Source organism: Aquicoccus porphyridii (assembly GCF_008369105.1).
GTDB classification, from domain to species: domain Bacteria; phylum Pseudomonadota; class Alphaproteobacteria; order Rhodobacterales; family Rhodobacteraceae; genus Aquicoccus; species Aquicoccus porphyridii.
This window is the reverse complement of sequence record NZ_VINQ01000002.1, coordinates 338,384-428,852: the sequence shown is the minus strand read 5'-3', so window position 1 is coordinate 428,852 and position 90,469 is coordinate 338,384. Positions and strand designations below refer to the sequence as shown.

The window sequence follows — 90,469 nt, the reverse complement described above, 5'->3', positions numbered from 1 at the left end:
GGGCACCGAGATGGTGATGCCGGGCGACAACGTGAGCTTCAAGGTCGAGCTCATCGCACCGATCGCCATGGAAGACGGCCTGCGCTTTGCCATCCGCGAAGGCGGCCGCACCGTCGGTGCCGGCGTCGTCTCCAAGATCATCGAGTAAAACACCCAAGGGTTCGACGAGGAAGGCCGGGTGGTCCGGCCTTCCTCCTATCAACTCCAACGCCGCGAAAGGCTCAAAAAATGCAAAGCCAAAATATTCGCATTCGGCTGAAGGCTTTTGACTATCGCGTGCTGGATGCCAGCACGCAAGAGATCGTCAGCACGGCCAAACGGACCGGCGCCCAGGTGCGCGGGCCGATTCCGCTGCCGAACAAGATCGAGAAATACACGGTTCTCCGTAGCCCTCACGTCAACAAGAAATCCCGCGAACAGTTCGAGATCCGCACCCACAAGCGGCTCCTTGATATCGTTGATCCGACCCCGCAGACCGTGGACGCGCTGATGAAGCTCGACCTTGCGGCCGGGGTGGATGTGCAGATTTCGGTTTAAGGGAGAGCAGATCCATGTTGCGCTCTGGTGTTATCGCCAAGAAAATGGGTATGACCCGCGTCTTTCTGGACGACGGCAAGCAAATCCCTGTCACTGTGCTTCAGCTTGACGGGCTGCAGGTCGTGGCCCAACGCACCGCCGAGAAGGATGGCTATACTGCCGTTCAACTGGGCACCGGGACGGCCAAGGCCAAGCGGACCACGAAAGCCATGCGCGGCCATTTCGCCGCCGCCAATGTCGCGCCCAAGCGTCGGCTGGCCGAGTTTCGCGTCGCCCCCGAAAACCTGATCGGCGTGGGTGAGGAAATCACCGCCGACCATTATTTCGAAGGCCAGTTCGTTGATGTCAGTGGCACCTCGATCGGTAAAGGCTTCGCGGGTGCCATGAAGCGGCACAATTTCGGCGGTCTGCGCGCCTCGCATGGCGTGTCGATCAGCCACCGTTCGCACGGTTCGACCGGGCAATGTCAGGACCCGGGCAAGGTGTTCAAGGGCAAGAAGATGGCTGGACACATGGGCGCCGCCCGTGTGACCACGCAGAACCTTCAGGTCGTCAAGACCGATGCCACCCGTGGCCTGATCATGGTCAAGGGTTCGGTGCCGGGCTCGAAAGGCGGCTGGGTAACGATCAAGGACGCGGTGAAGAAACCCTTCCCTGAGAACGCGATCCTGCCCGCGGCGCTGAGATCGGCCGCTGAAGAGGCTGCGAAAGCCGCCGAGGAAGCCGCCGCACAGGCCGAGGCCGAAGCCAAGGCTGCCGAAGAGGCCGCCGCCGCAGAACAAGCCGCGCAGGAAGCCGAGGCCCTGAAACAGGCCGAGTCCGAGATTGCGGCCGACAAGAAGGAAGGCGAAGAATGAAACTCGACGTGATCAAACTGGACGGCGGCAAGGCCGGGTCGGTCGAGCTGGACGAGGGTCTTTTCGGGCTCGAGCCGCGCGCCGACATCCTTCACCGCGTGGTCCGCTGGCAGCGCAACAAGGCGATGGCCGGTACGCACAAGGTCAAGACCCGGTCGGAGACCAGCTATTCGACCAAGAAGATCTATCGCCAGAAGGGAACCGGCGGCGCACGCCACGGTGACCGCAACGCGCCGATCTTCCGCAAGGGTGGTATCTACAAGGGGCCGACGCCGCGCAGCCACGCCCATGACCTGCCCAAGAAGTTCCGCAAGCTGGGTCTGTGCCATGCGCTTTCGGCCAAGATGAAGGCCGGTGAACTGGTCGTGATCGACGCCGCCGAGTCCGATGGCAAGACCGGTGCCTTGGCCAAACAGTTGAAGAACCTGGGCTGGAAACGCGCGCTGATCATCGACGGGGCCGAGGTGAACGAAGGGTTCGCCCGCGCCGCGGCCAACATCGAGGGTCTCGATGTGCTGCCGTCGATGGGCGCAAATGTCTATGACATCCTCAAGCGTGACACGCTGGTGCTCACCAAGGCGGGTGTCGAAGCACTGGAGGCTCGTCTGAAATGAGCGCGACTGCACAACATTACGACGTGATCCGCAAGCCGGTGATTACCGAGAAGGCGACGATGGCGTCCGAAGCGAACGCCGTTGTCTTTGAAGTGGCGATCGACAGCACCAAGCCGCAGATCAAGGAGGCCGTCGAGGCGCTCTTTGGTGTGAAGGTGAAGGCGGTGAACACGACGATCACCAAGGGCAAGGTCAAACGCTTCCGTGGCCAGACCGGCCGCCGGAAAGACGTGAAGAAGGCCTATGTGACGCTCGAAGAGGGCAACACGATCGACGTGACCACCGGTCTTTGAGCGGGGATGGTGGGCAGATTGCCCACCTTACGGTTTTGAGATGTGAACCCCGGCTGCTGAGAGGTGGCCGGGGTTTGGTTTTTGTGGGGGGGAGAGGCCTGAGCGGCTGGAACAGGTCGAAGGGCTATTGGGAGGGATGGCCTGTTGCGGTCGTTGAACCATGGCTGAGAAGCCGCGCGGTGCGCGTCGCGCCTTGATTCCGCGCGTTGGCGGTTAAGCCTCAATAGCGGCAAAAGGCCCAAGTTCGACCGCGGGTTCAACAAAACCGATGATCGCAAGGTCCGAACGGTCGCCATCCGCTTCAATGAAACGCAATCAAGCCGCTTGAACGGCACGCAGAAATCGATGAGCATGGTTAAACTCGCCAACAGATCTCTCGGGAAGAAACCTTGTGACGCCCATAGGTTGGATACTTTTTTCTGTCTTCGGTCTCGTTCCGGTCTGGTCGCTGGTGGGCTCTGCCTGGGTCTTCTTTACAGAACGACGTAAGCGTCCGTTCGTCAGGGCTCAACGGCAAATGGCCCGTCTCCAGCGTCATGTTGGGTTGCCAAACCCGCGTGATCGAAAGCATTAACAGCTGAGTCAATGCACCGACTAGAACTTGGCAAAGCCCCCTTCGCCGGGACAAAGCGGCAGTTTCCGCCGTTGCATCGCCACGCCACGGTCTGGTGATCGGGCGGATCGGTAAGTTTGAGGCAAGAGAACCGGATCAAGCCCGGGATGACAGGTGAGGGGATGTCATGGCGCTGCTCTCTTCCCCTTATTTCGTGGCCAGACCCCTTGACCCCATACGCGGCGTCCCCTATCAGACCCCATCCGCAAGGCCCCGGATTCGTCCGGGGCTTCGCTGTTGTTCGCAAGGGCAACTCTAGCCGGGGACCTTCGGGGCCCTATACCAAAGGCCACCTTCGGGGGGCTATCAACATAGGAGAGCGCCGCAAGGGCCTCTTCGTTTGCTAAACGGAAGACAGAAAGCATGGCACTCAAGTCGTATAAGCCGACGACGCCGGGCCAGCGCGGGCTGGTGCTGATCGACCGTTCGGAGCTGTGGAAAGGACGTCCTGTCAAATCCCTCACCGAGGGTTTGACCAAGTCGGGCGGACGGAACAACACCGGGCGGATCACCTCGCGGCGACGCGGGGGTGGGGCAAAACGCCTCTACCGGATCGTCGATTTCAAGCGCAACAAGTTCGACGTGGCGGCCACCGTCGAGCGGATCGAGTACGATCCGAACCGGACCGCATTCATTGCGCTGATCAAATATGAAGATGGTGAGCAGGCCTATATCCTCGCGCCGCAGCGTATGGCGGTGGGTGACAAGGTGTTCGCCGGACAGAAGGTTGATGTCAAACCCGGCAACGCGATGCCGTTCAGCGGCATGCCGATCGGCACGATCGTCCACAATATCGAGATGAAGCCCGGCAAGGGTGGTCAGATCGCGCGCGCCGCGGGCACCTATGCCCAGTTCGTCGGACGTGACGGCGGTTACGCGCAGATCCGGCTCAGCTCGGGCGAGTTGCGCCTTGTGCGTCAGGAATGCATGGCCACCGTCGGTGCCGTCAGCAACCCCGACAACAGCAACCAGAACTACGGCAAGGCCGGCCGCATGCGTCACAAGGGCATCCGCCCGAGCGTGCGCGGCGTGGTCATGAACCCGATCGACCACCCGCATGGTGGTGGTGAGGGTCGCACCTCGGGTGGTCGTCACCCGGTGTCGCCCTGGGGCAAGCCGACCAAGGGTGCACGCACCCGCAACAAGAACAAAGCGTCCAGCAAGCTCATCCTGCGCTCGCGGCACGCCAAGAAGAAGGGACGTTAACATATGTCTCGCTCTGTATGGAAAGGCCCCTTTGTCGATGCTTATGTCTTGAAAAAGGCCGAAGCGTCGCGCGAGTCGGGCCGCAACGAAGTCATCAAGATCTGGTCGCGCCGCTCGACGATCCTGCCCCAGTTCGTGGGCCTGACGTTTGGCGTCTACAACGGCAAGAAGCACATCCCGGTCAACGTGACCGAAGACATGATCGGCCAGAAGTTCGGTGAATATTCGCCGACGCGGACCTATTACGGTCACGCCGCCGACAAAAAAGCGAAGCGGAAGTAAGACCATGGGCAAGGACAAGAACCCCCGCCGCGTGGCCGACAACGAAGCAATGGCGAAAACCCGCATGCTTCGCACGAGCCCGCAGAAACTGAACCTGGTGGCCGCGATGATCCGTGGCAAGAAGGTCGATAAGGCCCTGACGGACCTGACCTTTTCCAAGAAGCGGATCGCTGAGGACGTGAAGAAATGCCTTCAGTCCGCCATCGCAAATGCCGAGAACAACCACGGGCTTGACGTCGATGAACTGGTCGTCGCCGAAGCCTGGGTGGGCAAGAACCTCGTGATGAAGCGTGGCCGTCCGCGGGCACGTGGCCGGTTCGGCAAGATCATGAAGCCGTTTTCGGAGCTCACCATCAAGGTGCGTCAGATTGAGGAGCAAGCCTAATGGGTCAGAAAGTCAATCCGATCGGCATGCGCCTTCAGGTCAACCGCACCTGGGACAGCCGCTGGTTCGCGAATACCAAGGATTACGGTGATCTTCTTCTCGAAGACATCAGGATGCGCGAATTCATCAAGGAAGAGTGCAAGCAGGCCGGCGTGGCCCGTGTGATCATCGAGCGCCCGCACAAGAAGTGCCGGGTCACGATTCACACCGCCCGCCCCGGTGTCATCATCGGCAAGAAGGGCGCGGATATCGAAGTGCTGCGCAAGAAGCTGGCCGCGATGACCGCAAGCGAGCTGCACCTCAACATCGTCGAGGTGCGCAAGCCCGAGCTTGACGCGCAACTGGTGGCGGAATCGATCGCCCAGCAGCTTGAACGTCGCGTGAGTTTCCGCCGCGCGATGAAACGTTCGGTGCAGAACGCGATGCGGATGGGTGCGCTTGGCATCCGGGTGAACGTGGCGGGCCGTCTTGGCGGTGCCGAGATCGCCCGGACCGAATGGTATCGCGAAGGTCGCGTGCCACTGCACACCCTGCGTGCCGACATTGATTACGCCGCCGCCGAAGGGATGACCCCCTATGGCATCATCGGGATCAAGGTCTGGATCTTCAAAGGCGAGATCCTCGAGCATGACCCGCAGGCGCGTGACCGCAAGGCACAGGAAATCCAGGACGGTCCGGCCCCGCGTGGCGCCGGTGGCCGCCGCTAAGGAGTAACCGAGATGCTGCAACCAAAGCGCACGAAATTCCGCAAGATGTTCAAGGGCCGGATCAAGGGCGAGGCCAAGGGCGGCTCCGACCTGAACTTCGGCACATACGGACTCAAGGCGACGCAACCCGAGCGGGTCACCGCACGCCAGATCGAAGCCGCCCGCCGGGCCATGACACGCCACATGAAGCGTCAGGGCCGGGTCTGGATTCGGATCTTCCCCGATACGCCCGTGTCGTCGAAGCCCACCGAAGTCCGGATGGGTAAGGGCAAGGGCTCGGTCGACTACTGGGCCTGCAAGGTCAAGCCTGGCCGGGTGATGTTCGAGATCGACGGCGTCAGCGAGGATATCGCTCGGGAGGCCCTGCGCCTTGCGGCGATGAAACTGCCGCTCAAGACCCGGCTCGTGATCCGCGAAGACTGGTAAGGTCGAAAACGCAGCAGCGTTTTCAGGCCAGCGCGGTCCGGTTGAGAAAATTGAACCCCCGTGCGAGAGATCGCACGGGGGTTTTCTTGCTCAGCCGGTGGCAGATATTCTCGCCCGCCCCCGGACGGGCGTTGCCCTCGATAATCACACCCACTTGTAATTGAAGCTCACTGACACGCGCTCGTCTTCGGCCATGTTCATCGGCACCTCGTGGCGCAGCCAGCTTTCCCAGAGCAACACGTCGCCGGCCTGGGGCGTGACATAGACAAAGGTTCGCAATTCCGCGCGGGCGTCCTTGCGGCGTGGGGGCGCGGCCATCATCCGCGCGGAGCGAGGGTCTTCGAGTTTGAGCGCCGAGGCGCCGTCGGGCATGGTTATGTAAGTTGTTCCCGAAATCACCGAATGCGGGTGGATATGCGAGGCATGCGTTCCGCCCTCGGGCAAGATGTTGATCCACAGGTCTTCGAGTTCAAGCCGCCCGTCGCCCAAGTCGAATTCGAGATCGGCGGCGAAGGCCATGACATGAACGTCGAGCGCCTGTTTGAGATCGGCGAAGACCGGAAAGCGCCATGGCAGGTCGCTGAGCGAGGCATAGGAGGTATAGCCGGGGTAGGCGTTTTCCTCGCACCATTGCTGTCCGGCCTCGTCATCCTCGGCGATGGAATAACAGGAAGCTTCAAGCTCGGACGTGGCGATTGCGGGGCCAAGCTCGGAAAGCCGGGCGCGGTAAAGGCGGGTCACGAAGAGGGATTCTGTCTGGCTCATGGGTGCGTGATAGCGCGGGGCGAGGTTGGGAGCCAGCATTTGATCGAGCGTGAGGCGAGGCGCGTGGTGCCTGGCAGTGGGGGTTGGAACGAGGTGGCGGGTGCAAGCCACTACCGCTCGGCAGGCAAATACCGGCGGGTTCTTTTCCGGTCTGGCCGACCATTCCCGTGCGCCGTTCGCCGCGCCGAAAGCGAACCCGCATGAAGGGGGTTGCCATAGGCATGAAACCCGCCTATACGCCCCACTTCTACCCATGGACTCCATCGGAATCAGGGTGACGCAGCGTGCGGCCCTCCGATGATGTTGAAAAAGGACGACGACATGCAAGCCAAAGACCTGCGTGACAAGACGCCGGATCAGCTTCGCGAAGAGCTGGCCAATCTGAAAAAAGAGAGTTTCAACCTGCGGTTTCAGCAGGCGACCAGTGCGCTTGAGAACACTGCGCGCATGCGCCAGGTCAAGCGCAACACCGCGCGCGTTCTGACCATCCTGAACGAAAAGGCCGCCGTTGCGGCCAAGGCCGAGTGAGAGGAGCCTGAAACATGCCCAAGCGTATCCTTCAAGGCACCGTCACCTCGGACGCCAACGCACAGACCGTCACCGTGAGCGTCGAACGTCGCTTCACGCATCCGGTTCTGAAAAAGACCATCCGTAAGTCCAAGAAATACCGGGCTCACGATGAGAAGAACACCTACAAGGTGGGAGATCAGGTCCGCATCATCGAATGCGCCCCGAAATCCAAGACGAAACGCTGGGAGGTGATTGAGGCGTAAGCCGAGATCACACCCGGTTTAATCGAAACCCTGGGGCCATGATCCTTGCTGCAAGGCGGTCCCAAAGGTCGGGAGAAACCAAATGATCCAGATGCAGACCAATCTGGATGTCGCTGACAACTCTGGCGCACGCCGAGTTCAGTGCATCAAGGTCCTGGGTGGTTCCAAGCGCAAATATGCGTCGGTGGGCGACATTATCGTGGTGTCGGTCAAGGAAGCCATCCCGCGCGGCCGCGTGAAGAAAGGCGATGTCCGCAAGGCTGTCGTCGTGCGCACCGCCAAGGAAGTTCGCCGCGAAGACGGCACCGCGATCCGGTTCGACCGGAATGCCGCCGTGATCCTCAACAACAACAACGAGCCGATCGGCACCCGTATCTTCGGGCCGGTGGTTCGCGAGTTGCGTGCGAAAAACTTCATGAAAATCATCTCGCTCGCCCCGGAGGTGCTGTAAGATGGCTGCCAAATTGAAAAAAGGTGACAAGGTTGTCGTGCTGACCGGCAAGGACAAGGGCAAGCAGGGCACCATTTCGCAGGTCATGCCGAAAGAAGGCAAGGCGATTGTCGACGGTGTGAACATGGCGATTCGCCATCGCCGTCAGACCCAGACCGAGCAGGGCGGACGCTTGCCCAAGGCGATGCCCGTCGCGCTCAGCAATCTGGCCTATGTTGACAAGAACGGCAAAGCGACCCGCGTCGGCTTCAAGGTTGAAGGTGACAAGAAGGTGCGTTTCGCCAAGACCACGGGGGACGTGATCGATGCTTGATGCCGCTACCTATACCCCGCGTCTCAAGGCGCAGTATCGCGAGAGCATTCGCGCCGCTCTGAAAGAAGAGTTCGGCTATACCAATGATCTGATGACGCCGCGTCTGGACAAGATCGTGCTCAATATCGGCTGTGGCCGGGCTGCCGTGAAGGACAGCAAGAAGGCCAAGTCGGCGGTTGAAGACCTGAGCACCATTGCTGGCCAGAAGGCGGTTCCAACCGTTGCCAAGAACTCAATCGCGGGCTTTCGCGTTCGCGAAGGCATGCCGATGGGCGCCAAGGTGACGCTGCGCGGCGACCGGATGTATGAATTTCTCGACCGGCTGATTACCGTCGCGATGCCCCGCGTCCGTGACTTTCGCGGCGTGTCGGGCAAGAGCTTTGATGGCCGTGGAAATTATGCCCTGGGCCTGAAAGAGCATATCGTGTTCCCGGAGATCGACTATGACAAGGTCGATGAGGTCTGGGGCATGGACATCGTGATCGCCACCACCGCGAAAACCGACGCGGAAGCCAAGGCGCTGTTGAAGCATTTCAACATGCCCTTCAACAGCTGATCCGCGGGAGGAGATTGATATGGCTAAGAAATCCATGATCGAGCGCGAAAAGAAACGCCAGCGTCTGGTCGAGAAATACGCCGCCAAGCGCGCCGCGCTCAAGGAAATCATCAGCGACGAGTCGAAGCCGATGGAAGAGCGTTTCCGCGCTTCCCTGAAGCTTGCGAAGCTGCCGCGCAACAGCTCGGCCACCCGTCTGCACAACCGTTGCCAGCTTACCGGACGCCCGCATGCTTACTATCGTAAGCTCAAGGTCAGCCGGATCGCGATGCGCGAGCTGGGTTCTGCCGGGCAGATCCCTGGCTTGGTTAAATCGAGCTGGTAAGGAGAGAGTGATATGAACGATCCTATCGGCGATATGCTCACCCGTATCCGCAACGCCCAGATGCGCGGGAAATCGACAGTGTCGACGCCCGCCTCGAAGCTGCGCGGTTGGGTTCTGGATGTGCTGGCCGACGAAGGCTACATCCGCGGCTATGAAAAGGGCACCGATGCCAAGGGCCATCCGAGCCTTGAAATCAGCCTGAAATACTATGATGGCGCTCCCGTCATTCGCGAGGTCAAGCGGGTTTCGACCCCGGGCCGCCGCGTTTACATGGGCGTCAAGGACATCCCCTCGGTCCGTCAGGGCCTGGGTGTGTCGATTGTCAGCACGCCCAAGGGCGTGATGTCGGATGCAAGCGCGCGCAGCCAGAATGTTGGCGGCGAAGTGCTTTGCACGGTCTTCTAAGGAGAACGGAGAATGTCTCGAATTGGGAAAAAACCGGTCGAGCTGCCATCGGGCGTGAGCGCCACGATCTCCGGCCAGACCGTCGAAATCAAGGGTCCGAAGGCGACGCACCGCTTTACGGCCACCGATGACGTGACCATCGCGCTGGACGACAACGTGATCAGGGTGACGCCGCGTGGCAAATCCAAGCGCGCGCTTCAGCAGTGGGGCATGAGCCGCACGATGGTGGCCAACATGGTGCAGGGGGTGACCGAGGGCTTCAAGAAAGAGCTCGAGATCACCGGCGTCGGCTATCGTGCGCAGGTGCAGGGCAATATTTTGAAACTGAACCTCGGCTATAGCCACGAGGTGAATTTCGAAGTGCCCGCCGGCGTCACGGTGACCTGCCCGAAGCAAACCGAAATCGTCATCGAAGGCGATGATTCGCAACTCGTCGGCCAGGTCGCGGCCAATATCCGCGAATGGCGTGCGCCCGAGCCCTACAAGGGCAAGGGGATCAGGCACAAGGGTGAGTATATCTTCCGCAAGGAAGGCAAGAAGAAGTAAGGACGGGAACAATGGCAAACAGCAAACGGGAACTGTTCCTCAAGCGCCGCCTGCGCGTCCGGAACAAGCTTCGCAAGGTCAACAAGGGCAAGTTGCGCCTCAGCGTGCATCGCTCGTCGAAGAACATCAGCGCTCAGTTGATCGACGACGTGGCGGGCCGCACGGTCGCCGCTGCCTCCTCGCTCGAGAAGGCACTGGGTGTGCTCGGCAAGAACAACGTGGAGGCCGCCACCAAGGTGGGCGCCGCGATTGCCGAACGCGCCAAGAAGGCGGGCGTCGAGGAAGCCTATTTCGACCGTGGCGGATTTCTCTTCCACGGGCGCGTCAAGGCGCTGGCGGAAGCCGCGCGTGACGGCGGTCTGAAGATTTAAGGAGACGAGGAATGGCAAGAGAAGGTCAACAGCGGGGCCGCGGTCGCGAGCGCGAAGAGGCCCCCGAATTCGCCGATCGCCTCGTCGCGATCAACCGGGTGTCGAAAACCGTGAAAGGCGGCAAGCGCTTCGGCTTTGCCGCGCTGGTGGTTGTCGGCGATCAGAAAGGCCGTGTCGGTTTCGGCAAGGGCAAGGCGAAAGAGGTCCCCGAGGCCATTCGTAAGGCCACCGAGCAGGCCAAGCGTCAGATGATCCGTGTGCCGCTGCGCGAAGGTCGCACGCTGCATCACGACATGGAAGGCCGCCATGGTGCGGGCAAGGTCGTCATGCGCGCCGCCCCTGAAGGGACGGGCATCATTGCCGGTGGTCCGATGCGGGCCGTGTTCGAGATGCTGGGCATCAAGGACGTGGTGTCGAAATCGCTGGGATCGCAAAACCCCTACAACATGATCCGCGCCACCATCAACGGCCTGCAAAAGGAAACGAGCCCCCGCATGGTGGCTCAACGCCGCGGCAAGAAGGTGGCCGACATCCTGCGCAGGGGTGACGAAGCCCCTGCCGAAGCGGCGCAAGCGTAAGGGAACGGGATCATGGCAAAAACCATCGTCGTCAAACAGGTCGGCTCGCCGATCCGCCGCCCGGCCAAGCAGCGTGCAACGCTGGTGGGTCTCGGCCTCAACAAGATGCACAAGATTAGCGAGCTTGAGGATACCCCCTCGGTGCGTGGCATGATCGCCAAGATCCCGCATCTCGTCGAGATCGTCGAAGAGCGCGGGTAAGGCGTGGTGGGGTGACACCCACCCTAGGTAAATTACCACCCCCGGTCAGCGATGGCCGGGGGTGGTATCTTGTTGGGGCTCTTGCATTGCACCGTCATTGATCCTATACGCCCCCGGTGGTCCTCTGGGCCGATTCACAGAACCAAGAAACGCCGCGTCTGCTCCATTCCGCTTCGGGGGCAGTTCCGGCTAAGGAGAAGCGACATGAAACTCAATGAACTTCGCGACAATCCCGGCGCAACCAAATCCAGAAAACGCGTGGGCCGCGGCCCGGGCTCTGGCATGGGCAAGATGGGCGGCCGCGGTATCAAGGGCCAGAAATCCCGCTCGGGTGTGGCGATCAAGGGCTATGAAGGCGGCCAGATGCCGCTCTACCAACGCCTGCCCAAGCGCGGCTTCAATAAACCGAACCGCAAATCCTTTGCGGTGGTCAATCTCGGCCTGATCCAGAAATTCGTCGATGCCGGCAAACTCGACGCCAAGGCGCCTATCACCGAGGATGTGCTGGTTGAAAGCGGTCTTGTTCGTCGCAAGCTGGATGGCGTTCGGGTTCTGGCCAAGGGCGATATTTCGGCCAAACTCACCCTCGAAGTGACCGGCGCGTCGAAATCCGCCATCGCAGCGGTCGAGAAAGCGGGTGGTCAACTTACCGTCACGGCCACGGCCGTCGCCGAATAAGAGGTTGTCCCCGTCGTCTCGGGGGCTTACATATCCTCAAGTTTCCAATTCAGCGCCGCCGGGCCGGGGACACCGCCCCGGCGGCGCATGCATGAAAGAGCACTGAATGGTATCCGCCGCAGAACAAATGGCCGCCAACACAAGCTGGGCGGCGCTTGGGAAAGCCACCGATCTCCGCAATCGCATCTTGTTTACGTTGGGCCTGCTGATCGTTTATCGGCTGGGCACCTTCATACCCGTTCCCGGGATCGACGGTGCAGCGCTGCGTGAGTTCATGGAAGGCGCAGCGGCTGGTATCGGCGGCATCTTGTCGATGTTCACCGGCGGGGCGCTGGGGCGGATGGGCATTTTTGCACTCGGCATCATGCCCTATATCTCGGCCTCGATCATCGTGCAGCTTCTGGCCTCGATGGTGCCCGCGCTTGAGCAGCTCAAGAAAGAGGGCGAGCAGGGGCGCAAGAAGATCAACCAGTATACCCGTTATGGCACGGTGTTCCTGGCCACGTTGCAAAGCTATGGTCTGGCTGTGAGCCTTGAAGCGGGCGATCTGGCCACCGATCCGGGGATGTTCTTTCGCGCGTCCACCATGATCACCCTTGTCGGCGGTACCATGTTCCTGATGTGGCTGGGCGAGCAGATCACTGCGCGGGGCGTGGGCAACGGTATTTCGCTCATCATCTTTGTCGGCATTATCGCCGAGGTGCCCGCCGCGTTGGCGCAGTTCTTCAGCCAGGGACGCTCGGGCGCGATCAGCCCGGCGGTCATCATCGGCGTGATGCTCATGGTCGTGGTCACGATCGGGTTCGTAGTCTTCATGGAGCGGGCGCTCCGAAAGATCCATATCCAGTATCCGCGCCGCCAGGTGGGGATGAAGGTCTATGATGGCGGTTCGTCCCACCTGCCGGTCAAGGTCAACCCGTCGGGTGTCATCCCCGCGATTTTTGCAAGCTCGCTTTTGCTGCTTCCCGTGACGATCAGCACGTTCAGCGGGAATCAGACCGGGCCGGTCATGTCGACGGTCATGGCCTATTTCGGCCCTGGTCAGCCGCTCTATCTCGCGTTCTTCGTCGCGATGATCGTGTTCTTTGCCTATTTCTATACTTTCAACGTCAGCTTCAAACCCGATGACGTGGCCGAGAACCTCAAGAACCAGAATGGATTCGTTCCGGGCATCCGGCCGGGCAAGAAGACGGCGGAATATCTCGAATATGTGGTGAATCGCGTCCTCGTGCTGGGGTCTGGATATCTCGCACTCGTGTGTCTGCTGCCCGAGATCCTGCGCAGCCAGTTGGCGATTCCGTTCTACTTCGGTGGCACCTCGGTTCTGATCGTTGTGTCGGTCACGATGGATACGATCCAGCAGGTGCAAAGCCATCTTCTGGCCCATCAATACGAAGGGTTGATCGAAAAGTCGCAGCTGTCGGGCAAGGGTCGGCGGCGCAAGAAAAAAGGACCGTCACGCCGATGAATATCATCCTGCTAGGCCCGCCGGGTGCCGGAAAAGGCACTCAGGCCAGCCATCTCGTCGAGACCCGAAACATGATCCAGCTGTCGACCGGCGACATGCTTCGGGAAGCCAAGGACTCGGGTAGTGAAATGGGCAACAAGGTTGCCGAGGTCATGGCCCGTGGGGATCTCGTCACCGATGAGATCGTGATCGGGTTGATCCGCGAGAAATTGCAAGGCGACAAGCGTGGGGGTTTCATCTTCGACGGGTTCCCGCGCACATTGGCGCAGGCAGATGCGCTCCGTGCATTGCTGGCGGAGCAGGGTGAGAATCTCGACGCCGTGATTGAGTTGCGGGTCGACGACGACACGCTGGTCCAGCGTATTGTCAATCGGGCCGAGGAAGCGCGTGCTGCCGGGCAGCCTGTGCGTGCCGACGACAACGCGGAAAGCGTCAAGCAGCGTCTTATGGAATATTACAAGAAGACATCGCCGCTCATCGGCTATTACTATGCCATGGGTCAGCTCAAGTCGGTGGATGGCTTGGGCGAAATCGACGAGGTGCAGGCTGCGATTGCCGCGGCGCTGGACGGCTGAGCCCCGAGTCTTCTTGAGAGAATCGCACTTTTATGACATCCTCGGATGGCGACATTGGGGGATGTTGGTTTTCTGGTAAGTTTTTTTCGGTGAAATCCTTAATCGGCCGCACCCTGCGGCGGATAATGGCGCGGAACCGAGGGAAGGACCAGAAAATGAGAAAAACAATGGTGGCGGCGGCCTTGTCCGTTGCATTGACGACGAGTTCCGCCTTGGCCGAAGGGCCAGAGCCGCAAATGAACCAGGAACAGATTGCAAACGAAATCCTCAGTACGCAAAGTGCCGAAGGCTCGTTTTCTCCTATCTTTATCATGCTTCTGCTTGCAGTGGTTATTGCCATGGCCGCGTCGACCGGTGGCCATCACCATCCGAGCTAGATCGAACCCGTGGCGGCGCCGACCGCCTCTTCGGGACCTATTGTGGCACTGATTTGACCCGAAGCGCGTTATCGGAGCTTTCGCCCTTGACGCCCTTCGGGATTCCCCCTATCCGACACCATCCCCTAGGGAACCGATTCTCGCCGGGTCGCGCCCGGTATTCGGACATCACCTCGAAATCAGCTGCGGCCCGGAGCGGAAAGCGCCTCGGGCTTACGTTGTGAAAAAAGGTTCTGGAACTACGGAACCGCAACGAAAGGAAAAGAAACGTGGCACGTATCGCCGGCGTCAACATCCCGACCCACAAGCGGGTCCCGATCGCCCTGACCTATATCACCGGAATTGGCCCTTCCGCGGCTCGGTCCATCTGTGATGCCGTGGGCATCGATCATTCTCGTCGCGTCAACGAACTCTCGGATTCCGAAGCCGTTGCCATCCGCGAGCATATCGACACGAATTACACCGTCGAAGGCGACTTGCGCCGTGAGGTGCAGATGAACATCAAGCGCCTGATGGATCTGGGCTGCTATCGCGGTCTGCGCCATCGCCGCAACCTTCCCGTGCGCGGTCAGCGCACCCACACCAATGCACGCACGCGCAAGGGCCCCGCAAAGGCCATTGCCGGCAAGAAGAAGTAAGGGAGGGCTGCACCAATGGCACGAGATACACGTCGCGTGGGCAAGAAGAAGGCCTCCAAGAACATCGCTGCTGGCGTCGCACACGTGAATTCCAGCTTCAACAACACCAAGATCCTGATCTCGGACGTGCAGGGCAATGCGATCTCATGGTCGTCGGCCGGCACGATGGGCTTCAAGGGGTCGCGCAAATCGACCCCCTATGCCGCACAGATGGCCGCCGAAGACGCCGGTCGCAAGGCGCAGGAACACGGTGTGAAGACGATCGAGGTCGAAGTGCAGGGTCCCGGCTCGGGCCGTGAATCGGCGCTGCGTGCGCTGGCCGCCGTGGGTTTCAACATCACCTCGATTCGTGATGTCACCCCGATCGCGCATAACGGCTGCCGTCCGCCGAAACGTCGCCGCGTCTGATTGCTTGCAAGGAGCGGGGCCGGGCATATGTGCCCGGCCCCGTGATGTCATTTTTAAACCTCGGGCGTCTTTTGCCTTTGGACATGGGGCGAAAGACAGGAATGGAGGGACGCATGATCCACAAGAACTGGCAGGAACTGATCAAACCCACGCAGCTCGACGTCAAACCGGGCGGTGATCCGGCACGTCAGGCGACCATTGTTGCCGAACCGCTTGAGCGGGGCTTTGGCCTGACGCTGGGCAATGCGTTGCGCCGGGTGCTGATGGGCTCGCTGCAGGGTAGCGCGATTACCAGCGTTCAGATCGACAATGTGCTGCACGAGTTTTCCTCGGTGCCGGGTGTCCGCGAGGACGTGACCGACATCGTTTTGAACCTCAAGGGTGTCGCGTTGCGCATGGAGGTCGAAGGCCCCAAGCGCCTTTCGATCAACGCCAAGGGGCCGGGCACCGTGACTGCCGCCGAGATTTCGGACAGCGCGGGTATCGAAATCCTGAACAAGGACCATGTGATCTGTCATCTCGACGAGGGCGCGGATGTTTACATGGAACTCACCGTGAACACGGGCAAGGGATATGTCCCCGCCGACAAGAACAAGCCCGAGGATGCGCCCATCGGACTCATTCCGATCGACGCGATCTATTCGCCGATCACGAAAGTGTCCTATGACGTTCAGCCGACTCGTGAGGGGCAGGTTCTCGATTATGATAAGCTGACCCTCAAGCTGGAAACCGACGGTTCGCTCTCGCCGGATGACGCGGTGGCTTTTGCCGCGCGCATTCTGCAGGATCAGCTGTCGATCTTCGTCAACTTCGACGAACCCGAAGCCGCCGGTCGCCAGGACGAGGATGACGGGCTGGAGTTCAACCCGCTGCTGCTCAAGAAAGTGGACGAGCTGGAGCTTTCGGTACGTTCGGCCAACTGTCTCAAGAACGACAACATCGTCTATATCGGCGACCTGATCCAGAAGACCGAAGCCGAGATGCTGCGCACCCCGAACTTCGGACGCAAGTCGCTGAACGAGATCAAGGAAGTGCTTTCGGGCATGGGACTGCATCTCGGGATGGACGTCGAGGATTGGCCGCCGGACAATATCGAAGACCTCGCCAAGAAATTCGAGGATGCCTTTTAAGGCACGACGGGTTCAACCCACCCTACGGCAGAATCGTAGGGTGGGGCGCCAACCCGCCGCACAACCCGGGCATTCCCGCCCCAAGGAGAGCCGGTGACACGCATCGCTGGCCGGACAAAGCAAAACCGCCCGTAGAGGGCACAATGGAGTAAGACACATGCGTCACGCAAAAGGCTATCGCCGCCTCAACCGCACTCACGAGCACCGCAAGGCACTCTTTTCGAACATGGCCGGTTCGCTCATCGAGCATGAGCAAATCAAGACCACCCTGCCCAAGGCCAAGGAACTCAAGCGGGTGATGGACAAGCTGATCACGCTGGGTAAGCGGGGCGATCTGCATGCCCGCCGTCAGGCTGCGGCGCAACTCAAGCAGGAAAAGGACGTGGCCAAGCTCTTTGAAGTGCTCGGCCCGCGTTACACCGAACGCCAGGGCGGCTATACCCGCGTACTCCGGGCCGGTTTCCGCTATGGCGATATGGCCCCGATGGCGATCATCGAGTTGGTTGACCGCGACCCCGAAGCCAAGGGCGCCGCCGACAAAGCCCGTGTCGCTGCAGAAGATGCGGCGGAGATGGACGAGGACTGATCCTCGCACCCCTGCTGAAATCATTAAACCCCCGTCCTTGTGGCGGGGGTTTTGCGTTTAGCCTTGGCTTGCATTCCGGCGATGCCCTCCGCATATCTGGTCCAATCCAAGGGAGGTCAGAATGTTTCGTATACTTGCCCTGATTGCAGTTGTGATCGCCGCACCGCTTGCTGCTGAAACCCGTGTGCCGCAAAGCCAGAGCGAGATCGCGCTCGGCTTTGCCCCACTGGTCAAACAGGCCGCGCCGGCGGTGGTTAACATCTATGCAAGGCGGATCGTCGAGCAGCGCCAGAGAAGCCCCTTTGCCGACGATCCGTTCTTTCGTGATTTCTTCGAGGGTTTCGGAAATCCCCGCCCGCAGGTGCAAAACAGCCTCGGATCGGGGGTGATCCTGACCAGCGACGGGATCATGGTTTCGAATTACCATGTGGTTGGAGGGGCGCAGGATATCCGCGTCGTTCTCAACGACCGGCGCGAGTTCGAAGCCGACATCCTGCTTTCGGATCAAGAGGCCGATCTTGCGATTTTGCAAATCCGGAACAGTGAGGGCCTGCCGCGTCTCGAAATTCGCAACAGCGATACTGTCGAGGTGGGCGAACTGGTTCTTGCGATTGGCAACCCGTTCGGCGTGGGTCAGACGGTGACAAGCGGGATCGTGTCCGGCCTGGCCCGATCAGGCACGGCCACTGGCTCGTCCCGGGGCTATTACATCCAGACCGATGCGCCGATCAATCCGGGGAATTCCGGCGGTGCGCTCATCGACGTGAACGGTCGGCTGGTCGGGATCAACACGCGGATTCTTACCCGTTCTGGCGGGTCGAATGGGATCGGCTTTGCCATTCCGGCAACGCTGGTTGCACGGTTCGTGGAGCAGGCCAAAGCCGGGCATGACCGGTTTCTGCGGCCATGGGCGGGGATGAACGGCCAGCCGGTCGACAGCGATATCGCAGCAAGCCTCGGGCTGAGTACACCGCGCGGTATCGTGATTTCAGAATTGCATCCTGTCAGCCCGTTTCTGGACGCGGGAATCCGCCCCGGTGATGTAATCGTGGCCGTCGATGGCCAGCCGGTCAATACACCCGATGAAATGGTCTATCGAATGAGCGTTGCCGGGCTGGGCAACCAAGTGGCTGTCACCCGTGTGCGCGACGGCGATGAGGCGCAGGTCGAGGTGCCGCTCATGGCGGCTCCCGACACGCCGCCGCGTGAGCTGCGCACCACCGCACAAGATGCGGCGATCCCCGGGCTTGAACTTTCGAACATCAACCCGGCCGTGATTGCCGAACTGGGGCTGCCGTTGTCTTCGGAGGGCGTGGTTGTGACCGATCCCGGTCCGGCCGGGCCACGTGCCGGGCTGGCGCGGGGCGATATCCTGCGCGCGATCAACGATGTTGCCGTGACTGACGCTCAAAGCGCCGCGCGGCTTCTCGAAGGGGTATCGCGTTGGCTCTCGCTTGAGGTTCAGCGTGGCACCCAACGCCGCGTGATGCGGTTCCGGCTCTGATGAGCGACCTGTTCGACACTGCTGCGGACGCGCCCGAGCCGCCCAAGGGACCGCGCCCGCTGGCTGACCGGCTGCGCCCGCGTGCCCTCTCGGAGGTGATCGGGCAGGAACAGGTGCTCGGCCCCGATGCGCCGCTGGGGGCGATGCTGGCCGCGGGGTCGCTCTCGTCGCTGATCTTCTGGGGGCCGCCCGGTGTGGGCAAGACCACCATTGCACGGTTGCTTGCGGATGAGACCGATCTGCATTTCGAACAGATCAGCGCGATCTTCTCGGGCGTGTCGGAACTGCGCAAGGTGTTCGAGGCCGCCAAGCACCGCCGCGCGAATGGGCAGGGCACGTTGCTTTTTGTTGATGAAATCCACCGGTTCAACAAGGCGCAACAGGACAGCTTCCTACCGCATATGGAGGATGGGACGATCCTTCTCGTCGGTGCCACGACCGAGAACCCGAGTTTCGAGTTGAACGCCGCCCTTCTCAGCCGCGCGCAGGTGCTCGTACTCACGCGGCTCGAACTTGCCGATCTAGAACGGCTGGCGCAGCGCGCGGAGACCGATCTGGGTCGCAGCCTGCCGCTCGACGGCCCTGCACGCGAGGGGCTTTTGGAAATGGCCGATGGCGACGGGCGTGCGCTTTTGAACCTCATCGAACAGGTGATGGCGTGGAAGGTCGAAGCCAAGCTCGACACCAAAGCCCTTACCACGCGCTTGATGCGGCGCGCAGCGCAGTACGATAAGTCGGGCGATGAGCATTACAATCTCATCTCGGCGCTGCACAAATCGGTGCGTGGCTCCGACCCGGATGCGGCGCTTTATTGGCTCGCGCGGATGCTTGAGGGGGGCGAAGACCCCCGATATCTCGCCCGGCGCATCACCCGCATGGCGATCGAGGATATCGGGCTCGCAGATCCCAATGCCCAGACGCATTGCCTGCATGCATGGGAAGTCTATGAGCGACTTGGCAGCCCCGAGGGCGAACTGGCACTGGCACAGGCGCTGATCTATCTGGCGCTGGCACCGAAATCGAATGCGGGCTACACCGCTTACAAGGCCGCACGCGCGCAGGCCAAAAAGACTGGCTCGGAACCCCCGCCCAAGCATATCCTGAACGCGCCAACATCGCTTATGAAGGACCACGGTTATGGCAAGGGCTATTCCTACGACCACGATGCCGAGGACGGGTTCTCGGGGCAGAACTATTTTCCTGATGGCATGAAGCGCCCGGTCCTTTATCAGCCGGTCGAACGCGGATTCGAGCGCGAGTTGAAAAAGCGGCTCGATTGGTTCGCGAAACAGCGCCTTCAGCGCGGAAACTGAGCACGGTGCCCCGCGAACACCCGCCCCAGCTTGACAAACCGCCCGCCCCCTGAGACAGACCGCCCATGTTCACAACCCTATTGCAAGTGGCCCTTGGCGGCGCGATCGGGGCTTCGCTCCGTTACCTGACTTTCGCGGGTGCAATGCGGATTATGGGGCCGGGGTTTCCATGGGGTACACTCACGGTCAACGTGGTTGGATCGTTTCTGATGGGGCTCGTCTTCGTGTTGCTGGCAGAGAAGGACGTGATGCGCTTCGCGCCCTTTCTGATGACCGGGATTCTGGGCGGGTTCACCACGTTCTCGGCCTTTTCGCTCGATGCTTACGTGCTGTGGGAAAAGGGTCATGTCGGGTTCGCGGCGCTTTATGTTGGCGCTTCGGTGATCTTGTCCTTGGGGGCACTTGTGCTGGCTATTTTTCTTGCCCGGGGGGCTTTCCAATGAACAACGTTCAAACCGTGACCGTCGGGCCGGGTGATGGCGATCAGCGGCTCGACCGCTGGTTCCGGCGTCACTTTCCGCATGTTCCGCAGGGCCGGATCGAAAAGATGTGCCGCAAGGGCGAGGTTCGCGTCGACGGTGGGCGGGTCAAACCCGCGCATCGGCTCGCGGTGGGGCAGAAAGTGCGTATCCCGCCGCTGCCCGAACCGGGCGAGACAGCAAAGCCGCCTCCCAGGTCTACGGTTAGCCAGGAAGATGCCCGGATGATTCACGCTTCCGTGATCTGGCGCGACGATCACATCATCGCGCTGAACAAGCCGCCGGGCCTGCCGACACAGGGCGGCAGCAAGCAGACGCGGCATGTTGACGGATTGTCCGAGGCGCTCAAGTTCGGGCTGGACGACAAACCGCGCCTCGTGCATCGGCTCGACAAGGATACGTCGGGCGTGCTTTTGCTGGCGCGTAGCCGTTCGGTGGCTCAGGCGCTCACCGCCGCGATCCGACACCGCGCCACGCGCAAGATCTACTGGGCCATAGTTGCGGGTGTGCCGCGCCCCTATCTGGGCGAGATCAAGTACGGTCTCGTCAAGGCGCCGGGCGGGGGCAAGGGGCAGGGCGAAAAGATGCTTTGTATCCACCCCGACGAGATTGACCGTACCGAGGGCGCGAAACGTGCGATCACGCAATACGCCACGCTTTACCGCGTCGCCGAACGGGCCGCATGGATCGCCATGGAGCCGATCACCGGGCGCACCCATCAACTGCGTGCCCATATGGCTGAGATCGGGCATCCGATCGTGGGCGACGGAAAATATGGCGGCTCGGGTCAGGAGAACCTGGGCGATGGATGGGGGGCAAAACTGGGCGGGATCATCTCGAACAAGCTGCACCTGCATGCAAGGTCGATGCGGTTCGAACATCCCGTGACAGGACGGGACGTGACCATCACCGCGCCTTTGCCCGATCACATGGCGCATACGTTCGAAACCTTCGGCTGGACCACCGATCTGGCTGCCGAAGACCCGTTCGAGGTGGTGAAATGAGCCGGTTGCGCCTGGTCGTTTTCGACGTCGATGGCACGCTTGCCGACAGTCAGGCCGAGATTCTATCGGCCATGGGCGCGGCCTTTGCCAATGAATCTCTTGCCACGCCCGATCGCGCGGCGATCCTGTCGATTGTCGGGCTGTCGCTTGATCATGCAATGGTACGGTTGGCCCCCGATCTGTCGGAAACTGGCCGGGCGCGGCTGGTGGCGGGTTACAAGCAGGCCTATTTCGAGCAGCGCCGCGCAAATGGGGCCTCGCCGCTCTATCCCGGCGTGCGCGCCGTGCTGGACGAGATGGCGGGCGACCCTTTTCTTCTGATGGGGGTGGCCACCGGAAAATCGAAACGCGGGCTCGACGCGCTGATCGAGGCGCATGGGCTTGAGCGGTATTTCGTCACCCGGCAAGTGGCCGATTTTCACCCCTCCAAGCCGCATCCCGCGATGCTCGCCGCGGCATTGGGCGAGGCGGGTATCGGGCCGTGTGATGCGGTGATGGTGGGCGACACCAGTTTTGACATGGAGATGGCCCGGGCCGCGGCTGTGGGTGCGCTTGGCGTTGGCTGGGGCTATCATGCGCCCGAAACGCTGGTGGCGGATCACGTGGTACATGACGTGGCAGAGGTGCCTAGTGCCGTGGCCGGGGTTTTGGCACGACACGGAGAGAATCGTTGATGAGTGAATGGAAGGCCAAACGCTTCTGGAAAGAGGCGAGCATCGCCCCTGAGTCCGAGTCCGGGGGCTTTGGCGTTCTGCTTGATGGGCGCCCGGTGCGCAGTCCGGCCAAGGCACTGCTGGTGTTGCCGAATGCCGCGATGGCCCGGGCGGTAGCCGCAGAATGGAATGCACAGGGGGATGTGCTCGACCCGACAACCATGCCCTACACCCGCTCGGCCAATGCTGCCATTGACAAAGTGCGCCCCCAGCACGAGGAGGTGGCCGCGCTGATCGCCGCCTATGGAGACAGCGATCTTTTGTGTTATCGGGCCGAGGCACCGGACGAGTTGGTCGCGCGGCAAGAGGCGGAATGGGATCCGATGCTCGACTGGTTGAAATCGCGCCATGGAATTGCGCTTGTTCCAGTGACTGGTGTGATTCATAAGGCACAAAGCATGGATTCCATTGAGAAAATTCAAGGAATCACTCGATCCATGACCGCATTTGAACTGACCGGCTTTCACGATCTGGTCAGCTTGAGTGGGTCTTTTGTGCTTGGCCTTGCCGCGGCTGAGCGGGTTAGGCCGGCGCAAGAGCTTTGGGCGCTGTCGCGCATCGACGAGACATGGCAAGCCGAGCAATGGGGCCGCGACGCCGATTCCGAAAAGGCCGCCATGCTCAGGGCGCAGGCCTTTGCCCATGCGATGCGGTTTTTCGAACTGGCAAACTCCGACGCCGATGCCGCATAATTCGGCATGAGAAGGCTTGACCAAAGGGCAATACCCCTCTGAAAAGCCGAGTTCGACCGCAGAAGGTCTCATGAGTCCCTTGACCTGCAACTGCAATTCCGACCAAACTCATCGCCATTGGGAGGGCTTCTCCCGAAAATCGTCCCGGCCATCTGTGGTCGGAAGAACCACCTGTAAAACGGTGGATAATCAGGAAGAGGTAAACATGAAAAAAACCGTATTTCTTGGTGCTCTCACGGTCGCAGGTCTTGCGGCTGGCGCTGCGGCTGCCGGCACGCTTGACGACGTGAAAGCACGTGGCAAGCTGAACTGTGGTGTGACCACCGGTCTCGTCGGCTTTGCCGCCCCGGATGCGAATGGTGAATGGCATGGCTTTGACGTGGCGGTTTGCCGCGCCATGGCGGCTGCCATTCTTGGCGATCCCAAGGCGGTGGAATTCGTTCCCACGACCGGCAAGACGCGCTTTACCGCGCTCGCGTCGGGCGAGGTCGATGTGCTGGCGCGCAACACCACTTGGACCCTCTCGCGTGACGTGGATCTCAAGTTCACTTTCGTCGGGGTCAACTATTATGACGGCCAGGGCTTCATGGTGCCCAAGGCATTGGGCGTGAGCTCGGCCAAGGAACTTGATGGCGCGACCGTCTGCATTCAGACCGGCACTACCACCGAGCTGAACCTTGCGGATTACTTCCGCAAGAACAACATCAGCTACGAGCCGGTGCCGATCGAAACCAACGCCGAAGGCCAGCAGCAATACCTGGCCGGGGCATGCGACACCTACACCACCGATGCCTCGGGCCTTGCCGCGACCCGTGCCACCTTCGAGAACCCGGCCGATCACGTGGTTTTGCCTGAAATCGTCTCGAAAGAGCCGCTTGGCCCGCTCGTGCGTCATGGCGATGACGAATGGGGCGACGTGGCGCGCTGGACGCTCAACGCGTTGATCGCCGCAGAAGAGCTGGGCATCACCTCGGCCAATGTCAAGGAAATGGCATCGGCTGCGGGCAACAACCCCGAGATCAACCGGCTGCTCGGCACCGAGGGCAACCTCGGTGAGATGCTGGGTCTTTCGGCCGACTGGGCCGTCAACGCGATTAGCGCGGGTGGCAACTATGGGGAAATCTTCGCCAGGAATATTGGTGAGAATACCCCGATCGGTCTCTCGCGTGGTCTGAACGCGCAATGGACCGATGGTGGGCTGCTCTATTCGCCGCCCTTCCGGTAATACTGCTCATGAAGGGGCGCGGGTCAGCCTGCGCCCCTTTCAATACGCTCAAGCGTAAATGATGCGATTCGATGCGAGCGGGGAAAAACCTCGCCGGAAACCGCAATCGCCACACAAGACAGGGACGCCACGCAATGGCAACAGTTTCCGACCCTCCCAAAGAGGCGTTTCGGCTCTCTCAGCTGATTTACGACACGCGCTATCGGTCCATGACAATCCAGATCGTTGCGCTGATCGGGTTTCTTGTCCTGATCGGCTGGCTGATCTCGAACACGGCACAGAATCTGGCCGATCTGGGCAAGGAACCTTCGTTCCAATTCATGGGTGAAGCGGCGGGTTATGACATCAACCAGCGCCTGATCGACTACAACAATCAAGACTCTCACTTGCGGGCTGCCTTTGTCGGCATCCTGAATACGCTTCTGGTCGCGGTGATGGGCTGCGCGACGGCCACCATTCTGGGCGTGATTATCGGTGTTTTGCGCCTGTCCAAGAACTGGTTGGTCGGACGCCTGATGACGGTTTACGTTGAGATCTTCCGCAACGTGCCGGTGCTTTTGTGGATCGTTTTCATCATGGCGATCCTGATCGAAACCTTGCCAGCGCCACGGGATTTTCGAGGTGACGATCCCGTGGCGAGCATGAAGCTCTTTGACACGGTCGCGATTACCAACCGCGGTGTCTATATCCCCGATCCCCTTTTTGGTGCCGACGCCAAGGACGATAAGGGGGCATTCCTTGACGAACCTGTCGGCTGGCGCGTGGGGCTAGGAGATTATCCGGTCGGCGCCAGCCGCGACAATCCGTCTTGTGAACGCTACTATGCCACCGAAGGCCCTGGCGCAGGCGAACCCGCCGCCGGGTGCGGCACCTTCCAGATCAGCCTCGACCTGTTGTTGGCGCTTGCCGTTCTTATTGCCGGATTATACGCGTCGCATCGCATCAAGCGCCGTGCCGATCGCATTCAGAACGCCACAGGCGTGCGCCCGGTCACCTGGTATCTGCGCCTTGGCGTCGTGATCCTGCCCTTTGCGATCACGCTGTGGGCGCTAGGCTTCTATTTCGCGTTTCCCGAGCTAAGAGGGTTCAACTTCCAGGGCGGGACGCATATGCGCAACTCGCTCATCGCGCTCTGGCTGGCGCTCTCGCTTTACACTGCGGCATTCATCGCCGAGATCGTGCGCGCCGGTATCCTCGCGATCAGCCATGGCCAGACCGAGGCGGCCTCGGCGTTGGGTTTGCGGCCGAAGCGTATCATGAATCTCGTAATCCTGCCGCAGGCGCTGCGCGTCATTATCCCGCCACTGATTTCCAATTATCTCAACCTCACCAAGAACAGCTCTCTGGCTATCGCTGTGGGGTACATGGATATCACCGGCACCTTGATGGGCATCACCCTAAACCAGACCGGGCGTGAGCTTGAAACGGTGCTTCTGGGCATGCTGATCTATCTCACCATCTCGCTTATCATTTCGGCGGTGATGAACTGGTATAACAACAGCGTCAAACTGGTGGAGCGGTAAAATGAGCGAAGTTTCCTATGTTCGCACCGAAATGCTGCCCGAGCGCGAGCCGCCTGCTACCACGATAGGCGTGATCGGGTGGATGCGTGAGAACCTGTTTTCGGGATGGTTCAACACCGCCCTGACCATTGTGTCTCTGACCTTTGTCGTGATGCTTCTCAATGCTATCCTGCCGTGGATATTCTCGCCCACATGGTACGCCACGTCGTTGGGCGAGTGTCGCGACATCCTGCGTGGGATGGGTCGTGAGGGGCATTATCCCGGGGCCTGCTGGGGAGTGATCCGCGATCGTTGGGTGCAGCTTCTCTTCGGGTTCTACCCGTCCGAGCTCTACTGGCGCCCGATCATGGCCTTCCTGCTTCTGGGTGTAGCGTTGGCGCCGGTTCTCTTTTCCGACCGGGTGCCGCGCAAGCTCTTGTGGTTCTCTGCGGTTTATCCGTTTCTCTTTCCCTGGCTTCTTTGGGGTGGCCCGATCTGGGGGCCGCTCATGGTGATCGCGGGTTTTGTCATCGGATGGTTCGTTTATCGGGCCGCGGACAAGCGTGCGGGCGGCCTTGCGGGTATCATCGCCGGCGTGTTGGCCGCGGTGATCTGGTGGTTGCTTGTATCGGGCTATGTGATCGACGGGGTCAGCGCGGTTCTGCCAATCGGGATCGAAGCGGTGCAAAGCCGCAATTTCGGTGGTTTCATGCTCTCTGTCACGATCGGGGTCGTGGCGATCGCCTGTTCGCTGCCGATCGGCGTCGTGCTGGCGCTGGGTCGGCAATCGGACCTGTTGATCGTCAAGGCACTCTGCGTGGGATTCATCGAGTTCATCCGGGGTGTGCCCCTGATCACGCTCTTGTTCGTGGCATCGACGCTTCTCAACATCTTCATGCCACCGGGGACGAATTTCGACATCATCCTGCGGGTCATAATCATGGCCACGCTCTTTGCTTCGGCTTACATGGCCGAGGTGATCCGCGGCGGACTCGCGGCCCTTCCCCAGGGACAGTATGAAGGTGCGGACAGCCTTGGCCTCGATTATTGGCAGGCGCAGCGGCTGGTGATCATGCCGCAGGCGCTGAAAATCTCGATCCCCGGCATCGTGAGCACCTTCATCGGGCTCTTCAAGGATACCACGCTGGTGTCGATCATCGGCCTGCTCGATCCGCTGGGCCTGTCTAACTCGATCCGTGCCGATGCGGCGTGGAACGGGATTGTCTGGGAAATCTACGGTTTCATTGCGCTGCTGTTCTTTGCCTTCTGCTTCGCGATGTCGCGCTATTCCATGTATCTCGAGCGCAAGCTCAATACCGGCCATCACTGAGGAGGGCCTTGAAAATGTCAGAACTCGCCATGGGTCGTGAAGTCGACCGTTCGAAAATGACGGTGAGCGACGAGGTCGCCGTCGAAATTACCAACATGAACAAGTGGTTCGGCACGTTCCACGTGCTGCGCGACATCAACCTGACCGTGCAGCGTGGTGAGCGGATCGTGATCGCCGGGCCGTCGGGGTCGGGCAAATCGACGCTCATCCGTTGCATCAATGCGCTTGAAGAACATCAGCAGGGTCGGATCGTGGTGGACGGCACGGTGCTGTCGTCTGACCTCAAGAACATCGACAAGATCCGCTCCGAGGTCGGGATGGTGTTTCAGCATTTCAACCTGTTTCCGCATCTCACCATCCTCGAGAACTGCACGCTGGCGCCGATCTGGGTGCGCAAGACACCCAAGCGAGAAGCCGAGGAAACGGCGATGCACTTCCTCGAAAAGGTCAAGATCCCTGAACAGGCCGACAAGTACCCGGGGCAATTGTCGGGCGGGCAGCAACAGCGGGTGGCGATCGCCCGATCGCTCTGTATGCGCCCGCGCATCATGCTTTTCGACGAGCCCACATCGGCCCTTGATCCCGAAATGATCAAGGAGGTGCTCGACACGATGATCCAACTGGCCGAGGAGGGCATGACCATGCTCTGTGTCACCCATGAGATGGGTTTTGCGCGTCAGGTGGCGAACCGGGTGATTTTCATGGACCAGGGCCAGATCGTCGAACAGAACGAGCCCGAAGAGTTCTTCAATAACCCGCAAAGCGAGCGCACCAAGCTTTTCCTCAGCCAGATTCTCGGGCACTGACCGGGGCGGTGTGACTGTTTGCCCCAAGGTGAAGCGCGGGTCGGTTCCCGGCTTCATCCGACAGAAAATACCTCGGGGGAGTGGGGACGGCCCCCACTCCTGCCGGTTCAGCCGGTGATACGGTTGACATGGCCCATCTTGCGGCCGGGTTTCACATCCGCCTTCCCGTAGAGGTGGATGGCGACACCCTGCTCTTTCGCAAGGTCCGGCAACCGGGTCACGTCATCGCCAATCAGGTTCTCCATCATGACGTCGGCATGGCGTGTTCCGTCGCCCAGCGGCCAGCCAGTGATGGCGCGGATATGTTGTTCGAACTGGTCCACGGCACAGCCCTGCTGCGTCCAGTGGCCGGAATTATGCACCCGTGGTGCGATTTCGTTCACGATCAGGCCTTGCCGTGTCACGAACAATTCGACCCCAAGCACCCCGACATAATCGAGCGCGTTGAGGATGTTCGCAGCCAGGAGCACCGAGTCGGCACGTTCTGTTGCGGTCAGCGTTGCCGGAACGGTGGTTCGGCGCAAGATCCCGCCTTCGTGGACATTCTCGCCCGGATCGAACGCCGCGACCGAACCGTCTAGCCCGCGCGCCGCGATCACCGATACCTCGTGGCTGAAGCTCACGAATCCTTCCATCACCGACGGCGCGCCCTTCATGATCGCCCATGCCTGTGCGATGTCGTCAGGCGATGACAGGCGCGCCTGTCCCTTGCCGTCATAGCCAAAGCGGCAGGTCTTGAGGATTGCCGGTGCGCCGATCTCATCCACTGCCACGCGCAGGTCATTCTCGGAATTGACCGCCCTGTAAGGCGCCACCTGCAACCCCAGCCCCGAAAGGAAGTCCTTTTCGATGATCCGGTCCTGGCTGATCCTGAGCGCCTCGCGCCCGGGACGTATGGGGCAAAGGAGGTCGAGAATATCAAGTGCAGAGGTGGGGACATTCTCGAATTCGTAGGTGATGACATCGACGCTTTCGGCAAAGTTGCGCAGCGCCGCCTCGTCCTCGTACTCGGCCCGCATGTGAAAATTGGCCACGTGGCTCGCGGGGCAATCGCTGCCCGGCTCGAAGATCGCGGTCTTGTAGCCAAGCCGCGCGGCAGCAACCGACAGCATGCGGCCCAGCTGCCCGCCACCAAGAATGCCGATCACCGATCCGGGGGGCAGGGGCTCATGCATCGCCTGGCGCCTCGGGGATCGAGGCCGACAGCGCCGCGCGCCAATCGTCCAGTCGTGTCGCCAGATCCGGGTCGCTCACCGCCAGGATGCTCGCCGCCATGAGACCCGCGTTGGCCGCGCCCGCCGCCCCGATCGCCATCGTGGCCACCGGAAAGCCCTTGGGCATCTGCACGATGGAATAGAGGCTGTCGACGCCCGAAAGCGCCCTGGTCAGTACCGGCACACCGATGACCGGCACCCGGGTTTTCGAAGCCATCATGCCGGGCAGATGCGCGGCCCCGCCAGCGCCCGCGATGATCACATGCAGACCACGCGCCACCGCCGTCTTTCCATAATCCCAGAGCCGATCCGGCGTGCGGTGAGCCGATACGATGCGCGTCTCATAGGCCACGCCCAATTCATCGAGAATATCCGCCGCCTCTTTCATAGTGGGCCAGTCCGACTGGCTCCCCATGATGATCCCGACCCTTGTTTCGCTCATGATCGCTCCCCGGTTGACCGGTTTTTCAGGAAATCCGCACTATAGGCAAATCAGGAGGTCACGCAATGATATCCGGTGTCAGCCTGTCCTCGATCCGGGCTATGATATCCTTGAGCGCCAGTTTCTTCTTTTTCAGCCGTTGCAGCATCAACTGGTCCGCCGTGCCACGCTCCTGCATCACGCGGATGGATTCGTCGAGTTCGCGATGTTCGCGTCGAAAGACCTCCAACTCGACGCGGAGCACCTCGTCGGTCTTCATCGAGATATCGAAAGGCGCATTCATTTTCGGAGTGATTCCCCCTTGGCGGCGGTTGGTATAACATACTGAAATCAGGACATTTGGCAAAGCCCTTGCAGCCGCGCCAAAGACCCCCCATATTTCTGATACGGGTCGCCGGAACGGGGCCCGCGATGAAAGCACTGTCGCTTGTATGTGTGAAGGACCGTGTCGATGACGAAACTTTCCCTGGGGACCGCCCCCTATCTTCTGGGCTTCGAACAGCTTGAGCGGTTGCTTGAGCGCAATGCCAAATCCGGCAACGAGGGTTATCCCCCCTTCAATATCGAACAGACCTCGGACAATTCCTATCGGATCACGCTGGCCGTGGCCGGGTTCTCGCAGCGGGATCTGGCGATCACGATCGAGGACCGGCAACTGGTGATCCGCGGTCGTCAGCATGACGAGACAGAGGGCCGGGTATTCCTGCATCGCGGCATCGCCGCGCGTCAGTTTCAGCGCAGCTTCGTTCTCGCCGATGGCGTCGAAGTGGGCGAGGCGGTGATGGAAAACGGTCTCCTGCATGTTGATCTGACCCGGGCGGAGCCCGAGACAGTGGTGCAGACGATACAGATCAGGAAAGGATAAGTCATGGATACGAAATACGATTTCGGCGCTGGTGAGGAAAACCGCATCGTCTATGTGCGCAAGGTTGCGGTCAAGGATCTGCCTGAAAACGTGCGGGCGCAGGTCGGCGAACTGGATAGCCTCTATGCGGTGCATAGCTCGGATGGCGAGCAGCTTGCGCTTGTGCGTGACCGCTCTCTCGCTTTCGTGCTGGCCCGACAGAACGACCTCGCGCCCGTGGCGGTGCACTAAACCGGGGGATCGTCTCCTCCCCGAAGCAGCCTGCTCAGGCCGGTGGCCAGACGCCCAAGGCGGCATGCACTGCCTCGCACCCCATCTTGTAGGTGTCACGCCGGTCAATATCCTGCAACTGATGGCCTAGGTTGAGCGGCGTGACATATGCGCGTGCCGTGCGACAATGTGTGATTTTAGCGCCCCGCACGGCCATTTGCGCCGATAGCCACAGATCGTCGGCCAGCCGACATGCCGCAGGCGGCGGCGTGAATGGGGCGAAACCGGCGGGCAGTCGCACCCCGGCAAACCCCTGCGCCACCGTGCCGTTTCGCCGCTTCAACCGTCGCGCGTCAAATACCGATCCCGCCCGTATACCGGGGCCGTCGCAGAGGGCAGCAAGCCAGTCAGGTGCATAAAGGCAATCATCGTCGCAATAGATGATCTCGGTATCGGAAAAGACGCGTTGCGCCGCGATGATCTTTGTTGCTGGTCCGATATCCTCGCTCCATATGATCTCGACACCGTTCGGCAGGGGCGGGGGCGTGACCACGCCGGGGAACTGTTCATATTGTCGCGCAAGGGCAAGAACGACCTTGTCGGCGCCCTGCGCCACGAGGCTTTCCAGAACCGGACCAAGCTGTGGAAAACGCGGGGGAATCGAGGTGAGCGAGATGATCGTCATGCTCTCCTGTTATACAGGCACCCGGGAAATGAACAGAACCGCGCGGGTCGCGCCTTTACCCCGTTCTCTCGGCCTGCCAATCTTGCCCCGTCAAACTGGAGGGGCCGATGTTCACCGAAGCCGAACTTGACGATGCGCACCGCCTTGTCGCGCGATACATGATGCCCACCCCGGCACATGATTGGCCATTGCTGGCGCAGGCACTGGGCAGCCAGGTGATCGTCAAGCATGAAAACCACGCCCCCACCGGCGCCTTCAAGGTGCGTGGCGGGATCACCTTCATGGATTGGCTCAAACGCAATCATCCCCGGATGCAGGGCATCGTGACGGCGACTCGTGGCAATCATGGCCAATCACAGGCAAGGGCGGCCACGGCCATGGGACTCAGGGCTAAGATCTTTGTTCCACACGGAAATTCGACCGAGAAGAACGCTGCCATGCGTGCGTTTGGGGCCGAGTTGGTCGAGCATGGCGCGGATTTCGACGAGGCGCGCGAGGCGGCGATGCGCGCGGCCGAGACTGAACCGCTCTTTCCGGTGCCGCCGTTTCATACCGAACTGGTGCGCGGGGTGGCGACCTATGGGCTTGAACTGTTTCGCGCCCATCCCGATCTCGACGTGGTCTATGTGCCGGTCGGCTGTGGCTCGGGCCTATGCGGCACCCTTGCGGCGCGCGACGCGCTGGGTCTTTCGACCGAGATCGTTGGTGTCGTCTCGGACCAAGCTGCCGGTGCGAAACTGTCGGTTGAGGCCGGGCATCTGGTCGAGACCAACGCCGCCGACACCTTTGCCGATGGTATGGCGGTGCGGGTGCCGGTGGGGGAAGCCTTTGATATTTATTCAGAAAAAGCCCACCATATCGAGGCGGTGAGTGACGCGGAAATCGCCGATGCGATAAGGCTTTACTATACCGCGACCCACAATCTTGCCGAAGGGGCGGGGGCCGCGGCGCTGGCGTTGGCGCTCCGGGAGAAGGACCGACTCGAGGGGCGCAAGGTGGGGGTCGTGTTGTCGGGCGGCAATATCGACATGGGCTGGTTTCGCACCCTGCTGGCGGGCGGCGTGCCCGGGGTTTGAGGGTGATCACGGCGCAGGCGGCGATGGAATCGTCATCGCCAGGGGGCCGAGTGGGGGCACCGTCCCGCGTGGTTAACCGCGCCGCACCGCGGCGAAATCCGGGGGGTGATTCGCGGCTGCGCCCCGGCTGCCAGGCGTACACCGCCGCATTGCAGCGAAATTAACCCGGGATTCAGTTAATGCACCGCGCGCCGGGGACCATTCCCCCGGCTTTGCCCGACGCGAATGACTGTTTTGCGGATGGGCTTGTCGGTCAGTCGCTGCGGGTGCGGGGCGGGTTGGTCCGGATGGTGGGAATGCGCAGGGAAGGGGGGCAATGCTGCGATCCGTCGACGTGTTTCAGAACGAGACCGGCGCACAAGACATCCCCGGGGGCCCTCACGCCGCAAGCGCGGCTTTCGCATTCCTGCCGTTCGTGCATCTTGCGGCATTTTCGATGAGCTGATGATGGCCGAGCGGGATTTGCGGCCATTTGGCTTGTGGATGTGAAGGTGCATTCCGCTGCACTTAGATTGCAGATCCAGACCCCCAATCGCCCTGGCTATTCGGGCGAGTTGGTCCGATTCGACCTGTTGCGTGATGGGCGACGGCAGGCAGCGGGGCATCCTGAAGATGCACCCTGCCGGTCTCCACCGTGGCGCTCGAGCATGAGTTGGGCAAGGACGCGGTCTGAACGCGCCGGGTTCATAAAGGCCCAATGCATGCAGCCCGCGGACCCGCTCCGTTCATAGGGGCGTATCATCGCCGTGGCAGCCGGTGTTGCCGACCATGCGTTTGGCAGCGGAGAAACCCGCCGAACCAGTTTTTCCTCTTTTGAATCATCATATTAGAAAGAATGTCGCAAATGGGGGTTGTATGGTCGCAATTTGTGCGTGAAGCTTGCGCTGCGTATTGGGCAGCACTCTGGCGCCTTGTGTCGGAGCCGAGCCACGATCGGCTTGGCTCAGACCCGCGCAGAGCTTGGACCTGATCACATCGCCTCCCGCGGCGCGATCACGCTGGCCGCGGCGAACATCGAAGTGGGCAAAGAAATCAGTGCAGCCTTTCGAGGCTCGCGCAGTGATATTGCGCGACCGGCGAGCATTCGTATCGCCGGTGCCCGGACAGTCTGGAACGGAGACAAAAATGAGCGACACGATGGCCGAGAACGCCGAGTTGACCATGACCGATCAGGTTTACAGCGATGATCCGCTGGCCGATCGCGAGACCGACCATTACCGCAAGGAATATGTCAGGACCTTCGTCGACAAGTGGGACGAGTTGATTGACTGGGCTGGCCGCGCCGAGAGCGAGGGCCAGTTCTTCATCGACATCCTGCGCGCCCGGGGCAAGAAAACCGTGCTCGACGTCGCCTGCGGCACCGGATTTCACTCGGTCCGGCTGACCGAGGCGGGTTTTGACGTGACCGCCGCCGACGGGGCGGCCTCGATGGTGGCCAAGGCCTTTGAAAACGGCCGGAAACGCGGGCTGATCCTCAAGACCGCGCAGGCCGACTGGCGCTGGCTCAACAGCGCCATCAACGGCAAGTACGACGCGATCGTATGCTTGGGCAACTCGTTCACCCATCTGCACAAGGAATCCGAACGCCGCCGCGCGCTGGCCGAGTTCTATGCCGCACTCAAGCATGACGGGCTGCTGATCCTGGATCAGCGCAACTATGACGCCATGCTCGACCGGGGCTATTCGACCAAGCACAAGTACTACTACTGCGGCGAGCAGGTGACCGCCGAACCCGACCACGTAGACGAGGGGCTGTGCCGGATGCGCTATTCCTTCCCCGACGGGTCGGAATACACGCTCAACATGTGCCCGATCCGCAAGAACTACATGCGCCGCCTGCTCTCCGAGGCCGGGTTCGAGCGGGTGCGCACCTATGGCGATTTTCAGGATACCTATGCCGAGGACGACCCGGATTTCTTTATCCACGTGGCCGAGAAATCGGCGATGCACCTGGTGCGCTGGGGCACCGCCACCGATGACGGCAAGCAGGATATCCGCGACATCACCGAGGATTACTATGACAGCGATGACGCGGACACGTTCTATTCCACGATCTGGGGTGGCGAGGACCTGCATATCGGTCGTTATGCCGAGACGCCCGACATCCGCACCGCCTCGGACCGTACCATCGAGTCGATGATCGACCGGCTCCCGCCGCTGGATGCCTCGGCCCGGGTGCTGGACATGGGTTCGGGCTATGGCGGCGCCATGCGCACGCTGGTGCGCAAGACCGGCTGCGAGGCGGTCTGTCTCAACATTTCCGAAACCCAGAACGAGTACAACCTGGGCAAGATCCGCGCCGCCAAGCTGACTGGCAAGATCGCGGTGCGCCACGGCGTGTTCGAGGATGTGCCCGAAGCCGACGCCAGTTGCGACGTGGTCTGGAGCCAGGACGCTTTCCTGCATTCCGATCAGCGCGCCAAGGTCCTGGCCGAGGCGTGGCGCGTGCTCAAGCCCGGCGGGCACCTGATCTTCACCGACCCGATGCAGGCCGATGATGCCGACCCCGCGGTGCTGCAACCGGTCTATGACCGCCTGCAACTCAACGACCTGGGTTCGCCCCGGTTCTACCGCGAGGCGGCCGAGGCGATCGGTTTCGAGACGGTGGAACAGGAGGAGGCCGTCAGCGACCTGCGCACGCACTATGCCCGTGTCCGTGAGGAATTGCTGGCCAACTACGCGAAACTGCGCGAAGCCGGGGCCTCGGCGGAGTATCTCGACAAGATGGCCGTGGGGCTGGAGAACTGGGTGAAGGCGGCCGATGAGGGCCATCTCGCCTGGGGGGTCCAGCACTTCCGCAAGCCGGCGTGATGTGCCGCGCCGGGGCGCCGCCGCGCGCCCCGGCCCTTGCCCCACCGTTCCGTCCCCACAATTGGAGAGTACTGCATGACCGGACCCTATCCCGATCCTCCTGCCTTTGTGTCCTTCGAGCTGTTCCCGCCCAAGACCGACGCTGGTGAAACGACGCTGGCACGCGCCGTCGATCAGATGGCCAGTGCCGATCCGGCCTATTTCTCGGTGACCTACGGCGCGGGCGGCAGCACCCGCGACCGCACCGCCCGGGTGGTGGATATGGTCGGGAGCCGCACCGGGCGCCCGGTGGCCCATCACCTGACCTGCGTGGGCGCAAGCCGGGGCGAGGTCGACCGGCTGGCCCGGGGTCTGCACGACAAGGGGATCACGCGCATCGTGGCGCTGCGCGGCGACCTGCCCGAGGGGCAGCGCCTTGCCCCCGATGGTTATGGCGACGCCGCCGAGCTGGTGGCCGGGCTGCGCCGGGTGGCGGATTTCGACATCTCGGTGGCGGCCTATCCCGAGGTCCATCCCGAGGCCGCCAGTGCCATGGCCGACCTGGACCACCTCAAGCGCAAGCTGGATGCGGGCGCGGCACGGGCGATCACGCAATTCACCTTCGACACGGACGTGATCCTGCGTTTCGTCGAGCGGGCCCGCGCGGCGGGCATCACCGCGCCGATCGTGCCGGGGATCATGCCGGTGGCCAATTTCGCGGGACTGAAGCGGTTCTCGGCGATGTGCGGTGCGACGGTGCCGGACTGGCTGGCGCGGATGTTCGAGGGGCTGGACGACGCGCCCGAGACCCGCGCCATGGTCGCCACAAGCGTCGCCACGGAACAATGCCGCCTTCTGATGGAGGCGGGGCTGTCCGAGTTCCATTTCTATACGCTCAATCGGCCCGAGGTGAGCCTGGCAGTCTGCCGCGCGCTCGGGATCACGCCGGCGGTGCCGGCCGAGAGCGCCGCCTGAGGAGAATCGAGATGACAGATTCCAACATCGTCGCCCATGCCGCCCGCCGCATCCTGGTGCTGGATGGTGCCATGGGCACCATGATCCAGCAGCACAAGCCGGGCGAGGACGTCTATCGCGGGGAACGATTCGCCGACTGGAAAAGCGACGTGGGCGGCAACAGCGAGTTGCTGAGCCTGACCCAGCCCGAGATGATCCGCGACATTCACACCGCCTTTCTCGAGGCAGATGCGGATATCCTGTGCACCAACACCTTCGGCGCCAACGCGATCAGCCAGGCCGATTACGGCATGGAAAGCCTGGTGACCGAGATGAACGCCGAAAGCGTGCGCCTTGCCCGCGAGGCGGCCGAGGCCATGTCCACACCCGAGCGCCCGCGCTGGGTTGCCGGGGGCATCGGCCCGACCAACCAGACCGCCAGCCTCAGCCCGGACGTGAACGATCCCGGCTATCGCGCCGTCACTTTCGACGACCTGGCACACGCCTATGGCGAGGCCGCGCGCGCCCTGGTCAAGGCCGGGGTCGATGTGCTGCTGGTCGAGACGATCTTTGACACGCTCAACGCCAAGGCCGCGCTCTTTGCCATCGACAGCCTCAAGGACGAGGGGCTGGACGTGCCGCCGCTGATGATCTCGGGCACCATCACCGACCGGTCCGGGCGCACGCTGACGGGCCAGACGCCCGAGGCGTTCTGGGTCTCGATGAGCCATGCGCGGCCCTTTTCTGTGGGGCTCAACTGTGCCCTTGGCGCGGGCGAGATGCGCCAGCATGTGCGCACCCTCTCGGAGGTCGCCGACACGCGCATCAGCGCCTATCCCAACGCGGGCCTGCCCAACGAGATGGGCGGTTATGACGAGACGCCCGAGGAAACGGCCGCACATCTGGGCGAATGGGCCGATGCGGGGCTGGTGAACATCGTTGGCGGTTGCTGCGGCACCACGCCCGATCACATCCGCGCCATCGCCGAGGCCGTCGCCGGCAAGGCCCCGCGCGCGGTGCCCGAAACGGTGCGGCGGATGCGCCTGTCGGGGCTGGAGATGTTCGAGGCCCCCGGCGTCAGCAAGGAGGATGCAGCATGAGCGGTGTTGCCAATTTCATCAATATCGGCGAGCGCACGAACATCACCGGTTCGGCCCGGTTCAAGAAGCTGATCATGGAGGGCGACTATGCCACCGCGCTCGACGTGGCGCGCAGCCAGGTCGAGAACGGCGCCCAGATCATCGACGTGAACATGGACGAGGGCCTGCTCGATTCGAAACAGGCGATGGTCACCTTCCTCAACCTGATCGCCTCGGAGCCCGACATCAGCCGGGTGCCGGTGATGCTCGACAGTTCCAAGTTCGAGGTGATCGAGGCCGGGCTGAAATGCGTCCAGGGCCGCGCGGTGGTCAACTCGATCTCGCTCAAGGAGGGCGAGGCGGCGTTCCTTGAACAGGCCCGCACGATCCGCCGCTACGGAGCGGCCGTGGTGGTCATGGCGTTTGACGAGAACGGCCAGGCCGAGACCGCGCAGCACAAATACGAGATCTGCCGCCGCTGCTATGACCTGCTGACACAGAAGGCGGATTTCCAGCCCTGGGACATCATCTTTGACCCCAACATCTTTGCCGTGGCGACGGGGATCGAGGACCATAACGATTACGCCAACGCCTTTTTCGAGGCGATCAAGCTGATCAAGGCGGACATGCCCGACACCCATATCTCGGGCGGGCTATCGAATGTCTCTTTCAGCTTCCGTGGCAACAACGCGGTGCGCGAGGCGATGCACTCGGCCTTTCTCTATCACGCGATCCCGCTGGGGATGAACATGGCCATCGTCAACGCGGGCCAGATCACCGTCTATGACGACATTCCCGAGGAGTTGCGCGAGCGGGTCGAGGACGTGCTGTTCAACCGTCGCGACGACGCGACCGAGCGGCTGCTCGAGATCGCGGACAAGTACAAGGGCACGGGCGAGGCGTCGAAGAAGGAAGATCCGAAGTGGCGCGAGGCCCCGGTCGAAAAACGGCTGGAACACGCGCTTGTCCACGGGATCACCGATTTCGTGGTCGAAGACACCGAGGAATGCCGCCTGCGCGCCGAGAAGCCGCTTCATGTGATCGAAGGGCCGCTGATGGACGGCATGAACGTGGTGGGCGATCTCTTTGGCGACGGCAAGATGTTCCTGCCGCAGGTGGTGAAATCGGCCCGCGTGATGAAGACCGCCGTGGCCCATCTGCTGCCCTACATGGAAGAGGAAAAGCGCCTGCAGGGGGACACCTCGGCCAAGGGCAAGGTGCTGATGGCCACGGTCAAGGGCGATGTGCACGACATCGGCAAGAACATCGTGGGCGTCGTGCTGCAATGCAACAACTACGACGTGGTGGACATGGGCGTGATGGTCCCGACCGAGGACATCATCGCCAAGGCCAGGGAAGAGAAGGTCGATATCATCGGGCTGTCCGGCCTCATCACCCCCTCGCTCGACCGTATGGTCGAGGTGGCGGGAGAGATGACCCGGCAGGGGCTGGACCTGCCGCTGCTGATCGGCGGCGCGACCACCTCGAAGAAGCACACCGCCCTCAAGATCGCGCCGGAGTATGAGCACGGCGTGATCCATGTGGACGATGCCTCGAAGGCCGTGGGCGTGGTGTCCAAGCTGCTGTCGAAAACGGCGGCGCCAGCATACCTTGCCGAGATCGCGGAAGGCCAGGAGAAGATGCGCGCGGGCGACGATCGCACCGGCGACCGACCTACCGCGCCGCTGGTGCAGGCGCGGGCGAATGCCTTTGACGGCGGCTGGGACAGCTATAGCCCCCCCGCGCCGCAGACCCCGGGCCTGACCGTGATCGACGATATCGACGTGGCCGCGCTGCGCGACTACATCGACTGGACGCCGTTCTTTTCAACCTGGGAAATGAGGGGCAACTTCCCTGCCATTCTCGACGATCCCGACAGGGGCGAGACGGCGCGCGAACTTTTCGACAATGCGCAGGCGATGCTCGACCGGATCGAGACCGAAGGCTGGTTCACCCCGCGCGGTGTGGTCGGGCTCTGGCCCGCCAACAGCCGGGGCGACGACATCCTTGTCTGGACGGACGAGACGCGCGGCACGCTGCGCGCGCGGATGCCGCAATTGCGCCAGCAGCGCAACAAGACCCGCGACACCGCGCAGATGTGCCTGGCCGATTTCATCGCGCCCGAAGGCACGCCGGACTGGGTGGGCGGTTTTGCCGTTACCACCGGGCCACAGGTGCACGACATTGCCGACCGGCTGAAGGCCGAGGGCAATGACTATGACTCGATCATGGTGCAGGCGCTGGGCGACCGGTTGGCCGAGGCCTTTGCCGAAGCGCTGCACACCCGCGTGCGCCGCAGCCTCTGGGGCTATGCCCCGGACGAGGGGCTCGACAACACGGCGCTGATCCGCGAGCAGTACCGCGGCATCCGCCCGGCGCCGGGCTATCCCGCCTGCCCTGATCACACCGAGAAGCGCACGCTTTTCGACCTGCTGGATGCGCCCGCGCATACCGGCCTCACCCTGACGGACTCGTTTGCGATGTGGCCCGCCTCCGCGGTGTCGGGCCTCTACTTCTCGCACCCCGAGGCGCGCTATTTCGGGATCGGCCGGATCGGACCGGACCAGGTCTCGGATTATGCCGCGCGCAAGGGGATGGAGGTCGCCGAGGTCGAAGCCTGGCTGGCCCCCAGCCTGGCCTATCGGCCCGACAAGTCACAGGCGGATCGCAAGATCGCCTGACCACCGCAAGTTCACTTGCCAATAGCAACCCACCCCACAGCAGTGGAGAAAGGAACGAGATGAGCAACAAGACCTGGCTGTTTACCAGTGAATCGGTGTCCGAGGGACATCCCGACAAGGTTTGCGACCGGATTTCGGACGCCATTCTGGACGCCTACCTGGCCGCCGACCCGCAGTCGCGCGTGGCCTGCGAGACGCTGGCGACCACCGATCACCTGACCATCGCCGGCGAGGTGCGCGGCCCGGAAAGCGTGCTCAAGGATGTCGAGCAGATCGCCCGCGATGCGATCCGCGACATCGGCTATGACCAGCCCGGGTTCTCCTGGCGCAATGCCGAGATCGTCTGCCGCCTGCACGCCCAGTCCTCTGACATCGCGCAGGGCGTCGACGAGGGTGACAAGGGCGAGGAAGGCGCCGGCGATCAGGGCATCATGTTCGGCTATGCCTGCAACGAAACTGCCGAGCTGATGCCCGCGCCGATCCAGTTCGCGCATCGCATCCTGCGCCACATGGCCGAGGACCGGAAGTCCGGCAAGCAGCCGAATTTCGGCCCCGACGCCAAGAGCCAGGTGACCCTGAAATACGCGAACGGCAGGCCCGTGGGCCTGGATACGGTCGTCGTCTCGACCCAGCACGCCGAGGGCCTGAGCCAGGCCGAGGTGCGCGAGATGGTCAGGCCCTACATCACCGATGTCTTCAAGGATGAAGGCTGGGATCTGCCGGCCGACGACAAGCTGATCGTGAACCCCACCGGCAACTTCGTCATCGGCGGCCCCGACGGTGACGCCGGGCTGACCGGGCGCAAGATCATCGTGGACACCTATGGCGGCGCGGCGCCCCACGGCGGCGGCGCCTTTTCGGGCAAGGACCCGACCAAGGTCGACCGGTCCGCGGCCTATGTCGCGCGCTATCTCGCCAAGAACGTGGTGGCCGCGGGCCTTGCCGACAAATGCCAGATCCAGCTTGCCTATGCCATCGGCGTGCCGGAACCGGTGGCGCTTTATGTCGACACGCTGGGCACCGGGCAGGTTTCGGAAGAAGACCTGTCGCGCCGTCTGCGCGAGATGGTCCGCCTGACACCGCGCGGCATCCGCGATCACCTGCAACTCCTGCGGCCCATCTATACCCGCAGCGCGGCCTACGGTCACTTCGGACGGCATCCCGACGACGACGGCGGCTTCTCATGGGAGAAAACCGACCTCGCCGAAGAGCTGGCGCGCAGCTTCGGCGCCACCGTGGCCGCCCAGTAACCCAAACGGAATTCGAGGAACGACACCATGAACAAACCAGAAAACATCACGGCCGCGGACTATGTTGTCCGCGACATCTCTCTGGCCGAATTCGGCCGCAAGGAACTCGATATCGCCGAAACCGAAATGCCGGGCCTGATGGCGCTGCGGGAGGAATATGGCGAGGCAAAGCCGCTCAAGGGCGCGCGCATCGTCGGGTCGCTGCACATGACGATCCAGACCGCCGTTCTGATCGAGACGCTGAACGCGCTTGGCGCCGATGTGCGCTGGGCCTCGTGCAACGTGTTCTCCACGCAGGACCACGCCGCCGCCGCGATCGCCGCGGGCGGGACGCCGGTCTTTGCGATCAAGGGGCAGTCGCTGGAGGAGCATTGGGATTACCTCGACCGGTCGTTCCTGTTCGAGGACGGCCCGAACATGATCCTCGATGATGGCGGTGACGCCACGCTCTATGTTCTGCTCGGCGCCCGCGCCGAGGCCGGCGAGGACATCATCCCGGTTCCGACATCCGAGGAAGAAGAAGTCATCAAGAAGCAGATCGCCAAGCGCATGGCGGAAAGCCCGGGCTGGTTCACCAGGACCCGCGACCAGATCATGGGTGTCTCCGAGGAAACCACCACCGGCGTCAACCGCCTCTACCAACTGGTGCGCGACGGCCAGCTGCCGTTCCCGGCGATCAACGTGAATGATAGCGTCACCAAGTCGAAATTCGACAACAAGTATGGCTGCAAGGAGAGCCTTGTGGACGGTATTCGCCGCGCGACCGATACGATGATGGCGGGCAAGGTGGCCGTGGTCTGTGGCTACGGCGACGTGGGCAAGGGCTCGGCCGCAAGCTTGCGTGGTGCCGGTGCGCGGGTGAAGGTGACCGAGGTTGATCCGATCTGTGCGCTTCAGGCGGCGATGGACGGGTTCGAGGTTGTCACGCTCGAAGACGTGGTGTCGAGCGCCGACATCTTCATCACCACCACCGGCAACAAGGACGTGATCCGCATCGAGCATATGCGCGAGATGAAGGACATGGCGATCGTCGGCAATATCGGCCATTTCGACAACGAGATCCAGGTCGCCGCTCTGAAGAACCACAAATGGACCAACATCAAGGACCAGGTGGACATGATCGAGATGTCGGGCGGCAACCGGATCATCCTTTTGTCCGAGGGGCGGCTTTTGAACCTCGGCAACGCGACCGGGCACCCGTCTTTCGTGATGTCGGCCAGCTTTACCAACCAGGTGCTGGCGCAGATCGAACTCTACAAGAACGGCGACCAGTACGAGAACAAGGTCTACATCCTGCCCAAGCATCTCGATGAAAAGGTCGCGCGGCTGCATCTCGACCGGATCGGCGTGCGGCTGAGCGAGTTGACGGACGAGCAGGCCAGCTACATCGGCGTGTCCTCCGAAGGTCCGTTCAAGCCCGAACATTACCGCTATTGAGGGAGGCCAGGATGAGCAAACGCACACCGCATATCGTGGGCCTGGGCAATGCCCTGGTCGATGTCGTCGCCGCCGTGCCGCCCGAGGTGGTCATCCGCCACGGGCTGACGCCGGGCGGGATGCACCTGATCGAGGCCGAGGCGGCCCATGCCCTGTTCGATGATGTCGGACCGGGCGTGCGCCAGTCCGGCGGCTCGGTCGCCAACACCATCGCGCACCTGGCCGAAACGCCGGTGCGGGGCACCTATATCGGCAAGGTTGCCGATGACGATCTTGGAGAGACCTTCCGCCAGGAGATGGTGGGGCTCGACCTGGCCGCGCCAGTCGCGGTCGCCCGGAACGACGATCACGGGACCGGGCGCTGCGTGGTCCTTGTCACCCCTGACGGGGAACGCACGATGAGCACCTACCTTGGCGCCGCGACCACGCTGATGCCGTTCGAGGCGCGCGCGGCGCTGCCGGAGGATTTCGACATCCTCTTCATCGAGGGCTATATCTGGGACGCGCCGCATGGCGCGGCGGTGATCGAAACGCTGGCCCAGGTGGCCAAGGCTGCCGGGGCCACCGTGGCGATGACGCCGTCGGATGCGGGGTGCGTGGAGCGAAACATCGGGGTGATGCGCAACACGGTCTCGCGCTATGTCGACGTCCTGATCGGTAATCATGCCGAGATCGGCGCGCTGGCAGGGTGCGACGGCGCCGAGGCGGCGCTGGACTGGGCCATGTCCAAGGTCGCCGTCGCCGCGGTCACCGAGCACGAGAAGGGCTCCTGGGTGGCCGATGCGGATGGCCGGCACCACGTGCCAGCGACACCCGTCGCGCAGGTGGTCGACACCACCGGCGCGGGCGACGCCTATGCCAGCGGCTTCCTCGCCGGGCTGGCCCAGGGGCTGCCGGTGGAGCGCGCCGGGGCCATGGGCGCGCGGCTGGCGGCCAGCGTGCTCGGTCATTACGGCGCGCGCGACGGCGCTGCGGCCCGCGCCATCGCCCTTCCGGCTGCCTGAGCCGAACCCGAGATCGGCCCGGAGCGCTACCGCCGCTCCGGGGGCGCAAGGTGGGTGTCGTGTTGTCGGGGTGCCGGGTCGGGGCACCGTCCCGCGTGGTTAACCGCGCTGCGCCGCGGCGAAATCCGGGGGGTGACTCGCGGCTGCGCCGCGGCTGCCGGGCGTACACCGCCGCATTGCAGCGAAATTAACCCGGGATTCAGTTAATGCACCGCGCGCCGGGGAGAGCGCCCCCGGCTTTGCCCGGCGTGAATGGTTGCTTTTCGGGTGGGCATTTCGGTCCGTCGCCGCGGGTGCCGCGCGGGGTGGTCCGGGTGGTGGAAATGCGCGAGACGGGACGGGGTCGGCCGCTTTTACGCTTCAATGCGGAAGAAGATGTCGCGTCGCGCATGGGTGGGTTTCCAGCTTTTGGCGTCAATCCCCAAGAATTGTAACCACAAACGGGTCACAAGGGATATTGACCCATATATGGTTACATGGGTAAAAGGACCTCATGGAAGGTAAACAGGGACGACGTTCAGGGGTGATCATGGGAGATCTCGTGCGGAGCGAGAGCTCGCTGCCTCTTGATCTGCTTCACGAGCGCTTCAACAAAGCGATTGATGACCAGAACATTGCACATGCAAACGCTTTTCTGTCACCGATGACAATCACGCTTGGAGATGAGTTCCAGGGTATTGCCCGGACTCTCGCCCAGGCCGCGATGATAGCGCGAGACTTACGGTTTCAATTGCTGGCTGATAAAATTGATTGCCGCTTTGTGGTCGGTCTGGTTGAAATCAAGACCCCGATCAATCCCGACAAAGCCTGGAACATGATGGGACCGGGGCTTGCAAAGGCACGAAACAAGCTGAACCAGAAAAAAGCGGACCAGTACTATCGTTTTTCGCTGCCAGAAGAGTCTGTCATGGAAGTGGTGCTTGACGCACTGGGTGCCGGTCTCAGCGCGATCGAACGTGGCTGGACAGATCAACAGCGCGAAGACATTTCGGGGCTCATGAGCGGATCGACTCCCGCCGAACTTGCTCGACGCCGAAATGTCTCGGTGCACAGCATCTACAAAGTGCGCGGCTCCGGAAGCTATGATGCTTATGCCATGCAATGGAACGCGATATCTGAGGCTCTCGCCTGGCTTGACAAGAAAGAAGGCCTGGGATGACGGATCTAATACATGGGATTGCTTATACAATCGTCGCGCTCGTGCTCCTCACCGGAATCGGCAACGTGGCCTGCCGCATGCTGTTCTCGGGTGCTGGCCTCAAAAGTGAGACATCGGATACCACGAGCGACGTTCAACCTGCCGGATGGATTATCGGTTGGCTTGAGCGCATCGTTCTGGCGGTTGGCATCCTGACCCAAAGTTGGGAAGTGCTCGCCGCTGTCATCGCGCTCAAGACAGTTGCCCGCTTCAAGGAACTAGACGACCAAAGATTTGCCGAATACTTCCTGGTTGGTTCGCTTTTCAGCCTTCTTTGGGCCGTGCTCACGACGGGCGCATGGATTGCCTATGATCAACATTTTGGGTCCAATATTCGATCACATATCGCGGGCATTATCGGAACCGTAGAGCAATCTACCAGCACCTGTAACGACATGTGTACGGTCCCTAACTCCGCAGAATTAAGAGCGCCGCATAACGGCGGGATTGATTGCGTGGGCCAGGCAATCTTCTGTGCTCCCGAGGCAATCGGAGAGCAACAGGACGAGCATCTGTCTACGGACTGAGTCCTTGCTCGATGGGATGCATGTTGGTTTCGTCGCCAAGCCAATAACGATCGTTTTGTTCCCTCGGCCGAAGCCGCCCCGTCGTGCCGGAGGCATGCCTCTGGCGTGACCGGGTGCTTTTGATAGGGCGCGCGTTATTTCGGCGGGGGATGACGTTGCGGGATAAATCGCGCTGCGCTGACGTGGTGAGCATCCAACCGCGGCCTTGTGTTGCCCTCTCAATTGGCGTCGGCCATCCGGTTCAATGCAACACGCGCTAGCGTGGCTTGTGGACATGGGCCGATTGCACGAGGCCGAAACCGGCCATCAGCACGATCATCGCCGAGCCGCCGTAGCTTACCAGTGGCAGGGGCACGCCGACGACCGGGATGAGGCCGGTCACCATCGCCATGTTGGCGGCGAAGTAGAGAAAGAAGGTGGCGGCGATTCCGAGGGTCAGGAGCGCGGCAAAGCGGTTGGGGTTCGACAGGGCCGAGACCACGCAGAAGAAGATGATCAGCGCGTAGAGACCCAAGAGCGAGATCGCGCCGATGAAGCCGAATTCCTCGGCCAGGGTGGTGAAGATGAAATCGGTATGTTTCTCGGGCAGGAAGTTGAGCTGGCTTTGAGTGCCCTGCATGAAGCCGCGCCCGGCCCAGCCGCCCGAGCCGAGCGCGATCTTGGACTGGGTGATGTGATAGCCCGCGCCGAGCGGATCGGCCGACGGGTCGAGAAAGGTGTCGATGCGGCGGAACTGGTAATTGTTGAGCAACTGCCAGTCGGTGCCGCGCGATTGCAGGACCGTCGTCACCATGCCCACACCCGCGGCGATCACGGCGGCGAAATAGGCCCAGTGGACCCCGGCGAGAAACATCATCGCGCCGCCCCCCGCGAGGAGCAGGATCGCGGTGCCAAGGTCGGGCTGGCCCAGCACCATGAGCGTGGGCAGGAGGATCATCGCCGCCGGCAGCGCGACCCAGAGCGGGTGCGAGACCTTGGAGAGCGGCAGCCAGTCGTAATAGGCGGCGAGCAGCATCACGAGGGTGATCTTCATCAGCTCCGAGGGTTGCAGCCGGATGAAGCCAAGGTCGATCCAGCGTTGTGCGCCCATGCCGATCTCGCCCATCACCGCGACGAGGGCGAGGAGCGCGACCGTGCCGAGATAGGCCACGAGCGCCACGTTGCGCCAGAAATAGAGCGGCATCATCGCGATGCCGAGCATCAGCACGAAGCCCGCGGCAAAGCGCTTCATCTGGGGTTCGGCCCAGGGCTGCAAGGTGCCGCCCGCGACCGAGTAGAGCATCAGGAACCCGATCGCGGCCACCGATGCGAGCAGCACCGCGATCGGCCAGTTGAGGTAGAACACCTTGCGCGGGCCGCTGGGCGTGTATTTGACGGTATGTTCGAGATAGCTCATGCGCGGGTCGGCCTGTCGTCACGGGCGGGCGGTCGCAGGTCGCGCAGCTTTTCCTGCTGGGAGCTGATGCGGGCGCGATCCTTGGCCGGGTAGGCCGAAAGCGGCGGGTCGTCCCCGTAGAGCGCCTGAAGGGTGATGTCGCGGGCGATGGGGGCCGCCGTGGCCGAGCCGCCGCCGCCATGTTCGACCACCACCGAGACGGCGATGCGGGGCAGGTCATGGGGGGCGAAGTTCACGAAGAGCGCGTGGTCGCGGCGGTTCCATGGCAGGTCTTCGTTGCGGGTGACGCCGGCGCGGCGTTCGGCCGGGGTGATGCGGCGCACCTGGCTGGTGCCGGTCTTGCCGGACATGCGGAATTCATCGGCGAGGATTCGCGAGGAAAAGGCGGTGCCGCGGTTGTTGTTGGAGACCGAGAACATGCCCCGGCGGATGGCCCGCAGGTTGTTCTCGTTGATATCGAGCGGTTCGCCGTGGCCGCTGGGCTGTTCGACGCCGTCGATCGACTTGATCAGACGCGGGGTGATGCGGCGCCCGGTGGCGATCCGGGCGGTCATCACCGCCAATTGCAGCGGCGAGGCCAGCACGAAGCCCTGACCGATCGCGGCGTTGACGCTGTCGCCGATGACCCAGTCGGCGCCGCGCGCGGCGCGTTTCCATTCGCGGGTCGGCACGAGGCCGGCATGCACGCCGGACATCGGGATGTCATAGCGTTGCCCGAGCCCGAGTTTGCGCGCCATGGCCGAGATGCGTTCGATCCCGGTCTTGAGAGCCAGTTCGTAGAAATAGACATCGCAGCTTTCGCGCAGGGCGGTGTGCAGGTTCATGTTGCCATGACCGGCGCGTTTCCAGCAGTGAAAGCGGTTGTCGGCCACTTCGATATAGCCGCGGCAGCGCACCGTTTCCTCGGGCGTGATGATCTCGGATTCGAGCGCGGCGAGGGCGACGACCATCTTGAAGGTCGAGCCGGGGGGATAGACGCCCTGCACCGATTTCGCGACCAGCGGGCGGTGATCGTTCTGCAAGAGGGCGTTGTAATTGGTGCTGGAGATGCCGTTGACAAAAAGGTTCGGATCGAAGGCGGGCGAAGAGCCGATGGCGAGCAGGTCGCCGGTTTCGGTGTCGATCACCACGGCGGCGGCGCTTTCCTCACCGAGCCGGGCCTGGACGTAGTTCTGCAGCATGTAATCGGTGGCGAGTTGCAGATCGGTGCCGGGCTGGCCTTCGCGGCGGTCGAGTTCGCGCATGACGCGCCCGGCGGCATTGACCTCGACCCGGCGGGTGCCGGCCTTGCCGCGCAGGCGGTCTTCTTCGCGGGCCTCGATGCCGGTCTTGCCGATCTGGAACCGTGGCATCAGCAAGAGCCGGTCGGGCGCGTCGATCCGTGCGAGATCGTAATCGGAGACCGGGCCGACATAGCCCACGACATGGGTGAAATCCGCGCCCAGCGGATAGGTCCGGCTGAGCCCGACTTCGGGGGTGACGCCGGGCAGGGCGGGGGCGTTGGCGGCGACGCGGCTGATCTCGTCCCAGGTGACGCGGTCGGCGACGGTGATGGGGGTGTCGCCGCGCCGGGTGCGCAGTTCCTCGAGCGCGGTGGCGATGTCTTCCGGCGCAAGGTCGATCAGCGCCCCGAGCCGGGCCAGCACGGAGTCGACGTCGCCTGCATCCTTGCGGGTCATGGTGATGCGATAGGCGGGCACGTTGCGTGCGACGATCCGGCCGGTGCGGTCGAAAATCTGGCCCCGGGTTGGCGGAATCAGCTCGATGTTGATGCGATTTTCCTCGGCGAGGAAGCGGTATTGCTCGGCCTCCTTGACCTGAAGATAATGCATCCGGAAGCCAAGCGTTCCCAGCACGCCGAGTTGCAGCCCGCCCAGCACGAGGCCGCGCCGGGTGATCCGGCGCTGGCTCTGGGCGGTTTCGCGTGAGGGGCGGCGCATTGCGTTGGACTCCTTATTGCCGCTGGCCGAGGGCGTTGACTTCGCCGAGCAGGGCCTTGCGCAGGCCAAAGCCGAAGCGGGTGAGCGCGACGATGAGTGGATAGCTGGCCAGCGTCGCAAGGAGCCGGATGAGCCAGAGCCCCGGCGAGGCTTCGGGGACGAGAAACAGGCCCAGAAGCAGCCGGTAGCCCAGCATGACGGCGACGATCACGGCGCTGACGCTGAGCCATTCTATGGTGAAGGGCATGTCCCGCAACCGTGGCGCGCGGGCGCGCAGGTTCTCGAAGGCGATGAGCGTGAGCGCGGCGTAAAGCCCGGGCGGGCGACCCAGCACGAGATCGGCCAGAAACAGCAGCCCGGCGACGATTGGCAAGGGCACGTATTCGGGGCGGCGCAGCACCCAGGCAAAGGCAAAGCCCATGATGAGGTCGGGCCCGGCCCAGAACCGGGGCACGGTGTTGAGCGGCAGCAGGCAGAACAGCAGCACCGTCAGCACGATGCTGGCAAAGAGGGCCCGCATGAGCCACAGCCGGGTGAGCGTGATCTCAGTCATCGCCACCCTCCGGTGCCTGATCGCCCTGGCCGAGTTCAAGCGGCGTATCGGGTGCGGGCAGGGCTTCTGGCAAGGCTTCGGGCAGGATGAGCCGGCCCGGATCGACGATGCGTTCCTGCCCGTGGTGGCGCAGCACCCGCAGGAATTCGAGCCGCTCGTAATCGGCCGCGAGCCGCACCCGCATCCGCCCGCCGGGGTCGATCGCCACCTCGCCCACCAGGAGCCCGGCGGGGAGCACCTCACCGTCGCCCGAGGTCACCACCCGGTCGCCGGGGCGCGCGATGTCGGGGCTTTCGAGAAAATCGAGCGCCGGGGCAAGGGTGTTGTCGCCCACCAGGAGCCCGTTCTGCCCCGAGGAGGGCACGGTGACGGGAACCCGGCTGCTCGGGTCGGTGAGAAGGATCACCCGCGAGGTGGAGCGCCCCACGCCGGAGATGCGCCCGACAAGGCCGAGCCCGTCCATCGCGGCCCAGCCATCGAGAATGCCGTCGCGCGAGCCGATATTGAGCACGACGGACTGGCGGAAGGGCGAGCCGGAATCGGCCATCACCACCCCGGTGATGAAGGTCAGGCGCGGGTCGAGCCGCACCTTGTTGAGATCGAGCAGGCGCGCGTTTTCCTGGGAAAGCTGCACCGCCGCCTCTTTCCATTTCTTCATCGTCTGCAATTCGCGTTTCAGTTCCTGGTTCTGGGCGTGCAGGGCCTGGTAGCTTTGGAAATCGCGCAGGAGGTTGATGCTGGCGGTGACCGGGACCATGGCCCATTCGAAGTTGGGCAGGACATGATCGACCACCTGCGCGCGGAATCGCTCGACGCGCGGCGAATCGATTCGCCAGAGCACGAAGACGGCGAGCAGGGCGATCACGACGATCGCCGCCAGCAACCGCTTGAGCGGGCCGGTGAAATCCTCGGTCTGGGTGCGGTCATGCATCATCGGGGGTTCTATATCATGGTGCGTTGCCGGGGTTGAGAGGGAAAAAGGTCACCTGTGCGTGCGGGAGGGCGGGGACGCGCATCCTCCCGGGCCGCGGGGCGAAACGTGCGGCGCGTCTTCGCGCAGACGGTATGGTGGCAGGGGCTGTCATGGGTGTGATGGGTCGCCTGTCGGGGGCGCCAAGGCGCGGCCATCGCCGTCCCAGTTTGCCCAGCCTGGAAACGCAAGAGGCCTGGCCGCGTCAAGTGATTTCAGATGTGTCGCCCATGCATCCAGGCGGCCGCTCAACCGTGCCCTGGCCTTGTCGGCATCCTCGTAACTGTAGCCATGCCCCTGAACCCCGAAACTCCAGAAGGGCGGCAGAACTTCGAACCCCAGGTAATGCAGCGAATACTGCAACGGCCAGAGCATGACCTCGGGATCGCCGCCGCGTGCGCCGGGACCGAAGGCGGCTTGCGGTGCGCCGCTCGTCACCGAGAGGAGCGCGCGTCGCCCCCGGAAATAGCCGGCATCATAGCGCATGCGGCTTGTGTAGAGGCCGCCGCTGAGAAAGACCCGGTCGAACCAGCCTTTCAGGATCGCCGGTGCACCATGCCACCAGAGAGGAAATTGCAGGATCAGCAGATCCGCGGCTTCCAGCGCATGGATTTCCCGTTCCACGTCGTCGGGGATGCGATCCGTTCGCCAGGCATGCCGCTGTTCCGCAAGCGCCGAGAAGGCGGTGGGATCGAGCCGGCACGGATAGTGCTGCCCCCGCTCGACGGGATCGAATTCGCTTTGGTAAAGGTCCGAGATCGTGACCGTGGCGCCTTCGTTTTCCAGTGTTTGCCTGGCTTGCGCGGTCAATGCCGCGTTGAACGACGCGGGGTTCGGGTGGGCGTGGATGATGTGACTCTGCATGGCTAACCTCCGTTGATGGTGAATTTATCCCTTCACAATTGGCGATAAAATGGACAAATTTGACGTCGGAGGTTTCAATTATGAACGAAAGCATGGCGTGGTCCGACTATTCGACCGTCCTTCTGATTGCTGAATCGGGGTCGCTGAGCGCCGCGGCGCGGGCATCGCGGGAAAGTCACCCCACGCTCATGCGTCGTCTGAATGCCATCGAGGGCCGCCTTGGTGTCCGCCTTTTCGAACGGTTCAGGCAGGGCTACCAGGCAACGGAGGCGGGCGAGGAGGTGCTGGCCACGGCGCGACGCATGCGCGTGCTCAGCCGCGAGACGGAACGCAGGCTCAGCGGGCGCGATCAGCGGCCCTTTGGTGTCGTTGTCCTGACGACGACCGATACGATTTTCGCGGGCCTCGTCGCCCCGGTTCTTCGTGCGTTCAGGGAGGCGTATCCCGATATCGAACTCGATATCCGACTGTCGAACGCGGTTCATGACCTGGCCCGGAGAGATGCCGATATTGCCTTGCGGCCAGCGTTGGAACCCGCGGGGTATCTCAAGGGACGCAAGCTCGGGGTCATCCGGCAGGCGCTTTACAGTTCGGCCGAATTCCTCGGGGTCGCGCGCGAGGAAATTCCGATAATCGGACCATCCGGCGCCATGCCTTACGATGCGCTGGATGTCTACATGCGTGAGGAGGGGCTGAACCGGCGTTGCGCCATGCGGCTCGACTCGCTCATGGCGATGCATGGCGCGGTGGCCAAGGGTGCCGGTGCGGCGGTGTTGCCGACCTATCTTTGTGAAACGCCGGATTTCACACGACATGGCGACAACATCGAAGCTCTCGAGACGCCGTTATGGCTTTTGGTGCATCCCGATCTGCAACGAACGGCGCGAGTCCGCGCAACGCTTGATTTCCTCGCGGATCAATCCGGAATCGGCAAACGTCTCGAGCGGGCCAAAACATAGCGCCTGTTTCACCTGCGTTGGTGTCATTCCGGCGGGGGGCAGGCCCGCTGGCGTCGGTCCGTGATCAGGGTTGTTCGTCGGAGTCGCGTTCGGCCTCGGCCTGTTCGGCGGCCCAGATACCGGCCGCTTCCACCGTGACGGGCGAGGCGGTGGGCAGCACGCCAAGGTAGCTTTCGGTTTCGTCGACCGGGGTGCCCTCGCGCTGGGTCATGCGGTAGAGGGCATAGAGCACGATGACGCCGAAGGTCGCGCCGAGAACCAGCCAGAAGGCGAAGGGGCCCAGCATCTGCATCGCCCAACCGGTGATCAGCGGCCCGGCGATGGCCCCGAGCCCGAAGGTGAAGACGAGGCCACCCGACGCGGCGGGCATGTCTTCGGTTGCGAGCGAGTCGTTGGTGTAGGCGAGGAACAGCGCGTAAAGCGGCGTGGTGACGCCCCCGGCCAGGAAGGCGGAGGCCATCAGCACCCACAACCCGCCGCCGAAGGTCCATCCCAGCGCACAGCAGACCGCGCCAAGCGTGGCGGCGCCGAGGATCAGCTTGCGCCGGTCCATCCGGTCGGAGAGCCAGCCAATGGGGTATTGCAGCACCAGCGCCCCGGCAAAGAGCATCGCCACGAAGAGCGCGATCTGCGCCGCCGAAAGCCCGATCTGGCTTCCGAAGACGGCGCCCATGCCCGATTGGGTGGCATAGACGCTGCCCAGCAGGAAAATCCCCACCGTGCTGAGTGGCGCGTAGGAAAAGAGGGCGCGCAGGGGCATCGGGCGGGCGACCTCGACCGCGGGCACCGGGGTGGCCGACAAGAGGATCGGCGCAAAGGAGATCGACACGAGGATCGAGGCCCCGATGAAGAGCACCGAGGTTCCCGCATCGCCCAGCGTCAGCAGCCCCTGTGCGCCGACGATGCCGAGCGTCTGCGCGATCATGTAGGCCGAGAGCACCTTGCCGCGTGTTTCGTTGCTGGCCGCGTGGTTGAGCCAGCTTTCGGCGGTGACGAAGATGCCCGACATGCAGAACCCGATCAGCACCCGAAGCACTGTCCACGCCCAGGGTTCGGTCAGCAGCGGAAAGGCAATGAGCCCGGCCGACATGAAACTGCCCAGCGCCGCGAAGACGCGCACATGCCCGACACGCCGGATCAGTAGCGGGGTCAGGCGCGCGCCCGACAGGAAACCGACGAAATAGCCCGAGGTGACGATGGCCAGTTCCGCGGCCGAGAAGTTCTCGATCCCGCCGCGCAGGCCGATCAGGGTGAAATGCATGCCGTTGCCCAGCATGATGAGCACGATGCCCAGCAGAAGGGCCCAGACCCCGGACAAGACCTGAATCATGAAACGTCCTTTCGCGCCGAGGATACCGCTCCCTGAACCGGGTGTCACATGTGGCGGGCGACGCCGCCTTCGCTGCAACGCCGCATGCGCGGCTGTTCACGACATTGCGTCCCGGCTGGCGGTGGGCAGGTCGTGACCACGACCGGTTGGACCCACGGTCACCTTGCGAACCGACAGGCTCTGTTGGTTCGATGAGGTATGGCTGGTTCGAGCCCGGATTACCGTTCAGGGTTTGCTCAGATGCCATGCATTGTAGAGGCCTACTCCAAGAGCCAGCACAGCGAGTAAGAGCCATACGACCCCTGATTGCTCTAAATATACGACACCGGCGTCATCGTCGAAGCACCGGCTGAGCTCATTGAAACAATTGCGCCATTTGAAATACTCGACGTAGTACAAGTACCCAAAAGCGAATGCGAGCCCGAGAGAAACCAAGGAAGATATCTTTCTGATCATCTACTAGCCCCCCTTAAATCACTGCCGAAAGCTTAGTGCTTCGGCAGTCAACTTCAACGTCTGCTTCGTCCGCCTACCCACCGAACACGTGCTTGAGCCGTGCCGCCTCTTCCGCCAGTCCCCAGGGCGGGTTGAGGATGAACATGCCCGATCCGACCATGCCGTGCCCGGCCCGGGCGGGGGGGAAGGATATTTCGGAGCGCAGCGCGTCGGGGAAACCTGAGTCGAGCCGGTCGAGCATTGCCCGATGCCGGTTGTCGCGCAGGATCGGATACCAGAGCGCGATCACGCCCACGTTCCATTTGCGGTGCAGTTTCGCGATCGCCGGCGGGATGGTTTGGTAGTCGCTTTTCACCTCCCAGGACGGGTCGACCAGCATCAGCCCGCGGCGCGGGACGGGCGGGCAGATGGAATGCGCCATCGTGAACCCGTCCTGTGGGTAGACCCGCGCGCCCGTGCCGCGCATCGCGGCGACCAGCGCGGCGTGTTCGCCCGGGTGCAATTCGGCCAGGTGCATCGTGTCGCCCGGGCGCAGGAGCGCGGCCGCGATCCGCGGCGAGCCGGGATAGGCGCCGGGCCCGGCCTCGGCGCGCACCAGTTCCAGCGCCTGCATCAGCGGGTGATCTGTGCCGAACCATCCCGCGCCCAAGGCCCGGGTGATGCCGGATTGCGCCTCGCCGGTCCTGAGCGCCTCGGGGGCGTTCAGGTCATAAAGGCCGCGACCGGCATGGGTTTCGACATAGCTCATCGGTTTTGGCTTGGCGGTCATGCGGGTCAGCATGGTCGCCAGCAGCGCGTGCTTGTGCAGATCGGCCATGTTGCCGGCGTGATAAATGTGCTGATAGGACAGCATCCGCGCCCCCGTTTTGCGGCCATGATGGGCCTCGTTCGGGGCTTATCCCGATAGAGGTGTGCGCGCAATCGCGGTTGGAAAGCGACGGGCGGCAGTTTCATGCCGAGGCACCCGCAATCCCCCCTTTCGGAACAGGGCTTGCGCGCCTATACAAAGGGGCCCGCGTGCTCAGCCGAGTCGCGGGCCAATTTTAGTTAATCAACGGGGTGCCCCACGCTCATGTCGATCTTCGATAAAATGCCCAGCCTTTTCGCTTCCGACATGGCCATCGACCTCGGCACCGCCAATACGCTGGTTTATGTCAAGGGACGCGGGGTGATCCTGAGCGAGCCGTCGGTCGTGGCCTATCATGTCAAGGATGGGGTCAAGAAGGTGCTGGCGGTGGGCGAGGACGCCAAGATGATGCTGGGGCGCACCCCCGGTTCGATCGAGGCGATCCGGCCGATGCGCGAAGGCGTGATCGCCGATTTCGACACCGCCGAAGAGATGATCAAGCATTTCATCCGCAAGGTTCACAAGCGCTCGACCTTTTACAAGCCCAAGATCATCGTCTGCGTGCCCCACGGGGCCACGCCGGTCGAGAAGCGCGCGATCCGAAGCTCCGTGCTGGCCGCCGGGGCGCGGCGCGCGGGGCTTATCGCCGAACCCATCGCGGCGGCGATCGGGGCGGGCATGCCGATCACCGATCCGACCGGCAACATGGTCGTCGATATCGGCGGCGGCACGACCGAGGTGGCGGTGCTGAGCCTTGGCGATATCGTCTATGCCCGCTCGGTGCGGGTTGGTGGCGACCGCATGGACGAGGCGATCATCAACTACCTGCGCCGCCAGCAGAACATTCTGGTCGGCGAATCCACCGCCGAGCGCATCAAGACCTCGATCGGCACGGCGCGCATGCCCGATGACGGGCGCGGCAGTTCGATGCAGATTCGCGGTCGCGACCTGCTGACCGGCGTGCCCAAGGAAACCGAGATCAGCCAGGCCCAGGTGGCCGAGGCGCTGTCCGAGCCGGTTCAGCAGATCTGTGAAGCGGTGATGACCGCGCTGGAAAGCACCCCGCCCGACCTTGCCGCCGATATCGTGGATCGCGGCGTGATGTTGACCGGGGGCGGGGCGCTTCTGGGCGATCTCGACCTGTCGCTGCGCGAACAGACCGGGCTGGCGGTGTCGATTGCCGATGACAGTCTCAACTGCGTGGCGCTGGGCACCGGAAAGGCGCTCGAGTTCGAAAAGCAGCTTCGCCACGCGATTGATTACGACAGTTGAGGCGGGGACGCGGCCGATTGCCTGCGCCCCGCGCCCTGTCTACCCCATGTCGCGGTAGTTGATTTCCTTGATATCCTGCCCGAGCTTGCCGCGCCGCACCAGCAGGCGGTTGAGGGCGTGGATATAGGCCTTGACGCTGGCCACCACGGTATCGGTGTCGGCGGATTGGCCGGTGGCGATGTTGCCGCCTTCCTCGAGCCGGACCGACACGGTGGCCTGGGCATCGGTGCCTTCGGTCACGGCGTGGACCTGGTAGAGCTGGAGCTGCGAATCCGATGCGTGCAATGCGCGCACCGCCTTGAAGCTGGCGTCGACCGGGCCGTCGCCCTGCATGGTGGCGGTCTTTTCCTCGCCGTCGATCTCCATCACGATGGTTGCCTCGGCGGGGCCACCGGTGCCGCAGGCCACCGCCAGCGACTTGAGTTGCAGCCGGTCATGCGCGGCGTCTTCGCTGATCCGCATGAGGGCGATGATGTCGTCGTCGAACACCTCTTTCTTGCGGTCGGCCAGCTCCTTGAAGCGGACGAACACGTCCTTGAGCTGATTGTCGGCCAGGTCGAAACCGAGGTTCTTGAGCTTGTCGCGCAGCGCGGCGCGGCCCGAGTGTTTGCCCAGCGGCAGCGAGGATTCGGCGAGGCCGATATCCTCGGGGCGCATGATCTCGAAATTCTCGCGGTTCTTGAGCATGCCGTCCTGGTGGATGCCGGATTCATGGGCGAAGGCGTTCTTGCCCACGATCGCCTTGTTGAACTGCACCGGGAAGCCCGAGACGGTGGCGACGCGGCGCGAGATCGCCATGATCTTGGTGGTATCGACCTCGGTCGACCAAGGCATGATGTCGTGGCGGGTTCTGAGCGCCATCACCACCTCTTCGAGGGCGGTGTTGCCGGCGCGTTCGCCCAACCCGTTGATCGTGCATTCGATCTGGCGGGCGCCGCCCGCGACGGCGGCGAGGCTGTTGGCCGTGGCCAGCCCCAGATCGTTGTGGCAATGGGTGGCAAAGATGATCGCGTCGGCGCCGGGCACCTCGGCGATCAGGCGGCGGATCAGATCGGCGCTTTCCTCGGGGGCGGTATAGCCGACGGTGTCGGGGATGTTGATCGTGCTGGCGCCCGCCTTGATCGCGATTTCGACAACACGCTTGAGGTAATCCCATTCGGTGCGGGTGGCATCCATCGGCGACCATTGCACGTTGTCGCAGAGATTGCGCGCATGGGTCACGGTGTCATGGATGCGCTCGGCCATTTCGTCCATGGTGAGGTTGGGGATCTGGCGATGCAGGGGTGAGGTGCCGATGAAGGTATGAATCCGCGGGCGCTTGCTGTGTTTCACGGCCTCCCAGCTACGGTCGATATCCTTGAGATTGGCGCGGGCGAGGCCGCAGATCACGGCGTTCTTCGAGCGTTTGGCGATCTCGCTCACGGCGCGGAAATCGCCTTCGGAGGCAATGGGGAAACCGGCCTCGATGATATCGACGCCCATGTCGTCGAGCATCTCGGCGATTTCGAGCTTCTCGTCATGGGTCATGGTGGCGCCGGGGCTTTGTTCGCCGTCGCGCAGAGTCGTGTCGAAGATCAAGACGCGGTCTTGAGGGATCATATCGGTCATTTTATGGGTCTCTTTCGTTTTTCCTTAGCGTTCGGGCGCGAAAACCATCCTCTGAGCGGTCGCGCCGGAAGGCACGCTCAGAGGCGGCTAAGGAGAAGGATCAGGGCAAGCGAAGCGGCACGCGGATCGCGTGCGGCAGCGGTGATATGGCCCCGAGTCATCATGATGTCGGACTATACGGGATGAATCGCGAATGAAAAGTGCCGATCTGCATGTTTTTTGACCCGGTTGGGGATCGGGACACTCTCGGGTGGCGGCGGCGCTGGTCCGGTTGGTGACAGGTGATCAGGCGCGAAACGCTAGCATGTTGCCCTCGATCGAATTCACGCCGCCCGGGGCGCTTGGCGGCCCGGGCAGCGCCCGCCCCGCCCCATGGGCGGGCGCTGCCCTCTGGTGATGCAACGCACGCTAATCGGGGCGGCGGTCGGCGTAGCGCGATTCGGTCTCGTAATAGGCGTCGAAGCCGACCAGCCGGCGCAGGTCCGCAAACGACATGAGGCCCTCGGGCGGGCGACCGTCGCGCAGGGCCTTGAGCGCGTCCTGCATGGCACGCATCGCCGCCGACATCAGGGTGAGCGGATAGGCGGCGTGGTGATAGCCGATCTCGGTGAGTGCGTCGGGCGGCAGGATCGGGGTGGCGCCGCCCTCGACCATGTTGGCCATTTTCCAGCCCGGAAGCTCGGTGCAGATGCGGCGCATCTCGGCCTCGTCATGCGGGGCCTCGACGAAAAGGATGTCGGCGCCCGCGTCGTGGAACGCCGCCGCCCTGGTCAGCGCCTCGTCGAGCCCGTGGCCGTGGCGTGCGTCGGTGCGGGCGATGATCAGGATGTCGTGGCCGCCGTCGCGGCGGGCGTCGTCGGCGGCGCGGATGCGGTCCACCGCTTCGGCGCGGTCGACCACCAGCTTGCCCTTGGTGTGGCCACAGCGTTTGGGGGCAAGCTGATCCTCGATCATCACAGCGGCGGCGCCCGCGCGGGCATAGCCCGCCACGGTGCGGCGCACGTTCATCGCGTTGCCATAGCCGGTATCGCCATCGGCCAGCACCGGCAGGCGGGTGGCGGCGCAGATGTCGCGCACCGTGTCGCGCATCTCGCCATAGGAGATGAGGCCGGTATCGGGCGCGCCGATCCGGTGTGCCGAGACCGCGAAACCGGACATGAACATCGCGTCGAACCCGGCCTCTTCGATCAGTCGCGCCGAGAGCGCGTCGCCACAGGAGGGCGTGACCAGCAGGCGGCCGGTTTCAAGCCGGGCCCGAAGGCGGGCGGCGGCGGTGTCGGGGGTTACAGAACCCGTGGCAGCCATAGAACGATATCCTCGACCCAGTAGATGATGAAAACGGTGGCGAGCATCAGCGCGACAAAGGGTGCGGCGCCGCGTGCGACTTCGCCGAGGCTGGCGCGGCCGATGGCCTGGATCACGTAGAGATTGAGCCCCACCGGCGGGGTGATCAGCGCGCATTCGACCATCAGCACGAAGAAGATGCCGAACCAGATCGGGTCGATCCCAAGCGCCGTGACGGCCCCGGCCAGCACCGGCATCATGATCAGCATCATCGAAAGCGCCTCCATGAAGAGGCCCATGACCAGGAGCGCGATGCCCACGGCGACGATGAACAGCCCGATCGTGTCGATGTTGGAGCTGATGAAGGTCGAGACATCCTGGGGAATGCGCCAGAGCGCGATCGCCTTGCCGAAGATCTTGGCGCCCGCCACGATCAGCAGGATTGCCGCCGAGGCCCGCAGCCCGTCCATCACCGCCTGTCGCAGCCCGGCGAGATCGAGGCTGCGCAGCAGCACGAAGGTGAGGAAGAGTGCGCCGAGAAAGCCGATGGCGGAGGCTTCGGTCGGGGTGAACCAGCCGGCATAGATGCCCGTGATGACCAAGGCGGCCAGCGCCATGGTGGGCAGCGCCCGGAGCGCGGTGGAGCGGCGTTCGCCCCAGCTTGCCTTTGGCATGGGGCGATATTGCGAGGAAAAGCGCGCGTAGAGCATCGAATAGCCGATGAAGAGAGTCATCAGCAGAAGCCCCGGCCCGATCCCGGCCATGAAGAGGCCGAGGATCGAGGATTCGGTGATCACGCCATAGACGATGAGGATGATCGAGGGGGGAATGAGGATACCGAGCGTGCCGCCCGCCGCCAGCAGCCCGAAGACGAAGGGGCGCGGATAGCCGCGCTTGGTCATCTCGGGGATGGCGACCGCGCCGATGGTGCCGGCGGTGGCCACGGACGAGCCGGAAATGGCCGAAAACAGCCCGCAGGAGATCACCGTCGCCACGGCCAGCCCGCCGGGCCAGTGGCCGACCCAAGCCTGCACCGCCGCGAAGAGATCGCGCCCGACGCCGCCGCGCAACAGGATGTTGGACATCAAGAGGAACAGCGGCACCGCGATCAGGATGAAACTGTCGAGCGAGGACAGGAGCGCGGTCGAGGCGATGCGCGGGGCGAAATCGCCGATGATCAGCAGGCCGATGCCGAGGCCGCCAAGGGCAAAGGCCACCGGCACGCCGACGAGCAGAAGCACGAAAAGTGCGATCAGGATCAGGAGAACGGTCACGAGGGCCTATTCCGGTGCATGTGCGTCAGGGGGTAGCGGCGCGCCGAGCGCGCAGCGGATGAATTCGATCACGGCCTGTAGCCCCAGCAGGGCAAAGGCCAGCGGCACGGCGGATTGCGACCACCATGCGGGAATGTCGAGCATCGACCCCGACGAGCGCCCGCGCAGGAAGGAATTGAGCGGCGCGTCCTTGCCATACCACACCATCACGCAGCAGAACGCGACCACGAAGCCAAGCGCCAGGAGCCGCATCAGCCGTTGTGCACCGGGGCCCATCAGGACGGTGAGCGCGGTGACGCGGATATGCCCGTTATGGCGCAGGAGCGCGGGGGCGGCGAGCAGGGTCGCGAAGATGAACAGCAGCCGCGACAGTTCCTCGGCCCAGATCGTGGGCGCGTTGAAGAAATAGCGCGCGATCACCTCGAAGCCCAGCATCAGCCCGATGGTGAAATAGGCCCAGCCGCAAAGCTGGGCCAGATGATCGGCGATGCGATCAATCAGGGATGCAAACGCCTGCATGGACGATCAGAAGCTTTCGGCCGCATCGAGAAGCTGTTGGCCCAGTTCGCCGGATTCGGCGAGCCATGCCTCGATCACCGGGGCAGAGGCCTCGCGCCATGCGGCAATTTCCTCGTCCGTGGGGAAGTGAACGGTCATGCCGTTGGCCTCGGCCTCCTTGAAGGCATTGGCTTCGAATTCCGACATGTAGTCGCGCACCGACGTTTCGGCGTTGCGGGCCGCGGTGGTCAGGATGTTGCGCTGTTCGTCGCTCAAGCCTTCCCACACGTCTTCGTTGATCACGACGATGAACTCGATATCGGCGTTGTTGACGGCGGTGATCGTGTCCATCACCTCCCACAGCTTGCGCGAGACGACGCCCGAGACGCCGGTCATGCCGATATCGACGGTGCCGCGCTGGTAGGCGAGGAACTGTTCGGAGCCGGAGATCAGCGTCGGGGCGCCGCCCAGGACGTTGACCCATTCACCCAGCCATTTGCCGAAGACGCGGGCCTTCTTGCCCGCCATGTCCTCGGGGCCGCGCAGCGGTTCGCCCTTGCTCAGAAGGACCGAGCCGCCATAGGCCTGCCACCAGAGCACATGCGAGCCGGTGTCGCGGATCGCGTCGTCGATCGGCCCGCGTACGGGCGAGTCGGGGGCGACGGCGGCGCGCACCTTTTCCTCGGTGTTGAGCACGAAGGGCATGTAGAAGATATCGACCGCCGGGATTTCGCCGACATAGCGGGTGAGCGAGGCGACGCCCATCTCGATCTCGCCCGCGCCCACGGCCTGGGGCACTTCGTTGTCGCGGTAGAGCTGGGCGCTGTCATAGATCTCGATCTTCATGTCGGATTTGGCTTCGACCTCTTCCTTGAACATCAGGAGATTCTGGCCGAGATGGCTTTTGAGTGGCAGTTGCAGCGTGATGCGCAGCGTGGTGTCGGCCATGACCGGCGTGACGGCCAGCATGGCAGCGGCGGCAAGACCGCCCAGCAGATGTCTCATGGATTTCCTCCTCCGGTGGTTCTGTTCTTGATCTTTTCGCCGCGCTCCACCGCGCGGCGATTGGACGCAGAATGGCGTTCCTGCCCGTGGTGTCAACCCGCAAGCCGTGGTGGGGCGGTCAGCCCGCAGCGACGCGGTCGCGCAGGAGACGGCGCAGGATCTTGCCGCTGGCGGATTTGGGAACCTCGTCGACCACTTCCATGAGGCGCACCTGTTTGTAATGCGCGAGCCGGGTTTCGAGATAGTCCTTCACGACGTCGAGCGTGGGCGGCTCGGCCCCCGGTGCGGCGACGACGAAGGCCATGGGCAATTCGCCCGCGTCATCGTCGGGCACGCCGATCACGGCGGCGTCGGCAATCGCGGGATGGGTGACAAGCTCGGCCTCAAGCTCGGCCGGGGCGACTTGGAAACCCTTGTATTTGATGAGTTCCTTCAAGCGGTCGGTGATGAAGAGGTATCCGTCCGCGTCGAAATGAGCGATGTCGCCGGTCCTGAGCCAGCCGCCCTCGACGATGGTCTCAGACGTGGCCTTGTCGTTGTTGAGATAGCCCTTCATCACCTGCGGGCCGCGCACCCAAAGCTCTCCGTCCTCGCCCGGTTTCACATCTTCGAGCGTTTCGGGGTTCACGATGCGGCATTCGGTGTTGGAGATCGACACGCCCGAGGCACCGGGTTTGCACTGGCCCTGGGGTGAGATGTGGCTGACCGGCGAAAGCTCGGTCATGCCGTAGCCTTGCGTTGCGTTGGTGCCGAGCCGGTCGCCCATCGCCTGGGCGACATCGGCGCCGAGGGGGGCAGCGGCGGAATTGACCTGCTCGACATGACCGAGATCGAATTGATCGACCAGCGGATGTTTGGCCAGCGCCAGCGCAACCGGGGGCACGATCCAGAGGCGCGGGGTTTTGTATTGTTCGACCAGCTTGAGATACATTTCGAGATCGAAGCGCGGCATGGTGACGAGCCCGCCACCGGCGGCGAGATAGATGTTCATCAGCACTTCGAGCCCGTAGATGTGAAAGAACGGCAGGAAGGCGACGGTCAACTCGCCCGGTTGCACGTCGGCGGGGGCCAGCGATTGGTCGATGTTCACGACAAGGTTCTGATGGGTGAGCATCACCCCCTTGGGCAGGCCGGTCGTGCCGCTGGAATAGGGCAGGGCGACAACATGCTCGGCGACGTCGACCGGGGCCTGTTCGGCCATCGGGGCGCCCATCAACTCGGCGAGCGGGACCATGCCCTCGGGGGCGTCGCCGATGATGACGATTTCCTTGATTCCGGTGCCCTTGATCGCCGCGCGGGCGGTGTCGGCGAACATGGCGATGGTGACAAGCACATCGGCGGCGGCATCGGTGAGCTGATGGTTGACCTCATGCGCGGTATAGGTGGGGTTGATCGTGGTCACGGTGCCGCCGGCCCATGCGCTGGCGTGAAAGACCACGCAATATTCGGGAATGTTGGGCGCCATCAGCGCCACCACCTTGCCCGCGCCATACCCGCGCGCCGTGAGCCCGCCGGCCAGCGATTTCACCCCGCCGACGAACTGCGCCCCGGTCATCGCGCGCCCCGTGGGGCCGTCGATCAGGATGGTCGCCTCGGGGTCGATGCCCTCGAACACGCGCTGGGTGATGGTCTTGTCGCTCAGCGCCACATCGGGGAACCGGCTTTTGTAGATGGTCATTGTAATCTCCTCCCGTATTTTTCGGCGAGATTACACGGGCCACGGTGCAGGCCAAGATGTTTCTCTTGCCCGGCTCGCGGGGGTTGGAGGGTGACGTAGGGTCAGGTCGCTGCGATGCCGGGTGGCGTATCTCAGCCGCAGGGAACCGGATCGCCGGGCCGGGTGTCGCCGGGGGCGCAGAACAGGCGGTAGAGCAGGGAAATCACCTCGTAGGTGCTTTCATCGGCGAGGCTGTAATAGACGGTCTTGCCGTCGCGCCGGGTCTTGACGAGTTGTTCCTCGCGCAGGCGGGCGAGCATCTGGCTCACCGCGGCCTGACGGATATCGAGCAGCTCTTCCAGCTCGCCCACCGATTTCTCGCCCGAGCCGAGATGGCACAGGATCATGAGCCGACCCTCGTGGGCGAGCGTCTTGAGATAGGCGGCGGCGCTTGCCGCGCTGCGGGCCATTTCGCTGGGCGGTGCCGGGGGGGGCTTGGCGTCCAAGCTGATGCTCCTCACTGTTCATTCATGCGGTGTTTAGCATATGTAGGTGGCAAAGGCGAGATTTACAGGCCCTTGACCGGCGCCCCGCCCTGGAAATTGTTGCCATTTGCATAATCGCAAGGCGCATCCTGCATCTGGAGATGCAAACCGTCACCGGTATAGGGATGGGCGCGGGCCAGGTCTTCGTTCACCTCGATCCCGAGACCGGGGGCGGAAGGGGGCGTGACGAAGCCGTTCTCGACCGAAATCGTGCCGCCGATCAGGTCGCGGTGGAAATCGGTTTCGATGGTTTCCAGCAAGAGGATGTTGGGGATCGACGCGGCGAGGTGGATATTGGCGGCCCATTCGACGGGGCCGGCATAGAGATGCGGGGCGATCTGGGCGTTGAACACCTCGGCGATGGCGGCGGTTTTCTTCATTTCCCAGATGCCGCCCGCGCGGCCCAGCGCCGGTTGCAGGATCTCGGCCGCCCCGGCGCGCAGCACGGCGGCGAATTCGGACTTTGTCGTCATCCGCTCACCGGTGGCGACGGGGATGCGGACCTGGCGCGCGACGCGGGCCATATCCTCGATATGATCGGGGGGTGTGGGTTCCTCGAACCAGAGCGGGGAATAGGGTTCGATTGCCTGGCCCAGCCGGATCGCGCCCGCGGTGGTGAATTGCCCATGCGTGCCGAACAAGAGGTCGGCGCGATCGCCCACCGCCTCGCGAATGGCCTTGCAGAAGGCCACAGAGGTCGAGATGTCGGACATCGCGGGCATGTGGCCGCCGCGCATCGTGTAGGGCCCTGCGGGGTCGAATTTCACCGCCGTATAGCCGCGCGCGACAGCGTCCGCGGCGCTGATCGCGGCGGCGTCGGGATCGGTCCAGAAGGTTTCAAGATCCTGATCGGGCAGCGGGTAGAGATAGGTATAGGCGCGGATGCGGTCGTTCATGCGCCCGCCGATCAGGGCGTGAACCGGGCGGTCGCGGTGTTTGCCGAGGATATCCCAACAGGCGATTTCGAGCCCGGAAAAGGCGCCCATCACGGTGAGATCGGGGCGTTGGGTGAAACCCGAGGAATAGGCGCGGCGGAACATCAGCTCGATGTTTTCGGGGTTTTCGCCTGCCATGTGGCGGGTGAAGACGTCCGAAATGACGGCGCGCATCACCTCGGGGCCGACCGAGGCGGCATAGCATTCGCCCCAGCCGGTGATGCCCGTGTCGGTGGTCAGCTTGACGAGAATCCAGTAGCGCCCGCCCCAGCCCGGCGCGGGCGGGGCGGTGACGATGATGTCGAGATCGGCAAGTTTCATGGGCGTGGCTCCGTCAGGTGCGAGATTTGCCGCAACTTCGCCCGGGCGGGTCGGGGAAAACAACCCCGTCCGCGTCAGAACAGGATCACGTTGCGCCGGGCGCTGCCGGATTTGGTGTCGGCGATCGCCTCGTTGATCTGGTTGAGTTGCCAGCGGTTCGAGATCAATTCGTCGAGTTTCAGCCGCCCCTGCTGGTAGAGGTCGATCATCCACGGGATGTCGCGGCGGATCACCACGTCGCCCATTTTCGAGCCGACCATGCCCTGGCCCACGGCGGCCATGACCACCGGTGAATAGGTCGATACCTCGGAGGAGTGGGGCATGCCGATCATCACCACCTTGCCGCCCCGGGCGAGATAGCGCGGCGCCACGTCATAGGCGGGGATCGCACCGACGGTGACGAATACCGCATCCGCGCCGCGCCCCATCGCCTTCATCGCCGCGCGCCAGGGTTTGGGATCGGTGGCCAGCACCCCGTCGGTGGCACCGAATTCCATCGCGTCGGCGAGTTTTTCCTCGCTCATGTCGACGGCGACGATGCGCCTTGCCCCGGCGATGCGCGCGCCCTGGATGGCGTTGAGCCCGACGCCGCCAGCGCCGATCACCACCGCGTCCTGCCCGGCCTTGAACCCGGCGGCGTTCACCACCGCGCCGACGCCGGTGATGACCCCGCAGGACAGCAGGCAGGCCACGTCCTTTTTCATGTCGGCGGGCAGTTTCGCGATCTGGCTTTGATCGACGACGACCTTTTCGGCAAAGGCACCGCAGGCCATGGCCTGGTGCAGGGTCGAGCCGTCGGGCATGGCGAGCGGCCCGCGATCGCCGTTATAGGGGGTTTCGCAGATCGTCGGTTTGCCGCCCGCGCAGGACGGGCAGGTGCCGCAGGCGCGGATCAGCGTCACGAGAACATCGTCGCCCACGTTGACATCGCGCACACCCGCGCCCACGGTCGAAACCTTGCCCGCGGCTTCGTGGCCATAAACGGCTGGAAGCGTGCCGCCCCATGCGCCTTCGGCAAAGGAAATGTCGGAATGGCAGATCGCCACGGCCTCGAGCGCGACCTCGACTTCGCCCATTTCGGGGGCGCGAAGCTCGACCGTTTCGATGGTGAGGGGTTGGCCGAATTCGTGGCATACGGCGGCTTTGATGGCGGTCATTGGTTCCTGGGCCTCCCTGTTGGTCTTTGGGCGAGAGTGGCCCCGCGAAGAGCGCGCGGCAAGTGCCAATCGGAGCGGCTTCAACGTTCTGACGAAACGGAACTGCGCAAAAAGAGCACGAGGCAAAGCGCCATCAGCATGGCGGCGAGAAGGAATGGCGCGCCGGGCAGGTAGAGCGCGGCACCCTCGCGGGTGAAGGCGGCGAAACTCTGGGTCATGGCGAGCGGGGCGATGATCATCGCCACGGAATTGGCCGAGGTCAGCACGCCCTGCAATTCGCCCTGCGCATCGTCGGCCACCGCCTGTGACATCGCGCCCTGCAGCGCGGGCAGGCCCACGGCGCCCAGGGCGACGATGGGAATCAGGAACAGAAGCAGGGTTCCGGACGGGACGAAGGCGGTGACGATCAGCGCGCAGAGCTCGACCCAGAGCGCGAAGATCACCGTGCCGCGATAGCCCAGCCGCGCCATGGCGGGGCGCACGCCAAAGCCCTGCACCAGCCCGAAGAACAACCCGTAGATGCCAAGCGACAGGCCGATCGTGGCCTCGGTCCAGCCAAAGCGCAGGGTGGTGAAATAGGCCCAGATCGCGGGATAGACCATGCTCGCCACCTGGTAGAGGAAATAGACCGCGAGGATCGGCCGGAGGCCGGGAAAGGCGGTGATCGAACGGAAAGCGCCGAACGGGTTGGCGCGTGACCAGCGGAACGGGCGGCGGATCGCGTCGGTGACGGTTTCGCGCAACACCAGCGCGCCCAGCCCGGCATTGGCCAGTGCCAGCGCGCCCGCTGCCCAGAACGGGGCGCGGGTGCCGTATTCGGCCAGCAGACCGCCCAGCACCGGCCCAAGCACGAAACCGATCCCGAAGCCCGCGCCGACAAGGCCGAAACGGGCGGCTTTCTCATGCGGCTCGGAGATGTCGGCCATGTAGGCGTTGGCGGTGGAATGGGTCGCTGCCGTGATCCCGCCGATCAGCCGGCCTGCAAGCAGGAGCCAGATCGAGCCCGCCAGCGCCATGACCACGTAATCGGCGGCCATCACCAAAAGCGAGGTGAGCAGCACCGGCCGTCGCCCGAACCGGTCCGACAACGCGCCGACCAGCGGGGCGAAGAGGAATTGCATCACCGCGAAGGCGGTCGAGAGCACGCCACCCCAAACGGCGGCCTGCGCGATCGTGGCGCCATCGACCTCGGCTATGAGCGCGGGCATGACCGGCATGATGAGGCCGATCCCCATGGCGTCGATCACCACGGTCAGGACGATGAAGAGAACGGGCAGGCGGGCGGGGGGCATGGGCGGCTGTTACGGTTGGAGAAACCGGCGCAGACTAGGCGCTTTGTCGTGGCGGGGGAAGCGGGTGGAGCGGGTGACCCAAGGGCAGGTCGGGTTTTCCCTACCCTTGCGGCGCGGGCAGGGCGCGGACCGTTTCGGCAAAGCGACGCGCCGTGGCGGGGGCGTCGCCCAGTTGGCGTGCCGGATCGAAGACGGCCGACAGGTCGAGGTCGGGATGTGCAAGGGCCGCGAGAGCGGGCAGGGGCTGGCCGGTTTCGGCGACCTTGCGGCAGAGCGCCTTGACCTCGGCCTGGGCCTCGGGTCGGGGCAGTTTCGCGGTGAGTGCGAAACTAAGCGCTTCGGCATGGATGAGGCCCTGATCGGCGGCGAGGTTTGCCGTCATGGCGCCGGGGTTCGGGGCGAGGGTTTCGGCCAGCGTTCCCGCCTGTTCGAGGGCCGCCGCCGCGCCGAGACAAAGCTGGGGCAGGGCCAGCCATTCGGCGAACCATGCCGGGCCGTCGCGGTCGAGCCGGTGCAGGCCCGCCCCCTGAAGCGTGGCGTTGAGGGCGGTAGCCTGGATGGCCAGCGCCGAGAGCGCGCCGGGGCCGACCGGGTTCTGTTTCTGCGGCATCGTGGAGGAACCACCCGAGGTGCCGAGGCGAACCTCGCCGATGCCTGTCATGGAAAGCGTGCCGAGGTCTTCGCCCATCTTGCCCAGCGCCGCGTTGAGCCGCGTGATCCAGCCTGCGATCAGCGTGATCGGCGTGCGGTCGCTGTGCCACGAGCGGCCCGGATCGGTGAGGCCCAGCGCCCGGGCCAGTGCGGCGCGGGTTTCGCCCGCCGTGTCGCCCAGCGCCGCGCCGGTGCCAGCCGCCCCCGAGAGCGAGACCCAGAGATGGGCGCGCAGGGTTTCGAGTTCATGCAGCAGCCCCAGGAGCGGCGTGCCCCACGCGGCGGCGACTGCGCCAAAGCTTGTCGGGGTGGCGTGCTGGCCCCATGTGCGGGCGGGCATCGGGAACTCGGCATGCGCCTCGGCCAGCGTGGCCAGCGCAAGGAGCACCCGGCGCAGGGCGGTTTCGTAATGCGACAGCACCTGTTTCAGGCGCAGCATCAGCGCGGTGTCGATGACGTCCTGGCTGGTGGCGCCCCAATGGACGAACTGGGCATGCTCCGGCGCCTCGAGCGCCTTGCGAAAGGCGGCGACGAGGCCCGGCACGCTGACCCCGTTCTGCCCGGTGGCATCGGCCAGCCCGGCCGGATCGACCTGCACCTCCATCGCGGCGCGGTGGAGAAAGGCCCCCGAGGTCTCGGGGATCACGCCCAGCGCGCCCTGCACCTTGGCCAATGTACCCTCGACAATCAGCATGGCGCGTATGTCGGCGCTGTCGGTGAAGAGGCGGCCGACCTCGCCGGTGGGAAAGAGGCGCGCGTAGAGCGGGCTGTCGAAAACGGAACCGGCCATCAGCGCGCGATCTGCGACAGAAGGGTGGCAAGGCCGCCCGGATCGGCGAAGAAGGGGGAATGACCGGTGGGCATCTCGTGGACATCCGCAGCGGGCCAGTCCTCGGTCATTGTGACCTGGTATTCGGGCGGGATGGTGCGGTCATCCATGCAACGGATATAGCTGCGCGGCACCGAGGCGTAATTCGCGCCCAAGGGGCAGGGGGTTTCCTGTGGCGCGACGGCCTGGGCGCAGAGGCGGGTATTGGCATAGCATTCGGTGCCTTCGGGGCAGTCGTGATAGAACACGTCGCGGGTCATGGACGGGTCGATGCGGAAGCTCTTGCCATCCTCGGCACGGATCACGGCGGGCATGAGCGGCTGGTAGGGGGCTTCGCGGCGCATCTCGGCCAGTGTCATGTCGCCCTTCGGCACATAGGCGCAGAGATAGATCAGGCGGTCGATCTTCTCGGGGGCCTGCTCGGCGGCGCGCGAGACCGGGTAGCCGCCCATCGAATGCCCGACAAGGGTGACCGGGGTGTCGATGGCCGACAGGATCGCGTCGGCATAGGATTGCAGGGTGATGTCGGCAATGGATGTGAGATCGCTGCCATGGCCCGGCAGGTCGATGGCCCGTGCGCGGTGGCCAAGCGCGGTCAGTTCCGGGATCAGGTCGCGCCAGCACCACGCCCCGTGGCAAGACCCGTGAATGAGCAGGAAATTGGCCATGTCTGGTCTCCGCTGTCTTGGTCCGGTTCGGAATGCGCGCGTCGCGGCGATATATGACGTGGGGTCATGCAAAACGCAATGCCGGGGGTGCGAATCTCAGCGCGCTGGATGGCCGATCTCGTGCAGGAAATCCGAGAGGATGCGGGCATAGTCTGCGGGCTGCTCGACACAGGGCAAGTGACCTGCGCGGCGGATCAACTCGAAGCGCGATCCGGGGATAAGGTTCACGGTCTCGCGGACCAGGTCGGGCGGCGTGGAGCCATCTTCGCTCCCGGCGATGCCGAGGCAGGGCAGGCGCAGCCCGGAGGTGGGGGTGTAGAAATCGGTGCCCGCGATGGCGGCGCAGCAGCCGGTATACCCCTCGAGCGGCTGGCGGGTGAGCATGTGGCGCCAGCCCGTGAATTCGGGCGTATCGCGGAACGGGCGCGAGAACCAGCGTTCGAGAATGCCATCGGCGAGGGCTTCGATGCCGCCCGCGCGCACGGCGGCGATGCGGTCCTCCCACATTGCGGGCTGGCCGATTTTCGCGGCGGTGTTCGACAACACCACGGCGCGGACGAGATCGAGCCGCTTGACGGCAAGTCCTTGCGCGATCATGCCGCCGATCGAAAGCCCGACAAAGACGCAATCGCGGATGTCGAGATGGTCGAGCAGCCGTTCGGCGTCGCGCACCAGCGCCCCCATCGCATAGGGTGCGGGCGGGGCAGAGGACAGCCCATGGCCGCGCTTGTCATAGCGAATGAGTTTCAGCCCGGCGGGCAGGAGCGGCACGACCTTGTCCCAGAGCCGCAGATCGGTACCCAGCGAATTGGCAAAGACCACCGGCGCGCCGTCGGGGTCGCCGTCAATGCGGTAGTGGAGCGCGACGTCTTCGAATTCGACCATCTGCATGGGGTGCCGTCCCTCGGGCTGTTTCGGGCGAGGAATGGCGTTTGCGGTGCGGTTTGTCAAATTGCGTGCGTGCCCGATCTGGTGCGCGGGGCCTTCGGGCTTGAACTCGGGCTTTCGAGCGGTCAGGTTCCGGCCTGTTGGAATTGTAATTTATTTGGAGACCCGAAATGGAATTTTCCTTTGCCAGATCGTTCGAGATCATGCGGCGGACAGCCCCTTTCATCATCTTGCGCATCCTGGTCTATTTCGGGATCGCGGTGGCCTATGTTCTGGCCACCGGCACCGGGGCCGGGATCGGCTGGGGCGTGGGGGCCTTTGGCGACGTGGATTTTCGCGCCACGAGCACCTTCTGGGGTGGGGCCATCGGGTTCGGCGCGACGGCGGCGGTGCTGTATTTCCTGCGCGAATACATTCTTTACATGGTCAAGGCCGGGCATATCGCGGTGATGGTCGAGATGATCGACGGGCGCCCCCTGCCCGAGGGCAAGGGCCAGATCGCCCATGCGCAGGACATCGTGAAGGACCGCTTTGCGCAGGCCAACATCTTGTTCGCGCTCGATCAGATCATCAAGGGTGTGATCGGCGCGATTACCGGACTTGTGCGGGGGCTGGCCTCGATCCTGCCGATCCCGGGCGTTGACGGGTTGATGAGGGTGGTGCGGGCCTTCCTGCGGGTGGCCGTGGGGTTGATCGACGAGGTGATCCTGGCCCATCTCATCCGCCAGAACCCGGATAACCCGTGGTCAGGCGCGCGCGATGCGCTGGTACTTTACGGGCAGAATGCGCGCCCGATGCTGGCCAATGCGGCGTGGATCACGCTGGTGAGCTATGCGCTGGCTTTCGTGGTGTTCCTCGTCATGCTGGCCCCGGCGGCGGCCGTTGTCTATCTCATCCCCGGCGGATGGTCGGCGGGCGGGTTCGTCTTTGCCATCCTGTTCGCCTGGGCGGTCAAGGCGGCGTTGATCGAGCCCTTTGCGCTGGCCTGCCTGTTGCAGGCGTTCTTCAAGGTGACGGACGGGCAGACCCCCGATCCCGAATGGACCGCGCGGTTGGAGGGGGCCTCGAACAAGTTCAAGGAGCTGGGCACGCGGGCCGCCAACTGGGCCGGGGGTGGCAAGGGGGTGGAAAGCTGAGCCTCCCCCGGAGCCTTCAGGCGTCGAACTGTGCCAGCGCGCGGGCGAAGACCTCGGGATCGACGTTGCCGCCGGTGGCCACGGCGATGACGTCGTCGCCTTCGATCTCGTCGGGGTGAAACAGCGCGGCGGCCAGCGCTACCGCGCCGCCGGGTTCGACCACGATCTTGAGCCGCAGAAAGGCCAGCGCCATGGCGTGCAGAACCTCGTCTTCGCTGACCGCGAGGCCGGGGCCACAGAGGCGATGCATGATCGGGAAGGTCAACTCGCCCGGGCTGGGGGTGAGAATGGCGTCGCAGATCGAGCCGGCCATGGTGGCGTTGGTTTCGCGTTGGCCGCTGACGAGCGAGCGGGCGGCGTCGTCGAAGCCCTGTGGCTCGCAGGGGCGGGCGCGCAGGCCCGGTGCCTCGGCCTCAAGGGCGAGGGCGATGCCGGAGGTGAGCCCGCCGCCACCGCAACAGACCAGCACATCGGCGCGCTCGACGTCCGCCTCGGCGGCCTGTGCGGCGATCTCGAGCCCGCATGTGCCCTGACCGGCGATCACCTGAGGTTCGTCGAAGGGTTTGATCAGGGTCAGCCCGCGTTCTTGCGCAAGCCGCGCGCCGAGTGCGTCGCGATCCTCGCCTGCGCGGTCATAAAGCACCACCTCGGCACCGAGTGCGCGGGTGTTGTCGATCTTGAGCCGTGGCGCGTCGGCGGGCATGATGATGACCGAGGGCACGCCATGGAGGGTGGCGGCATGGGCCACGCCCTGTGCATGATTTCCGCTGGAAAAGGCGATCACGCCGCGCGCCCGGATCTCGGGGTCGAGCGCGGACACCGCCGACCAGCCGCCGCGAAACTTGAAACTGCCGGTATGTTGGAGGCATTCGGGTTTGATGAACAGCCGACGCCCCGCGATTTGATCGAGAAAGGGCGAGGAGAGCAGGGGTGTGCGGCGCGCATGGCCGGAAAGCCGGGTGGCAGCGGCGCGGATCATTTCGATATTCACAGGCGTTTCATCCATTGGCGAAGGGCGGCGAGGCTTTCGGCCTCGTCAAGATAGGGGATATGCCCGCGATCGGGCACTTCGGCGACGATCATGTCCGGGCGGCGGCGGCGCATTTCGGCAAGCGTTTGCGGGGCGAGGATGTCGGAATTGGCCCCGCGGATCACCGCGAGCGGCAGTCCGGCCAGCGCATCAAAGAGCGGCCAGAGGTCGGGGGAGGGCTGCGCGGCGGCAGAGAGAACGGCGTCGCGCAGCCTTGGATCATAGGTGATGCGCAGACCCTCGGGAGCCTCGTCGAAAAGCCGGGCGATCTCGGCGCGGAAGCGCGATTCGGGCACATTGGCAAAGCCGCGGATGATGTCGGGCCAGACCATGAGCAGGTCGCTATGGGTCTTGTGGGCCGGATTGCGGCCGATATAGGTGAGGATCGCGTCGAGGCCGCGCGGGTCGACCTCGGGGCCGACATCGTTGAGCGCGACGCCAAGCAGCCGGTCATGCGCCGTCGCCGCCAGCACCATGGCAACGATCCCGCCGCGCGAGGTGCCGAGGAGTGCCACGCGATCGAGCCCGAGATGGTCGATGAGTTCGAGGGCGTCGCGCGCCTCGATCGCGGGCGTGTAGGTCGAGGGATCGGCGCGGGCAGACCGTCCGCGCCCGCGCGCGTCGAGCCGGATCAGGCGGATATCGCTGAGATGGGGCGCGACGAAATCGAAATCCCGCCCGTCGCGGGTGAGCCCGGCGAGGCAGAGGACGGGCAGGCCCTGGCCTTCGTCGGTGAAGTGCAGCGCGAGGCCGTCAGAGGTTGTGAAACTTGCCATATTCGGGCTCTGCCAGTTGAGGGATGCGGGTCAGGTCGGGCAGTTCGTGCATGGGCCGGCCCGGCAGGCGGTCCACCGGGTCGCCCGCGCGATTGACCCATGCGGTGGTGAAGCCATAGGCGGCGGCGCAGCAGGCATCCCAGCCGTTCGACGACACGAAGAGCACCTCGTGCCGGTCGCAACCAAAGCGCGCGCAGACGAGATCGTAAACCGCGGCGGCGGGTTTGAAGATGCCGACGGAATCGACCGAAAGCACATCGTCGAGCCGGTCGCCGATGCCGGCCGACCGCACGGCCGCATCGAGCATGTCGGCAGAGCCGTTGGACAGGATCGCGGTGGAAAGCCCCATCGTTTTGAGCCGCGTCAGCATGTCGGGCACTTCGGGATAGGCGGTCAACTCGCGGTAAAGCTGGAGCAGGCGGTCGCGCAGGTCGGCGTCACCGGCCAGCCCGGTGGCTTCGAGCGCCCAGTCGAGCCCGTCGCAGGTGACGGTCCAGAAATCGGTATGATCGCCGGTGACCGCGCGCAGCCAGGTATACTGAAGCTGCTTGCTGCGCCAATGCGCGGCCAGTGCGGGCCAGTTGTCGGCCAATGCCGCGCGCCCGGGTTCGGCCGCGGCTTCGCGCGCGGCGGCGGCGACGTCGAAAAGTGTGCCATAGGCGTCGAACACGGCTGTGGTGATGGTCATGGTCCCCTCCTCGCCGACCGGCGCGGCCAAGGTGGCACGGACGCGCGCGCGGGTGAAGCGAAAACGTGCGCGAAAGCGTTTCTGCAAATGCGTGAATCGTCGATGCCATGGCCGCGCTTCGCGTGCTCGTGACATTGGCGATGCAGACCGGGTTCAGGCAGTCCCCGAACCACCGGAATATCGCGCATCGGGCTGTTTGCAATCACTTGGCACGACCGTTAGGGTCGAGGGTTCATTACCTATGAGAACTGTTCGCAACGGACGGAAAGGAGCCAAAATGAGCCAGGTCAAGAAGGGCGATACCGTCCATATACACTACACCGGCACGCTGCAGGATGGCAGCGTTTTTGATTCGAGCGAAGGGCGCGACCCGCTGTCATTCACCGTGGGATCGGGCCAGATCATCCCCGGACTCGACGCGGCCATGGAAGGCATGAGCGTGGGCGACACGCGCCGGGTCGAAGTGCCCAGCGACCAGGCCTATGGCCCGGTCCAGGAGGAAGCCAGGCAGGCGGTGCCGCGGGCCGACATTCCCGAGGAGATCCCGATGGAGGTGGGCACGCAGGTCAATGCCCAGAACCAGGAGGGGCAGGTCATGACCCTGACCATTCACGAGATCACCGACGAGCAGGTGGTTCTCGACGCGAACCATCCGTTGGCGGGCAAGGACCTGATCTTTGACGTGGAGCTTGTCTCGATCGGGTGATTCCGGTTCAAGGCGCTCTGTGCTAGGCTGACGGGTGAAACCGTGAGAGGGGCACCCGATGTCGGCCATGGAAGATATCCTGAAGCGCATCCGTGCGCTTCAGGACGAACTTGAAGACGAGATTTCGCGGCGCGGCGAGGCGTTCCGCTATCGGCTCGAAAACGGTCGGGTCGAATTCGAGGCCGGGGCCAAGCGGCGGCACCGGGCGCTGCGGGTGCGGTGGCTGACCTTTCTGCGCAACACCCGGCCGATGGTGGTGCTCACCGCGCCGGTGATCTACTCCCTGATCATACCTTTCGTGCTGCTGGATCTGTTCGTGACGATCTACCAGGCGGTGTGTTTCCCGGTTTACGGGATTCCCAAGGTGCCACGGCGCGACCATATCCGCATCGACCGGCACCATCTGGCCTATCTCAACTGGCTGCAAAAGCTCAACTGCGTCTATTGCGGCTATTGCAACGGGGTGATCGCGTGGGTGCGCGAGATTGCCGGGCGGACCGAGGCCTATTGGTGCCCGATCAAGCATGCCGCGCGGGTTGGCGGGGCGCATCCGCATTATGTCGGGTTCCTGGATTACGGCGATGCGGAGAATTTCGAGACCGGGCTGGCGCGATCCCGCAAGGCGGTGCAAGGGGTCGACGAGGGCGATGAGAAACGGTGACGCCTGCGGCGTCGCCGGATAAGCCCGGCCCCGCCTGCGGCAGGTCCGGGCGGTTGGTCCGTTTGGACGGCGGGTGCCTTTCGGTCACGGCGGCGCGGATGTCGAGTGCGGGCCGGTGAGTATTTTTCCCAAGAAAGAGGGCAGTCAGGTGCAATCGAGCAGGATCGCGCCGTGTCGCCCCGCCTGTTCGACAGCGATATGGGCCGATGCGGCCTGATCCAGCGGATAGGTGGTGTGGATGCGCGAGAGGAGTGCGCCCCCGGTCAATGCGTCGTGAAGTTGTTTGATACGTTGGGCACGCTCGGCGTCGGGCAGGATGTAGACGAGGGTGATGTCGATCTTGATCGCCTTGAACAGCAGCGGCCCGAACGGCAGTTGCGGGGTCATGTCGGCCGCAGAGCCATAGGCGGCGATGGTCGAGAGCGGTGCCATGACCTGTGCCAGCGTGTCGATATTGGGGCCGAATTCGCATTCGATGGCGCGGTCGACGGGATGGCCGTCATTCGCGGCGAGGATCTGTTCGCCCAGGTCCGGTGCGCGATAGTCAAGCACCGTATCGGCGCCCGCCTCCTGCGCATGATCGGACGAGGTGCCGGGCGAGGCGGTGGCGATGACCCGCGCCCCGGCCCAGCGGGCCAGTTGGATCGCGAGGTGGCCCACCGATCCGGCGCCGCCCGAGACGAGCAGTGTTTTCCCCGCGATATCGCCACCGCCGAGCACGGTCTGTGCAGCGGTGAGGCCCGGGATGCCCAGTGTCGCACCCGTGTCGAACCCGATGCCGTCGGGCAGGGGCACGGCCTGTGCTGCGGGGATCGCGATGTGGGTGGCGGCGGTGCCATGCGGGCGCTGCCATTGACCGTTCCAGATCCAGACCCGCTCTCCCTTGCGGGCGGGATCGACACCCGGGCCGGTGGCTTCGATCACGCCGGCGCCGTCGGAATGGGGGATGACGAGGGGAAAGGGCGGTTTGGTGACACCGGGCCGGGAGCCTGCGCGCGACTTCACATCCGAAGGGTTGACGCCCGAACGGTGGAGCCGCACCAGGACTTCGCCCGCAGCGGGATCGGGCGTGGGTATGTCGCACAGGGCGAGGACGGTGTCAGCGGGGCCGAACGCGGTGTAGGTGATGGCGCGCATTTGTCTTTTCTCCTTGCCGTGTTGCGCGGCAAGAGATCGTCAATTCACCCGATTTGCAAGCCGGTTCAGGTGCGGCGCAGGCGGATCACCACGTCGACGCTGGCGATTTCGGCGCCTTCCGGGGCGGATGGCAGATTGGTGATCTGCATCCGTTCACGCGCGGCATCGGTCAATTCGCCCGTATCCTCCCAGAAGAAATGCGGGTGTTCCGTGGTGTTGGTGTCGAAATAGCTCTTGGTGCCGTCGACCGTGATCTCGCTCATCAGCCCGGCATCGCAGAAGGTGCGCAGGGTGTTATAGACCGTGGCCAGCGAGACCTTTTCGCCAGAGTGGCGCACCGCGTCAAACAGACTTTCGGCCGTGACATGCCGATCTTTGCCATCGCCGATCAGCAGCGAGGCGAGGGCAACCCGTTGACGCGTGGGACGCACCCCGCCCCCGGCGAGCCATGCGCTGCCGCGTTTTTCGGCATGGGTCGTGATCTGTTTCATCTTCTCACCGTTTTCTCACCGTCGCGTTTTTCGAGGTGCCCCAAGTATAAAGGTATTATGTCACTTTTTTCAAACGGAAAGCGTTGATTTTTCCGGCGGGTCGCAAACCAGCACGGCCTTGCGGGACGGCGGGTCCGGGTGATAGAGGATATCCGGATCAGTCATGGTGCGTGCGCGCACCATGAAGCACGAAAAAAGGACCCCGCCCGGATGGCCCCAAACAAAAGCAGTTTTTCCCGCGACGACCTGTTGAAATGCGCCCGAGGCGAGCTTTTCGGGCCCGGGAACGCGCAACTGCCCGAGCCGCCGATGCTCATGATGGACCGGATCACGGATATTTCCGAGGACCGGGGCGCGCATGGCAAGGGCCATGTGGTGGCGGAATTCGACATCACGCCCGACCTTTGGTTCTTTGAGTGCCATTTCCCGGGCAACCCGATCATGCCGGGGTGTCTTGGCCTTGACGGGCTTTGGCAATTGACCGGGTTCAACCTTGGCTGGCGCGGCTGGCAGGGGCGGGGTTATGCGCTGGGCGTGGGCGAGGTCAAGCTTACCGGGATGGTACGGCCGGACCGCAAGATGTTGACCTATCACGTCGATTTCACCAAGGCGGTGCAGACTCGCCGCCTGACCATGGGTGTGGCGGATGGCTGGGTGGAAGCGGATGGCGACATCATTTACCAGGTCAAGGATATGAAGGTCGCTCTTTCGGAGAGCTGAACCAGAGGAGGGTGCCATAATGCGCCGCGTTGTCGTCACCGGGCTCGGAGTGGTTTCGAGCATCGGAAACACTGCAGAAGAGGTTCTGGCCAGCCTGAAATCGGGAAAATCCGGCATCACCGCCAACGAAGCGATGAAGGAGCACGGGTTTCGCAGCCAGATCGCGGGGAATGTGAAGCTCGACGTGGCCGACCATGTCGACAAGCGCACGCTGCGCTTCATGGGGCCGGGGGCGGCCTATGCCCATATCGCGATGGGACAGGCGATTGCCGATGCGGGGCTTGAGGAAAGCGATATCGTCAACCCGCGCACCGGGCTTGTGGCCGGGTCGGGCGGGCCGTCGACCAGCGCCATGCTGGCGGCGCATCAGACGGTGCTCGAAAAGGGCAGCCCCAAGCGGATCGGGCCTTTCGCGGTGCCCAAATGCATGTCGTCCACGATCTCGGCGAACCTCTCGACCGCCTACCAGATCAAGGGAACCAACTATTCGATCACCTCGGCCTGTTCCACGTCGCTGCATTGCATCGGCAACGCGGCCGAACAGATCATGCTTGGAAAACAGGACGTTATGTTCGCCGGCGGGGGTGAGGAGCTGGACTGGACATTGTCGTGCCTGTTTGATGCGATGGGGGCGATGTCGTCGAAATACAACGACACCCCCGAACGGGCGAGCCGGGCCTTTGACGCCGAACGCGACGGGTTCGTGATCGGCGGCGGCGGCGGCATCCTGGTTCTGGAGGATCTGGAACATGCCCGGGCGCGGGGCGCGAAGATCTATGCCGAGGTTACCGGCTATGCCGCGACGAGCGACGGGCACGACATGGTCGCGCCCAGCGGCGAAGGTGGCGAGCGGGCCATGCGATTGGCGCTTGAGACCCTGCCGGAGGGCAGAAAAGTGAGCTATATCAATGCGCACGGCACCTCGACCCCGGTGGGTGACGTGGGTGAGGTGGAAGCGGTGCGGCGGGTCTTTGGCGAAGGGACAACGCCGCCGATCAGTTCTACGAAGTCGATGACCGGCCATAGCCAGGGGGCGACCGGCGCGCAGGAGGCAATTTACTGCCTGCTGATGCTGGAGCATGATTTCATTGCCCCCTCGATCAATGTCGAAACGCTTGACCCGGCGATCAACGCGGGCGAGATCGCCACGCAAACCATTGAAAACGCGGGGCTTGATTCGGTGATGACCAACTCTTTCGGGTTCGGCGGAACCAACGGGTCGATGATCCTTTCGAAATTCAGGGAATGACAGGCATGGATGGGCGGATGGACGGGAAACGCGGCTTGATCATGGGGGTCGCCAATGATCGCTCGATCGCGTGGGGCATTGCCAAGGCGATGGCCGAGGCGGGGGCGGAGCTGGCCTTTACCTACCAGGGCGACGCCTTTGGCAAGCGGGTGGAGCCGCTGGCCCGGTCGCTTGGGTCGGATGTCATGGTCGATGTGGACGTGACCGACGATGCCTCGCTCGATGCGGCATTTGCGGCGCTTGGCGAACGCTGGGACCGGCTGGATTTCCTCGTCCATGCGATTGCCTATTCCGACAAGTCCGAGTTGAACGGGCGGTTTCTCAATACAAGTCGGGCCAATTTCCTGAATTCAATGGATATTTCATGTTATTCGCTGATCGAGGTGACGCGCCGGGCGGAGCCGATGATGCGTGATGGCGGCACGGTTCTAACGCTGACCTACCAGGGGTCGAACCGGGTTTTGCCGAATTATAACGTGATGGGTGTGGCCAAGGCGGCGCTGGAGGCGACCGTGCGTTACCTGGCCAATGATCTGGGCCCGCAAGGCATCCGCGTCAACGCGATCAGCCCGGGCCCGATGAAGACGCTGGCCGGGGCGGCGATTGGCGGCGCGCGCAAGACCTTTCGCCATACCGAGGAAAACGCGCCGTTACGCTCGAACGCGACGCTTGAGGCAGTGGGCGGCACGGCGGTTTACCTTGCCTCGGACGCGGGCGCCTTTACCACCGGTGAAATCGTGCGGGTCGATGGCGGGTATCACGTGCTTGGCATGCCGCAGGGCGAAAACATCTGATCATCGCCAGTGTAGCGCCGATTTGCGAAGGATCGGTTAATCCGCCGCGCCGCGCCTGCGGAAGGTGAGATAATGCGGCACGCGGCCCTCGCGCAGGGCCTTTTGCTCGTAACGGGTGGACATCCAGTCATCCCATGGGTCGCGCCAGTCGGCGGGGCGCTCGGCCAGCCAGTCGAAGCCAAAGCGCGGCACCTCTTCGAGGGTCTGGCGGACGTAATCGGGGATGTCGGTCGCGACCCGGAAGATCGCACCGGGCTTGAGAATTTTCGCAAGTGGTTCAAGGTGTTCCGGGGTGACGAAGCGGCGGCGGTGGTGCCTTTTCTTGGGCCATGGGTCGGGGTAGAGCAGGAAGGCGCGGGAGATCGAACCGGCGGGCAACACGTCGAACAGATCGCGCGCGTCGCCGGGGTGAATGCGGATGTTGTCGCAGCCCGCGTCGCGGATCTTGCCCAGAAGCATGGCGACGCCGTTGATATAGGGTTCGGCGCCGATGAAGCCGACACCGGGGTTCTGCGCGGCTTGGTGAACCATGTGTTCGCCACCGCCGAACCCGATTTCGAGCCAGACCTCGCGACCCCCGAAAAGCGTATCGAGATCAAGGGGTTCACGGTCGGGGTTCAGGTCCCATCCGACCGCGCCGGGCGAGAGTTTTCCAAGATCTTCATCAAGGTAGACCTGCTGCGACGGGCGCAGGGCCTTGCCCTTGATCCGGCCATAGAAATTGCGCCATGGTGCGCCGGAATGATGGTTCGACGTGGTCATGCGCTGCCTCGTAGCCATGAGCGCGGCGCGGCGCAAGCGCGCGGTGGGGTTAACAAGGGATTTTCGGCGAAAAATCGGGGGGTGATTTCCGGCTGCGGCCCGGCTGTTATGCGTACACCGCCGCGTTGCAGCGAAAACGGCGGGAATTTCGGTTAACGCGGCGCGCGCTGATCGGGCGTTTGGTGCGCCTGTGCACATCGAGTAGGGAGAATTAGGTAATGGTGCAGAGCGGCGATTTGCCCCATATCCCGCGCATCCCCCGGATGACCGGGGCCTGAACATATGGAAGAGGATAAATGACATGACCAACGCACTCACGACAGCACAGACCCTTGCCGCGCCGCTGGGGCGCGCGCTCTTGTCTCTCATATTCATCAGCGCGGGCGCGCAGAAAATCACCGGCTACGAAGGCACGCAGGGCTACATGGAAATGATGGGCGTGCCGGGCAGCCTTTTGCCGCTGGTCATCCTGACCGAGCTTGGTGGGGGGCTTGCGCTCTTGCTGGGCTGGCAGGCGCGGATCGTGGCCTTCTTGCTTGCCGGGTTCACGCTTCTGTCGGGCCTGCTGTTCCACTTCCTGCCGGGCCTTGGCATGGAAGGGATGGAAGCGCAGACGCAGATGATCAGCTTTTGGAAAAACGTGAGCATCGCCGGCGGGATGCTGATGGTGGTGAGCTTTGGCGCGGGCGCGTTCTCGCTCGACCGGGTCCGCAGCGGGGCCGCCGCGTAACCGGATTGCCGCCCTCGGGCGGCGATGAGTATTTGGACCAAGAAAGAGCAAGGGGGTGCGTTTGAACGCACGGAACCCTTGTCTCTTTCTTGGTCATAAATACTCGATTGCGCGACGTCTCGGGTGGCGCGACGCTGGCCCCGGTATCAGGGGCTCTGTCAGAGGCTGGACGAGGGGCGGGCGCGCATCCGGGTGAGCCAGTCCTGCGTGGCGGCGTTGGTTTCCGGCGGGCGCAGTTTCACCACGCGGGCGAAATCGGTGAACACGAAGGCGCTGATGTCGGCGAGGGTGAAGCTGTCGCCGGCGAGCCACGGGCTTTGCTGGAGCCGGGTTTCGAGCAGGTCGAAATAGGCATGGGTGCGGCGCAGCCCGCGTTCGGCCAGTTCGGGGATCTGCGGCAAGTCGAGCGGGCCGGGCAGGGCGCGGCCCTTCATCGCCGGGTGGCCATTGCGGAAGGCTTCGGCCACGGCCATGCCGCCCTGACCTTCGACGATGGCGTTCCACATCGCGACGGTGCCCTTTTCCTCGGGCGTGGTGCCCATCAGGGGCGGTTCGGGAAAGCGGGCTTCGAGATAGGTGGCGATGGCGATATTCTCGGCCAGCGTGGTGCCGTCGTCGGTGACGAGCACCGGCACGGTGGCGCGCGGGTTGATGGCGCGAAATTCGGGTGAGAGCTGTTCGCCCTTGGCGATCGAGATCTCGCGGGTTTCGACCGTGAGCCCTTTTTCGGCGATGAAGATGCGCGCGCGGCGCGGGTTGGGGGCGGTGGAGCAGTCGTAGAACAGCATGTCATGGCCTTTCGCGGGTCGGTCACACCGAGACTGCACCGGGCCGGGGGCAATGAAAAGCCCCGCCCGGTGGGGGCGGGGCCGTGTCGGGCTTTGACGTGGGGTCAGACTTCCTTGCTGATCTTCTCGGCCAAGTCGGTCTTTTCCCAGCTAAAGCCGCCCTCGGTGTCGGGTTCGCGTCCGAAATGGCCATAGGCGGCGGTGCGTTCATAAATCGCGCGGTCAAGGCCCAGATGGACGCGGATGCCGCGCGGGGTGAGGTCCATCGCCTTGGCCACGGCGTTTTCGATCGCGGCTTCCTCGACCTTGCCGGTGCCGTGGGTGTCGACATAGATCGACAGCGGCTTGGCCACGCCGATGGCATAGCTCAGTTGCAGTGTGCAGCGCGAGGCGAGCCCGGCCGCGACGATGTTCTTGGCGAGATAGCGCGCGGCATAGGCGGCCGAGCGGTCGACCTTGGTCGGGTCCTTGCCGGAGAACGCGCCGCCGCCATGCGGGGCCGAGCCGCCATAGGTGTCGACGATGATCTTGCGCCCGGTCAGCCCTGCATCCCCGTCGGGGCCGCCGATCACGAAAGTGCCGGTCGGGTTGACCCACCATTCGGTGCGCTCGGTCAGCCATTCGGCGGGCAGCACTTCGCGGATATAGGGCTCGACGATGGCGCGGATGTCGTCGGAGGTCTGGTCTTCGCTTTCATGCTGGGTCGAGAGCACGAGCTGTGTGACCTCGACGGGTTTGCCGTCTTCGTAGCGCAGCGAAAGCTGGGTCTTGGCATCGGGGCGCAGGCTGGGTTCGGCGCCGGATTTGCGGACCTCGGCGAGGCGGCGCAGGATCTTGTGGGAATACTGGATCGGGGCAGGCATGAGTTCGGGGGTCTCATCCACCGCGTAACCGAACATGATGCCCTGGTCGCCGGCGCCGTCTCGGTCGACCACGCCCTGGCTGATATGGGCGGATTGTTCGTGCAGGAAGTTCAGCACGTGGCAGGTGTTCCAGTGGAACTTCTCCTGCTCGTAGCCGATGTCCTTGATGCAGTCGCGCGCGATCTGACCGATCCGGCCCATGTAGTTCTTGAGCCGTTCCTGATCGGATAGCCCGACCTCACCGCCGATCACCACCATTCCCGAGGTGGCAAAGGTCTCGCAGGCGACGCGGGCGCCGCTTTCCTCGGTCAGGAAGGCATCGAGGATCGCGTCGGAAATGCGGTCGCAGACCTTGTCGGGGTGGCCCTCGGAAACGGATTCCGAGGTAAATACATAGTTCTGCCTGGCCATGAAAAGCGCTCCATTGATTGTTTGTCCGCCACGCCAGGAAGCCGTTGTGACGGGAATTCGTATCTGGTTAAGCAGGTCCTGCCCCGGGGTCAATGGCTATTCGGAGGGTGGGCGGCTTGCCTGGCCGCGGCGAAACGCCAAAAGGGCGAGCGTGAGAACCAGAAGAAGCGCCAGCGGTGCGTCGCCCGTGCGGGCATAAAGCGTGGGCGGGAGGGCCGGCGGCAGGGCAGCATCGGTGAACCCGGCCTCGCCGAGCGCGATCTGCGCCGAGATGTGGCCGCGCGGGCCGATCATGGCCGAAACGCCGGTATTGGCGGCCCGCGCCATGGGCAGCCCCTGTTCGATGGCGCGCATCCGGGCCTGCTGAAGGTGCTGGAATGGCCCGGAAAAGCGCCCGAACCACGCGTCGTTGGTGATCTGCATGAGCAGCCGGGGCCGGGCCGGGGCGGCGGCCACGTCATGGGGAAAGACGGCCTCGTAGCAGATGAGCGGCAGGGCGCGACCGATGCCGGGCAGTTCGACCAGCCGGGGCCCGGGGCCGGGGGAATAGCCAAAGCCCTGGTCGTTGGCAAAGCCGGTCAGCCCCGCGCGCGCGGCGAGATTGCCCAGTGGCATGTATTCGCCGAAGGGCACGAGATGGTGCTTGTCATAGAGCGCGTGGGGGCTGCCGTCCGGGCCGAGCACGATGAGCGAATTGAGCAATCGCGCGCCGTCGAGGCGGCGCAGGCCGAGCACCACGGGTCGGCCCCCGGCCATGTCGGAGATCATCTCCAGCGCCTCGCCCGCGTTGTCGAGAAACCACGGGATCGCGGTTTCGGGCCAGATGGTGAGATCGGGCGGGGTGGCCCGGGCGGGGGCGGCGGTAAAGCCCAGCTGGCGGTCGAAGAAGACGCGGAGATGGGCGGGGTCCCATTTCTGGTGCTGCGGGGCGTTGGGTTGCACGAGGCGGATCACCGGGGCGTCCGCGTCCGGCGGGACGGGGCGACCGAGGCCCCAGCCCGCAGCGATGAACAGGCCGACCAGCGCCAGCCCGGCGAGGGCCGCGCGGCGGTGCTGGGCCGAGAGCAGCAGCCAGAGCGCAACGCCCGTGGCCAGCGCCGCGGCGGTGAGGCCGTAGGGGCCGATGACGGCGGCATGGATCGCGGCGGGGCTGGACGCCCAGAGATAGCCCGCGAGCGCCCATGGAAAGCCGGTGAAGAGATAGGCGCGCGCCATTTCGGCCAGGGTCAGGGTGGCGACCCATGCCAGCGCGCCGCCGATCAGCCGGCCGCCCATGCGGCGTGCCAGCGCAAAGGCCAGCCCCCAGAAGAGTGCCAGCCCCCCGGCGAGGAACACCAGCGCGAAGGGTGCCATCCAGCCATGGCGGGCGATATCGACGAGAAACGGCTCGACGATCCAGTGCAGTGCCACGGCGAAATAACCGGCCCCGCCGGCCCAGCCGGTCCAGAAGGCGCGCGCCGGGGTCAGGGCCGCGCGGTAGAGCCCGAAGAGCCCGGCCAGCCCGATGAGGGCCAGCGGCCAGAGGTTGAACGGCGCATGACCGAGCGCGGCCAGCCCGCCAAGGACCGCCGCCACGCCCATGAGCCGCCCCGGGAAGAGGCGGCGGGCGCGGGTCTCGAGCCGGGTGGCGTGGTCCGCCCTGACCCTAACCATCGCTGGCGGCGGAATGATCGGGCAGGCGCACGCGCAGGCGCTTGATCCGGCGGGGATCGGCGTCGGTCACCTCGAACTCGGTGCCGTTGGGGTGCTGGACCACCTCGCCGCGCACCGGCACCCGGCCCGAGAGCATGAAGACCAGCCCGCCCAGCGTGTCGATCTCTTCCTCGTCGATATCCTCGGCATCGGTGAGCGAGAGGCCGATCTCGGTCTCGAACTCGTCCAGCGGGGTCTTGGCCTGGGCCGAATAGCAGCCGGGCGATTCGCGCGTGAAGTAATTGTCTTCTTCGAGGTCGTGTTCGTCCTCGATCTCGCCGACCACCTGTTCGATCAGGTCCTCGATGGTGGCCAGCCCGTCGACCCCGCCATATTCGTCGATCACCAGTGCCATGTGGCGGCGTTCGGTCTGCATCTTGGTCAGCAGGACGCCGATCGGCATGGAGGGCGGAACGAACAGGAGCGGGCGCAGCATCTTCTTGAGGTCGATCTGTTCGCTGGCGGCGCCGTTGAAGCCGTATTGGAGCGCGAAATCCTTGAGGTGGACCATGCCGAGCGGGGTGTCGAGCGTCTCTTCGTAGACCGGCAGGCGGGTCATGCCGCTGTCGCGGAAGACCTCGACCAGGTCGTCGCGGGTGATGGTGGTGGCCACGGCGACGATCTCGGCCTTGGGAATCATCACGTCCTCGACCGTCATGCGGCGCAGGTTGAGCAGGCCGGGCATCGCCGCCACGGCCTGTGCCGGTGTCGTGGCCGGATCGGCGGCATCGCCCGTGTCCGAGGGGCTGAGTGCGCTCATGATCCGTCTGAAGAACCCGTTCTCGGCCGGGTCCGGTTGTGGTGGTTCGGTCGTCTCGCCCGGCGCGCTGTGCGCCGCGTTAGAAGACCCGTCGTCTGTGTCGCCCATTTTTACCTTGTCCAGAGGGGATTACCCCGATGTGTCCCTATATGGGTCAGGAATACCGAGTTTGCCAAGTATGTCGACCTCAAGTCGCTCCATGAGGGTGGCATCGCGGTCACGCATGTGATCATAGCCCAGGCAATGCAGGATCGCGTGAACAACGAGGTGCGTCACATGGTCGTCGGGGGATTTGTGCTGTTCGGCGGCTTCGCGCATGCAGGTTTCATAGGCGATGGCGATGTCACCGAGGAACCCCGCGTCGGGGTCATGCGGGTCGGGTTCGGGCAAGGCCGGGGGGTCGCCGTCCTCAGAAGCGGCAAGATCGGTCGCGGGCCAGCTCAGCACGTTGGTGGGCCGGGGCTTGTCGCGGAAATCGGCGTTGAGCGTGGCGATGCGGGTATCGTCACAGGCCATGAGGCAAAGCTCATGGGCGTCGGGGTCGAGACCGAGACGGGTGAGCGTGGCGCGGGCCGCGCGGGGGGCGAGTCGGTCGAGCGCGGTGGCGCTCCAGCGGTCGTCTTCGATGATGAGGTCGATGCACATGGGGTGTGGTTTAGCCCGTGTCGCGCTGGATTGGAAACTCCCGCCCCGGGTTTGAGTCGGGGCGGGGCGGCTGAACTTCGTTCCGGCGCGGCATGCCATAGCCGGTTGAGCGGTTTGCGAAAAAGGGCGCGTGGTTCACTCAGGGTTTGTGCGGTCGTGCCGGGTCGGCGGCGTCATAGGCTTCGATGATGCGGGCCACGAGCGGGTGGCGCACCACGTCCTTCGAGGTGAAGTAATTGAAGCTGATCCCGTCGACGCCCTTGAGCAGCGATTCGGCATCCGACAGCCCCGAGGGCACGCCGCGCGGCAGGTCGACCTGTGAGCGGTCGCCGGTGATGACCATGCGCGAGCCTTCGCCAAGGCGGGTGAGAAACATCTTCATCTGCATGGTGGTGGCATTCTGCGCCTCGTCGAGCACCACGAAGGCGTTCGAGAGCGTGCGCCCGCGCATGAACGCGAGCGGCGCGATCTCGATGCGCTTTTCCTCGATCAGCTTGGCCAGTTGCTTGCCGGGCAGGAAATCGTTCAGCGCGTCATAGAGCGGCTGCATGTAGGGGTCGACCTTGTCCTTCATGTCGCCGGGCAGGTAGCCCAGTTTCTCGCCCGCCTCGACGGCGGGGCGCGACAGGATGATGCGGTCGACATGGCCCTCGACGAACATGTTCACGCCGACGGCGACGGCGAGATAGGTCTTGCCGGTGCCAGCGGGGCCGATGCCGAAGGCCAGTTCGTTGGCAAACAGGCTCTGGACATAGATTTTCTGGGCGTCGGTGCGCGGTTCGACGGTTTTCTTGCGGGTCTTGATCTCGATCCGGCCGCCGCGAAACATCTCGAGCTGGTCGCCGTCGTAAGAGCCGCCGGGGCTGTCCATCCGCAGTTCGCGGTCGACATCGCCCGAATCGACCCTACGGCCCGATTCGAGCCGTTCGTAAAGCGTGCCCAGAACCGACAGCGCCTCGGTCGAGGAGGCGGCGTCGCCGATCACCACGATCTGGTTGCCGCGGCGCAGGATCTGCACCCCGAGTTTCTGTTCGATCTCGGCAAGATTACGGTCATATTCGCCGCAAAGCTCGATCAGGAGACGGTTGTCGGGAAATTCGGCGAGGCTCTCGCGCAGTGCGTCGGGGTCGTCACCATCGGGTGATTGGGGCGGGGGCAGCACGTTTATGGCCAATCAGTTCTCCTTGATATGCGGTACGGGGGACGGGGGCCGCGACATGATGGTGCCAAGCCGCGCGGCGCGGCGCAAGGCCGGGCGCGCAGATGTCACGCGATTGATACCAAAACGGCCGCGCAGGTTGCCCCGCACGGCCGAAATTCGCGCAATTTCCATGTTTCAGTTCGGATCGGGGATTCTCGACCCGCCCTTGAAGTGGCCGGCGGTATGGGTCGGCGGGGCAACGCCCGAGCAGACCGGCTTGCCGTGTTTGTCGAGCCGCCGGACCATGTAGCCTTCGAGCCCGTCATCGGCGATCCAGGTGTCGCAGCCCCGGGGATCGACCCAGATGCCCCATTGCAGTTGCGACAGGTGCTTGCTGTCGATACCGCGGTCGATGGTCTTGTCGGCGGGATAGCCGCCCAGGGTTTCGTCACATCCGGCCACCGCGAGAAGCGAGGCGCAGAGCGCCAGTTTCAATGTGAGTTTCATGTGTGGCCCCTTGTTCATTCGAAGCACAGGATTTCGACGCGGCGATTCTTGGCCATGCCTGCGACGGTGTTGTTCGGAGCGACCGGGCTGCGTTCGCCCATGCCGCGCACATCGACGAGGCGGGCGCCCACGCTCTGGGCGACTTTCGCGACGGAATTGGCGCGGTTGAGCGAGAGGCGCATGTTGTAGTCGTCCGAGGCCCGGCTGTCGGTATGGCCGATGACGGTGAAGGCAAAGGCACTCGAGTTCTGGAAGAATTCGCGCAGCCGTTGCTGGCCACCACGGTTGATGTGGTAGCTGTCGGTTGCGAAATACTGGTCCGAGTTGAGCACGCCGCAGACGTTCACTTCGCGGCAGACCGGTTTGCCCTGCCGGGTCACGTGGTTCACGGCATAGCCTTCGGCACCGTCATCCATAACCCAGGCCTCGCAGCCGTCGGGCGTGATTGAAATTGTCGGAATGTATTGGCCCTTGTCGCGCCCCTGTTGCGAGGGCGTGTCGCGTCTGAACCGTTCGGACCCCATTTCGGCCCCCTGCGCCGCCACGTCGCTGGCTATCAGGATCACGCCGAAGGCCGCGGCCGCAATACCGCCAACCATCCCGCGCGCCGTTTTCGAGAAAACTTTCGCCACAGCATCTGTCCCTTGATTTATGTTTCCCCCAACCGAACCCGAGGAATTGGCAGCACCTTCAAGGTCCGGACGAAAATGTGCTTTCACTCTAACAGCTTCTGTGCCGTTGTGAAGGAATTTCACCGGCCGCCGTCACCCGATCTTGTGGTGTGCGCGGGCGATTCATCCAGTTCTGCACCGGCCGATTGATCTTTGGTCGGGGGTGCGCTGTCTTTGTGATGTGCGCGATCAAGCCTTTGGGCGGCGGCCGCCTGGCCGCTGGTCGCGAACGCGCGGGGTCAGGCGAGGATGCCGGCCAGGGAGTTTGGCCCCGACGAGACGATTCTCACCGCGCAGAGGTCGCCGGGGCGGGCCGCGCAGTCATCGACATGGACCGCGTGCAGGTGGTCGGATTTGCCGACCATCTGGCCGGGCAGGCGGCCGGGTTTCTCGAACAGCACGCCCACGGTCTGACCGACCATCGCGTCCTGCCGGGCGCGTTGCTGGCGGGTGATGAGCGCCTGAAGCTCTTGCAGCCTTGCATCGGCCACGTCGGGCGCGACCTGTGGGCGTTCGGCCGCCGGGGTTCCGGGGCGGGGCGAATACTTGAAGCTGAACGCCTGCCCGTAGCCGACCCGTTCGATGAGGTCGAGCGTATCGGCGAAATCCTCGTCGCTTTCCTCGGGAAAGCCGACGATGAAATCGCCGGAGATCAGGATATCGGGCCGGGCCGCGCGCAGCCTGTCGATCAGCGCGAGGTAACTGTCGCGGGTATGGGCGCGGTTCATCCGCTTGAGGATGCGATCCGAACCCGACTGCACCGGCAGGTGCAGGTAGGGCATGAGTTTTTCGCAGGTGCCATGAGCCGCGATCAGGTCGTCGCTCATATCGTTGGGGTGCGAGGTGGTAAAGCGGATGCGTTCCAGCCCGTCGATGTCGTTCAGCGCCCAGATCAGGCCCGCAAGGCTGGTCTCTCCGTCCGGTCCCGCGCCGTGATAGGCGTTGACGTTCTGGCCGAGCAGCGTGATCTCGCGCACGCCGCGTTCGACGAGGTCGCGCGCCTCGCCCAGGATGCGGTTGACCGGGCGCGACACTTCGGCGCCGCGGGTATAGGGCACGACGCAGAAGGCGCAGAACTTGTCGCAGCCTTCCTGCACGGTGAGAAAGGCGGTGGGGCCGCGCGCGGCCTTGGGGCGGGCTTTCAGGTGCTCGAACTTGTCTTCCGCGGGAAAATCGGTGTCGAGCGCCTTGTGCCCCGAGCGTGCGCGCGCCTCCATCTCGGGCAGGCGGTGATAGGCCTGCGGGCCGACCACCAGATCGACCAGCGGCTGGCGGCGCATGATCTCGTCGCCCTCGGCCTGCGCGACGCAGCCCGCCACGCCGATCTTGAGGTCGGGATTGGCCGCCTTGAGCCCCTTGTAGCGGCCCAGTTCGGAATAGACCTTTTCGGCGGCCTTTTCGCGGATGTGGCAGGTGTTGAGCAGGATCATGTCCGCGTCTTCGGGGGTGCGGGTTTCGACATAGCCCGATCCGCCCAGGGCCTCGGCCATGCGCTCGCTGTCATAGACGTTCATCTGGCACCCGTAGGTCTTGATGAAGAGCTTCTTGGGGTCGGCCATGGATTCCTCGCGCGCGGGTGTCGGGGCGGATGTCAGGGCGGTTGATTACATCAGGTGCGGGGTGGCTTGCAATGCACCTTCATTTAACCGATTTTGCGCAGGATGAACGAAATGACGGAACAGCGATACTATGCCGGTCTCGGCGATTTCCTGAATCGCGGGAAAGCCGCCCTTGCCAAGGGGCCGGTGGCGCTTGTCTTTGCCGAGGACGAGGTCGAGCTTGACACCACGCTGCGCCATCATCAGCAACTGGGGTTCAACTCGGTTGTGGCTTTCATGCCCGACAGCTTTGCACTGCCCGACGATCTC

101 protein-coding genes and 1 riboswitch (1 of these 102 only partly in view) are annotated in these 90,469 nt (G+C 63.7%); of the genes, 61 read left to right on the top strand and 40 right to left on the bottom strand.

The annotated features are described in order from the left end of the window. From FLO80_RS05180 to rplP, 10 genes are all read left to right on the top strand, one after another. Positions 1-148: EF-Tu C-terminal domain-related protein (locus FLO80_RS05180; protein WP_500676333.1), on the top strand; the 148-nt coding region annotated here is incomplete at its 5' end. Positions 149-228: 80 nt separating this feature from the next. Beyond that, positions 229-537, top strand: coding sequence for a 30S ribosomal protein S10 (gene rpsJ, locus FLO80_RS05175; RefSeq protein ID WP_111363259.1), 309 nt, complete (start codon positions 229-231; stop codon positions 535-537). Between the two features lie 14 nt (positions 538-551). Continuing rightward, positions 552-1,394 (top strand): 50S ribosomal protein L3, encoded by an 843-nt coding sequence (gene rplC, locus FLO80_RS05170; RefSeq protein WP_111363261.1) that lies wholly within the window; start codon positions 552-554, stop codon positions 1,392-1,394. Then, positions 1,391-2,008 (top strand): 50S ribosomal protein L4, encoded by a 618-nt coding sequence (gene rplD / locus FLO80_RS05165; RefSeq protein ID WP_111363263.1) that lies wholly within the window; start codon positions 1,391-1,393, stop codon positions 2,006-2,008. The genes rplC and rplD overlap by 4 nt, the downstream gene beginning before the upstream one ends. Next, positions 2,005-2,301, top strand: coding sequence for a 50S ribosomal protein L23 (locus FLO80_RS05160; protein WP_111363265.1), 297 nt, complete (start codon positions 2,005-2,007; stop codon positions 2,299-2,301). The genes rplD and FLO80_RS05160 overlap by 4 nt, the downstream gene beginning before the upstream one ends. A 976-nt stretch (positions 2,302-3,277) precedes the next feature. Beyond that, a complete protein-coding gene (rplB, locus tag FLO80_RS05155) occupies positions 3,278-4,120 on the top strand; it encodes a 50S ribosomal protein L2 (protein WP_111363267.1) in 843 nt (280 codons plus the stop codon). 3 nt (positions 4,121-4,123) lie between these two features. Then, complete coding sequence (rpsS, locus tag FLO80_RS05150; protein ID WP_111363269.1) at positions 4,124-4,402, top strand: 30S ribosomal protein S19; 279 nt, start codon at positions 4,124-4,126, stop codon at positions 4,400-4,402. A 4-nt stretch (positions 4,403-4,406) separates the two neighbouring features. Next, complete coding sequence (rplV, locus tag FLO80_RS05145; protein WP_111363271.1) at positions 4,407-4,787, top strand: 50S ribosomal protein L22; 381 nt, start codon at positions 4,407-4,409, stop codon at positions 4,785-4,787. Next, positions 4,787-5,494, top strand: a complete 708-nt coding sequence (rpsC, locus tag FLO80_RS05140; RefSeq protein ID WP_111363273.1) for a 30S ribosomal protein S3 — start codon at positions 4,787-4,789, stop codon at positions 5,492-5,494. Before rplV ends, rpsC begins: the two co-directional genes overlap by 1 nt. A gap of 12 nt (positions 5,495-5,506) precedes the next feature. Beyond that, a complete protein-coding gene (gene rplP, locus FLO80_RS05135; protein ID WP_111363275.1) occupies positions 5,507-5,920 on the top strand; it encodes a 50S ribosomal protein L16 in 414 nt (137 codons plus the stop codon). A 144-nt stretch (positions 5,921-6,064) separates the two neighbouring features. Here the strand turns inward: rplP and FLO80_RS05130 are convergent, their stop codons facing one another. Continuing rightward, positions 6,065-6,685 carry a 2OG-Fe(II) oxygenase family protein gene (locus FLO80_RS05130; RefSeq protein WP_111364038.1) on the bottom strand — a complete coding sequence of 207 codons (621 nt, stop codon included), beginning with the start codon at positions 6,683-6,685 and terminating at the stop codon, positions 6,065-6,067. A gap of 321 nt (positions 6,686-7,006) precedes the next feature. Here FLO80_RS05130 and rpmC point away from each other — a divergent pair, with 321 nt between their 5' ends. The 29 genes from rpmC (at position 7,007) to FLO80_RS04985 (ending at position 27,632) form a co-directional block, all read left to right on the top strand. Then, positions 7,007-7,213: a 50S ribosomal protein L29 gene (rpmC, locus tag FLO80_RS05125; protein WP_111364040.1), complete on the top strand. Its 207-nt coding sequence runs from the start codon at positions 7,007-7,009 to the stop codon at positions 7,211-7,213. A gap of 14 nt (positions 7,214-7,227) precedes the next feature. Next, positions 7,228-7,458 (top strand): 30S ribosomal protein S17, encoded by a 231-nt coding sequence (rpsQ, locus tag FLO80_RS05120; protein WP_111363277.1) that lies wholly within the window; start codon positions 7,228-7,230, stop codon positions 7,456-7,458. Positions 7,459-7,540: 82 nt separating this feature from the next. Continuing rightward, on the top strand, positions 7,541-7,909 hold the full coding sequence (gene rplN, locus FLO80_RS05115; protein WP_011567679.1) for a 50S ribosomal protein L14: 369 nt from the start codon (positions 7,541-7,543) through the stop codon (positions 7,907-7,909). A gap of 1 nt (position 7,910) precedes the next feature. Next, positions 7,911-8,222: a 50S ribosomal protein L24 gene (gene rplX / locus FLO80_RS05110; protein WP_111363278.1), complete on the top strand. Its 312-nt coding sequence runs from the start codon at positions 7,911-7,913 to the stop codon at positions 8,220-8,222. Continuing rightward, positions 8,215-8,778 carry a 50S ribosomal protein L5 gene (gene rplE / locus FLO80_RS05105; RefSeq protein ID WP_111363280.1) on the top strand — a complete coding sequence of 188 codons (564 nt, stop codon included), beginning with the start codon at positions 8,215-8,217 and terminating at the stop codon, positions 8,776-8,778. Before rplX ends, rplE begins: the two co-directional genes overlap by 8 nt. 19 nt (positions 8,779-8,797) lie before the next feature. Next, positions 8,798-9,103 (top strand): 30S ribosomal protein S14, encoded by a 306-nt coding sequence (gene rpsN, locus FLO80_RS05100; protein ID WP_111363282.1) that lies wholly within the window; start codon positions 8,798-8,800, stop codon positions 9,101-9,103. A 12-nt stretch (positions 9,104-9,115) separates the two neighbouring features. Then, positions 9,116-9,508, top strand: a complete 393-nt coding sequence (gene rpsH, locus FLO80_RS05095; protein WP_111363284.1) for a 30S ribosomal protein S8 — start codon at positions 9,116-9,118, stop codon at positions 9,506-9,508. Positions 9,509-9,520: 12 nt separating this feature from the next. After that, the gene (rplF, locus tag FLO80_RS05090; RefSeq protein ID WP_111363286.1) at positions 9,521-10,054 is read left to right on the top strand and encodes a 50S ribosomal protein L6; all 534 of its coding nucleotides are present in this window, start codon (positions 9,521-9,523) and stop codon (positions 10,052-10,054) included. A gap of 11 nt (positions 10,055-10,065) precedes the next feature. Then, the gene (rplR, locus tag FLO80_RS05085) at positions 10,066-10,425 is read left to right on the top strand and encodes a 50S ribosomal protein L18 (RefSeq protein WP_111363288.1); all 360 of its coding nucleotides are present in this window, start codon (positions 10,066-10,068) and stop codon (positions 10,423-10,425) included. 11 nt (positions 10,426-10,436) lie between these two features. Continuing rightward, positions 10,437-11,003: a 30S ribosomal protein S5 gene (gene rpsE / locus FLO80_RS05080; RefSeq protein WP_111363290.1), complete on the top strand. Its 567-nt coding sequence runs from the start codon at positions 10,437-10,439 to the stop codon at positions 11,001-11,003. A 12-nt stretch (positions 11,004-11,015) separates the two neighbouring features. Then, positions 11,016-11,204, top strand: a complete 189-nt coding sequence (rpmD, locus tag FLO80_RS05075; protein ID WP_111363292.1) for a 50S ribosomal protein L30 — start codon at positions 11,016-11,018, stop codon at positions 11,202-11,204. Between the two features lie 204 nt (positions 11,205-11,408). Further along, a complete protein-coding gene (gene rplO / locus FLO80_RS05070; RefSeq protein WP_111363294.1) occupies positions 11,409-11,882 on the top strand; it encodes a 50S ribosomal protein L15 in 474 nt (157 codons plus the stop codon). A gap of 106 nt (positions 11,883-11,988) precedes the next feature. Continuing rightward, the gene (gene secY, locus FLO80_RS05065; RefSeq protein WP_111363296.1) at positions 11,989-13,350 is read left to right on the top strand and encodes a preprotein translocase subunit SecY; all 1,362 of its coding nucleotides are present in this window, start codon (positions 11,989-11,991) and stop codon (positions 13,348-13,350) included. Next, positions 13,347-13,925, top strand: coding sequence for an adenylate kinase (locus tag FLO80_RS05060; RefSeq protein WP_111363298.1), 579 nt, complete (start codon positions 13,347-13,349; stop codon positions 13,923-13,925). Before secY ends, FLO80_RS05060 begins: the two co-directional genes overlap by 4 nt. 32 nt (positions 13,926-13,957) lie before the next feature. Continuing rightward, complete coding sequence (locus FLO80_RS23010; protein WP_223145452.1) at positions 13,958-14,302, top strand: hypothetical protein; 345 nt, start codon at positions 13,958-13,960, stop codon at positions 14,300-14,302. Between the two features lie 269 nt (positions 14,303-14,571). Beyond that, on the top strand, positions 14,572-14,940 hold the full coding sequence (gene rpsM / locus FLO80_RS05050) for a 30S ribosomal protein S13 (RefSeq protein WP_111363302.1): 369 nt from the start codon (positions 14,572-14,574) through the stop codon (positions 14,938-14,940). 15 nt (positions 14,941-14,955) lie between these two features. Next, positions 14,956-15,348, top strand: a complete 393-nt coding sequence (rpsK, locus tag FLO80_RS05045) for a 30S ribosomal protein S11 (RefSeq protein WP_111363304.1) — start codon at positions 14,956-14,958, stop codon at positions 15,346-15,348. A gap of 113 nt (positions 15,349-15,461) precedes the next feature. Then, on the top strand, positions 15,462-16,478 hold the full coding sequence (locus FLO80_RS05040; protein ID WP_111364042.1) for a DNA-directed RNA polymerase subunit alpha: 1,017 nt from the start codon (positions 15,462-15,464) through the stop codon (positions 16,476-16,478). 157 nt (positions 16,479-16,635) lie between these two features. Next, a complete protein-coding gene (gene rplQ, locus FLO80_RS05035) occupies positions 16,636-17,064 on the top strand; it encodes a 50S ribosomal protein L17 (protein WP_111363306.1) in 429 nt (142 codons plus the stop codon). A gap of 121 nt (positions 17,065-17,185) precedes the next feature. After that, positions 17,186-18,568, top strand: coding sequence for a trypsin-like peptidase domain-containing protein (locus FLO80_RS05030; protein WP_111363308.1), 1,383 nt, complete (start codon positions 17,186-17,188; stop codon positions 18,566-18,568). After that, positions 18,568-19,881, top strand: a complete 1,314-nt coding sequence (locus FLO80_RS05025; RefSeq protein WP_111363310.1) for a replication-associated recombination protein A — start codon at positions 18,568-18,570, stop codon at positions 19,879-19,881. The genes FLO80_RS05030 and FLO80_RS05025 overlap by 1 nt, the downstream gene beginning before the upstream one ends. A 65-nt stretch (positions 19,882-19,946) precedes the next feature. Continuing rightward, complete coding sequence (crcB, locus tag FLO80_RS05020; protein ID WP_111363312.1) at positions 19,947-20,324, top strand: fluoride efflux transporter CrcB; 378 nt, start codon at positions 19,947-19,949, stop codon at positions 20,322-20,324. Next, positions 20,321-21,364: an RluA family pseudouridine synthase gene (locus FLO80_RS05015; RefSeq protein ID WP_111363314.1), complete on the top strand. Its 1,044-nt coding sequence runs from the start codon at positions 20,321-20,323 to the stop codon at positions 21,362-21,364. The genes crcB and FLO80_RS05015 overlap by 4 nt, the downstream gene beginning before the upstream one ends. Continuing rightward, positions 21,361-22,038 (top strand): HAD-IA family hydrolase, encoded by a 678-nt coding sequence (locus FLO80_RS05010; protein ID WP_111363316.1) that lies wholly within the window; start codon positions 21,361-21,363, stop codon positions 22,036-22,038. The genes FLO80_RS05015 and FLO80_RS05010 overlap by 4 nt, the downstream gene beginning before the upstream one ends. After that, on the top strand, positions 22,038-22,769 hold the full coding sequence (locus FLO80_RS05005) for an ATP12 family chaperone protein (protein WP_111363318.1): 732 nt from the start codon (positions 22,038-22,040) through the stop codon (positions 22,767-22,769). The genes FLO80_RS05010 and FLO80_RS05005 overlap by 1 nt, the downstream gene beginning before the upstream one ends. 205 nt (positions 22,770-22,974) lie before the next feature. Beyond that, positions 22,975-23,994, top strand: coding sequence for an amino acid ABC transporter substrate-binding protein (locus FLO80_RS05000; protein WP_111363320.1), 1,020 nt, complete (start codon positions 22,975-22,977; stop codon positions 23,992-23,994). 134 nt (positions 23,995-24,128) lie between these two features. Next, positions 24,129-25,517: an amino acid ABC transporter permease gene (locus FLO80_RS04995; RefSeq protein WP_111363322.1), complete on the top strand. Its 1,389-nt coding sequence runs from the start codon at positions 24,129-24,131 to the stop codon at positions 25,515-25,517. A 1-nt stretch (position 25,518) separates the two neighbouring features. Then, positions 25,519-26,826, top strand: coding sequence for an amino acid ABC transporter permease (locus FLO80_RS04990; RefSeq protein WP_111363324.1), 1,308 nt, complete (start codon positions 25,519-25,521; stop codon positions 26,824-26,826). Positions 26,827-26,840: 14 nt separating this feature from the next. Next, on the top strand, positions 26,841-27,632 hold the full coding sequence (locus FLO80_RS04985; RefSeq protein ID WP_111363326.1) for an amino acid ABC transporter ATP-binding protein: 792 nt from the start codon (positions 26,841-26,843) through the stop codon (positions 27,630-27,632). 107 nt (positions 27,633-27,739) lie between these two features. Here FLO80_RS04985 and FLO80_RS04980 read toward each other — a convergent pair whose 3' ends face one another. From FLO80_RS04980 to FLO80_RS04970, 3 genes are read right to left on the bottom strand one after another with little or no spacing between them, the layout of a single operon-like run. Further along, positions 27,740-28,807, bottom strand: a complete 1,068-nt coding sequence (locus FLO80_RS04980; protein WP_111363328.1) for a 5-(carboxyamino)imidazole ribonucleotide synthase — start codon at positions 28,805-28,807, stop codon at positions 27,740-27,742. Further along, complete coding sequence (purE, locus tag FLO80_RS04975) at positions 28,800-29,288, bottom strand: 5-(carboxyamino)imidazole ribonucleotide mutase (RefSeq protein WP_111363330.1); 489 nt, start codon at positions 29,286-29,288, stop codon at positions 28,800-28,802. Before purE ends, FLO80_RS04980 begins: the two co-directional genes overlap by 8 nt. Before the next feature lie 58 nt (positions 29,289-29,346). Beyond that, entirely contained in the window at positions 29,347-29,571 is a 225-nt protein-coding gene (locus tag FLO80_RS04970; RefSeq protein WP_111363332.1) for a YdcH family protein, read from the bottom strand. Between the two features lie 168 nt (positions 29,572-29,739). Between FLO80_RS04970 and FLO80_RS04965 the strand changes: the two genes are divergently transcribed. Beyond that, positions 29,740-30,153: an Hsp20 family protein gene (locus tag FLO80_RS04965; RefSeq protein ID WP_111363334.1), complete on the top strand. Its 414-nt coding sequence runs from the start codon at positions 29,740-29,742 to the stop codon at positions 30,151-30,153. A gap of 3 nt (positions 30,154-30,156) precedes the next feature. Next, complete coding sequence (locus FLO80_RS04960) at positions 30,157-30,384, top strand: DUF1150 family protein (protein WP_111363336.1); 228 nt, start codon at positions 30,157-30,159, stop codon at positions 30,382-30,384. 34 nt (positions 30,385-30,418) lie between these two features. Here FLO80_RS04960 and FLO80_RS04955 read toward each other — a convergent pair whose 3' ends face one another. Then, positions 30,419-31,048 (bottom strand): hypothetical protein, encoded by a 630-nt coding sequence (locus FLO80_RS04955; protein ID WP_111363338.1) that lies wholly within the window; start codon positions 31,046-31,048, stop codon positions 30,419-30,421. 107 nt (positions 31,049-31,155) lie between these two features. On the opposite strand from FLO80_RS04955, the gene FLO80_RS04950 reads away from it, so the two are divergent. From FLO80_RS04950 to FLO80_RS04905, 10 genes are all read left to right on the top strand, one after another. Further along, positions 31,156-32,124: a threonine dehydratase gene (locus FLO80_RS04950; RefSeq protein WP_111363340.1), complete on the top strand. Its 969-nt coding sequence runs from the start codon at positions 31,156-31,158 to the stop codon at positions 32,122-32,124. Between the two features lie 1,125 nt (positions 32,125-33,249). Further along, positions 33,250-34,935, top strand: a complete 1,686-nt coding sequence (locus FLO80_RS04945) for a glycine/sarcosine N-methyltransferase (protein WP_111363342.1) — start codon at positions 33,250-33,252, stop codon at positions 34,933-34,935. 75 nt (positions 34,936-35,010) lie between these two features. Then, entirely contained in the window at positions 35,011-35,889 is an 879-nt protein-coding gene (metF, locus tag FLO80_RS04940) for a methylenetetrahydrofolate reductase [NAD(P)H] (protein WP_111363344.1), read from the top strand. Between the two features lie 11 nt (positions 35,890-35,900). Further along, complete coding sequence (locus tag FLO80_RS24405) at positions 35,901-36,968, top strand: homocysteine S-methyltransferase family protein (protein WP_111363346.1); 1,068 nt, start codon at positions 35,901-35,903, stop codon at positions 36,966-36,968. After that, the gene (gene metH, locus FLO80_RS04930; RefSeq protein ID WP_111363348.1) at positions 36,965-39,628 is read left to right on the top strand and encodes a methionine synthase; all 2,664 of its coding nucleotides are present in this window, start codon (positions 36,965-36,967) and stop codon (positions 39,626-39,628) included. Before FLO80_RS24405 ends, metH begins: the two co-directional genes overlap by 4 nt. A gap of 59 nt (positions 39,629-39,687) precedes the next feature. Continuing rightward, on the top strand, positions 39,688-40,878 hold the full coding sequence (gene metK, locus FLO80_RS04925; RefSeq protein ID WP_111363350.1) for a methionine adenosyltransferase: 1,191 nt from the start codon (positions 39,688-39,690) through the stop codon (positions 40,876-40,878). A gap of 27 nt (positions 40,879-40,905) precedes the next feature. Beyond that, on the top strand, positions 40,906-42,315 hold the full coding sequence (ahcY, locus tag FLO80_RS04920; protein ID WP_111363352.1) for an adenosylhomocysteinase: 1,410 nt from the start codon (positions 40,906-40,908) through the stop codon (positions 42,313-42,315). 11 nt (positions 42,316-42,326) lie between these two features. Continuing rightward, positions 42,327-43,319: an adenosine kinase gene (locus tag FLO80_RS04915; protein ID WP_111363354.1), complete on the top strand. Its 993-nt coding sequence runs from the start codon at positions 42,327-42,329 to the stop codon at positions 43,317-43,319. A 493-nt stretch (positions 43,320-43,812) separates the two neighbouring features. Beyond that, on the top strand, positions 43,813-44,478 hold the full coding sequence (locus FLO80_RS04910; protein WP_223145451.1) for a SatD family protein: 666 nt from the start codon (positions 43,813-43,815) through the stop codon (positions 44,476-44,478). Then, the gene (locus tag FLO80_RS04905) at positions 44,475-45,044 is read left to right on the top strand and encodes a hypothetical protein (RefSeq protein ID WP_188078214.1); all 570 of its coding nucleotides are present in this window, start codon (positions 44,475-44,477) and stop codon (positions 45,042-45,044) included. The genes FLO80_RS04910 and FLO80_RS04905 overlap by 4 nt, the downstream gene beginning before the upstream one ends. Positions 45,045-45,300: 256 nt before the next feature. Here FLO80_RS04905 and rodA read toward each other — a convergent pair whose 3' ends face one another. The 5 genes from rodA to FLO80_RS04880 all read right to left on the bottom strand — a co-directional run bounded on the left by rodA (position 45,301) and on the right by FLO80_RS04880 (position 50,767). After that, positions 45,301-46,440 carry a rod shape-determining protein RodA gene (gene rodA / locus FLO80_RS04900; RefSeq protein WP_111363360.1) on the bottom strand — a complete coding sequence of 380 codons (1,140 nt, stop codon included), beginning with the start codon at positions 46,438-46,440 and terminating at the stop codon, positions 45,301-45,303. Next, the gene (gene mrdA, locus FLO80_RS04895; protein WP_111363362.1) at positions 46,437-48,380 is read right to left on the bottom strand and encodes a penicillin-binding protein 2; all 1,944 of its coding nucleotides are present in this window, start codon (positions 48,378-48,380) and stop codon (positions 46,437-46,439) included. The genes rodA and mrdA overlap by 4 nt, the downstream gene beginning before the upstream one ends. A gap of 13 nt (positions 48,381-48,393) precedes the next feature. Then, positions 48,394-48,933, bottom strand: a complete 540-nt coding sequence (locus FLO80_RS04890) for a rod shape-determining protein MreD (RefSeq protein WP_111363364.1) — start codon at positions 48,931-48,933, stop codon at positions 48,394-48,396. Then, positions 48,926-49,867 (bottom strand): rod shape-determining protein MreC, encoded by a 942-nt coding sequence (gene mreC, locus FLO80_RS04885; protein ID WP_111363366.1) that lies wholly within the window; start codon positions 49,865-49,867, stop codon positions 48,926-48,928. The genes FLO80_RS04890 and mreC overlap by 8 nt, the downstream gene beginning before the upstream one ends. A 147-nt stretch (positions 49,868-50,014) precedes the next feature. After that, a complete protein-coding gene (locus tag FLO80_RS04880; RefSeq protein WP_111363368.1) occupies positions 50,015-50,767 on the bottom strand; it encodes an NAD(P)H-dependent oxidoreductase in 753 nt (250 codons plus the stop codon). A gap of 80 nt (positions 50,768-50,847) precedes the next feature. Here FLO80_RS04880 and FLO80_RS04875 point away from each other — a divergent pair, with 80 nt between their 5' ends. After that, positions 50,848-51,726, top strand: coding sequence for a LysR family transcriptional regulator (locus FLO80_RS04875; RefSeq protein WP_111363370.1), 879 nt, complete (start codon positions 50,848-50,850; stop codon positions 51,724-51,726). 64 nt (positions 51,727-51,790) lie between these two features. Here the strand turns inward: FLO80_RS04875 and FLO80_RS04870 are convergent, their stop codons facing one another. After that, a complete protein-coding gene (locus FLO80_RS04870) occupies positions 51,791-53,056 on the bottom strand; it encodes an MFS transporter (RefSeq protein WP_111363372.1) in 1,266 nt (421 codons plus the stop codon). A 529-nt stretch (positions 53,057-53,585) separates the two neighbouring features. Continuing rightward, positions 53,586-54,365: a 23S rRNA (adenine(2030)-N(6))-methyltransferase RlmJ gene (locus FLO80_RS04865; protein WP_111363374.1), complete on the bottom strand. Its 780-nt coding sequence runs from the start codon at positions 54,363-54,365 to the stop codon at positions 53,586-53,588. Between the two features lie 219 nt (positions 54,366-54,584). Between FLO80_RS04865 and FLO80_RS04860 the strand changes: the two genes are divergently transcribed. Beyond that, positions 54,585-55,631: a rod shape-determining protein gene (locus FLO80_RS04860; RefSeq protein ID WP_111363376.1), complete on the top strand. Its 1,047-nt coding sequence runs from the start codon at positions 54,585-54,587 to the stop codon at positions 55,629-55,631. Between the two features lie 39 nt (positions 55,632-55,670). On the opposite strand, the gene FLO80_RS04855 is transcribed toward FLO80_RS04860, so the two are convergent. From FLO80_RS04855 to pcaD, 13 genes are all read right to left on the bottom strand, one after another. Further along, positions 55,671-57,239, bottom strand: coding sequence for a 2-isopropylmalate synthase (locus FLO80_RS04855; RefSeq protein WP_111363378.1), 1,569 nt, complete (start codon positions 57,237-57,239; stop codon positions 55,671-55,673). 408 nt (positions 57,240-57,647) lie between these two features. Then, on the bottom strand, positions 57,648-58,544 hold the full coding sequence (locus FLO80_RS04850; RefSeq protein WP_111363380.1) for an isocitrate lyase/PEP mutase family protein: 897 nt from the start codon (positions 58,542-58,544) through the stop codon (positions 57,648-57,650). Continuing rightward, positions 58,523-59,797: a TRAP transporter large permease gene (locus FLO80_RS04845; RefSeq protein WP_111363382.1), complete on the bottom strand. Its 1,275-nt coding sequence runs from the start codon at positions 59,795-59,797 to the stop codon at positions 58,523-58,525. The genes FLO80_RS04850 and FLO80_RS04845 overlap by 22 nt, the downstream gene beginning before the upstream one ends. A 6-nt stretch (positions 59,798-59,803) precedes the next feature. Beyond that, positions 59,804-60,316: a TRAP transporter small permease subunit gene (locus tag FLO80_RS04840; protein WP_111363384.1), complete on the bottom strand. Its 513-nt coding sequence runs from the start codon at positions 60,314-60,316 to the stop codon at positions 59,804-59,806. Positions 60,317-60,322: 6 nt separating this feature from the next. Further along, positions 60,323-61,300: a TRAP transporter substrate-binding protein gene (locus FLO80_RS04835; protein ID WP_111363386.1), complete on the bottom strand. Its 978-nt coding sequence runs from the start codon at positions 61,298-61,300 to the stop codon at positions 60,323-60,325. A 118-nt stretch (positions 61,301-61,418) separates the two neighbouring features. After that, on the bottom strand, positions 61,419-62,978 hold the full coding sequence (locus tag FLO80_RS04830) for an AMP-binding protein (RefSeq protein WP_111363388.1): 1,560 nt from the start codon (positions 62,976-62,978) through the stop codon (positions 61,419-61,421). Positions 62,979-63,109: 131 nt separating this feature from the next. Continuing rightward, positions 63,110-63,427 carry an ArsR/SmtB family transcription factor gene (locus FLO80_RS04825; protein ID WP_111363390.1) on the bottom strand — a complete coding sequence of 106 codons (318 nt, stop codon included), beginning with the start codon at positions 63,425-63,427 and terminating at the stop codon, positions 63,110-63,112. A 98-nt stretch (positions 63,428-63,525) separates the two neighbouring features. After that, on the bottom strand, positions 63,526-64,758 hold the full coding sequence (locus FLO80_RS04820) for a mandelate racemase/muconate lactonizing enzyme family protein (RefSeq protein ID WP_111363392.1): 1,233 nt from the start codon (positions 64,756-64,758) through the stop codon (positions 63,526-63,528). 74 nt (positions 64,759-64,832) lie between these two features. Further along, positions 64,833-65,915: a Zn-dependent alcohol dehydrogenase gene (locus FLO80_RS04815; RefSeq protein WP_111363394.1), complete on the bottom strand. Its 1,083-nt coding sequence runs from the start codon at positions 65,913-65,915 to the stop codon at positions 64,833-64,835. Positions 65,916-65,995: 80 nt separating this feature from the next. Continuing rightward, on the bottom strand, positions 65,996-67,207 hold the full coding sequence (locus FLO80_RS04810; RefSeq protein WP_111363396.1) for a TCR/Tet family MFS transporter: 1,212 nt from the start codon (positions 67,205-67,207) through the stop codon (positions 65,996-65,998). Between the two features lie 100 nt (positions 67,208-67,307). Then, positions 67,308-68,648 (bottom strand): lyase family protein, encoded by a 1,341-nt coding sequence (locus FLO80_RS04805; protein WP_111363398.1) that lies wholly within the window; start codon positions 68,646-68,648, stop codon positions 67,308-67,310. Continuing rightward, the gene (locus FLO80_RS04800; protein WP_111363400.1) at positions 68,648-69,355 is read right to left on the bottom strand and encodes an alpha/beta fold hydrolase; all 708 of its coding nucleotides are present in this window, start codon (positions 69,353-69,355) and stop codon (positions 68,648-68,650) included. The genes FLO80_RS04805 and FLO80_RS04800 overlap by 1 nt, the downstream gene beginning before the upstream one ends. 96 nt (positions 69,356-69,451) lie before the next feature. Then, positions 69,452-70,246 carry a 3-oxoadipate enol-lactonase gene (gene pcaD, locus FLO80_RS04795; RefSeq protein ID WP_111363402.1) on the bottom strand — a complete coding sequence of 265 codons (795 nt, stop codon included), beginning with the start codon at positions 70,244-70,246 and terminating at the stop codon, positions 69,452-69,454. A 167-nt stretch (positions 70,247-70,413) separates the two neighbouring features. On the opposite strand from pcaD, the gene FLO80_RS04790 reads away from it, so the two are divergent. Further along, positions 70,414-71,379, top strand: coding sequence for a hypothetical protein (locus FLO80_RS04790; RefSeq protein WP_111363404.1), 966 nt, complete (start codon positions 70,414-70,416; stop codon positions 71,377-71,379). A 16-nt stretch (positions 71,380-71,395) separates the two neighbouring features. On the opposite strand, the gene FLO80_RS04785 is transcribed toward FLO80_RS04790, so the two are convergent. The 3 genes from FLO80_RS04785 to FLO80_RS04775 are packed head-to-tail and all read right to left on the bottom strand — an operon-like array spanning position 71,396 to position 73,873. Continuing rightward, a complete protein-coding gene (locus FLO80_RS04785; protein ID WP_111363406.1) occupies positions 71,396-72,385 on the bottom strand; it encodes a threonine ammonia-lyase in 990 nt (329 codons plus the stop codon). Beyond that, on the bottom strand, positions 72,367-73,185 hold the full coding sequence (locus FLO80_RS04780; protein ID WP_111363408.1) for an alpha/beta fold hydrolase: 819 nt from the start codon (positions 73,183-73,185) through the stop codon (positions 72,367-72,369). Before FLO80_RS04780 ends, FLO80_RS04785 begins: the two co-directional genes overlap by 19 nt. After that, a complete protein-coding gene (locus tag FLO80_RS04775) occupies positions 73,163-73,873 on the bottom strand; it encodes a haloacid dehalogenase type II (RefSeq protein WP_111364045.1) in 711 nt (236 codons plus the stop codon). The genes FLO80_RS04780 and FLO80_RS04775 overlap by 23 nt, the downstream gene beginning before the upstream one ends. Before the next feature lie 277 nt (positions 73,874-74,150). Here FLO80_RS04775 and FLO80_RS04770 point away from each other — a divergent pair, with 277 nt between their 5' ends. Both FLO80_RS04770 and FLO80_RS04765 read left to right on the top strand, forming a co-directional pair. Then, complete coding sequence (locus FLO80_RS04770; RefSeq protein ID WP_111363410.1) at positions 74,151-74,579, top strand: FKBP-type peptidyl-prolyl cis-trans isomerase; 429 nt, start codon at positions 74,151-74,153, stop codon at positions 74,577-74,579. A gap of 58 nt (positions 74,580-74,637) precedes the next feature. Next, positions 74,638-75,240, top strand: coding sequence for a hypothetical protein (locus FLO80_RS04765; RefSeq protein ID WP_111363412.1), 603 nt, complete (start codon positions 74,638-74,640; stop codon positions 75,238-75,240). Between the two features lie 144 nt (positions 75,241-75,384). On the opposite strand, the gene FLO80_RS04760 is transcribed toward FLO80_RS04765, so the two are convergent. Then, positions 75,385-76,377, bottom strand: coding sequence for an NADPH:quinone reductase (locus FLO80_RS04760; protein ID WP_111363414.1), 993 nt, complete (start codon positions 76,375-76,377; stop codon positions 75,385-75,387). 65 nt (positions 76,378-76,442) lie between these two features. After that, entirely contained in the window at positions 76,443-76,868 is a 426-nt protein-coding gene (gene irrA, locus FLO80_RS04755; protein ID WP_111363416.1) for an iron response transcriptional regulator IrrA, read from the bottom strand. A gap of 210 nt (positions 76,869-77,078) precedes the next feature. On the opposite strand from irrA, the gene fabA reads away from it, so the two are divergent. From fabA to FLO80_RS04740, 3 genes are read left to right on the top strand one after another with little or no spacing between them, the layout of a single operon-like run. Continuing rightward, complete coding sequence (gene fabA / locus FLO80_RS04750; protein ID WP_111363418.1) at positions 77,079-77,588, top strand: bifunctional 3-hydroxydecanoyl-ACP dehydratase/trans-2-decenoyl-ACP isomerase; 510 nt, start codon at positions 77,079-77,081, stop codon at positions 77,586-77,588. Positions 77,589-77,607: 19 nt separating this feature from the next. Next, positions 77,608-78,837, top strand: a complete 1,230-nt coding sequence (fabB, locus tag FLO80_RS04745; RefSeq protein ID WP_111363420.1) for a beta-ketoacyl-ACP synthase I — start codon at positions 77,608-77,610, stop codon at positions 78,835-78,837. Between the two features lie 5 nt (positions 78,838-78,842). Beyond that, complete coding sequence (locus tag FLO80_RS04740; protein WP_111363422.1) at positions 78,843-79,631, top strand: enoyl-ACP reductase FabI; 789 nt, start codon at positions 78,843-78,845, stop codon at positions 79,629-79,631. 36 nt (positions 79,632-79,667) lie between these two features. Here FLO80_RS04740 and trmB read toward each other — a convergent pair whose 3' ends face one another. Continuing rightward, positions 79,668-80,393 (bottom strand): tRNA (guanine(46)-N(7))-methyltransferase TrmB, encoded by a 726-nt coding sequence (gene trmB, locus FLO80_RS04735; RefSeq protein ID WP_188078213.1) that lies wholly within the window; start codon positions 80,391-80,393, stop codon positions 79,668-79,670. Positions 80,394-80,694: 301 nt separating this feature from the next. Here trmB and FLO80_RS04730 point away from each other — a divergent pair, with 301 nt between their 5' ends. After that, positions 80,695-81,123 (top strand): DoxX family protein, encoded by a 429-nt coding sequence (locus tag FLO80_RS04730; RefSeq protein WP_111363424.1) that lies wholly within the window; start codon positions 80,695-80,697, stop codon positions 81,121-81,123. Between the two features lie 158 nt (positions 81,124-81,281). On the opposite strand, the gene FLO80_RS04725 is transcribed toward FLO80_RS04730, so the two are convergent. The 9 genes from FLO80_RS04725 to miaB all read right to left on the bottom strand — a co-directional run bounded on the left by FLO80_RS04725 (position 81,282) and on the right by miaB (position 90,160). Then, complete coding sequence (locus FLO80_RS04725; RefSeq protein WP_111363426.1) at positions 81,282-81,911, bottom strand: glutathione S-transferase family protein; 630 nt, start codon at positions 81,909-81,911, stop codon at positions 81,282-81,284. Between the two features lie 104 nt (positions 81,912-82,015). After that, complete coding sequence (metK, locus tag FLO80_RS04720) at positions 82,016-83,185, bottom strand: methionine adenosyltransferase (RefSeq protein ID WP_111363428.1); 1,170 nt, start codon at positions 83,183-83,185, stop codon at positions 82,016-82,018. 6 nt (positions 83,186-83,191) lie between these two features. Next, positions 83,192-83,241, bottom strand: a riboswitch (SAM-SAH riboswitch). A gap of 40 nt (positions 83,242-83,281) precedes the next feature. Further along, positions 83,282-84,838, bottom strand: coding sequence for an apolipoprotein N-acyltransferase (gene lnt / locus FLO80_RS04715; RefSeq protein WP_246156563.1), 1,557 nt, complete (start codon positions 84,836-84,838; stop codon positions 83,282-83,284). After that, the gene (locus FLO80_RS04710; RefSeq protein WP_111363432.1) at positions 84,831-85,745 is read right to left on the bottom strand and encodes a hemolysin family protein; all 915 of its coding nucleotides are present in this window, start codon (positions 85,743-85,745) and stop codon (positions 84,831-84,833) included. Before FLO80_RS04710 ends, lnt begins: the two co-directional genes overlap by 8 nt. A 21-nt stretch (positions 85,746-85,766) precedes the next feature. Continuing rightward, positions 85,767-86,282, bottom strand: coding sequence for an rRNA maturation RNase YbeY (gene ybeY / locus FLO80_RS04705; protein WP_111363434.1), 516 nt, complete (start codon positions 86,280-86,282; stop codon positions 85,767-85,769). Between the two features lie 139 nt (positions 86,283-86,421). Then, entirely contained in the window at positions 86,422-87,456 is a 1,035-nt protein-coding gene (locus tag FLO80_RS04700; RefSeq protein ID WP_439328703.1) for a PhoH family protein, read from the bottom strand. Between the two features lie 162 nt (positions 87,457-87,618). Beyond that, positions 87,619-87,930 (bottom strand): hypothetical protein, encoded by a 312-nt coding sequence (locus FLO80_RS04695; protein ID WP_111364052.1) that lies wholly within the window; start codon positions 87,928-87,930, stop codon positions 87,619-87,621. A 14-nt stretch (positions 87,931-87,944) separates the two neighbouring features. Beyond that, positions 87,945-88,562: an OmpA family protein gene (locus tag FLO80_RS04690; protein WP_246156562.1), complete on the bottom strand. Its 618-nt coding sequence runs from the start codon at positions 88,560-88,562 to the stop codon at positions 87,945-87,947. Between the two features lie 278 nt (positions 88,563-88,840). Continuing rightward, positions 88,841-90,160 (bottom strand): tRNA (N6-isopentenyl adenosine(37)-C2)-methylthiotransferase MiaB, encoded by a 1,320-nt coding sequence (gene miaB / locus FLO80_RS04685; RefSeq protein WP_111363436.1) that lies wholly within the window; start codon positions 90,158-90,160, stop codon positions 88,841-88,843. 111 nt (positions 90,161-90,271) lie between these two features. On the opposite strand from miaB, the gene FLO80_RS04680 reads away from it, so the two are divergent. Further along, positions 90,272-90,469, top strand: partial view of a hypothetical protein gene (locus FLO80_RS04680; protein ID WP_111364057.1) — the beginning only. 684 nt of this gene lie beyond the right edge of the window; the window shows 198 of its 882 coding nt (coding positions 1-198); it begins with the start codon at positions 90,272-90,274; its stop codon lies off the right edge, out of view.

What these genes read in the sequence shown, in the direction of transcription:
- rpsJ (WP_111363259.1), top strand. Translation starts at nt 229, where the DNA reads ATGCAAAGCCAAAATATTCGCATTCGGCTGAAGGCTTTTGACTATCGC.
- rplC (WP_111363261.1), top strand. Translation starts at nt 552, where the DNA reads ATGTTGCGCTCTGGTGTTATCGCCAAGAAAATGGGTATGACCCGCGTC.
- rplD (WP_111363263.1), top strand. Translation starts at nt 1,391, where the DNA reads ATGAAACTCGACGTGATCAAACTGGACGGCGGCAAGGCCGGGTCGGTC.
- FLO80_RS05160 (WP_111363265.1), top strand. Translation starts at nt 2,005, where the DNA reads ATGAGCGCGACTGCACAACATTACGACGTGATCCGCAAGCCGGTGATT.
- rplB (WP_111363267.1), top strand. Translation starts at nt 3,278, where the DNA reads ATGGCACTCAAGTCGTATAAGCCGACGACGCCGGGCCAGCGCGGGCTG.
- rpsS (WP_111363269.1), top strand. Translation starts at nt 4,124, where the DNA reads ATGTCTCGCTCTGTATGGAAAGGCCCCTTTGTCGATGCTTATGTCTTG.
- rplV (WP_111363271.1), top strand. Translation starts at nt 4,407, where the DNA reads ATGGGCAAGGACAAGAACCCCCGCCGCGTGGCCGACAACGAAGCAATG.
- rpsC (WP_111363273.1), top strand. Translation starts at nt 4,787, where the DNA reads ATGGGTCAGAAAGTCAATCCGATCGGCATGCGCCTTCAGGTCAACCGC.
- rplP (WP_111363275.1), top strand. Translation starts at nt 5,507, where the DNA reads ATGCTGCAACCAAAGCGCACGAAATTCCGCAAGATGTTCAAGGGCCGG.
- FLO80_RS05130 (WP_111364038.1), bottom strand. Translation starts at nt 6,685, where the DNA reads ATGAGCCAGACAGAATCCCTCTTCGTGACCCGCCTTTACCGCGCCCGG.
- rpmC (WP_111364040.1), top strand. Translation starts at nt 7,007, where the DNA reads ATGCAAGCCAAAGACCTGCGTGACAAGACGCCGGATCAGCTTCGCGAA.
- rpsQ (WP_111363277.1), top strand. Translation starts at nt 7,228, where the DNA reads ATGCCCAAGCGTATCCTTCAAGGCACCGTCACCTCGGACGCCAACGCA.
- rplN (WP_011567679.1), top strand. Translation starts at nt 7,541, where the DNA reads ATGATCCAGATGCAGACCAATCTGGATGTCGCTGACAACTCTGGCGCA.
- rplX (WP_111363278.1), top strand. Translation starts at nt 7,911, where the DNA reads ATGGCTGCCAAATTGAAAAAAGGTGACAAGGTTGTCGTGCTGACCGGC.
- rplE (WP_111363280.1), top strand. Translation starts at nt 8,215, where the DNA reads ATGCTTGATGCCGCTACCTATACCCCGCGTCTCAAGGCGCAGTATCGC.
- rpsN (WP_111363282.1), top strand. Translation starts at nt 8,798, where the DNA reads ATGGCTAAGAAATCCATGATCGAGCGCGAAAAGAAACGCCAGCGTCTG.
- rpsH (WP_111363284.1), top strand. Translation starts at nt 9,116, where the DNA reads ATGAACGATCCTATCGGCGATATGCTCACCCGTATCCGCAACGCCCAG.
- rplF (WP_111363286.1), top strand. Translation starts at nt 9,521, where the DNA reads ATGTCTCGAATTGGGAAAAAACCGGTCGAGCTGCCATCGGGCGTGAGC.
- rplR (WP_111363288.1), top strand. Translation starts at nt 10,066, where the DNA reads ATGGCAAACAGCAAACGGGAACTGTTCCTCAAGCGCCGCCTGCGCGTC.
- rpsE (WP_111363290.1), top strand. Translation starts at nt 10,437, where the DNA reads ATGGCAAGAGAAGGTCAACAGCGGGGCCGCGGTCGCGAGCGCGAAGAG.
- rpmD (WP_111363292.1), top strand. Translation starts at nt 11,016, where the DNA reads ATGGCAAAAACCATCGTCGTCAAACAGGTCGGCTCGCCGATCCGCCGC.
- rplO (WP_111363294.1), top strand. Translation starts at nt 11,409, where the DNA reads ATGAAACTCAATGAACTTCGCGACAATCCCGGCGCAACCAAATCCAGA.
- secY (WP_111363296.1), top strand. Translation starts at nt 11,989, where the DNA reads ATGGTATCCGCCGCAGAACAAATGGCCGCCAACACAAGCTGGGCGGCG.
- FLO80_RS05060 (WP_111363298.1), top strand. Translation starts at nt 13,347, where the DNA reads ATGAATATCATCCTGCTAGGCCCGCCGGGTGCCGGAAAAGGCACTCAG.
- FLO80_RS23010 (WP_223145452.1), top strand. Translation starts at nt 13,958, where the DNA reads ATGACATCCTCGGATGGCGACATTGGGGGATGTTGGTTTTCTGGTAAG.
- rpsK (WP_111363304.1), top strand. Translation starts at nt 14,956, where the DNA reads ATGGCACGAGATACACGTCGCGTGGGCAAGAAGAAGGCCTCCAAGAAC.
- FLO80_RS05040 (WP_111364042.1), top strand. Translation starts at nt 15,462, where the DNA reads ATGATCCACAAGAACTGGCAGGAACTGATCAAACCCACGCAGCTCGAC.
- rplQ (WP_111363306.1), top strand. Translation starts at nt 16,636, where the DNA reads ATGCGTCACGCAAAAGGCTATCGCCGCCTCAACCGCACTCACGAGCAC.
- FLO80_RS05030 (WP_111363308.1), top strand. Translation starts at nt 17,186, where the DNA reads ATGTTTCGTATACTTGCCCTGATTGCAGTTGTGATCGCCGCACCGCTT.
- FLO80_RS05025 (WP_111363310.1), top strand. Translation starts at nt 18,568, where the DNA reads ATGAGCGACCTGTTCGACACTGCTGCGGACGCGCCCGAGCCGCCCAAG.
- crcB (WP_111363312.1), top strand. Translation starts at nt 19,947, where the DNA reads ATGTTCACAACCCTATTGCAAGTGGCCCTTGGCGGCGCGATCGGGGCT.
- FLO80_RS05015 (WP_111363314.1), top strand. Translation starts at nt 20,321, where the DNA reads ATGAACAACGTTCAAACCGTGACCGTCGGGCCGGGTGATGGCGATCAG.
- FLO80_RS05010 (WP_111363316.1), top strand. Translation starts at nt 21,361, where the DNA reads ATGAGCCGGTTGCGCCTGGTCGTTTTCGACGTCGATGGCACGCTTGCC.
- FLO80_RS05005 (WP_111363318.1), top strand. Translation starts at nt 22,038, where the DNA reads ATGAGTGAATGGAAGGCCAAACGCTTCTGGAAAGAGGCGAGCATCGCC.
- FLO80_RS05000 (WP_111363320.1), top strand. Translation starts at nt 22,975, where the DNA reads ATGAAAAAAACCGTATTTCTTGGTGCTCTCACGGTCGCAGGTCTTGCG.
- FLO80_RS04995 (WP_111363322.1), top strand. Translation starts at nt 24,129, where the DNA reads ATGGCAACAGTTTCCGACCCTCCCAAAGAGGCGTTTCGGCTCTCTCAG.
- FLO80_RS04990 (WP_111363324.1), top strand. Translation starts at nt 25,519, where the DNA reads ATGAGCGAAGTTTCCTATGTTCGCACCGAAATGCTGCCCGAGCGCGAG.
- FLO80_RS04985 (WP_111363326.1), top strand. Translation starts at nt 26,841, where the DNA reads ATGTCAGAACTCGCCATGGGTCGTGAAGTCGACCGTTCGAAAATGACG.
- FLO80_RS04980 (WP_111363328.1), bottom strand. Translation starts at nt 28,807, where the DNA reads ATGCATGAGCCCCTGCCCCCCGGATCGGTGATCGGCATTCTTGGTGGC.
- purE (WP_111363330.1), bottom strand. Translation starts at nt 29,288, where the DNA reads ATGAGCGAAACAAGGGTCGGGATCATCATGGGGAGCCAGTCGGACTGG.
- FLO80_RS04970 (WP_111363332.1), bottom strand. Translation starts at nt 29,571, where the DNA reads ATGAATGCGCCTTTCGATATCTCGATGAAGACCGACGAGGTGCTCCGC.
- FLO80_RS04965 (WP_111363334.1), top strand. Translation starts at nt 29,740, where the DNA reads ATGACGAAACTTTCCCTGGGGACCGCCCCCTATCTTCTGGGCTTCGAA.
- FLO80_RS04960 (WP_111363336.1), top strand. Translation starts at nt 30,157, where the DNA reads ATGGATACGAAATACGATTTCGGCGCTGGTGAGGAAAACCGCATCGTC.
- FLO80_RS04955 (WP_111363338.1), bottom strand. Translation starts at nt 31,048, where the DNA reads ATGACGATCATCTCGCTCACCTCGATTCCCCCGCGTTTTCCACAGCTT.
- FLO80_RS04950 (WP_111363340.1), top strand. Translation starts at nt 31,156, where the DNA reads ATGTTCACCGAAGCCGAACTTGACGATGCGCACCGCCTTGTCGCGCGA.
- FLO80_RS04945 (WP_111363342.1), top strand. Translation starts at nt 33,250, where the DNA reads ATGAGCGACACGATGGCCGAGAACGCCGAGTTGACCATGACCGATCAG.
- metF (WP_111363344.1), top strand. Translation starts at nt 35,011, where the DNA reads ATGACCGGACCCTATCCCGATCCTCCTGCCTTTGTGTCCTTCGAGCTG.
- FLO80_RS24405 (WP_111363346.1), top strand. Translation starts at nt 35,901, where the DNA reads ATGACAGATTCCAACATCGTCGCCCATGCCGCCCGCCGCATCCTGGTG.
- metH (WP_111363348.1), top strand. Translation starts at nt 36,965, where the DNA reads ATGAGCGGTGTTGCCAATTTCATCAATATCGGCGAGCGCACGAACATC.
- metK (WP_111363350.1), top strand. Translation starts at nt 39,688, where the DNA reads ATGAGCAACAAGACCTGGCTGTTTACCAGTGAATCGGTGTCCGAGGGA.
- ahcY (WP_111363352.1), top strand. Translation starts at nt 40,906, where the DNA reads ATGAACAAACCAGAAAACATCACGGCCGCGGACTATGTTGTCCGCGAC.
- FLO80_RS04915 (WP_111363354.1), top strand. Translation starts at nt 42,327, where the DNA reads ATGAGCAAACGCACACCGCATATCGTGGGCCTGGGCAATGCCCTGGTC.
- FLO80_RS04910 (WP_223145451.1), top strand. Translation starts at nt 43,813, where the DNA reads ATGGAAGGTAAACAGGGACGACGTTCAGGGGTGATCATGGGAGATCTC.
- FLO80_RS04905 (WP_188078214.1), top strand. Translation starts at nt 44,475, where the DNA reads ATGACGGATCTAATACATGGGATTGCTTATACAATCGTCGCGCTCGTG.
- rodA (WP_111363360.1), bottom strand. Translation starts at nt 46,440, where the DNA reads ATGAGCTATCTCGAACATACCGTCAAATACACGCCCAGCGGCCCGCGC.
- mrdA (WP_111363362.1), bottom strand. Translation starts at nt 48,380, where the DNA reads ATGCGCCGCCCCTCACGCGAAACCGCCCAGAGCCAGCGCCGGATCACC.
- FLO80_RS04890 (WP_111363364.1), bottom strand. Translation starts at nt 48,933, where the DNA reads ATGACTGAGATCACGCTCACCCGGCTGTGGCTCATGCGGGCCCTCTTT.
- mreC (WP_111363366.1), bottom strand. Translation starts at nt 49,867, where the DNA reads ATGATGCATGACCGCACCCAGACCGAGGATTTCACCGGCCCGCTCAAG.
- FLO80_RS04880 (WP_111363368.1), bottom strand. Translation starts at nt 50,767, where the DNA reads ATGCAGAGTCACATCATCCACGCCCACCCGAACCCCGCGTCGTTCAAC.
- FLO80_RS04875 (WP_111363370.1), top strand. Translation starts at nt 50,848, where the DNA reads ATGAACGAAAGCATGGCGTGGTCCGACTATTCGACCGTCCTTCTGATT.
- FLO80_RS04870 (WP_111363372.1), bottom strand. Translation starts at nt 53,056, where the DNA reads ATGATTCAGGTCTTGTCCGGGGTCTGGGCCCTTCTGCTGGGCATCGTG.
- FLO80_RS04865 (WP_111363374.1), bottom strand. Translation starts at nt 54,365, where the DNA reads ATGCTGTCCTATCAGCACATTTATCACGCCGGCAACATGGCCGATCTG.
- FLO80_RS04860 (WP_111363376.1), top strand. Translation starts at nt 54,585, where the DNA reads ATGTCGATCTTCGATAAAATGCCCAGCCTTTTCGCTTCCGACATGGCC.
- FLO80_RS04855 (WP_111363378.1), bottom strand. Translation starts at nt 57,239, where the DNA reads ATGACCGATATGATCCCTCAAGACCGCGTCTTGATCTTCGACACGACT.
- FLO80_RS04850 (WP_111363380.1), bottom strand. Translation starts at nt 58,544, where the DNA reads ATGGCTGCCACGGGTTCTGTAACCCCCGACACCGCCGCCGCCCGCCTT.
- FLO80_RS04840 (WP_111363384.1), bottom strand. Translation starts at nt 60,316, where the DNA reads ATGCAGGCGTTTGCATCCCTGATTGATCGCATCGCCGATCATCTGGCC.
- FLO80_RS04835 (WP_111363386.1), bottom strand. Translation starts at nt 61,300, where the DNA reads ATGAGACATCTGCTGGGCGGTCTTGCCGCCGCTGCCATGCTGGCCGTC.
- FLO80_RS04830 (WP_111363388.1), bottom strand. Translation starts at nt 62,978, where the DNA reads ATGACCATCTACAAAAGCCGGTTCCCCGATGTGGCGCTGAGCGACAAG.
- FLO80_RS04825 (WP_111363390.1), bottom strand. Translation starts at nt 63,427, where the DNA reads ATGGCCCGCAGCGCGGCAAGCGCCGCCGCCTATCTCAAGACGCTCGCC.
- FLO80_RS04820 (WP_111363392.1), bottom strand. Translation starts at nt 64,758, where the DNA reads ATGAAACTTGCCGATCTCGACATCATCGTCACCGCCCCGCCCGCGCCG.
- FLO80_RS04815 (WP_111363394.1), bottom strand. Translation starts at nt 65,915, where the DNA reads ATGACCGCCATCAAAGCCGCCGTATGCCACGAATTCGGCCAACCCCTC.
- FLO80_RS04810 (WP_111363396.1), bottom strand. Translation starts at nt 67,207, where the DNA reads ATGCCCCCCGCCCGCCTGCCCGTTCTCTTCATCGTCCTGACCGTGGTG.
- FLO80_RS04805 (WP_111363398.1), bottom strand. Translation starts at nt 68,648, where the DNA reads ATGGCCGGTTCCGTTTTCGACAGCCCGCTCTACGCGCGCCTCTTTCCC.
- FLO80_RS04800 (WP_111363400.1), bottom strand. Translation starts at nt 69,355, where the DNA reads ATGGCCAATTTCCTGCTCATTCACGGGTCTTGCCACGGGGCGTGGTGC.
- pcaD (WP_111363402.1), bottom strand. Translation starts at nt 70,246, where the DNA reads ATGCAGATGGTCGAATTCGAAGACGTCGCGCTCCACTACCGCATTGAC.
- FLO80_RS04790 (WP_111363404.1), top strand. Translation starts at nt 70,414, where the DNA reads ATGGAATTTTCCTTTGCCAGATCGTTCGAGATCATGCGGCGGACAGCC.
- FLO80_RS04785 (WP_111363406.1), bottom strand. Translation starts at nt 72,385, where the DNA reads ATGGATGAAACGCCTGTGAATATCGAAATGATCCGCGCCGCTGCCACC.
- FLO80_RS04780 (WP_111363408.1), bottom strand. Translation starts at nt 73,185, where the DNA reads ATGGCAAGTTTCACAACCTCTGACGGCCTCGCGCTGCACTTCACCGAC.
- FLO80_RS04775 (WP_111364045.1), bottom strand. Translation starts at nt 73,873, where the DNA reads ATGACCATCACCACAGCCGTGTTCGACGCCTATGGCACACTTTTCGAC.
- FLO80_RS04770 (WP_111363410.1), top strand. Translation starts at nt 74,151, where the DNA reads ATGAGCCAGGTCAAGAAGGGCGATACCGTCCATATACACTACACCGGC.
- FLO80_RS04765 (WP_111363412.1), top strand. Translation starts at nt 74,638, where the DNA reads ATGTCGGCCATGGAAGATATCCTGAAGCGCATCCGTGCGCTTCAGGAC.
- FLO80_RS04760 (WP_111363414.1), bottom strand. Translation starts at nt 76,377, where the DNA reads ATGCGCGCCATCACCTACACCGCGTTCGGCCCCGCTGACACCGTCCTC.
- irrA (WP_111363416.1), bottom strand. Translation starts at nt 76,868, where the DNA reads ATGAAACAGATCACGACCCATGCCGAAAAACGCGGCAGCGCATGGCTC.
- fabA (WP_111363418.1), top strand. Translation starts at nt 77,079, where the DNA reads ATGGCCCCAAACAAAAGCAGTTTTTCCCGCGACGACCTGTTGAAATGC.
- fabB (WP_111363420.1), top strand. Translation starts at nt 77,608, where the DNA reads ATGCGCCGCGTTGTCGTCACCGGGCTCGGAGTGGTTTCGAGCATCGGA.
- FLO80_RS04740 (WP_111363422.1), top strand. Translation starts at nt 78,843, where the DNA reads ATGGATGGGCGGATGGACGGGAAACGCGGCTTGATCATGGGGGTCGCC.
- trmB (WP_188078213.1), bottom strand. Translation starts at nt 80,393, where the DNA reads ATGACCACGTCGAACCATCATTCCGGCGCACCATGGCGCAATTTCTAT.
- FLO80_RS04730 (WP_111363424.1), top strand. Translation starts at nt 80,695, where the DNA reads ATGACCAACGCACTCACGACAGCACAGACCCTTGCCGCGCCGCTGGGG.
- FLO80_RS04725 (WP_111363426.1), bottom strand. Translation starts at nt 81,911, where the DNA reads ATGCTGTTCTACGACTGCTCCACCGCCCCCAACCCGCGCCGCGCGCGC.
- metK (WP_111363428.1), bottom strand. Translation starts at nt 83,185, where the DNA reads ATGGCCAGGCAGAACTATGTATTTACCTCGGAATCCGTTTCCGAGGGC.
- lnt (WP_246156563.1), bottom strand. Translation starts at nt 84,838, where the DNA reads ATGGTTAGGGTCAGGGCGGACCACGCCACCCGGCTCGAGACCCGCGCC.
- FLO80_RS04710 (WP_111363432.1), bottom strand. Translation starts at nt 85,745, where the DNA reads ATGGGCGACACAGACGACGGGTCTTCTAACGCGGCGCACAGCGCGCCG.
- ybeY (WP_111363434.1), bottom strand. Translation starts at nt 86,282, where the DNA reads ATGTGCATCGACCTCATCATCGAAGACGACCGCTGGAGCGCCACCGCG.
- FLO80_RS04695 (WP_111364052.1), bottom strand. Translation starts at nt 87,930, where the DNA reads ATGAAACTCACATTGAAACTGGCGCTCTGCGCCTCGCTTCTCGCGGTG.
- miaB (WP_111363436.1), bottom strand. Translation starts at nt 90,160, where the DNA reads ATGGCCGACCCCAAGAAGCTCTTCATCAAGACCTACGGGTGCCAGATG.